The organism is Shimia sp. R11_0 (assembly GCF_017744035.1).
In the GTDB taxonomy this organism is placed as follows: Bacteria; Pseudomonadota; Alphaproteobacteria; order Rhodobacterales; family Rhodobacteraceae; genus Shimia; species Shimia marina.
The window spans coordinates 230687-345330 of record NZ_JAGHQY010000005.1; the positions used below are offsets into that span (position 1 = coordinate 230687).

Genomic DNA, 114644 nt, shown 5'->3' on the forward strand with positions numbered 1-114644 from the left:
TCACCAAAGCCTGTGTGCATGCGCTCAAAGAAGTGCCTGAGGTAAACGCCGAAATCGACGGCACTGACATTGTGTACAAGAACTATGTGCACATGGGTGTGGCTGCGGGCACGCCACAGGGTCTGGTTGTGCCGGTGATCCGGGATGCCGACGCCATGTCCTTTGCCGAGATCGAGAAAGCCATCTCCGAGAAAGGCAAACGCGCGCGTGACGGCAAGCTCTCCATGGCGGAAATGCAGGGCGGCACCTTCACCATCTCCAATGGTGGTGTCTATGGCTCTCTGATGTCTTCGCCGATCCTGAACCCACCGCAGTCCGGTATTCTGGGCATGCATAAAATTCAGGACCGCCCCATGGCGATCAACGGGCAGGTTGTGATCCGTCCGATGATGTATCTGGCGCTGTCTTATGATCACCGCATCGTGGACGGCAAAGGTGCCGTGACCTTCCTCGTACGCGTGAAAGAAGCGCTGGAAGACCCACGCCGCCTGCTGATGGATCTGTAACGACTGCGGTGCGCCCCAAGGGCGCACCCTCCCCCCGTAGCGTGCGCATTCACTGCGCACCACACCACGCAAAGGATCAATCAGTGACCATCCTTCCCCAATATAGGGCGTCGCCCGGACCTCGGGGTGGGTGCTTTAGGCCCCTCCTGCCAAAGCGCAGGGTTGCCTTTGACAAGACTGGGTGGCCGGTCACCTGCTGTGCCAAATGCGCTGCGCCAGACTTGGCACGTGCGGAGGGATGAGATGCGCTCCACGCAAACCCCAGCACGCATAAGTAGGCTCCGAAAAGGCGAACGCCCGATGCTCCTTTCCAAGATCTGCGGCATGCGCTGCCCGGAATGCAGAACCTTGCAAGTCGCAAGCCGCTTGACCAAGACCAACCCCTGGCGTGGATGGAATAAAACAGAAGCTCACAAATGTGACGGATGCGACGCAAACCTTTATTTGACGGGAAAAAGGCGCAATCTTCGCTTCTTTCTCCTTGGCGCTCCCCTGTTTTTCACCTCTGCATTTGTTGGCTTTGCCATCATGAATCACCTCGAAGGGCTGCATCACTTTCATGAAACTCGTGGGCACAAGGAACCAAATTTTTTGGGGTTCCTCATTGTCTGCTTTCTTTTTGTTTACCCCAGTCAACTCGCGTTAGCTCGTCTCGAGAACATTGCAGTGTTTAACAACAAAAAGGAGAGCCTCTGAATGACAGTGCTACTCTCTCCTTCATTTGACCCTAAATATCCCGGGGTAGACACATCGAAGATGTGTCAGGGGCAGAGCCCCTCTGAAAAACAACCGTCTCATAGCTCCCCCTCCGTCAAAAGGACGCACCCATGACCTATGAACTGACCATCCTGACTTATGCCGCCCTGCTCTGGGGGCTGCAGTTCTTCGCCTATCTTGCCGTCAGCCATGGCAAAATGGATCTCAACTGGGCCATGGGGCCACGGGATGAAGACGGCAAACGCCCCGGCGCCTCTGGCCGCATGCACCGCGCGCTCAGCAACCACACCGAAGGCCTTGTGCTTTTTGGCATCGCCGCGCTGGTGGTCACGCTCTCAGGTCAGTCCTCTTCCGTCACCACAGGCTGCGCAACGGCCTACCTTGCCGCGCGCCTGCTCTACGTGCCTGCCTACGCACTTGGCTGGCAGCCATGGCGCACCCTCATCTGGATGGTGGGTTTCTTTGCAACGATGGCAATGCTCATCGCAGCCCTTATCTAACCTCACAAACCTCAAGACCTGGACCCGGCACCACAAGCAAACATCGCCCGGTCTGCCCTAATCAAAAGGACCCTCAACATGGCACAATATGACGTCATCATCATCGGCGCGGGCCCCGGCGGCTATGTGTCCGCCATACGCTGCGCCCAGCTGGGCCTGAAAACCGCCATCGTGGAAGGCCGCGAAACACTGGGCGGCACCTGCCTCAACGTGGGCTGTATCCCCTCCAAGGCTCTGTTGCACGCCACCCACATGCTGCATGAGGCCGAGCACAACTTCGCCGACATGGGCCTGAAAGGCAAAAGCCCCTCTGTGGATTGGGATCAGATGAAAGCCTATAAGTCCGACGTCGTCGGACAGAACACCGGCGGCATCGAGTTCCTCATGAAGAAGAACAAGATCGAATGGCTCAAAGGCTGGGCCTCCATCCCTGCGGCGGGCAAAGTCAAAGTCGGCGATGAGGTACATGAGACCAAGAACATCGTCATCGCCTCCGGCTCTGTGCCTTCGTCGCTGCCCGGCGTGGAGGTCGATAACGACAAAGGCATCGTGATCGACAGCACCGGCGCGCTCGATCTGCCCAAGATTCCCAAGAAGATGGCCGTGATCGGCGCAGGCGTGATTGGTCTGGAACTGGGCTCCGTCTATGCGCGCCTTGGCTCCGATGTGACGGTGGTGGAATATATGGACGCCGTCTGCCCCGGCATGGACGCGGATGTTCAGCGCACCTTCAAGCGTATCTTGGAAAAGCAGGGTCTGAAATTTGTCATGGGGGCGGCTGTCTCCGGCGTTGAGACCACCAAAACCAAAGCCAAAGTCAAATACGCGCTCAAGAAATCGCCAGACAGCGAAGAGGTTCTGGATGCGGATGTGGTGCTGGTTGCCGCTGGCCGTAAGCCTTTCGCCGAAGGTCTGGGCCTGGACGCTCTGGGTGTGAAGATGACAGAACGCGGCCAGATCGCCACCAACGCACATTGGGCCACCAATGTGGCGGGCATCTACGCCATCGGCGATGTGATCGAAGGCCCGATGCTGGCACATAAAGCCGAGGATGAGGGCATGGCTGTTGCCGAGGTCATCGCAGGCAAACATGGCCATGTGAACTACGGCGTGATCCCCGGCGTGGTCTACACCACCCCCGAAGTTGCCACCGTGGGCGCCACCGAAGCCGCTCTGAAAGCCGAAGGCCGTAAGATCAAAGTGGGTAAGTTCATGTTCATGGGCAACGCCCGCGCCAAAGCGGTGCATCAGGGTGACGGCTTTGTGAAGATCATCGTAGACGCAGAAACCGACCGCGTGCTTGGTGCCGCCATCATTGGCCCAGCAGCCGGCGACATGATCCACGAGCTCTGCGTGGCGATGGAATTTGGTGCCTCTGCACAGGACATCGCTCTCACATGTCACGCACACCCAACCTATTCTGAGGCCGTGCGCGAAGCCGCGCTCGCCTGTGGTGACGGTGCGATCCACAGCTAAATAAGTTGGTACAGAGGCAGGCCGACTGCCTCTGTACCAACCTCGTCTTTTCAGACGCTCTCAATCAAAGATTGAATTTCCCCGTTGAATAAAAATTGCCGCCATTCGTCAACGGCATCCCCCATAAGGGCTTCGGATTTTGCTAACACCTTCAAAGCCTCAACGGCATCAGTCGGGCTAACCTGACCTGCAACTGGCCCCGTACCTGAGTCCCCTCTGGCCATTTCAACGGCGCTACGCATAGCATCCATATCCACTTTATCTCCGGGGCAGGATTTAGTCGTCCTAGCGTAGGATCCTACAATACCCTGATCAACTAACATATTCACTTCTCGATGCCCCAATATGTTCGATGTTGGAACACTGTATTTTTCGGCCAAACCCACCAATAGCTTTACGAGCGATTGCTTCTGAGCATGTGTGAAGTCTCTTATGTTGCCATGTCCCGCACAGCAAATTCCCAACGATATCGCGTTTACGCCGTAAACATGCGCTCCATTTTTGTGTTCAGCCCGACCTGTCTCAACTTGCCCGTCCGGTTTGAGATCGTGGCTGTCATCCAGGATAACATAGTGATATCCGATACCATTCCATCCCTTGGCCCGGTGCCATTCGTCAATTTTGGCTGCATCGACATTTCGGATATCCGCCGCGGCGGTATGAACAAAAAGATATTTAACACTGGGCATAACAAACCTCAAAAAAGGATATCATACCATGAAAACAGCACGCGGCCTATAGGTCCCACCACATCGCCTTAAACGCGCAAAAACATAGAGGCGCCGTAGTGGCAATCACACGTCGCATCGTCATTTCGATTCAGCGGTCACCCTTAGCCGGTACGAACCCCGCTTCTGCCATCAGCGCATTGGAGCCGTCTTCAATGACCTCCTCCAACTGCGTCATAAAGCTTTTCTGGTCCAAACCGGGTGCAATTGGCTCCAGAAACTCGACCACCGCATGCCCCGGTGTGCGCAACATCGTGCCTTTGGGCCAGAACATGCCACAGTTCGTGGCAACCGGCACCGCCGCCTGCCCTGTTTCACGGTAGAGCACGTAGGGGCCAACCTTATAGGGCACATAATCGCCCACCGGCACCCGTGTGCCCTGTGGATAGATGGCAAGCTGTCCGGGCGGCACGCGACCACTCTCCACATCTGCCAGCATTGCCTTGATCGCTGCACCCCGTTTGCCACGCCGCACAGGCACACAGCCCAAACGCCACGCATAGACCCCAATAATGGGGGTGAAGAGCAGCTCATATTTCATGATAAAGCGAGGCTGAGGCAGTGCCTTGAAGATCACCATAATATCGAGAAACGACTGGTGCTTAGCGGGGATCAACACAGCCCCGCTTGGCACCTCTCCACGCACTTCACAGCGGATCCCCACCAGCCAGCGCGCGGTCCAGATCGCCCATGTAGCATAGCTGTTGCAGGCCGCCATGGCCCCTTTGGGAGACAACAACGCCCAAGGGAAGAAAACGATGCCCATCGCCAACATCATGATGGCGTTTTGAACGACATAAATGATGGACAAAATCCATTGAAGAGCGAGGCGCATCACGTCAACTCCGACAAAGTTTTTCGGGCCGCAGCCCGCGTTGCAAAATAGGCCACAACAGCCGCGAGCCCGGGGATCAGGATCAAGCTCGCCCAGCCAGCCCCCTCAAACCCCAGCCCGGTAAGGAATCCACCTTCTTCCTGCGCGGACGGCAAAAGAAAAACGGCGAGCGCACCGAGCACTGTGCCGGCCAAGGCCCCTGTGAGCGCCCGCAAGGTAAAGCGGCGCACAAAAGCACTGGCAATATAGTCATCCTGCGCGCCGATCAAACGCAGCACCGAAATCACCTGCGAATTGGCGGCAAGCGCGGCATTGGCAGCAAGCGTGATCATCGCGGCGGTCGCCCCACCAATCAGTAGGATAGACACCCAGCCCAGCAACCGCAGGCGCGATGCCGCGCGTTCCAGCGGGCGCCGCCACCGCGTGTGGTCATCCAGCACCGCAGCCGGGACTTCTGCCTGCAGTCTGAGCCGCAGCCCGGCCGCGTCATAGCCCTCTTCCGTTTCCACAATCTCGATCAATTGCGGAATAGGCAGCGTATCAATCGGTAGATCGGCCCCAAACCAGGGGGCCAACAACGCCGCCTGCTCATCCGGGCTCAGCGCCCGCGCCGAGGCGATCCCCGGCGTGCTGTCCAGAACCGCCAGCGCCGCAGCGGTCTGCGCCTCTTTCTGTTCGGCGGGGGCGGAGATGCGCAGGGTTGAACTCTGCGCCAGTTCATCCCCCCAACGCGTCGCCAACCGCCCGCTGGCAAGGGACAGCGCCAAAGCAAAAACGGTCAGAAACGCCATGGCCCCTGCGGCAAATAACGTCAGCCGCGCGGTGAAACCGGTGGGCGGCACAATACGATCGGCCTGAGCATCTCCCATCACAAGCGCAGACAAACGCAACCCCCGGCTCATAGATCCGCCCCCGCCAGCTGCAGTTTGCGGCCCGAGATCCGCAACACGCGCGCCTGCACATGATGTTTGGCAGAGCGGATCAAATTCAGATCATGAGTGGCAATCAGGATCGTCTTTCCCATCCGATTGAGTTCCACCAGCAGCTGCAACAACCGCTGCGACATTTCCCAGTCCACATTGCCGGTTGGCTCATCTGCGAGGACAATTTCCGGCGACATGATCACCGCACGGGCCAAAGCCGCCCGCTGGCGTTCCCCCCCTGAAAGCTCCGGTGGCAACGCACCGGCGCGATGTCCAAGTCCGACCCATGTCAGCAGCTCCTTGAGATTGGAGTGCTGTTCCAGCGAATCCCGCCCCGACACCGTCAGTGGCAGCGCCACATTTTCGCGCAGTGGCAGATGATCCAGAAACTGACAATCCTGATGCACCACACCGATTTGGCGCCGTGTCATGGCATGATCATCGCGGCTCATCTCACGCACGTTTTTGCCAAACAGATGCACATGGCCTGCCGTAGGTGTCAGCGCGCCGTAACACAGCTTCATAAAGGTCGTTTTCCCAGAACCGGACGGGCCGGTCAGAAAATGAAACGATCCCGGCGCAAGCTTCAGCGTCACATCGCTCAAAAGCTCACCACCGCCATAGCTATAGGCAATATTGTCCAGTTCGATCACAGCAGGCCTCTCATATCTCGATTGTTGTGCACGAGCATCGGCTGGGTTGCAATCCGTTGTGCGCAGGCTTTGCACTTTCGCAATGGCTTGTTACAGAATATGGTTCATAAACAAGTATAAGAACGGATCAACAGGGGATCAGGATGCGGCTGACTTGCCCAAATTGTGGTGCGCAGTATGAGGTGCCGGACGATATCATCCCGACCTCCGGGCGGGATGTGCAGTGTTCCAACTGCGGCAACACTTGGTTTCAGGTCCATCCTGACCATGTGGATCCCAGCATTGAGGCCCCGCATTCCGAAGAGCCGGACAGTGCCCCACACGATCCTGACGAGGCAATGGTCTCGCAAGACATAGCATTGGCATCGGAACAGGAACCCTTTGAGGAAGTAGAACCGCCTGCGCTGTCCATCTCCGACGAGACAGAGCCAGCTGACGTTCTGGAGGACGAAAGCACAGACGCTGATGATCTTGATCTGGATGCAGCGGATTGGGATCTGGAAACAGACGATGCTTGGCTCGAGCCAGAAGATACGATATCCGGCACCGCTGCAGCCTTGGCCACGTTTGGCGATGAGGCTGAGACAGAAAATGATGACAGCCTGGAAGCCGCGCTGGCACATACCATTGCGCAGGTCGCCAGCGAAGACGCCGACACGCTCACGGCACAGGATGAAACTTCCGAAGACGATACTGGTACCGAAGCGGAGGAGACAGCGCCAGAGCCAGAAGACGAACCACAGCGCCAACGCCGTGGCATAGACGACTCTGTCGCGGACATTCTGCGCGCAGAAGCAGAGTACGAAAGTCAGGCCCGCGCCGCCGAAGAACCACAAGCACTGGAAACACAGGGCGACCTAGGACTGGACGAAGCGGCAGCCCTTGCCCCTATGGCAACGCGCATCGAGCCCACTGTCCAAAGCACCCTGCGCAAGCCGCGCCGCTCTGAGGAGACAGATCCCACAGCAGAGCCAGCCGCCGCGCGTAAAAAAGACACCCGCCGGGATCTTCTGCCAGATATCGAAGACATCAATTCAACCCTGCGCAGCACCTCCACGCCGCAACGCAATCCCGATCTCGGACAAGGTCCGGACAATCGGGCCCGCCGTGCCCGTGGCTTCAGGCTTGGGTTTGGTCTGGTGGTCCTGCTCGCGATCTGCGCGGTCTTTGTCTATGGCTCCCATGACATGCTGAGCCAGAAGTACCCTGCCATGGCCCCTTACATAGAGAGCTTCGTGGTCTCCGCCGATGCCACGCGCATATGGCTTGATGATCAGATTGCGCAGCTGTTTTTGAAGCTGAATCAGATGATTGGTTGACGACGCAGAGCCCCAGCCGCGCGCTGATATGCGGTCAAAACCGCTCCAGCAGGCGTTCCAGATAGCTGCGCTCCGCCTCTGAGCGCTCTGCTTCCCCGGCGCGGCGGCGGATTTCATCCAGCAACCGACGCGCCTGCCGGTACACATCTTCGCCCTGCAACACGCCTTCATCGGTTCCAGCAGCGCCACGGTTGCCCTGACTGCGCCCAAGCGGGTCCTGCCCCTGTCCCTGAGCTTCTGCCGTGCCCTGTTGTCCCTGCTGTTGTTGCTGCGCCATGGCCTCCCCAAGGCTGCGCATCCCTTCACGCAGGGCATCCATCGCTTCGGCCTGACGATCGATAGCCGTGGCCAGATCATCTTCGCGCAGCGCCTCTTCCGCGCCTTCCATGGCCTCTTGCGCACCGCGCAACGCCTGCCGTGCTGCATCGCCTTCAGGTGAGCCCTGCCCCGGCAAGGCGCCCAACTGACGGCTCAGCTCCTGCCGCAGCGCATTCTGGCGATCCTCAAGCGCCCCCGGCTCTCCGGTCTCTCCGGCATCCGCTTGCCCAGAGGCGCCTTCACCAGAGCCGTCTTCCTGACCTGCACCACCCGTGCCATCATGCGCCTGCCCACGGCCTTCTCCACCGCTGTAGCCCTGATTTTCCTGCGATTGGCCCGATTGCGCACCCGGGTTGAACTGCTCCTGCAACTCACGGAAGGCCTCATCCGACAGGCCCTGCTGTTCACGCAGCGTATCCGCCAGACCTTCCATGGCCTGTTCACCGGGGCTCTGCTGCCCCTGTCCCTGCGTGACTTGCATATTCTCCATCAGGCGCTGCAATTCTTCGAGAGCCTGCTGCGCTTCGGCCATGCGGCCCTGCTCCATCAATTCCTGAATGCGGTCCATCATCCGCTGCAAATCATTCTGATCAAGCTGCATGCTGTTTTCCGCGCTTTGGCGGTCGCCACCGTCCTCGCCGTCCTGCTGATTGCGCCGCGCCAGCTCTCGCATGTAATCTTCAGTGGCCTCACGCAACTCCTGCATGAGCCGGGCAATCTCCTGATCACTGGCCCCGTTTTTCATCGCCTCAGACAAGCGTTCCTGCGCCTGGCGCAAACGTTCCGCGGCATTGCCCAGATCCCCGTCTTCCAGATCCACGGCCAAAGCCCAGAGCGCCTCGGCAAATTCGTCACGCTTTTCATAGCGCAGCCCATGTTCCAGATTGATTTCCAAACGCCTCAAAATCGCACGGAACCGCAGATAATCTGTGTCCCGCCGAAACACGCCCTCTTCCGGCCGATGCGAAAGGGCCCGCATGATCTGTGCCACGCGCCGACCATTTTCCTTGGACCAGAGCAAATCCCGGCGCAGCTCAATCACCGCCGCCGCCAAAGGATCAAAAAATCGCCGCGCAGGCAGCTCAAACAACAATGCCCCGGTGGTACCACTCTGGCCGGTGTCATCCTCAACGAAAAGCGTCACCCTGACCGGTAGATGTGCCCAAACATGTTTGGAGAAATCCTCGATGAGCACGTCTTCAAACTGCGCCCGATCTCCAGAGATTGGCAAAGGCAGCGCGACCTCGATGGGATCACGCGGCTCAGGCGGCACTGTCAGCCCATAAATCCGCGCCACCGCAGGCAAATCCAAAGCCACGCGCGCGGTGCCACCGATGATGCCATAATCATCCACCGCCTCAAAGCGCAGGGTCATCTCGCCCCGATCTGACGTTTCGGGGGCCGCACGCGCGGAAACCTTCGGCGCGCCATCACGGAGCATATCAATCTGCCAGCTTGCGCCGCCCGGCCCGGCAATCTCCAGTGCGCCAGATTGAGACACCTCAAAACTCTGCTCCGCATCCGCTGCGCTTTCGATCACGCCTGCACGTCCTGACACCGTTTCCGACACGGTCAGAGCGCCCACCTCCCCATATAGCCGCAAAAGCACACGGCTGCCCTGGGGTAAGGTCAGCGTGCCTTCGGACTGATCGTTCAGATATATCGCAGGCTTCCCCGTATAGACCGGCGGTTCAATCCAACCTTCCCACGTCGGCCCACTTGCCAAGGCCGCGCCGCGCGCTGTCCCAAGATCCTTGACTGCCGTGAGATTTGACAGCGATCCAAAAACAAAAGCGGTCATAAGAAACAACAGCGCAATGAACCGCAGCCCAAAAGGGTCTAAACTGGAGATCCGCAAATCCGGAGACACCGGGCGCGCCTGCACTGTACGAGCGGCCATCCGGCTTTGGTGGGCCTGCCAAAGCGCCTGTGACGCACTGTCATTGCGCCCAATCGCGGGGCTGTCCTGAAGCGCTTGAATGGGACGCCCCGGAAGTGTCGCATCCAGACGCCGCACGGCCATCTCCTGGCTCGGCCATTCAAACCGTCGCACACCAAGCACAACAAAGGCGATCGCAATGCCGACGGCGACAACGCCACCCAACCACACAGCTTCAAGGGGCATCCTGTCCAATGCCCCGGCCAAAATAACAGCCAGCACAAAGAAAACCAAAGTCCAGAGCGGCCAGAAAACCCGTGTCACGGCTTCGGCAAACAAGCCCATACGTGTCAGGAAAATCACCCAACTGAGACGCTTTAAGGCAGCTTCGGACCCGTTGTGTTCAGCCACGTTGCTCCAATCCGCACTCTGTGCTCAAGGATCTTCGGAGGTGTCAGCCCTCCAACCATTCTGGAATGCTATCGCGATTTATCATCTCTTGATAGCTCGGGCGTCGGCGGATAACCGCAAATTGATCCCCGTTCACCAAAACCTCAGGGATCAAAGGCCGGGTATTGTATTCGCTGGCCATCACGGCACCATAGGCTCCCGCACTGCGAAAGGCGATCAGATCATCCGCCTCCAGCTTGGCAATATCCCGCCCCTTTGCAAAGGTGTCACCGGATTCGCACACCGGCCCAACAATATCGTAGGTCGCAGGCACCTGCCCTGGCGCGGCTTCCACCACCGGCACAATATCATGATGCGCCTCATACATGGCCGGACGGATCAGATCATTCATCGCCCCATCCACAATCAGAAACTCGCGGTCTTCGCCGGATTTCACATAGATGACTTTGCTGACCATGATGCCCGCATTGCCCGCAATCAGCCGCCCTGGCTCGATTTCGATCTCACAGCCCAGATGGCCCAGCTCCCGCTTGACCATCGCGCCATATTCCACGGGCAACGGCGGCGCAGTATTGGAGCGCTCATAAGGGATGCCCAAACCGCCCCCCAGATCCAGACGCTTGATGTCATGCCCATCCGCGCGCAGGGTCTCGGTGAGCTCTGCAACTTTGCGATAAGCAGCTTCAAAAGGGGCCAGCTGCGTCAACTGGCTGCCGATATGCACATCAATGCCAACAACTTTTAGCCCCGGCAGTGAGGCTGCCAAAGCATAGACTTCCCGCGCCCGGCTGATCGGAATGCCAAATTTATTTTCCGATTTTCCGGTGGCAATTTTGGCATGGGTCTTGGCATCTACATCCGGGTTCACGCGAATGGTGATGGGGGCCTCACGTCCAAGTCTGCTGGCCACCGCACTGATGGCCGCCATTTCCGGTTCGCTTTCAACGTTAAACTGGCGAATGCCCCCACTCAACGCCGCGGCGATTTCCCCCTCGGTCTTGCCGACGCCAGAAAAAACGATCCTATCCCCTGGCACGCCTGCGGCCTTGGCCCGCGCATATTCCCCGCCAGAGACCACATCCATACCGGCTCCCAATGCGGCGAGCGTTCTCAAAATGGCTTGATTGGACGCCGCTTTCATTGCGTAGCAGACAAGGTGGTCCATGCCCTCCAGCGCATCATCAAACAGGCGGAAGTGCCGCTCAAGCGTCGCAGTGGAATAGCAATAAAACGGCGTGCCCACCGCAGCGGCGATTTCCGTCACCGGCACATCTTCGGCATGCAAAACACCGTCACGATAAAGAAAATGATCCATGCCTGCTGTCTCCTGCCTGCCGCGCTTCTGGGTCTGATCCCTCATACGCGCCACAGCCCCGCCATTCAATCCTCAGAGGCGGCCACGGCTGCATCGGTGTGTTTTCCTCTTGATCCAAATATCCCCGCCGGAGGCAAAAAGGTCTGCGCGCAGCCCACAACAAGCGTCACACAGACATCAAAGCACCTCACTTCACAGGTTTCGCGCGCAAAAACAGATAGAGCGGCAAACCACAGCTAACCCCGATCATCCAGGTCGCCGGAATCGCCAACAGAGCAAGCCAGTTGCGGCGCACCCAGACCTCGCTGATCACCCAAACCGTCAGCACAATGGCCGAGATCACCAGATCCCAATAGATCCCCGTGACCATGTCATTGGCCTTCCACAGGGCCACCATCGCCTGCAAATCAAAGCCATTTTCCGCAATCCACGGCGCAAAATACAGCATGGGCTGTATCCCACCCCAGATGGCCAATCCCAAAAACACCCAACGCAATGGTGACATAGTTTCCCCAATCCAATTGATAACGCCTCCAGAATACGGAGGCGCAACTTGCTCAGATCAGACTGAGCCGGATTGTAGAGACCTATTCAAGCCCCAAAAGTATTAGCAGCCGTACCAGCGACAGCCACCACCAACGGAAATGCTCACAGTGCCGTTGCTCACCCCAACACTGCCGGAGGTATGCACCCCATCAGAGCCAATGCCAATATTTGCATTGGCCCGTGGCGTCCAAGGCGCGCCATCCACACCACAGGCTGCCAAACTTCCAAGGCTCAGACAGGCAAAAACGACTCGCAGCACGGCACATCTCCCAATAACAGCACGCCCAGTCTTACCCGATTGCAAGACTGGGCGCAAAACAAACACATGTCAGGCTCAGCCCAGTTTGGCCTGCCAAGCGGCGATCTGCTCACGCACCCGCGTGGGTGCCGTGCCCCCGTAAGACATACGCGAAGACACCGAGTTATGCACACCCAGCACACCAAACACATCTTCTGTGATGGCTGCGTGCACGGAGTGCATATCCTCAAGCGTCAGATCCGGCAGGTCACAGCCTTTGCTCTCTGCCAAAGCCACCAGCGATCCGGTCACGTGATGCGCATCGCGAAACGGCATGTTGAGCGCCCGCACCAGCCAGTCGGCCAGATCGGTCGCCGTGGAAAAGCCACTGCCCGCCGCCGCTTCAAGGCTGTCTCGGTTGGCGGTCATGTCCTTCACCATGCCCTCCATCGCCGCCAAAGCCAGCATCAGGTTGTCCGCCGCATCAAACACCTGTTCTTTGTCTTCCTGCATGTCTTTGGAATAGGTCAGCGGCAAGCCCTTCATCACCATCAGAAGCGCCGTGTTGGCCCCAAAAATCCGACCAATCTTGGCACGGATCAATTCTGCGGCATCCGGGTTTTTCTTCTGCGGCATGATCGAGCTGCCGGTGGAGAATCGATCTGACAGCGTGACAAAGCGAAATTGAGCAGACGACCAGATCACCAGTTCCTCGGCAAAGCGGCTGAGATGCATCGCGCAAATGCTGGCCGCCGAGAGAAACTCCAAGGCAAAGTCCCGATCCGCAACAGCATCCAGCGAATTGGCCGCCGGCCGGTCAAAGCCCAGCGCTTCAGCGGTCATGGCGCGGTCAATCGGAAAGGACGTCCCCGCCAATGCCGCCGCCCCCAAGGGCGATTCATTCATACGCACCCGCGCATCCTTGAAACGGGAAAGGTCGCGCCCAAACATTTCAACATAGGCCATCATGTGGTGGCCCCATGTGACCGGCTGTGCAGTCTGCAAATGCGTGAACCCCGGCATCACCCAATCTGCGCCCACTTCGGCCTGCGCCACAAAGGCACGGATCAGCGCCTCGATGCCACTGATCGCGGCGTCAATTTGATCACGCACCCAGAGTTTGAAATCTGTGGCCACCTGATCATTGCGGCTGCGCCCGGTGTGCAAACGCCCGGCAGGCTCACCAATCAGATCCTTGAGTCGGGCCTCCACATTCATGTGAATATCTTCCAGCGCGGTGGAGAATTCAAACGTACCGCTTTCAATCTCTGACAAGACCGTGAGCAGACCTTCCCGAATGGCCTCCGCATCGGTATCTGTCAGGATGCCTGTCTTGGCGAGCATCGCCGCATGGGCCCGAGAGCCAGCAATGTCCTGTGCCGCCATTCGCTGATCGAACCCGATGGAAGCATTGATTGCTTCCATAATGGCGTCCGGTCCAGCGGCGAAACGGCCGCCCCACATCTGGTTCGAGGTATCTTTGGTCATGTGCAGCCCTTTTGGAGCGAAAATGAAACGAAATAGGTCCGCGTCGGTTTATACAGGCTTGGCAGCAATCGCAATTGCCGCCATGTCCTTTGTCACACAGGCAGCTCCAGCTTTTGCTGAAGCCACAGATTATTCAGCCGTGAAAGAGCTGCGCGAGGGCGACATGCGCAAGCTGATCTTTCATGCAGAACCAAAGGAGATTTCCGAAATCTCCTTCATCACCGGCGATGAAGGCAATGCAACCCTTCAAGACTATGACGGCAAAGTGGTTTTGCTGAATTTCTGGGCAACCTGGTGCGCCCCCTGCCGCCACGAAATGCCAATGCTCTCAGAGCTGCAGGAGATCCTTGGCGGAGAAGATTTCGAAGTGGTCACCATAGCGACCGGACGCAACATGGTGCCCGCCATGGTGAAGTTTTTTGAAGAAATTGAGGTCACCAACCTTCCTCTGCACCGCGACCCGAAAGGCACTCTGGCCCGTGACATGCGTGTTCTCGGCCTTCCGGCGACGGTCCTGCTGGATCGCAACGGCAAAGAAATTGCGCGTTTACATGGGGATGCCGACTGGTCCAGTGAAAATGCCCGTGCTATCGTCGCCGAAGTAATTAACGTGACGGCAACTCAAAAAGACTAAGCCGGAGAAACGATCCGGCAAAAAGAGACTATGATGACCCGCCTGTTTTTGGCCCTGACTCTTATGTGTGTGTTTTGTCTCCCTGTGTCTCAGGGCCAGGCACAGGATGTGATTATTCATAGCAACCGCAGCGTCCTTCAACAGGTCAAAGACTTTGAGTTGAAGGGCGATGCAAAATCCGGCTTTCGGCAATTTCGAAGAAAGGCGGAGTATTTCGGCACCATCTACGTGAATCGCTCTGAGCGCCTGACGGGATCGTTTTCGAACGCAAACACCAAATTTCTAGCCGATTACTACGCCCGCGCAGCCTGCCACGCACAGTCTAAAAACCCGCAATATTGCGTACTCTATGCCCGCGTTCTTCCCAAAGATTACGATCCCAATGCGCAAGGCGAAACGCTGTCGCGGGATGCCAACAAGGAATTTCAGGAATATTCCCGCCTGCAAAACAAAGGACGCTTTGGGGCCTTTGCGGCCTCCGACAACGGTGCTGTGGGTTATTCCTGGGCAGAGGCCTCAAAAAGCGCAGCCGAGAAACACGCACTCAAACGCTGCGCCAAATCCGCACGCACCATTTTACGCAAAACCCCGGACCACCTGAAGCCCGCCGTCTCCAGCCCCGCGCGCCAGGGCTGTCGTCTGATCCATTGGGCTGACTGAAAATCGCCTTTATGTCGCGCTTAACAATGGCTTAGGATCAGTGTTCAGACTTGGACCTCCTGCGTCGCATTTTCACCCAAGTTAGTTAAAAACAGGCCTAAAACCCCTCTGGCCAAAGCCTTTGCTCGCCGTCACCTTAAGCGTTGTTTCATCAATGTGTTCATATCATGGAGCACCTGAGTTTGGGATGTCGAGAGTCTGCCATGGATCGCCCAAAGAAAAAAAAGCGTAAGCCCGGAGCCCCGCGAGAGCATCGCAGCCCGCTTGCCTATGCCGTCAACACACGCGACATATCCACGTTGGACATGGTACGCGAAGCCATCGCGCATAAGCAGGTTATGTTGGCCTATCAACCGGTTGTGCAAGCTTCCAACACGAAGCGCCCGGCTTTCTACGAAGGTCTTGTGCGCGTGCTGGATGAAACCGGCCGGATCATTCCGGCAAAGGATTTCATGGGCGCCGTTGAGGACAGCGAACTGGGTCGTCAACTTGACATGCTGGCGCTGGAACTGGGGCTTCAAGCTCTGGCTGAACAGCCCAGCCTGCGTCTGTCGATCAATATGTCAGCGCGCTCCATTGGCTATGCGCCGTGGATGGATTGCCTACAGCGCGGCCTCACCCGCGCGGCGACGATCCCGGAGCGGCTGATTTTTGAAATTTCGGAGAAGTCCGTAGTCCAAGTGCCCGAAATTGTGCAGGGTTTCATGGAAGAGCTGCAAATCAAAGGCATGTCCTTCGCGCTTGACGACTATGGCAGCGGGCTGACGACACTCTCTGTTTTCCGAGACTTCGATTTTGACATCGTCAAACTGGACGGCAGCTACAGCCGCAACATCGCCTCTGATGCAGCCAATCAAATTCTTGCAAGCGCCGTGGCCGCGATTGCTGAACGATTTGATATGCACTCTGTCGCAAGCCGCATTGAAAGTCCGGCAGATGCGGCCGTGATGGCCGATCTGGGATTTGACTGTCTACAGGGCTTTGCCTTCGGTGCGCCGACAATTTCGCCGCCCTGGAAAACCCGCAAAGACGGAAAATCCGCCGCCTGATCGGGGATCCCCCCTCAGCCTCATGAAATTAGCCCTCCCAATTTGGGAGGAGCAATGTGCAACGGCGCTTTGGCAGTGCGGCTGACCGAACGCCGGCGCTGCCCTGCCAATATCCCCACCACCTGAGCGTGACCGTTGCCGCAATGCGGCAAATGCGCTATGGACGCTTGGGGACGGAGCAATGCGACTTGCCTGAGGGGGGCGACCGCAACCATGCTTCGCCCAGCATTTGGTAGAGGATTTGCATATGACCAACGTAGTGATTGCTTCCGCGGCCCGGACCGCTGTCGGCAGCTTCAGCGGCGCGTTCGCCAACACCCCCGCCCATGACCTCGGCGCCACTGTTCTCGAAGCACTGGTCGCGCGCGCAGGCATCGAAAAAGCCGACGTCTCAGAGACCATCCTGGGTCAGGTTTTGACCGGTGGTCAGGGCCAGAACCCCGCGCGTCAAGCACATGTCAACGCGGGCCTGCCGATTGAAAGCGCCGCCTGGGGCATCAATCAGGTCTGTGGCTCCGGCCTCCGCGCTGTTGCGCTTGCCGCGCAGCACATTCAGTTGGGAGATGCCGCCATCGTGGCCGCTGGTGGTCAGGAAAACATGTCGCTTTCCCCCCACGTCGCGCATTTGCGTGCCGGCACAAAAATGGGCGATGTGAAATACATCGACTCCATGATCCGCGACGGGCTGTGGGATGCTTTCAACGGCTACCATATGGGCCAAACCGCAGAGAATGTCGCCGAACAATGGCAGATCAGCCGTGACGCACAGGATGAATTTGCGGTCGGCTCTCAGAACAAAGCCGAAGCCGCTCAAAAGGCGGGCAAATTCGTCGATGAGATTGTCCCTTTCACCGTCAAGACTCGTAAGGGCGACATCGTTGTGGACAGCGACGAGTACATTCGCCACGGCGCAACCATGGAAGCCATGCAGAAGCTGCGCCCGGCCTTTGTCCGCGATGGCGGCACGGTCACCGCAGCAAATGCCTCCGGCATCAACGATGGTGCGGCAGGTGCGCTTTTGATGACCGCTGATGAAGCTGAGAAACGCGGCATCGAGCCGCTGGCGCGCATCGCCTCTTACGCCACCGCAGGTCTGGACCCATCCATCATGGGTGTTGGTCCGATTTACGCTTCTCGTAAGGCATTGGACAAAGCGGGCTGGTCCGCAGAAGAGCTTGATCTTGTGGAAGCAAACGAAGCTTTCGCCGCACAGGCCTGTGCCGTGAACAAGGACATGGGCTGGGATCCCGCCATCGTCAATGTCAACGGTGGGGCCATCGCAATCGGCCACCCGATTGGTGCCTCCGGTGCGCGCATCCTCAACACATTGCTGTTCGAAATGAAGCGTCGCGACGCCAAGAAAGGTCTCGCAACGCTCTGCATCGGCGGCGGCATGGGCGTGGCAATGTGCCTTGAGCGCCCCTAAGGCTGCGCCCTGATATGGTATGACACCAAAAGGGGCGCCTGTCTGGCGCCCCTTTTTTCGTACAACAGGTCCTATTTTTGCAGAAGCAGCAAAAAATTATCTGCAGTGCGGCAATTCATCACGCAATTTTCTTGCGAAATTGTTTTTAAAAAAGTAACAGAGTTACCAAGACATCTACTTAACTGGAGGACCCAATGGCAAGAGTAGCACTCGTCACCGGCGGCAGCCGCGGTATCGGTGAAGCCATCTCAAAAGCACTTAAAGCCGAAGGCTATGAAGTTGCAGCAACCTATGCAGGCAATGACGAGAAGGCCGCAGCCTTCACCGAAGCCACCGGCATCAAAACTTACAAATGGAACGTCGCAGATTATGAGGCATCCAAGGCAGGTCTGGCACAGGTCGAAGCGGATCTTGGCCCCATCGACATCGTTGTCGCCAACGCGGGCATCACGCGCGACGCCCCGTTCCACAAAATGACACCGGAGCAATGGCACGAAGTGGTCGACACCAACCTGACCGGCGTGTTCAACACTGTGCACCCGATCTGGGCTGGCATGCGCGAGCGCAAATTTGGCCGTGTGATCGTGATCTCTTCGATCAACGGTCAAAAAGGTCAGTTCGCACAGGTCAACTATGCCGCCACCAAAGCGGGAGACCTCGGCATCGTGAAATCTTTGGCACAGGAAGGTGCGCGCGCAGGCATCACTGCCAACGCCATCTGCCCCGGCTACATTGCCACAGAAATGGTGATGGCCGTCCCAGAGAAAGTGCGCGACTCGATTGTAGCGCAAATCCCAACTGGTCGTCTCGGCGAACCAGAGGAAATCGCACGTTGCGTGACCTTCCTGGCATCCGATGATGCGGGCTTTATCAACGGCTCGACCATCTCCGCAAATGGCGGTCAGTTCTTCGTCTGATCGCATTGCACCACTCACCAAAAGGGCCGGTCATTAGACCGGCCCTTCTCTTTTGCCCCGTAAGTGCCCGATGGATCAGGCGCAGCGGGACGGTTCCGTAAGAACCATAGGGTCCAGCGGAACGGATTTGGCACCAAACAGAGCTTTGAAGAAACCGACAAAGGCAGCACCTCGGGCCTCATGAGCGTCGCGGTAGGCTTGTTGAATGCGGGCGTTGGCAGCAGTCTCGATCATTTTAGCCTCTCTTCTGTCTGATGATGGAAAACTTAACTGTAGCCAATATGCGTTCTATAAAGACAATCGACAAACGAGACTTTCCAGAGCTTCACTTAAGCTGTATTTAACTGAATATGCCAGATCGCCTACCGCCACTCACCGCCCTACGCGCCTTTGATGCTGCACAACGCCATATGTCCTTCGCCAAAGCGGCCGAAGAACTGCACGTCACGCCTGCCGCGCTCAGCTATCAGATCAAGTCTCTTGAAGAGCACCTCGGCGCGCCGCTGTTTCACCGCCTCAACCGTGCCGTTGCGCTCACCGAAATCGGAGAAACGCTGGCCCCCGGCATTCAAGAAGGGTTTCAGGCCCTCTCTGCGGCCTGGCGCTCTGCCCAGCGCCAGATGGATGACGCGACTTTGATGGTGACTGCGGGCCCCGCGTTTACCGCAAAATGGTTTGCACCGCGGTTTTATGAATTTGCGCGGGCCCATCCAGACATCGACCTGCGGTTTTCCGCCACCCTACGCAATTTGGATTTCAATCGTGATGAAATCGATGTCGCCATTCGCTTTGGTGCCGACAAAGAAGAGCCCGGCCTCTGGTCCTTTCCAATGGCCCGCGAATGGGTCACCCCTGTCATGACACCCGATATGGCAGAGCGGTTCCCTACCCCCGAAAGCCTGCGCGACGCGACCCTGATCCATGATGAATCCATCGATTTCCTCCGCCCGCGTGCAGATTGGGCTGCTTGGTGCCGCCTGATGGGGCTGAATCTCGACACCAGCCATGGCCCGAGGTTTTCCGGCGCAGACCACAGCATCGACGCCGCTTTGGCTGGTGCCGGTATTGCACTGGGTCGACGGGCCCTTGTGGTGAAAGACATCCATGAAGGACGATTGGTTGCCCCCTACCGCCATGCCATTTGGCTACAGGCGCGCTTTCGCTTTCTGTGCCGCGAAGGCACGCAAGATCGCCCTCACATCGCAGCACTGCACAAATGGATGATGGAAGAGATTGAAAAAACCGCTGAAGTGACAGATGCATTGACGCTGACCCCGATTGAGGAGATTCCCGCCGCATGACCCGCACCAAAGCAACCGCCATCGGTTTTGTGGCCGTTCTTCTATGGGCCCTGCTCGCTTTGTTCACCGTTGGCAGCGCTCCTACGCCGCCCCTGATGCTCAACGCCCTGTGTTTCACGGTGGGGGGCTCTCTGGGGGTGCTCTGGGCCCTCGTCACCGGAGAGTGGCGTGCGCTCTGCCATATTCCGGCGAAAGTCTACATCTTCGGCACCATCGGCCTCTTTGGCTATCATGCGCTCTACTTCTCAGCGCTGCGCCTCGCGCCTGCAGCAGAGGCAGGGCTCATTGCCTACCTCTGGCCACTGCTGATTGTCTTGATGTCTGGCCTGCTGCCCGGAGAGACACTGCGCGCGGGGCATCTTATGGGAGCCTGCCTCGGTTTTCTGGGCGCAGCTCTTATTATTGGCGGTGGCGGTGTAGGCTTTAACCCTGCCCACCTCCCCGGATACGGCCTCGCACTGGCCTGCGCTTTCACATGGTCAACCTATTCCGTCATGTCGCGCCGACTGGGGGACATCCCAACGGTCTCCGTTGTGGTGTTTTGTCTCGCCACGGCAGCCCTCTCCACACTTCTGCATCTCGCACTGGAAGAGACCATCTGGCCACAAGACACGCTCACATGGGCCTCCGTTCTGGCCCTCGGCCTCGGCCCCGTCGGGCTCGCGTTCTATGTCTGGGATATCGGGGTCAAACGCGGCGACATTCAGCTTCTGGGCACAGCCTCCTATGCGGCTCCCCTACTGTCGACGGTGGCGTTGATTGTGGCGGGGTTTGCGCAACCAACGCTTCAGTTGGTTGCAGCGGCCTTGCTAATCACTGGCGGCGCAATCCTTGCTGCGCGCGCCAGCTTAAAATCAAACTAAAGCGTTTCGGGTTTTACCTGAATCATCTCCCAACACGAATGTCCCGAGACTGTCTTAGGCATGGCAGGGTATTCGTGTCTCAGCTTAAGCCCGAAGCGCCATAACCTCACGCAGACAATCGTGTGATTTCTTCTTTAAGGCGGAGTTTCTGTTTCTTGAGATCCGCGACATCAAGATCGCTGCTGCCGGGGGCGCGTTGTTCTTGTTCGACTTGCTCAGAGAGGGCTTCGTGTTTGCGTTTCAGCTCTGCGAGGTGTGCGGTTACGCTCATCGTGTTCTCCTATGCAAACTATGTTTAACCCTACCACTGCAGCACAGATTTTAAGCTCTGTCACCTGTCACATGTAACGAATTTAAGACATTGGATGATTTCCGCCGACACCGACGCGATACCCCGGCAATACAGACGCGATACCGAACTGCCTTTTGAGCCGAATCAGCTTTTGTAACCACGGCGCACGTTGCGCCTTTTCAGCCAAATGGCAGCGCTGCGCCGTCCCGTAAAACCGCGCGAATTTTTGCAGAATAACTCTCACCATCGCGCAGATGCGCCGCCCCGTCATGTAGCGTGACAGGAGCATGCAGTCGAAAATCCGCACGCCCACCTTTCTTGCCACGCACCAACACAAGCCCCGCCGCACGCCCCAGACGCGCCTGCAAGGGAAGCACTTCCAAAGACCCCAGATGTGCACCCATCAGGGACAAGAGCTCCGGCAATCTCTCCGCACGGTGAATGAAGGTTGCCGTGCCTTTTGGCGCCAGTCGCTTGGCCGCAACCGCGACCCAATCTGCCAGCGGCGTCGCCTCCCCCATGGCCACATCCCGCCCGGCATCCTGCGCACGCGTGCTGGCTGTACGGTCAAAATAGGGTGGGTTTGCAAGAACATGGTGAAACTGCATCTGGCGCAATGTGTCAGGCAAGGCCGTCAAATCCGCCTCCCAGATCGTCGCATCTGCACCATTTTCTTCAACATTCCGACGCGCCAGTTCGGCATAGGCGGGTTGTACTTCCACGGCATGAAAGGCCAATCCCGGCACCCGTGCTGCAAGACATAGAAAGGCCGCTCCAGCCCCGCAACCAAGCTCCAGAACCCGCTCTCCGGCACGCGCATGTACACTCGCAGCCAACAACACGGGATCAACCCCTGCCCGATACCCATCCTTAGGTTGCCAAAGCCGCACACGCCCGTTCAAAAAATCGTTTTGTGTCAGGTTGTCGTTCAAAACGACCGCCCCAAAGCAATCTCATTATCCAGCATAACCCGTTCTGCCCGCTGCAAATCATCGCTGCGCACCATAAGACGGCGCGGCAAAATGCCAATGCTGCCTTCAAGGACGCTCATATTTACGTCCATTTCAAAGCAGTCTATACCCTCCCCCTGAAGAAGGGCGGTGGCGAAGGCGATGACAGTCGGATCTGTGCTGCGCAAAAGCTCTTTCATATTGGGGATGTAAGGTCAGGGGACGGCGCTTGTCGACCCCTCACACTGGGAATACGCACATGAGCCTGGATCACGCAGCATCAAAACCGCATGAAGCCCTCGCCGCACTACTGCGCGACGATATGGACGCTGTGAACACATTGATTGAGACCCGTATGGCGTCTGAGCATGCCCCGCGCATTCCAGAGGTGACCGCACATCTGGTTGGCGCTGGCGGCAAGCGGCTGCGCCCCATGCTCACCCTCGCGGCGGCCAAACTCTGCGGATACGACGGCCCCTATCATGTGCATCTTGCGGCGACGGTAGAGTTTATTCACACCGCCACATTGCTGCATGATGACGTGGTCGATGAAAGCGCCCAACGTCGCGGACGCCCGACCGCCAACTTGCTGTGGGACAACAAAAGTTCCGTTCTGGTCGGCGATTATCTCTTTTCTCGCAGCTTCCAGCTGATGACAGAAACCGGCTCCATTGATGTCTTGCGCATCTTGTCCAATGCCTCTGCTACAATCGCAGAAGGCGAGGTCTTGCAGCTCACGGCCGCAACCGATCTGCGCACAGACGAGAGCGTGTACCTACAGGTTGTACGCGGCAAGACCGCTGCGCTGTTCTCAGCCGCTACAGAAGTGGGCGGCGTGATTGCCGGTGCCAGTGCCGATATCGTGCAGGCTTTGTTTGACTATGGTGATGCTCTCGGCATTGCCTTCCAAATCGCCGATGATCTGCTGGACTATCAGGGCGACACCGCCAAAACCGGTAAGAACATCGGTGATGACTTCCGCGAGCGTAAGTTGACTCTGCCTGTGATCAAGGCAATTGCACAGGCCACCGACGAAGAGCGCGCCTTTTGGGTGCGCACCATTGAAAAAGGACGTCAGGAAGACGGCGACCTTGAGCAAGCCCTTGCTTTAATGGAAAAATACGGCACCCTTGCCGCGACGCGTGATGACGCCCTTATCTGGTCAGAAAAAGCCAAATCCTCAATTGCCAAGCTGCCCGATCATGAAATTCGCGATCTGCTTGCGGAGATCGCCGATTACGTTGTGGCGCGCTTGAGTTAAAACACTCACGCCCTCCCTCTCATGAAGGCGTGGATCTACAAGAAAGAGGCCGCAGCGTATGCTCGGCCTCTTTCTTTATTTCCAAATATGCTCTCGGCGCGCTCTTCAACTGATGACCATCCGCCGAAGCTTAGCTGCTGAAACATGCATGGTTACTCGTCACTGGCAACGGTCAAAGGCTCCGCGCCCTCTTCCTCCAGAACCACATCCAGCCCCACTTCAAGCTTGCGCCGAATACGATCAGGCTTCGCCTCTTCTTCGGTGTCAGCATCCACAAAGCTCAAAGCGCGACGCCACTGAAACTGCGCCTCCAGCTTACGCCCGACCGCCCAATAGACATCCCCAAGATGATCCGTCACAACAGGGTCAACAGGCATCAGCTCGCTGGCACGCTCCATATGCTCCACAGCCTCATCAAAACGCCCCAAGCGGAAAAGCACCCAGCCAAGGCTGTCGACGATATAACCGCTATCTGGCCGCGCTGCGACGGCACGTTCGATCATACCGAGCGCCTCATCCAGCTTGATCTGTTTCTCAACCAGAGAATAGCCTAGGTAGTTCAGCACTTGCGGTTGCTCAGGATTAAGCTCTAGTGCCTTGCGAAAATCCGCTTCGGCCTCCTCCCAATTCCCCATTCGCTCATGGCAAATTCCGCGCGCATAGAACAAGAACCATTGACGCCGCTCCAGCGTATCATAAAGTCCAATGGCGGTGTCATAAGCCTCTATTGCACCTTCAAAATTGCGTTCCTGCCGGCGCAAATCGCCAAGCGCGGTATGGACATAGGGCACAGCTCCATGGCTGCGGCTCAGGGATTCCAACACCTCAAGAGCGGCTTCGGTTTTGCCCGCTTCACGCAGGGCTTCGGCGCGCCCCATCTCCGCGGCGTGGAAGGATGGATCATCCTCCTGAACCCGCTGATAGGTCTGAGACGCCAGTTCATAGCGTCCAAGCGTCTCCAGCAGCTCAGCCGTCAACAAAAGCGCCACGGTGTGATCTGGACGCAAAAACTCCGCCATACGTACATAAAGTAGCGTGTAGTCCGCGTTCGCTTCATTGCGCAGCGCATTTGCAATAGAGAAGTAGACCTCAGCGATGCCATCTTTGGCGCTTCTCACATGGGTGTAAGGCAGAATGTCTCCGTCGCTGAGCGCATCACGGATATCGCGCAAAGCTGGATCCAGATCGGACCCAAAAGCTTCATCGATGCGTGCAATGGCATCCGTATTGCGATCAAGCTGCGAGAGCACTTCCACTTCGCTAATCACACCGCGTCTGGTTTGCTGAAGCCCATTCATGTCGCCGGACTCAAAGATGGCATAAGCGCCCTCGAAATCCCCAACAGAGGCCAGCGCTGCTGCCTTATGGTAGGCGGCGAAGCCTCCAAGCCCCGGCTCCTTCGCAACTTCGTCAAAAGCTTGCAACGCTTCAGACATGGCCCCTCGACCGACTTCGGCCCAGGCTTTGATCAAACCATCCACAAGTGGCCCAATTCCGGCGGTTTCAATGCGATCAATCAACTCCGCATAATTGCCGTCTTCCACCAATCCGGTTGTCAGTGCCATCTCAGCGATCTGGCTGCTGTGGCCATCGGCGACCATCTTACGCGCAATCGGCAGCGCCCGATCCAGTTGCCCCAAAGACAAATAGGCCAAAACCGCATTCTCTTGCAGAGCCGGATTGCTGGGATCTTTTGTCAAAGCCTTGCTAAAATAGCGCGCTGCCTCGGCATAATCCGATCCATACACCGCGTGCCGTGCCGCCAGATAAGACCCTGCAAGCCCTTCTGCATAGGCCGGGAGGGACATCGCCGCCATGACAGCGGATAAAGCAACGGATCTGATGAGCTTTGAGGCCACGTGAAACTCCCTACGTTTTTCTGACATCAAAACTAGTGATGCTCCGGTGCGTACGCAATGGGCACAGACAAATCTCGCCAGCAATTCTCATCAAGTTTTCGCGCGACCGCTTTCAGTGACCTCCAATTCTGCGGAAAATGGTCATTACGCGGCGCCACAAAATAAAGGCACCGGACAGCGTATGCCGCCCGGTGCCTGAAATTTCACGACCGCAGGAGCTGCCCTACGCACCCCAATCACATGTTAGGATAGTTTGGTCCATCCCCACCCTGAGGCGTGACCCAGGTGATGTTCTGGCTTGGATCTTTGATATCGCATGTTTTGCAATGCACGCAGTTCTGGAAGTTCACCACAAACCGTGGATCGCTGCCCTCTTCCTGAACCACTTCATACACACCTGCAGGGCAATAGCGCTGCGCAGGTTCCGCAAACTTAGGCAGGTTCACGGAGACCGGTACACTGTCATCAGACAGACGCAGATGGCACGGCTGGCTTTCTTCATGGTTTGTCATGGAGAAGCTCACATTGGTCAGGCGATCAAATGACAGCTTTCCATCTGGCTTAGGATAGTCGATCGGCTTGTGCTTGCTCGCCTCTTCCGTCGCCTCCGCATCGTTCTTCCCGTGCTTTACGGTGCCGAAAAGCGAGAATCCCAAGGTGTTGGTCCACATATCAAGACCACCCAGCATCAGAGATGCGGTCAGGCCCCATTTGGACCAGATCGGCTTCACATTGCGCACTTTCTTGAGGTCTTGGCCGATTGCACCGCTGCGCACCTCAACTTCATAGTCGCTCAGTTCATCACCGGAGCGCTCTGCCTTGATGGCCTCATATGCGGCTTCAGCGGCCGCTTTGCCAGACAGCATAGCATTGTGGTTGCCCTTGATCCGCGGCACGTTGACCATGCCAACAGAACAGCCCAACAGCGCCACGCCAGGGGCCACCATTTTAGGCATGGACTGATAACCGCCCTCAGAGATCGCACGCGCACCATATGCCACGCGCTTACCACCTTCCAGAAGCGCGGCCACTTTAGGGTGGTGCTTGAAGCGTTGGAATTCCATGTATGGGAACAGATGTGGATTTTTGTAGTTCAAGTGAACCACGAAACCGACATAGACCTGATTGTTTTCGAGATGATAGATGAAGGAACCGCCACCCGCATTGCTGCCCAGAGGCCAGCCCATGGTGTGTGTCACCTCACCTTCATTGTGCTTGGCAGGGTCGATCTCCCAGATCTCTTTCATGCCTACACCAAACTTCTGAGGCTCTTTGCCGTCCTGAAGATTGTACTTTGCGATCACCTCTTTGGCGAGCGAACCACGCACACCTTCTGACAGGAAGACGTATTTCCCGTGCAGCTCCATACCCGGCTCTGTTCCCGGGCCATAAGATCCATCCGCCTCAAGGCCAAAGACACCCGCCACAACACCTTTGACTTCGCCGTTGTCACCGTAAACCAGTTCTGAACATGCCATGCCTGGGAAGATCTCGACCCCCAGTTCTTCAGCTTGCTCGGCCATCCAGCGGCACACGTTGCCCATAGAAACGATGTAGTTGCCATGGTTGTTCATCAGTGGAGGCATCGGGAAGTTCGGAATACGCACTTCACCCGCTGCGCCAAGCATATAGAAGTTATCTTCTTTCACCGGCGTGTTCAGCGGGGCACCTTTTTCCTTCCAATCGGGAATCAGCGCATCCAAACCGCAAGGATCCAAAACGGCACCAGAGAGGATGTGCGCCCCCACTTCAGAGCCTTTCTCAAGCACCACGACATCAAGGTCGGCATCCAATTGTTTCAGACGGATCGCGGCCGACAGGCCCGCGGGTCCTGCACCAACGATGACAACGTCATACTCCATGGCTTCGCGTTCGATTTCCGACATTGGCTTCCCCTTTCGGATCGCTGGGTAATATTCTTTCGCTCCTGCTAGCGCGACAATAATGATTAGGTCAATCAGAACCCAACGACATTTCGCCTCATTAGAGCGTTTTTGCGGCAAAGCGGCATATTTCTCCTTGCATTAGAAGTCCCTCTTGCTTTTGAAGGAGAGCTCAGGGCACTCTGCACTGCAACATGTGAAATTGACACGCCACCTCACGTCTGAGATGGCCAATGACCAACGGGACCGCACCCATGGAAAAAATACCAATGACCCGCGCCGGCCATTCGGCGCTCGAAGCGGAATTGAAGCAACTGAAAGTGGTGGAACGCCCCGCGATCATTGAGGCCATTGCCTCTGCGCGCGAGTTGGGCGACCTGAAAGAAAACGCAGAATATCACTCTGCGCGTGAAAAACAGGGCTTCATCGAAGGCCGCATCAAAGAACTCGAAGGTGTCATCGGCCTGGCCGAAGTCATTGATCCCACCACCTTGTCAGGTGCCATCAAATTTGGCGCGACTGTCACATTAGTGGATGAAGACACTGACGAAGAAAAAACCTGGCAAATCGTTGGCGAGCATGAAGCCAATGTCGAAAAAGGCCTTCTGAACATTAAGTCGCCTATTGCACGTGCGCTGATCGGCAAAGAGGAAGGCGACAGCGTAGAAGTACGCACGCCGGGCGGCGAAAAAAGCTACGAAGTTCTCAGTATTTCTTACAAGTGACCAAGTGGTATAAATGCGCTCTCGCATGAAAGATGACACGGATTCCCAGCACACCCCGCTGGGAATCTACGACAAACCCGAAAGCCCCAAGATCACCGGCATTGAATTGATTGCCGTGGGTCTCAGCTTTGTATGGCTCCTTGGCGCTGTGGTTTTTTTCCTGATTCTCCCCAGAAACCCGCTTCGGCAGGCCGACAGTCTTCAGTTTCTGATGACACTTTTGGCCATATTCATGCCTGTGGCTATGATCTGGGTCGCCGCCACGGCCGCGCGCTCCTCACGCGTGATGCGCGAAGAAAGCGCCCGTCTTCAGGCTGCCATCGACGCCATGCGCCGCACATACGTGAGCCAAGCACGCGGCGAACAAAGCCCGCAGAACATGGAACCTTCGGTGGCAAAAAAGCTGGATGAAATCGCGGCAGCCACTCGAAAAACGGAAACCGCACTGGCCACATTCACCACCAGTCGTGATCGCGACGATGGCATCCGCAAGCCTCTGGAAACGGAGCCCGAAGTCGAGGACGCGGCTGATCAAGGCACCCTTGCTCTGGGCACGCCGGCAGAAGAGCTGTCTCCGCCGTTGTCCCGCGCTGATTTCATTCAGGCTCTTAACTTCCCTGAAGATGCCGATGACAGTGCAGGTTTCGCAGCTTTGCGCAAAGCGCTGCGCGACCGTCAAGCCGCACATTTGATTCAAGCCAGCCAAGATGTGCTTACCCTGCTCAGTCAGGACGGCATCTATATGGATGACCTGCGCCCAGATCTTGCCCGTCCTGAGATCTGGCGCCGCTTCGCCGCTGGCGAGCGTGGTAAAGCCATTGCAGCCCTCGGCGGTGTGCGTGACCGCAGTTCACTGGCCCTCGCGGCGGGGCGGATGAAGCAGGATCCGATTTTTAGAGATGCGGCCCATCACTTCATGCGCCGGTTTGATCGCAGTTTTGTGGAGTTTGAAGAAACGGCCTCAGATGCCGACATCGCGGCCCTCTCAGAGACACGCACGGCGCGCGCATTCATGCTGTTGGGCCGTGTTGCGGGGATTTTCGACTGATAAGCAAGCAGAGCATCGTGGAAATAAAAGGCGCCCCTCTGGCGCCTTTTTCTTTGGGCCTACACCGAAAAGGCGCTGTAAGGGTAATACTCCACCAGATCACCCTCTGAGATCTCAAGAGCCTCATCTGGAAGGGCGACCAAACCCTCAGCCCAGCTCAACCCACTGATGCGCCCTGAGCCTTCCGAGCCAAAGACCTCCACGCCCCGCTCCCCTATGCGCGCACGCAAAAACTCACGCCGACCAGCTTTCTTGGATTTGGAAAATGCAGCAGGCACTTTAAAAGACTGAGGCAGCTTCCAGTCACGCCCGGCCAAAACCCGCATCGCAGGCTGTGCAAAGATCAGAGAACACACTAATGCAGCCACGGGATTGCCCGGCAAGCCAAAAACCGGAGCGCCCTTCCAGACACCAAGCGCCAAAGGCCGCCCAGGTTTGATCGCCAGACGCCACAGCGTCATGGATCCTGTCTCCTGCAACAAGGCAGACATGTGATCCTCGTCGCCCGCAGAGGCCCCGCCAGAGGTCAAAATCACGTCAGCGCGCGCTGCAGCCTCATCTAGAAACGCCTTCAGCGTTGCGCGGTCGTCTGGTGCACGTCCCAAATCCAGCGGTTCATATCCAAACTGTGCGACCAATCCCAAAAGCATCGGGCGATTTGCGTCGTATATTTGATCCACACGCGCAACGGCACCTGCCTCGGCCAGCTCGTCCCCAGTCGAAATTACCCCAACCCGCAAAGGCTTAAAAACCTGCATCTCCGACACACCAGTAGCCGCCGCCAACGCGAGATCCGCAGGTGTCAGTTTTCGACCCTTGCTTAGGATCACATCCCCCTGCTGCACATCTTCACCAGCTTTACGTGTGTTCGCGCCACGTTTAAGTGGGCCGTGAAACGCGATACTTTTTCCGTCAGTGGCCACATCTTCTTGCAAGATCACCGTATCGACGCCAGCAGGCACAGTCGCGCCGGTCAATATCCGTATGGCCTGCCCTGCTGGCACATGACCCTCAAAAGGCGCCCCAGCCGCAGATCGCCCACTTACAAGCGGGAAGCTTTGCGGCCCTTCCGTCACAGCGGCATGTGCAAGTCCATAACCATCCACTGCGGAATTCGGCTGTGGCGGATGCGCCCGCGCGGCACTCAAATCTTGGGCCAAAACACGCCCCAAAGCCTTTGCAAGCGGCACAGGTTCGGCCCCGACACACACCGACAAACGCTCTTTTAACAAAGCATGCGCCTCATCAACGGGCGTCCAATGCGTGTCAGCAGGAAGCGCAAAGCAGTCATTTTTCAAGGGAGGCGGGACAAGCTTGGCTGGCTCACTCATAGGGGGCTCCCAATCGGCTCACAGGCCCAAATCCGACAGAATAAAATCCGCAATCGCTTTGGTGTCATCCAAATGCAAGACAGGACGATCACTCTGCACTTTAACATCAGAAGCAATCGCGCGGATTGTATCATCATGCGGCGCAATCAGAGGATTGCCTGTCTCTTGCCGATGCGCCTCTACTTTGCGGTGCGTGTCCCGCTTGTACCCTTCCACAAGAATGAGATCCACGGGTTCCAATTTTTCAAGCAAAAATGAGAGGGACGGTTCATCCTGCGCGCGCAGCTCATGCATCAAAGCCCAACGGGCACCACTCGCCAAGAGCACCTCCTGCGCCCCCGCCACACGGTGTCGGTGACTGTCTTTTCCGGGCTGGTCCACGTCAAAACTGTGGTGTGCATGTTTTATCGTGGAAACCGAATATCCGCGCTCTGTGATCTCTGTCACCAAACGCTCCATCAGTCCCGTCTTGCCCGAGTTTTTCCAACCAACGACACCATAGACCTGTTTCATCGCGTCTGTTCTCCTGCCAACCGGCGGGCTGTCTGCAACTCCTCCGGAGTGTTCACATTGAAAAACGGATCAATATCCGAAACGGGGAATACAGCTTGCCCCGCCTCATGCTTGTCGGTCCACAGCACAACCTTCCGCAAACCGTCATCCAGCGCGGCCCGCAAATCATGCCGCAACGCAACAGGCCAAAGACCAAAAGTCGGCTGGCGCCATACCTTCCCATCCGCTCCTTGGCTTGCGGACAATGCCAGCGGATAGCGCCGATCTTCGGCCGCCAAAAGCAGTTGTGGCACAAGATCACATGGGAAAAAAGGTGTATCAGCTGCGGCGGTTACGATCGTGTCTGCTCCCTGTGTAGCGGCCCAGTCCAGCCCGGCCAACACCCCTGCCAACGGACCAGCATATCCCTCCACACTATCCGCAATCACAGGCAGACCAAGATCTGCAAACCTTGCTGGATCGCCATTGGCATTCAAAGCAACAGTGGCCACCTGCGGCTGAAAGCGCGCCAGCACATGATCCAGAATAGATTGACCGGACAACTCCAGACGGCCTTTGTCACCTCCGCCCATTCGCGTGGCCAGTCCACCTGCCAATATTACTCCCAATGGCTGTTTCAAAGCTTCGCTTCCCCTTTGCGCCCATGCTTGCGATCCTCTTCGGGCACCTGTGACGGATCAGCGTCTCGCAAAAGACGCTCTTCGCCGTTCAAACACACAAAGCGCTGCCCGCGCATACGCCCAATAAGCGTTAAGCCGACTTGCCGGGCAATCTCTACGCCCCAGGCCGTAAACCCCGAGCGCGACGCAAGCACGGGAATGCCCATCAACGCGCATTTGATCACCATCTCCGATGTCAGTCGCCCGGTTGTGTACATAACCTTGTCATCAGGGCTGACACCTTCCTGAAACATCCATCCCGCAATTTTATCAACTGCGTTATGCCGCCCAACATCTTCCATGTAGACCAAGGGGCGGTCGCCTTGGCACAAAACCGTTCCATGAATGGCTCCCGCCTCTAAATAGAGTGATGGTGTGCGATTGATTTTATGTGCCAGCGCATAAAGATCGCTGGTGCGCACCTGCGTCTCAGGCAAGGTCACGCTATCCAGACCTTCCATCATATCGCCAAATACAGTGCCCACGGCACAGCCTGATGTGCGCGTTTTTTTCTTCAGCTTTTCTTCGTGGTTGGTCTCTGTCTCAGTGCGCACGACAACCACTTCCAGTTCCTCGTCATAGTCAACGCGCGTCACAACATCGTCGGCCTTCAACATGCCTTGATTGAGCAGAAACCCAAGAGCGAGGTAGGCCGGATAATCCCCGATTGTCATCGCTGTCACGATTTCACGGCTATTGAGATAGATGGTCAAAGGCCGCTCTTCGACGACGGAAATCTCCACCTCTTGTCCGCGCTGGTCGGTACCCACAACAGAGCGCGTCAATCGCGATGCTCCCGGATTGGGCGCAATGATGTAGTCCGCAATATCAAACGATTGTGTCATAGCGCTTCCTCCCCAGTCTCAGGCGCGCACCTGATGCCCATGTCAGAAGCGAAACTAGTCGGGTTTGAAATGATTGACCACTGCGAAACTACGCTGGCTGGATTGCATCACCTCACTGGTTTGGATAGGTCTGTCGCGTTGCATGCGAGGCTTTGAGATTTCATGGCATCTTACTACGACAGAACGGAATATCTGCGCGGCGTCCGGGGCGGACTGCCGTTTGTCTTGGTTGTGGTGCCCTTTGCGCTACTGTTTGGCGTTGTCGCAACTGAAGCGGGATTGCCGCTGCTTCAGGTTCTATCCTTTTCGGTAGTGGTGATTGCAGGGGCGGCACAGTTTACCGCGTTGCAGCTAATGGCTGAAAATGTGCCCACTCTGGTCATCATAATCTCCGCCCTGACGGTTAATCTGCGCATGGCAATGTACTCCGCTTCGCTCACACCTCACCTTGGGGCACTGCCTTTCCTGCGGCGCGCATTTGTCGCCTATTGCCTCGTAGATCAGAGTTATGCGCTCTCAATTCTAGAATATGAAAAGCGCCCAGAAATGAGTTTGGCGCAGAAGTTCTCTTACTTCATGGGCGCCATCACACCCGTTGTCCCCCTTTGGTACACAGCGACCGTGGCGGGCGCCATGGTAGGCCAAGCGATCCCTCCTGCCCTTGCACTGGATTTCGCTGTGCCCATCACATTTCTGGCAATGATTGGCCCCATGTTGCGCACGCAGGCGCACGTATTGGCCGCAGCGGTTTCAGTTTCAATGGCTCTGATCTTTGCGTTCCTGCCGTGGAATCTTGGTCTGATCGTGGCTGCAATCGCAGGTATGGTGACTGGCGCGGAAGTCGAGCGTCGCGTTGAAATGGCGAGGGCAGCCCAATGAGTGAGACCGCAACCATATGGCTGATCATCGTCAGCCTGGGGATTGGCAGCTTCGGACTGCGCTATATTTTCCTCGGCGTGATTGGCGACCGTCAAATGCCAGAATGGATTTTACGCCACCTCCGCTATACCGCCGTGGCTGTCCTGCCCGGCCTTGTAGCCCCTCTCGTGATCTGGCCTGCCGCCACAGGAGGTCAGCCAGACCCCGCGCGCATGTCTGCCGCTGCCGTGACTTTGGTTGTGGGCTATCTCACTAAAAACGTTTTAGCGGCAATTTTTGCCGGTGCAGGAACCTTGTTTTTAATGCTGTACCTGCTGGCATAGCTCTGGTCGGCATAACGGCAAGCACCCCACAAGAACAGTTGGGATCATCAAAAATTCACTTAGAGCACAAGTCTCTGCCTTAGTTCTGCGCAGCGCGCTCATACTCTGGCACAAAAGCCGCCAAAACTTTGGACTTGTCATCATCGTCATACTCAAACAGACGATCATAACTCGCACCTTTGTCGGCAAAATAAGCGCTCAGTTTTTTTGGTGAATAAGAGCGCGGCGCATCTTCAAAACCAGGCAGCTGCGACATCAACTGCGATGTCGTCAGGGCACATTGCGCCTCAAGCACCGGGCCAAGGCTTTGTGCCTCACGCAGGGCAATCTCGGCCACCTGCGGGCTCACATCAATCGACTGAACCACCACATGATAGGTCTCACGTGCGTGAAAGCGCGTGTATTGGTCCACAAGATAGGGGGTCATGCCGTATACCACGTCATTCTTCGCGGTGATGCCCTCCGTCCGGAAGGAACCCGCCGGATCATAAGCCACACGTTCGCTGGCGTTGATCATGAGCGACGTATGCGCACCTGCGCCCGTCTCATTGGAAATCATAGTATAGAGCGTAAGCCGCTTGGGCCCGTCATGCACATAACGGGCCGCTGCCACTTCGCTGTCTGGTGCATTGGTTTCAACCGGGTTGCGGACCGAACAGGCCGCGACAGAAAGGGACATCGCCAAAACGAAACTGCCCCGTATCAGGTTCTTCATCACAGATACACCTTGCGGGAAGCCCCCGCCCTCAAGCGCTTAGCTGTTGAAAAGCGCGAGGAAAATCAAAACGGCAATCGCTGCGCCTGCAACGTAGCTGGAGGCTTTGATGAAACCTGCAAAGGCTTTTTCCTGAGCTTCGATATTCATCGAACCGTGCTTATGCTCCGCCATGGGTACTTCCTTCCTGTTTGCTTTTTGCCTGATAGCTGATTCATCAGAGCCTGTCACCCTGTCTCAATCGCGACCCAAAGCCGCTGCTGAAATAGAAAACACCTTGCGTCTCAAGACATGATTACTTCTTCAGCGCTTCAGCTAGGCGAAAGCCGATCCGGTTTGGCTCAACTTCGGCATCACCCTGTTTGGGCAACGCCCGGAACATGACGTTGAGCTGGCTCACATGCTGAACCAGTTGCGTTTTGATGCCGCTGGTATCGGAGCCATAAAACGTTACGATATCCGGATCAAAATACCCCATGCCCTCAATCCGCAAGACACCTGCATCCCCTCCAGTAAAGCCCATCGCAACCTCATGCTCACTGTCGAGCTGCTTTTCAAAGTTCTGGATATAGAGAATCAGACGTTCATAGGCCCACTGCGCATCACTCTTCTGAGTAACGGGTTGTTGTGCCATTTGCTCTGGCACATCCACCGCCTTCACGTCCGGGTCCGCATGGATTTCTTCACGGTGGGGCAGCGCCGCGGCCTCTATGGCCTCAGCGGTTGTTTTGATGTCGTTGGTCATAAGGTCGCGCCAGTTCAGGTTATTCGCTGCCACAGGAACGCGCCATCCTCGCGCATTGTGCGGCTTACCTCGCCAACTTGGTAGAGATGATTGAGATGTGCAAGAGCCTCTACCAAGGCAAGTCCATAGGCACCTTCGTCAATCGTCCGCTTGAACAATGGCGGGAAACACTCCCCGGCAGTCTTGGGCTGATCGAGAAAAGCCTTGAGCCGTTCAAGGGCGCCATGATGGTTGTCGATCAACTGACGCATGCGCAACGGCGCACCTGTAAAAGGAAGCTTATGCCCGCCCAAGATCAATTGATCATCCCGTGCGTATTGTGACAGCCGCTCACAGGCTTCAAGCCAATCAGCCACCGGATCCGCTTCGGGCTCTGTGGCATAGACGCCAATGTTTGAACTGATCGATGGCAAAATCTGATCACCTGAAAGCACAAGATGATCATCCCGGCTCCAGAATGTTGCGTGCTCTGGGGCATGGCCGTTGCCGATATGCACATCCCAGTCACGTCCGCCAATGCGCACCACATCACCTTGCTTGATGCGCTTGAACCCCAACGGCATTGGCGCAACCATATCCGCGAAGTTGAATGGCCGCTCACTGGCCCGTTGCTTGAAAATCGCCTCATCCATCCCACAGGAACGGTAAAAATCCAGCGTTTCCTGACGCGGCACAGCCTGCTCATCCAGTTGCAGCATGCGGGCAAAAAGCCAAGCTGTGCGGGTGGTCCAGAGGCTTGCGCCGTGTTCCGTTTGGAACCACCCCGCAAGCCCCACGTGATCGGGATGATGATGCGTGACAATGACCCGCCCAACTGGTTTGCCAGCAAGCGGGCCGTCCAAAAGCTTCTGCCAGATCGCACGTGACTTTCGGCTGTCAAAACCTGTGTCAATCACCGTCCAACTGTCGCCGTCATCCAGCGCATAAATATTGACGTGGTCCAGCTTCATAGGCAACGGCAGGCGCATCCACAGCACACCATAAGCGACCTCAATCGCCTCCCCCTCTGCTGGGGGCGTCTGCCAAGGATAACGAATGCCTGCCGTGCCGTCTTTCATTAAGCGGCGCCCAACTCTTCTGGGCTCAACGCGTAAAGGTCTCCAGCGCCTTCCATGGCATGCGCCAGCAGGCCAGCATGTTCCGGCAGCAGACGCTTGATGTAAAATTTGGCAAGCTTGCTGCGAGGGCCTTCGCCACCCTCTGCAATCGCCGCACGCAAGTGATAATACCCGCCCAGCACACGTGCAAAACCGCGCAAGAACGGCACCGCACCAGCAAAGCGGTCATTGAGATCACCCTGCGCGACCATCCATTCCGTGGCTTCGCGCAGCGTTTCTGTCGCCTGCCAGAGCGGCTCGGCCAAATCTGCCATGCTTTCGCGCACTTTTTCCGCGCAGTCTTCGATCTCATCAAGGATCGCATAGGCCGCGTCACCACCATCCATCAGCTTACGCGCGACAAGGTCCATAGACTGGATCCCGTTAGTGCCTTCATAGATAGCAGTGATGCGCACATCGCGGGAGAATTGCGCCGCACCGGTTTCTTCAATGAAGCCCATGCCGCCATGCACCTGCACACCGTCTTCGGCCACTTTGATACCGGTATCCGTGCCAAAGGCCTTGGCAATTGGCGTCAGGAAGGCAGCGCGGGCGTGCCAGTCTTTGGAATTCGTCGCCGTGCCCATATCCAGCGCCACAGCGCAGGCCATCTCAATGGCGCGCGCTGCAAAAATATCGGCCTTCATGCCGGTCAGCATACGGCGCACATCCGCATGATCCATAATCGAACCAGTGCCGCCTTGGATCGGGCTCCGCCCCTGAACGCGGTCCATGGCATAGGCCAGCGCGTGTTGATAGGCAGCCTCGGCAACGCCCACACCCTGACCACCAACGCCAAGACGGGCATTGTTCATCATGGTGAACATGGCTTTCATGCCGTCGTGCTCTTTGCCCACAAGCCAGCCCTTGGCACCGTCATATTGCATCACAGCTGTTGGCGAGCCATGAATGCCAAGCTTGTGTTCCAGGCTGACCACTTTGAGCGTGTTTGGCACCACGTAATCACCATTCTCATCCGGCAAGAACTTTGGCACGATGAACAGGCTGATGCCTTTGGTGCCGTTGCCACCGTCAGGAAGGCGCGCCAGCACGAGGTGCGACACATTTGATGTGAAATCATTGTCGCCCCAAGTGATGTAGATCTTCTGACCAGATACGGAATATGTGCCATCATCATTGCGTTCCGCTTTGGTACGCAGCGCGCCCACATCCGATCCTGCCGCCGGCTCCGTTAGGTTCATGGTGCCAGACCACTCGCCGGTGACCAGTTTGGACAGGAACATCTCCTTGACCTCATCAGAGGCGTGATGCTCAAGCGCTTCAATCTGTCCTTGTGTCATCAGCGGATTGAGCTGCAGCGACAGGCAGCCTGACCCCATCATTTCATTCACAGCGGTCGTCACCGAATGGGGCAAGCCCATGCCGCCATTTTCCGGCAAGGCGCTCATTGAAATCCAGCCGCCTTCGGCGATCTGTTTGTAAGCGTCGCTGTATCCCGGTGTTGTGCGCACAACACCATTCTCAAGAACAGCGCCCTGCAGGTCGCCAACGCGCTGCAGCGGTGCCATGACTTCTTCAACCATTTTCCCAGCTTCCAGCAGGATGGCATCGCGGGTGTCATTGTCCGTATCTGCAAAACGTTCAGTTTCGATGATCTGAGCAAAATCGACGACGTGATCGAAGAGAAATTGGAAATCGGTTACTGGGGCGCGAAAGGGCATCTGTTTCTCCGGCAGGCTTGGCATTGGGTGCTGGCGCTTGTATGCAGCATTTGGCCTTACGGTAAGGGTCACAAGCACCCTATCATAGAAGAACGCAGCGTCACAGGAGCCGAGCCCGTGCATACTGAAATCCTCTCCCCGGATCAAAGGGGTTACGCGCAGGCGGCAAAAATTCTTCAGGCAGGCGGATTGGTGTCTTTTCCCACCGAAACCGTATATGGGCTTGGCGCAGATGCGCGTCAGGATAAAGCCGTTGCACGTATTTTTGAGGCGAAAAATCGCCCCACATTCAATCCACTCATCGTCCATGTTGCCGATGTCTCTGCGACAAAACGCTACGTCGTTTGGAATGATCTAGCAGAGCGGCTAAGCGGCACCTTCTGGCCCGGGCCACTCACTTTGGTCCTACCACTGCGCTCTGATTCCGGCCTCTCCCATCTCGTCACGGCCGATTTGCCCACATTGGCAATCCGGGTGCCCGCAAATCCCGTGGCACGCGCTCTGCTCAAAGCCTTTGATGGTCCTGTGGCAGCCCCATCCGCCAATCCTTCCGGGAAGATCAGCCCGACGCAGGCCACACATGTTATCAATGGCCTTTCTGGGCGCATTGAAGCCGTTCTGGATGGCGGCTCCTGCGATGTAGGCGTCGAAAGCACCATCTTAGGGGCCTTTGGCAAGCCCACCCTGCTGCGCCCCGGCGGCCTCCCCCAAGAAGCGCTGGAACAAGCTCTGGGGCAAGGACTTGAAGCACGTCAGGATGCTGATCCGCTCACAGCACCGGGACAAATGTTGTCTCACTATGCACCCGGCGCTGCGGTTCGTCTAAATGCCACAGAGATACGGAATGAGGAGCGCCTTCTGGGCTTTGGGGATGTGAAAAACGCAGCACTGAACCTCAGCGCCTCGGGCGATCTCGTAGAAGCCGCAGCCAACCTGTTTGGTCACCTGCACGCGCTGGATGCCGCAGGCGACAGTCCCATCGCCGTGTCCCCCATTCCGAATACGGGCCTAGGGCGCGCGATCAACGACCGCCTCAAACGCGCAGCGGCACCGAGAGACATATAAAGCAGTTTGCAATGCCAATCCGTTCCCGCGTTAAAAGCGCCGGATTTTAACGGCGTTCAGGCCCGCCCTGCCGCCGCACTAAGCGTCAGAGGATCAACACCGATGCTCTTTAGGGCTTCGGCCCATTTGTCCGCCGTATCAGTTTCAAAAATCAGTTGCGGCGTCGCTTGTGCCACCAACCAACCATTTTCGCCGAGTTCCCGCTCCAGTTGACCAGGCCCCCAACCGCTGTAGCCCAGTAAGGTCAACGACTTTGTCGGCCCTTGGTCCTGCGCCATGTCATCGAGGATATCCTGCGTAGTGGTCAGGGCAAAATCGTCTTCAACGCGCAGGTTGCTCAATCCAGACTGATACTCAGGGGAATGCAGAACAAACCCACGCCCCGTTTCAACGGGGCCACCAAAATAGAGTTTGGAACGGATCTCGCGATGCTTCGGCGTAATGGACAGCTGTTCAAACAGATCTGCAAGGTTCACCCCGTCGATGGCTTTATTGACGATCAGTCCCATGGCCCCTTCATCGGAATGGGCACAGAGAAACACCACGGAATGGGCAAATCTCGGATCCGACATACCGGGCATAGCGACCAGCAATTGTCCTGTTAAATCCAAAGTTTGGCTGCTGTCTTCGGTGCTATCCAAACGGCCTCCTCGCGCGTGCGCTGTTGCATCACACCAACATGTGCTGCATACAGCCTATGCGCAAGAGGTAAGCAATCTGTTTCAATTGATCGCGCAGTTCTCGCCCATTTGTGAGTTGGATTTTAACGCCACATCCCTCATGTCATGCCTATGACCATACGCTCCACTTTCCTCGCCACCGCACTTTCCGCGGCAACCTGCGCGCTGACGCTCTCTACTGCGTCAGCACAGTCCTTTGATCAGGTGGTTCAGGCGGAGGTGCTTCCGGGATGGCGCAATGCAGATGGCACCCACACAGCTGCTGTGCGCATCACACTCAATCCGAACTGGAAAACCTATTGGCGCGCGCCCGGCGATGCGGGCATTCCTCCGCAAATATCGTGGCAGGGATCCCGTAACTGGGCCAACGCAACAGTCGCCTGGCCCATCCCCGACGTGTTCTGGGAAAATGGATTGCGTTCCATTGGCTATTCCGAGGAATTGGTCTTACCGATCGAGATCACCCCAAAATCGGCAGACGCGCCGATACGTCTGAAAGCACAGCTTGATATCGGTGTATGTCGCGACATCTGCGTTCCTCAACGCCTGAAAGTCAAAGCGGAGCTGCCAAACGAGGGCACGCGTGATGCGCGTATTGCTGCAGCATTGGTCGATCAACCGCTCTCAGCAGACGAGGCTGGTGTCAAATCGGTGACCTGCACCCTGTCGCCCACCGACCAAGGCGTCAAACTTAAGGCACATATTGCCATGCCACGCGCCGGAGCGGATGAGGTGACCATCATTGAAACCTCCAATCCAGAAATTTGGATTGCAGAGGGCACGACACAAAGATCTGGTAACACCTTGGTGACGGAAACCGAAATGCTACATGTTTCCGAAAGTTCCTTCATGGTGAACCGCAATGACCTGCGCTTCACGGTGCTCAGTTCTGGGGATGCTGTCGATATCAAAGGATGCTCATCAGGTTGAAATCGCGCTCCTGCGCGTCTTCCGCCTTATTATTACAGCACTGACACTGTACGCCACGCAGGCAATGATCATCGCCCCTAAAACAAACAAGGCGAGACTCACAAGCGGTGCACTTTCGCGTGCTGACGCCGGAAGGAATGCAGAGAGCGCAGGCATGGTGTTTCCCTGAACGACCAACCAACCAACGGTCGCCCCCGCCCAAAGAGTCATGGCACTTCCCGCAAACCAGATTGGAGCTCTGAGCCGTTTAGCACGACGCCCACGCCCAAAGGCTTGAACCTGACGCGCCACATCACGCTGAATCGCCATCAGAGCGGGCACCACAATCAACACAAGCACCATGCCAAAACCAAGACCATAGACCAAAGTAATCACAGTAGGCTTGAGGAACTGAGCCTGCGCGCTGCGCTCAAACAACAGGGGCGCAAGGCCAAGCACAGTGGTGGCAGTGGTTAAGAACACCGGGCGCAAACGATCTGCCGCTCCGTCAATAATTGACGGAATAATGCCACGCTCTTTAGCGTAGTCATCAATCGTCGTGACCAAAACAATGCTGTCATTGATGATGATCCCCGTCATGCCCAACAACCCCACAACAGTGAACATGCTGAGCGGCACGGCGTGCATGTAGTGCCCATAAATCGTCCCCACGAGGCCAAAGGGGATCACCCCCATCACCACCACAGGCCGTGTCCAGCTTGAAAACACCCAAGCCAGCACAAGGTAGATCCCAGTCAGACATAGGATCAAACCCGTGCGCGCGTCCTTGAGGAAATCACCCTCCTGCTCAGAAAGTCCCGAGAGACGCCACTCAACTTGTTTGGCACTCGCAATCTCAGGCAATATTTCATTACGCAATTGTTCCAGAATCGCCTCCGCCTGCGCAGGATCGTCTTCGGAAATGTCCCCTGTTACATTGATCAGGCGTATGCCATTTTCACGTCGCACCGTGCTGAATCCTGTGCGGCTCTCAACGGTCACCACATCCGCCAGAGGCACATATGTGCCCTGAGGCGTGCGCATCAAACTGCCTTCCAGAAAATCGGCTGTCAGCTCACCTTCTGGCAACTCTACTCGAATTTCTGCACTGCGAGGGCCGTCTGGAAAGGTGGCCGCTTCAAGCCCGTTCAGGCGATGACGCAACTCACGGCCCAGCGCATCAATCGAAAAGCCCAAAGCGCGACCTTGCGGCGTAAGTTCCAAAATCAGCTCTTCTTTGTCATAGCTGAGATTGTCCTCCACTGCTGAAACCTCCGCAAACTCCTCAAGTGCTGTTTTCAAAGCCTCACTGGCGGCCTTCAGCGTTTCACTATCTGCGCCATAGAACTCCACGTCCAGCGCATCCCCACCGGGACCAGAGCGCCAGCCACGGAAGCTGACGGTTTCCACCAGCGGATGGCGCGCGACGCGATCTTGTAGTTCTCCCACAAAGGCAAAACTGGAATAGGGCCGAAGATCCGCATCGATCAGCTCAATGGCGATGCCCCCCAACAAGTCAGGATCAAGAGACTCTGCTCCAGGAAGGGCACGACCGGAGTTGCCACCGATCTCTGCAATCACATAGTCGAGGGGATTGGTGCCATAGCGCTCTTCATATTCTTGCCCCAGCTCTTCCGTCGCACGCTGCATTTCACGCATCATCGCGAGGCTGTCTTCTCGCGTGGCACTCGGCAACATAGCAAAATTGCCCGTCACGGAGCCACGCTCAGGCGCATTAAAGAAACGCCATTTCACATCTCCATTGATAAACAAGGCCGCCTGAGAGGCTAGAGCAACCACCGCCAGCGCCAACACTGGATAGCGGACAAGGATGACAAAACGCATGAAAGGACGAAACAAAGTCTCACGTACCCAGCGAAAGCCGCGGTTCACATATTTGCTGGGCAGGTCGTACCAATGCTCCTTGGCGGAATGTTTGATGGCATGGGCCATGTGGTGAGGCAAGATAAGGAAACACTCCACCAAAGAGGCAATCAAAACGACGACGACCGTGAAGGGGATGTCTGCGATCAGATCCCCAAACCGCCCCCCGATAACCGTCAGCCCCAAGAACGCAATGACTGTGGTCAGCGTCGAGGAAAACACCGGCATTGCCATCCGCTGCGCGGCATTCTCAGCAGCCACATAGGGCGTCTCGGAGAGGCGTCGCGCGCGGGCGTCTGCATGCTCACCAACCACAATGGCATCATCAACAACAATCCCCAGCGTAATAATCAGCCCAAAAAGCGAGATCATGTTGATCGTAAGGCCCGCTGCATACATCAATGCAATGGCAGCGAACATGGCCGTTGGAATGCCGGTTGCGACCCAAAAAGCCGTGCGCGCGTTGAGAAATAAAAACAGCAGCACAAGCACAAGTGCGAGCCCCATCAGGCCATTGTCCACCAAAAGGTTAAGCCGCCCTGTAATCGCTTCTGCACGCGTACGGATCAACTCCAGTCGCACCCCTTGTGGCAGGGTGGCCTGCATCTCTGCGACCACCGCTTCCACCTGCCTTTGGATCTCAATGGCGTCCCCACTGTTGGAGCGATCCACACGGATAGAAATGGCCGGATCTTCACCGACAAAATAAGATCGATTGCGATCTACGCCTTCAAGCCGAATGTTGGCGACATCCTCCACAGTCAACTTTGTGCCATCGGGATTTGAGCGCAAAACAATGTCCGCAATTTCGTCAGGTGCCCGTTTCTCCACTCCTGTGCGCACCCTTGCAAATGCCCCGGTGACGTCGCCGGCGGGGTCTGCATTGACCTCTTGGGACACTACATCCGCGATCTCCGCAATAGAAACATCATGTGATATCAAATCAACGGATGAGGCTTCGATGATAATTTGTCGCTCTACCAGTCCGCGAATGGTGGTCCGCGTGACCCCTTCCGTATACAGCCGCGCCACAAATTCATCTGCATAGCGCGCCAGCTGATCCACATTAACAGGCCCAGTCAGCACCACATCCGTCACGCGATCGCGCCATGCGCCACGGCGCACAACAGGGTCATCAGCCTCTTGCGGAAGGGTTATGACAGCATCCACCGCCACCTGAACATCGTCTGTCGCGCGGGCCATATCCCAACCGGGCTCAAACTCCATGGTAAGTTGAGCATTGCCTTCGGTAGACCGCGAGGACGTGCTCTCAACGCCCTCAACCGCCAGTAAAGCAGGCTCAAGAACCTGCACAATCGCCGCATCCACATCTTCGGCTCCGGCGCCTTCCCACTGCACGTTGACTCGCACATTGTCGACGACAATATCGGGAAAAAACTGCGCGCGCATACGCGGCATCGCGGCAATGCCCGCAATCAGCAAAATCACCAAAAGAAGATTGGCCGCAGTACTGTGCCGGGTGAAATAGCTGAGAATTCCCGTGGCGCGTGCTCCAATCTCCCGCATGGATCAGCCCCCCACTCGACGACGGAGACGTTCCACCATCTGCGCAGGCACTTCGGGTTTATCGAGCGCCTCAAGAATACGTTGCTTGGCGTCTGTGGGCATGCGCCCATTGGCTTCTATCGCAGCCACAAACTTGGCCCGCTCCTCCGCGCTCAACGCAACCATCTCCGATGCCACAATTTCCGATGTGGTCGCAGACAGCGGCTTAACGGCAATGCCTTCCCCCAGCAGGGGCGTGCGCCGGGTCACGATCTGTTGCCCAGCCAGCCCTTCCCCGCGCACAAGAATTTCATCCCCCTGACGCCGCACAAGCTGAACCTTCAAACTTTGCAGACGGTTGCCCTCACCCACGAACAATAGATCTCCAGCCGCATTAAGAGCGGAGGCTGGCAACCGCACAACATCTTCAAGTTCCGGTTCTTTCACACGCACCGTGACAAAGTCTCCGGGCTTCAACCCCCGCGCACCATCCAATCGTGCATAAAGCACCCGGCCCGTCTGTCCCTCTCCTACAGCTGCGGCATCGCGTGTAATCACGCCGGTAGAGGACAAATCCGCGCCAAGCACATCCATCGAAACGGTGACCTCCGCACGATGCAGATCATCATTGCTATCCAGCAATCGCGCGTACTGTGTGGTAGATACCCGAAACGCCACTTCAAGAGCATTGGGGTCAATCAGGGTGGCGAGGCGCTCGTTCAGCGACACAAGCCCCCCTTGGACCACCGATACCTCCGACAGTGTACCGCTGAAGCCAGCAGTAATAACTGTATCATCAAGGTCTTTTTGCGCCTCTGCCAAAAGAATACTTGTGCGTTCCAAACGGGTTATCGCCTGATCAACGCGCGCCTCAGCCTGCGCCAGAGCACGACGATTTGACAAAACCGCTTGCCGGGCACCTGCAAGAGCCAGCTCTGCGGTCTCCACTGCTGCGGCCGTGCCAACGCCGCGTTCCCGCAAATCCGTTTGCCGGTCATAGGCTTTTTGCCGCAACGCGAACTGCGCCTGTGCTGCGGCAAGCTCGTCTTGCGCGAGCACAAGTGTGCGATCCGCATCTCTCTGTTCGGCCTGTGCATCCAGAAGATCATTGGATACGCGATCATAAGCATAGCGTGCCTTGGTCGGATCCACTTTCACAAGAACCTCTCCCACCGAGACCTCTGCCCCATCTTCAAAGGTCTCAGACAGCTGCACCACTCTACCCGAGGCAGCGGCCCGAACTTCGAGCGAGCGGCGGCTCTGCACTTCCCCAAACGCCACCAGCTCGGGCGTTTCTGCACCAAGTGTGGCCGTTTGAACATTGACGGAAAATACCCGCTCGCGCGCAGGAGGACCTTTTGTGTCTTGCGCCAAGCGATCTTGAATTGCGCCGTGCACCAGATGCCCCGCGTACAGCAGAAACACAGCGGTCACTGCGAGCAAAAACAACCCTGTCAAACTCTGGCGCAAAAATCTCATTGGCTACGTCTCCATACGTGGCTCACGCTCAATAATGCGCACGCCGCGCTCAATGTCCAAGACAACACACATATGATACGCAGCGCGCATAAATTTCCGTCACATTTATTTTGGACAGCCCCAAAACAACGGAACGCTTTTACTTGCGACGCATATGTTCATCCAGCCGCGGCATGATTTCCACGAAGTTGCACGGCCTGTGACGATAGTCGAGCTGATATTTTAAGATTTCATCCCAAGCGTCTTTGCAGGCCCCCGTGCTACCGGGCAGCGCAAAGAGATAGGTCCCATTGGCAACGCCTCCGGTCGCGCGGCTTTGAACGGCACTGGTGCCAATTTTCTGCATGGATACCATGGTGAAGACAGTGCCAAAGGCATCAATCTCTTTCTCATAAACATCTCGATGCGCTTCGACGGTCACGTCGCGCCCCGTCAGTCCTGTGCCACCCGTCGAAATCACCACATCAACGGCCTCGTCCTCACACCAGACACGCAGTTGCGCGGCAATTTCGTCTCGCTCATCCCGAATAATCTTACGGTCGGCCAGCAGATGTCCGGCGGCTTCCACCCGTTGCACAAGCGTGTCGCCAGAACGATCTTCTGACAGTCCCCGCGTGTCGCTGACAGTCAAGATAGCGACCCTGACTGGAATGAACTCTTTGTCTTCATCAATGCGGCTCAATGTCATCTCTCCTGAAAATACGCTGTCTCGGATGGGATGTTATGTGGGCTCACGCCAGGGGCTCTAAGTCAAACCAGGTGCCCGATGGCCCAAGGTTGACAACCCGGCTCTGCCCGACCATCGCGCTTTGCCCCCAACTGTCATGGATATGGCCACAGACCACAAGCCGAGGACCGATACGTTCAATGGCGGAGAGCACTGCGGTGGAGCCAAAAGACTGTCCCGCAGAGGAAACATCGACCACACCTTTGGGCGGCGAATGGCTGATCAGAATGTCGGCACGCTGGCACTTTTCCAGCATGGCAACGGCTGTGACTTCACTCAGATCACAGGACCATTCTCCAAAAGGCGTTTCTGGTACAGCATAACCAAGGCCAAAGATCTGAAGACCTGCAAACTCAAAAGCTTCGCCGTGCAACACGGTCACCGCCGCAGGAGCAGCCGCGCGCAACTCATCTTCGCTTTCGTTGTTTCCCGGCACCAGAACCATAGGCGCTTTGATATCCGCAATCAGGTCCAGCGCTCCAGGCAAGTCTTGTCGATGATTTGTGAAGTCCCCTGCCCCGATCACAAGATCCGCCTCTCGGCTCATCTCAACCAATTGGCCTGCCGCATGGCGCGCACGGTGCAGATCAGAAAAAGCAAGGATCCTCAAACGTCTTCCTCCAGCTTGGATTTCAAACTCAGAAGATCTGCCCAGGCCTCCCGTTTGGCATGAGGCTGGCGCAGCAGGTAGGCCGGATGAAACATGGGTAGGACTGGCTTGCCGAAAGCCTCATGCCACTGACCGCGCAGACGTGTGATGCCTTTCTTATCAAGGACGGCCATACAAGAAATATTACCCATCAAAACAATCACATCAGGAGCCACGATTTCCACATGCCGCTCCAGAAAGGGCTTGAGCATGGCAATTTCATCAGGCTTAGGATCACGATTTTGTGGCGGACGCCACGGCAGCACATTGGTGATATAGATGGCATCCTTGGACAAAGGCACCTCGCGTCCCATGTCGATGGCCTCAAACATGCGGTCAAGCAATTGTCCCGCAGGCCCCACGAAAGGTTTGCCAATGCGGTCTTCCTCACGCCCCGGTGCCTCGCCAATAATCATGACACGCGCCGCAGGATTTCCATCCGAGAATACAAGATTGCGCGCGCCTTTCTTAAGCTGACAATGCTCAAATGCATGCATGGCGCCCCGCAGCTCTTCCAACGTCTTGACGGGTTTAACAGCAGACTTTGCCTCAGCAACGGGATCTAATGCGGGCTGCGGCACCGCTGGCGCATCGGTCGGTGGACGTGCCGCCTTCTTGGCTTTGGGGGTCTCCTTGGGAGCCTCATATCGATTAAAAGGCGCATCCAGTATAGCCTCGGTTGCCCCCAGTTCCACTTGCCATTCCAGCAAAGCCCGCGCGGTGTGATAGTCCAGCGCCTGAGTGTCAAATCCCGATTCCATGACCGCGAGACTATCCCCTCCCCACGGCAGGGGAAAGGCCAGTTGCCACGTTCAATGCGTCGCGGTCTTATCAGAATAGCTGCGCCCGCTTGCCCCGCCCCGCTGTGCTTCTTATAAGCGGGCCGACACCGGCATAAGGAGCAGGCCATGAGCTTTGACCAAAAGCACCTTCTGGGGATCGAGCAACTGCGGCCCGATGAAATCACCACCGTGCTGGACCTTGCAGATGAATATGTGGATTTAAACCGCCGAGACATCAAACACTCTGATGCTCTGACCGGTTTGACGCAAGTTAATATGTTCTTTGAGAACTCCACCCGTACGCAGGCCAGTTTCGAACTCGCTGGCAAACGACTGGGCGCAGATGTGATGAATATGGCCATGCAGGCGAGTTCGATCAAAAAGGGAGAAACCCTGATTGATACCGCCATGACACTCAACGCCATGCACCCTGATCTCTTGGTGGTACGCCATCCCCATTCGGGCGCGGTGGATCTGCTTGCGCAAAAAGTGAATTGCGCAGTGCTCAACGCAGGTGATGGAAAGCATGAACACCCCACACAAGCTTTGCTGGATGCGCTGACCATCCGTCGCGCCAAGGGACGCCTGCATCGTTTGAACATCGCCATCTGTGGAGATGTCACCCACTCCCGTGTCGCACGCTCTAACTTGATCCTTCTGGGTAAAATGGAAAACCGTGTGCGCTTGATCGGCCCGCCAACACTGGTGCCTGCCAGCTTTGCCGAGTTTGGTGCCGAAATCTACGAAGACATGGAGGAAGGCCTAAAGGACGTGGATGTGGTGATGATGCTGCGCCTACAGAAAGAACGCATGGATGGCGGCTTTATCCCCTCTGAACGTGAATACTATCATCGCTACGGTCTGGATGCCGCGAAACTCGCCCATGCCAAAGCCGATGCCATTGTAATGCATCCCGGACCAATGAACCGGGGCGTGGAAATTGATGGTGAGATTGCAGACGATATAAACCGCTCTGTTATTCAGGAGCAGGTGGAAATGGGCGTCGCCGTGCGTATGGCTGCGATGGACCTTCTGGCGCGCAACCTGCGCGCAACGCGTCAACATGGGGAAACCTCATGAGCGAAGATCCCAAAGATCCCCGCATGTCCGGCATGGTGGCAACAGTTGCCCTTATTGTAATGTTCGCTTTTGTCGGACTGATGATCTGGATCGGAGGCTGAGACCGTGCAGGTGACAGACTCAGAACGCGGTCTTGTCAGGCTCTTCGCCCTTGACCTGCCCTCTGAGGAGATCACGGCTTTCCGTGAACCCGTCTATGATACCGATGGAGACATCACGGACTGGCCGCTGCAACGCGCCCTTGGCTTTACATATTTGGATGAAGACTTCATCGAGATTTTTCCAATCAGTGATTTAGAAGATCTTGGTCTCACCGGCTATATGGTACAGGGCTTAGGCATTGCGGAAGCAGACGTGAAGGAGGATGCTGCACGGCTATCTTCCCAAAAGGGTTGGATTCTTGTTGTGCTGTCCTCCGCATTTGAAGGGGCGGCGCAAACGCTATCACCACAATCACCTCTTCGCTGGATCGGCACCTACAAAGAAGAAGGCGCGCCCGTCTCCTTCGAGGCTCTGCCAGATGCCTCCGCAAAAGGCGGCGCGCCGACCCAAGGTTCTGTGCCCCCTACACCTCAAGGCAACCCGCATCTCACCCTCCTACTCGCGCTTTTCACCCTGCCGCTTGCGGCGCTCCTTCTTGGCCTGTTTCTTTGGTGGATCTTGTAATGGCAGACCTCCTGACCCCAACCGCTGACCTTCATGAAGATGAAACCGTGCTGGAGAGCTTCCAAGGCAACCGCAGCAGCTATATCCGCACAAACGCTTGGATTGCAGCCGGGGCCATGGCCGCTGGCATGGGCATTCTCTGGGCAATTGGAAACCCGTTTGTCTGGACCGGTGCGGTCGGCGGCCTCGCAGCCGTTCTGGTACGCGGGGCGTATCTCATGTCCGATGAACTGGCTGTGCGCTGGGATTTGACCAACCTACGCCTCTTGGGGCCGGGCGGACGCGCAATCCCCCTGGAAGACATGGATCAGTTGAACAAGCTCGGCAGCTTCGTGCAAGTCATCACCAAATCCGGTGACAAGCACCTGATCAAATATCAAGCCGACCCTCAGGCCACTATGGCCGCCATAAAAAGACAACACGGAGGCCCGCTATGAGCACTCTCTTCACAAACGCTCGCATCATCAACCCGGAGCTGGGCACCGATGCCTTGGGCTGGCTGCTGGTAGATGGCGGGATAATCGCAGGTTGTGGCACGCAGGAACCGCCAGAAGCCGCAACAGTGGTGGATTGCCATGGCAAATGTCTCGCGCCGGGCATCGTCGACATTGGCGTCAAAGTCTGCGAACCAGGAGAGCGGCACAAAGAAAGCTACAAGACCGCAGGCGCGGCTGCCGCAGCAGGCGGTATCACCACCATGGTCACCCGCCCAGACACGCAGCCCGCAATTGATACACCAGAAGTTCTGGAATTTGTCGGGCGACGTGCCAATGAAGCTGCGCCAGTCAACGTCGTGCCCATGGCTGCCCTGACCAAAGGCCGTGACGGCCGCGAAATGACCGAAATCGGCTTCCTGATGGACGCAGGTGCCGTGGCCTTCACCGATTGTGAGCATGTGACGGCCGACACCAAGGTCTTTTCTCGCGCGCTCACCTATGCGCGCACGTGCGGCGCATTGGTCATTGCCCATCCTCAAGAGCCGATCCTGTCCAAAGGTGCCGCTGCCACAGCCAGCAAATTTGCCGCGCTACGCGGCTTGCCGGCGGTATCTCCAATGGCAGAGCGTATGGGGCTAGACCGCGACATTGCCTTGATAGAAATGACCGGTGCCCGCTACCACGCTGATCAGATCACAACCGCACGCGCGCTGCCCGCACTTAAACGCGCCAAGGAGAACGGGCTGGATATCACGGCGGGCACATCCATCCATCATCTGACGCTGAACGATCTGGATGTTGCGGACTATCGCACCTTTTTCAAAGTGACACCGCCGCTGCGATCAGAGGATGACCGTCTTGCGCTGATCGCAGCCGTCAAAAGCGGTTTGATCGACGTTGTCTGCTCCATGCACACACCGCAGGATGAAGAAAGCAAGCGCCTGCCGTTCGAAGAAGCGGCCGCTGGTGCCGTCGGGTTGGAAACACTTCTGCCAGCAGCAATGCGGCTCTATCACAACGGTGATCTCACCCTGCCCGAGCTCTTCCGCGCCCTCGCACTCAATCCGGCCAAACGTCTGGGACTGGTATCTGGCCGCATCGCAGAAGGAGCGCCTGCCGATCTCGTCCTGTTTGATGCGGATGCACCATTTGTCTTGGACCGCTTCAAGCTCAAGTCCAAATCCAAGAACACCCCGTTTGACGGTGCCCGGATGCAGGGTAAAGTTCTGGCAACCTATGTGGCGGGCGAAGCCGTCTATCGGAGAGACTGATGCCAATCATTGAAACCGCACCCTTTGGGCTGATCCTCTGGGCCGCGCTCGGCTACCTGCTCGGCTCCATTCCCTTTGGCATGGTATTGGCCAAGATCATGGGGCTCGGCAATTTGCGTGACATTGGGTCTGGCAACATTGGTGCCACCAACGTTCTGCGCACCGGCTCCAAGAAAGCAGCCGCGCTAACCCTTTTGCTGGATGGCGGCAAAGGGGCGGTCGCGGTGCTTATGGCGCGCTGCGTCGCAGCAGAAGATGCGGCACAGTTGGCCGGTCTCATGGCATTTATGGGTCATTGTTATCCAGTCTGGCTTGGCTTCAAAGGTGGCAAAGGAGTCGCCACCTTCCTTGGTCTGTTGCTCGCATTAGCATGGCCTGTCGGCATTGCCTGCTGCCTGACCTGGCTGGCCACTGCCGCTGTTAGCCGGATCTCGTCGCTCTCAGCACTGGTTGCCGCCTGCGCAAGCACACTTTGGATGTTGGTATTGGGATTTTCATCTGCGGCCTGCCTGTCGCTGGCTTTGACCGGGATCATTCTCTGGAGACACCGTGAAAACCTGACGCGACTACGCTCCGGCACAGAACCTAAAATCGGCTCAAAGAAAAGCTGATTCAAAAAGTAAAATCAAAAATAGGGCGAATAAATCGCCCTATTTTTCAAGTCTTACAAACCTAACTTGACCAAAATGCTGCTCTGCGGCATAATTTTTACACTTCAACTAAACTAAATTTACTTTGAATAAGAGGCCAAGAGCGCGCGTCTGCCTATTTTGAGTATTAGGCGCCAGCTAAATTTTCGATGCAATACACTCCGCCTTTTGGCGAGACACTCCGGGCAAAATTGGAGCCGGAAGAACTCTGACAAAACTTTTATGTCGCGGCGTGTAAGTTGCGTCGTTTGTAGGTTTGGAATGAGTGGCGTGCGTAATTGCGCCACGCACAGAAGGCGGAGAGCCTCTCACCGCCGAGCGGGCACGCGTCCTATTGGGTAACGAGTATCTGGTTGTGAACGATGGGCGCGTGCCTGTGCCCCGATCCTTGCGTCCTATTCCGCTGCTTCCTGTCGCACCAGCGCTTCGGGGTCTGGACGCATCGTCGCCACCAACTCAACCACTTTTAGTCCGAACTTTCGCATTTCTGAGCGGTTCAAGATCACACCACTGTCCGTCAAATATAGCCAATCCGTGACGTTCAACCTGTGGCTACCAGCATCTTCCGGCAGCACGATTGTATAGTCCATACGGATCGTTGCCCCCGACACTTCCCCAGTAGCGACGCCAACAATATCATCTGCGGTAGCCGTAAACCGAGTTTCATCGACAATAGTCAAATTCCACTTTCTGGCCTGTTCTTTGCCATTAGAATAGGTGAAATTTTCGGTCAACGTGCCCGTATTTCCATTCCAAACCCCATGCATGCGCGCCACGAAACTATTGGCAACGCGCCCGTTCGGGCCATAGATCAAACCCTCGGAAAGTATTTCCCCATTTAGATGCTCCGTAAGAGAAATACTGGGGCCCAGACCGGAGTAATCACTCGACTGTTGAGCACGAAAACTCCACAGCCGATTTTTGACAATCAATACTCCGACCAATAGCACCAATAGGATCGTCAAAAGTTTCATACATCCGCCTCCTCGGCAGGGAGCGTTAACACCAAAGCCAACGCAAAAAGTTTCAACACGCAGGGCACAACCGCGTAGGCGATATTCAAGGCCTGTAGCGCTTCCGGCTTATTGGGTGCGCCTGGTTCAAACCCGCTCACTTGCAAGGCAGGCAACACCAGAAAAGCCGCCAGGGCCAATGCCAGTTTTCCAGCGAAGGACCAGATCCCAAATGCCAATGCAGCACTCAGCCGTGCCTTTGTGAGGGATACGGAAAAGAGCGCTGGGAGGATCACCATATCTGCACCAAGTGCCGCCCCTGAGGCGATGCAGATCGCGGCAAAAGCCAGAATATTTCCCGAAGCCAGAAAAGCCGCACCAACAAACGCCCCTATTGCCAGCGGCATGGCTATCAAAAGCGTCATCCGTCCACCAAAACGCGCTGCTGCTCTGGTCCAAAGCGGCACGCTGATCCCGGCGCTCAGAAAGAACAACACTAGAAGCGGCCCTGCCAGCCCCTGTAGCGCAAGTCGATCTTCTACAAAAAACAAGAAAAGTGTTGAGGTGATTGCCACAGGCAAACTGTTCACGAGTGCCAAAAGCAACAACCGTATTGCGCCGGCTTGCCGAAGTTCCACAAGCGAAAACCGCTCCCCCGGGACCACGGGACGCAACCATATCGGGGCACTTAGAACCCCCAAACCTAGCGCTGCGGCTGCCAACATCCAACCGAAGGGCCCGTAACCTTGCCCTGCCGCGCCCAAGCTGACCAAGATGGTTGGCAAAAGCGCGGCAAAAATCACGCCCAGCAACATCCCCGCTTCCCGCCAGCCTGCGAGTTTCAGGAGTTCTGCTGATGTGGGGACACGCGCCAAGGTCGCGCTGCGCCCATACAGAAGGATCATGCCGAGGCTATAGGCTGAAAACAACAGCACCAAAACAAGAGCAAGTGCGCCCAAACCACCGGCAGCCAACACATCTGCGCGACTGAAAAGTAGGGGAAAGCCCACCGCAAGACCGACAATCGCGGCCATGCCAAAAGACAACTGAGCCTTGGGAAACCGGTCGATCAGCCACCCCAAAAACGGGTCTTGTACTAGGTCCACAACGCGTATCGCCAACAAGATTGCGCCAAGCGAAGCAAGGCTGATTCCTAGTTCGACAGACACGAACCGCGGCAGATGAATATAAAGGGGGATGCCCGCTGCCGCCAAAACAAACGCATATAGGCTGACGCGGGGATAAACCCCACGCGTGGGCTTAACATCCAAGTTGGCAGGCCTCCGTTCAGGCACTGTCTCGCAGCCAGGTTTCATTGGCAGCCACATCGACGACACCGGCTTTCAGAACTTGTTGTTTCTCCGCCATGCCCGCCACAACCTGCATCGCACTATGAATGCCATCTTCATGGAACCCATGGCGGTTGTAGGCCCCTGCAAACCAAGTATTGTTACTTCCCTGCATAGCTGCAATCTCGCGCTGCGCCCGCAAAGCCGCTTTGTCAAAGACAGGATGTGCAAAGTTCACATCATCGTAAATGAGATCGGCTGGAATGTCCTGCGTTGGATTGAGAGTTACGAAAAGCGGATCACTGTCCGCGATGTTCTGCAAACGATTCATCCAATAAGTTACGCCGATAGACCCATTTTGAGAGCGATACGCCCAGCTGGACCAGCATTTGCGGTTCTTTGGCATCAAAGAAGGGTCTCGATGCAGCACAGCCCGGTTGGGTTGATAACGGATAGCGCCAAGTGCCGCGCGCTCTGCCGGCGTTGCATCCTGACCAAGGATACGCAGTGCCTGATCTGAGTGACAGGCGAAAATGATCTCATCAAACACCTCTTCATCACTGCCCTGTGCCTTGACCATAACGCCCGGAACAACGCGCCCTGCCAGAAAGCCGCGCTTAATGGACTGTACGGGCGCATTGAGGCGCAAGCTGCATCCACGCTGCAGCAGCGCAGTCTCCAGACGCTTTACGTATTCAATGCTCCCGCCATCGACCGTCCACCATTGATGCTGCTTGTTACCAGCCAGCAACGCATGGTTTTTGAAAAATTGCACAAGCGACTTGGCGGGAAACTGATCGACCTCCTGCGTTGGTGTGGACCAAATCGCTCCACACATTGGCATCAAGTAGTAGTTGCGGAACCACTCACCCAGCCCCAACTCAGAGACCAATTCGCCAATGGTTTTATCATCATTTTGAGCCGCTTGCTCCGCGCGTTTTCCAAATCGCAGGATATCCGCAATCATGCCGTAAAACTTGGGCCGTAAAAGATTGCGTTTCTGCGCTCCAATCGCGCTCAGATTGTTCAGGCCATATTCCAGCCAGCCGTTATCAATTGTGGCCCCAAAGCTCATTTCACTCTTGGCCACAGGCACTTTCAACTCATCGAAAAGCTTGGTCAGATGAGGGTAGGTCGCATAGTTGAAAACGATAAACCCCGTATCCACGGGTTGGTCGCCATTGCGCCCCGCAAGCACAGTGCGAGCATGCCCCCCAAGCCGCCCTTCTGCCTCAAATACAGTCACATCATGATGCTCAGACAAGGCATAAGCAGCAGAGAGGCCCGAAATACCCGAGCCAACAATTGCAATCTTGCGGCGCAAATTCGTTGTCTGATCAAACATGAAGTCCTCGTTTTTTGGTCCTTTTGAGGCAGATACGGCGCAATGATCAACTTGGTTCATTCTGCCACTGCCGCAATAGCTGATCAGGCCAAAAATGACTTCGAAATTCCCCCATTTTCCCCGTAACTTGTGATCTGTCACGATGCAGGTAACGTATCAGAACCATGACCATAGATCATATTCAGGGCCACACCACACATGCACGACGCGGCGCGCTGAAAAATGCGTTCCGCTATAGCGTAGACTATGTGCTGATTGACCTCGCTGAGCATGTAGCAGATGCACCGGCGGCTCTTCTGTCTCGCAATCACTTCAACCTGTGGTCGATCCATGATCGTCATCATGGAGGCGAACGCGGACAGGGGATCGGGATGTCGTGGTTCCAAGACGTCCTAAGCGAACGTGGCTTCCCTTTGGCCAAAGCCGAAATCTTGCTTTTGACGCAGCCAAATTTTCTATGGTTCCACTTCAATCCGGTGAGCTTCTGGATTGCGCTGATCGACGGCGAGCCATGTGCTTTTGTCGCGGAGGTGAACAATACGGTAGGTGATCGCCATTGCTATTTCTGTGCGCATTACGATTTCCGCCCCATCACGCCCTCAGATCAAATGCACGCCGAAAAACTCATGCATGTATCCCCGTTTCAGACAGTTGAGGGGGCCTACCGTTTCAACTTTTCCCTGACAGACAAAGACCTGCATATTCGCATTGCATATGAGAATGGCGACCAAGGTGTGATTGCCACGCTCTTTGGCCCACGTGCGCCTGTTTCGAACCGCAGCCTTTTGTGGGGCGCATTGCGGCGGCCACTGGGTGCAGGGCGTGTTGTCGCCCTTATCTTATGGCAAGCTCTAATCCTTAAGCTGAAAGGCGCTCGCTTTCATAAACGCAATGCCCCGCCAGACGGACTTCTGTCTGAAGGCTCCTCTTCGTCGGTGACCCACCAATGACCCATTTCAAAGACAAAACCTTCTGGCTTGTGGGGGCAAGTGAAGGCCTGGGCCGCGCATTGGCTGAGAAGCTGAGCGCTGAAGGCGCACATTTGGTCATCTCCGCGCGCAATGGCCCTCGCCTTGCGTCTCTTGCGGCTGGACTGCCAAACACACGTGTGTTGATCTTGGATGTCACGGATGACGCCGCTGTCAAAGCGGCCGCCAACTCGATCGGACACTTGGATGGCGTGATCTACAACGCTGGAGCTTATGAGCCAATGTCGGCAAAGCAATGGCAGCAGGACACCGCCCTGCGGGTCGTGGATGTTAACCTCATGGGCGCGATGCGTGCCTTAGGAGCCGTGATGCCAAAGTTTGTCGCCCAAAACAGCGGTGACATTACCCTGATCGGCTCTTTGGCTGGCTATCGCGGCCTGCCAAAAGCAATTGGCTACGGCGCCAGCAAAGCGGCCATTGTCAGCTTGGCGGAAACCATGCGCCATGATCTCAAGGATTCCAACATTACGGTGCGGCTTGCAAACCCCGGCTTCATCAAAACGCGCCTTACGGATAAAAACGCATTCAAAATGCCGATGCTGATGACCCCGGACGAAGCCGCAGAACACGTATTGCGCGCCATGCGCGGGCGCCGGTTTCGTACAGATTTTCCACGCCCTTTCTCTTGGGCGCTCAAATTGCTCCACATCCTGCCAGATTGGATGATCTATCGCGGCAAATGATCTAACGGTGATCCCAGAGTGCTCAAGCCCAGCGCTTGATATTGTTATAACATACCACTAAATGACTACGTATCGTTTACGCTGATAAGAAATGATCGTAATGGCCGAAACCCGTCTTCCAATCACATTGCTCACGGGCTTCTTGGGGGCCGGGAAATCAACCCTCCTAAATGCGGTGCTCTCTGACAGCTGTGCAGGCAGAATTGCTGTTGTTGTGAATGAGTTTGGCGAAGTCGGCCTGGACCACGATCTAATCGAAGCCACAGACGAAGAAGTGGTTCTTATGTCTTCGGGCTGCTTGTGTTGCTCCATTCGCGGAGACCTGTCAGATACGCTCGCCGGCCTGATGGAACGCCGCGAAAGTGGCAGTCTCGCCTTTGACCGTATTGTCATCGAAACCACCGGACTTGCAGACCCCGCACCAATCCGACAAACGCTGATCGTCGATCCTTACCTTGCCCGCAATACAATGCTGGATGGTGTTGTGACCCTTGTGGATGCCATCAACGGTCAAGCTACACTTGATGCGCAGTTTGAGGCCGTGTCTCAGGCAGCAACAGCGGACCTCCTATTGATCAGCAAAACCGACTTGGCACATCGTCGTGATGTAAAGGCGTTGCATACACGACTTGAGGCCCTGAACCCTTCTGCAAAAATTATAACAACCCGCGAGGCCAAACAGTCGCCCGCACTTCTTTTTGGCCTCTCAGGAATGCGTCGCGGCTTGGAAACCGAGAATGTCCTTGCCTGGATGGCTCGCGAAACACGAGCACCGATGGCAGATCCCCTTGCCAATCTTTCCGGCCTGTCTCAATCCACATCCAAACCAACGCTTCCCCCCCATGACGCACGCATTGAAACAGCTTCAATTCAGCTGGAGGCTCCGCTAGATGATCGCGTTTTTGACCATTGGCTGGACACACTCGTTGCCCTCAAAGGCCCTGACCTCCTGCGCGTGAAGGGCATTGTGTTCCTGAAAGACATCCCCACACCTTTTGTATTTCATGGTGTGCAACATATCTTTGATCCACCAGTGCCACTCAATAACTGGCCCAAAGACGATACAACCACGCGGATTGTTGTGATCGCACGCGACATGACATCAAAAGAGCTGGAGCGCAGCTTTGACATGCTACGCGCAACCAAAGCACCGCCGCAGCCAGACGTCTTTCCAGGTTGGCAGGAAACTGAACAAAAAAACTGGCCCTGAGAAACCTCAGGGCCACAAAAGGCCCCTATGGCGTGGCCAGGTCTCGATGTTTAGACGTTCAAATCCTGAATATCGGTTGCAACAGACGTGGCACAAACGCATTGAAACGCAAACGCGCGTCCGTTGCGGCAAGGCAGATGCAAACATCCTCCATGCCCGCAATCGGCGTATGCTCCAAGGTTTCATCTGCGACCTCGACATCGCCAACGCCGAACCGGCCGGTTTCATCCGAAAAGCTGCCCTGCAGCACAAGCGTCAGCTCCAAGCCGTTGTGCCCATGATCTGGCACGGCCTGACCTGGCGGAATGTAAAGCAACCGGACGCTCCCGTGTTTATCTTCCGACAAGATATCCTGCCGAACCCCCATGCCAAGCTTCTTCCAGCGAGGCTCCTGACCTTTCAGCGCCTCCATCACAGGCCCGGGATAAGGACCACGCCGCTGATAAACCGGCGTATCTGGGAAGGGATCATCCAACATCGCAAGCACGTTGGACTTCATGGAACTCGAAACATCGGCGCGCAGCATGTCGTCCAACACAATGCCGCCCACGGCTTCATGCGCCTCCACAACGGCCCGACATTCAGAACACATTGAAATATGGGTTGCTACAACCACGGAGAACGCATGCGGCAGCGTACCTGCCGCGTAAGCCGCCAGCATGGGCTCCGGGATATGATGGCTAATCGAGGTCATTCACTCAGATCTTTCAACTCATGCCTTAGACGCTGCAGGCCAAGACGAATTCGCGATTTGATGGTTCCCAACGGCAGGCCTGTTTGCGTGCTGATCTCCTGATGGGTCAGCTCTCCCAAATAGGCCTTTTCTATCACTTCACGCTGTTCAGGCCTCAACCTTTGCAAAGCTTCGCGCAACTGGCCTGTTTCCTGCTCAACCGCAACAATCTGGCTCGCATCTGGCTCTGCTTCCGGCTCTTCCTTCAATGCCTCCGGCATCGGCCGATTTTCTTTGCGTGCCACGTCGATCTGACGGTTACGCACGATTTGGTACACCCAAGCGGACACCTGTGCGCGGTGCGGATCAAACATGTGTGCCTTGCGCCACAGGGTCAGCATCACATCCTGCACGATCTCTTCAGCCTGTGCAGCAGACGTGCCATTACGCATCACAAAGCCCTTCAATCGGGGCGCAAAATGATCGAACAGCGCGGAAAACGCCGCCTTATCGCGGTGATCACGCACAGCGATCATCCAAAGGGTTTCTTGGGAGGGCTCCGCCTTGGCCTGCGTCACACGCTGCCTTTCTTTCGGGCGCGCCTTTGGCGCTTTGAGCCGGACGCGGGGGATATCAAGTGTTGCACTCACCATATCCCTACTACGCGGACACTTGCAAAGCAGATCACGCCCCTGAACAAAAACTGTGTTTTTTTGCCAACGCCCAGCGCTCTACTCTGAAAGTTCGCCCTCAAATCAGCGCTCTTTGCACCTTGGATCGGATCGGATACCAACAGATTACAGATGTAATGCCGATAAACCAGATGGATATCCTCATGGAAAAGCGCCCTATTGTCTCTTCCCGTCACCTCGCAGAAGGGGAAGGCTGGGAAGCCTCTGAAATCGAATATGGGATGATCATCGCCTACAATGCCTTCTCCCGGTGGATGACACGCTGCATGTCCGCCGCAGGGCACGCAGAAATGACATCCTTGGAAATTCTGGCGCTGCACAACGTGAACCACCGTGACAAAGACAAGCGCCTTGCAGACATCTGCTTTCTGCTGAACATAGAAGACAGCCACACAGTGAATTACGCCCTAAAAAAGCTAGTAAAAATGGGACTGATCCAATCTGAGAAGCGCGGCAAAGAGGTGTTTTACAGAACGTCCGCAACCGGCAAAGCGGCTTGCGACGCCTACCGCGAGGTGCGGGAGCGCTGCTTCATCGATGGTCTGTCAAAACTGGACCTGAGTGGTGACGACATGCGCGAAATCGCATCTTCATTACGCTCCTTGTCTGGGCAATACGATCAGGCCAGCCGCGCGGCGGCGTCACTGTAGAACTGTCGTCAAAAGACAGAGCAAACGCAAATACCTCAACGTTGACAAATTATCGACATTTTATGCATAACGCGAAAATACAACGTTTTGGGAGAGACTGATGGGCAAAGAGCACAGTGGCGCATGGCAATTCTGGGTCGATCGCGGCGGCACCTTTACGGACATTGTGGCCAAAACCCCGAAAGGCAATCTAAAAACCCACAAACTCCTCTCCGAAAATCCCGAAAGCTACAACGATGCGGCCGTGCATGGCATCCGACAGCTTCTGAAACTCACAGCCGACGAGGCCATCCCCGCAGGTGCTATAGACTCTGTGAAAATGGGCACCACGGTGGCCACCAACGCGCTCTTGGAACGCAAGGGCGCCCGCACGGTCCTACTGATCACCAAAGGTCTGCGAGATCTGCTGCGCATTGGCTATCAAAATCGTCCAGCTCTCTTTGCTTTGAACATAGAGCTACCAGAATTGCTCTATGAGGATGTGATTGAAATCGATGAGCGGCTGGATGCGGATGGCAATATCCAGACACCACTCGATCTGCCCAGCGCCAGCGCCGCGCTCAAAGATGCCTATGAAAAGGGCTTTCGGTCAGTCGCCATTGCCCTGATGCACAGCTATCGCTTCCCCGATCACGAGAAGGCTCTGGGCCAAACTGCTCAGGCGTTGGGCTTCACGCAAATCTCCCTCAGCCACGAAACAAGCCCCCTTATCAAGCTGGTCGGGCGCGGCGACACAGCCGTTGTTGATGCCTATCTCTCTCCAATCCTGCGCCGTTATGTGGATCAGGTCGCCACGGCATTGGATACTGCGAAGGGAGGCTGCGGACGCCTGCTGTTTATGCAGTCCAATGGCGGGCTGACAGATGCACGACTGTTTCAGGGGCGCGATGCCATCCTCTCTGGTCCAGCAGGTGGCGTGGTGGGCATGGTGCGCTCTGCAGCGGAACTCGGATTTGAAAAGCTCATCGGCTTTGACATGGGCGGCACTTCAACAGACGTCTGCCACTATGCAGGTGAATATGAGCGCTCTTTTGAAACAGAGGTGGCCGGTGTGCGCATGCGCGCGCCAATGATGTCCATCCACACCGTGGCAGCGGGCGGCGGCTCCATCCTCAGCTATCGCGACGGGCGCATGCAGGTGGGCCCAGAAAGTGCGGGGGCGAACCCGGGCCCCTGCGCCTACCGCAGAGGCGGCCCGCTCACAGTCACGGACTGCAATGTCCTCCTTGGCAAGTTGCAGGCCGCACATTTCCCACATGTCTTTGGACCCAACGGAGATTTGCCTCTGGATGAAGCAGCTGTGCGAGAGAAGTTCAACGCCCTGCGCACAGAAATCGGCACAGACAAATCTGTTGAAGAATTGGCCGAAGGCTTCTTGCGGATTGCCGTTGAAAATATGGCCAATGCAATCAAGAAAATCTCCGTACAGCGTGGCTATGATGTGACGCAATACACCATGAATTGCTTCGGCGGAGCTGGCGGGCAGCATGCTTGCCTTGTTGCCGATGCGCTGGGGATGGAAAGCATCTTCATTCACCCCTTCGCAGGTGTTCTTTCGGCTTTCGGCATGGGGTTGGCAGATATCCGCGCCATGCGCGAAAGCCAGTTGGGATGTGCGCTTGATGCCCCAGAAGCGGCCACCCAACTGGCCATCTTGGCACAGGCAGCACGCACAGAAGTCGCAGAGCAAGGCGTCTCAGATGCGGACATCACCGTCACTCAGGCAGCACATATCCGCCCCGCCGGAGCACAACAAAGCCTCAGCGTACCCTACGGCGATATCAAAACCATGCGCGCGGCGTTTGTCTCGGCACACAAACAGCGCTTCGGCTTTGCGCCGGACACAAGTGATCTGATCATCGATGTGGTGGTCGCCGAGGCCATTGGCCAAACCGGCGAGCCCGTCACCCTGCCTGATCCAGTAGGCGCAAACACCACCCCAGCACACGTGCGACTTTACACTGGAGGACGCTGGCAAGATGTCCCGCTGGTGGACCGCGAGACATTGAGCCTCGGACAATCTGTAACCGGCCCAGCTATTCTCACAGAACCGACTGGCACCAATATGATTGAAGAGGGCTGGCAGGCCACATGCGCCCAAGGTGGCAATCTCGTGCTCAAACGTGTTGTGCCACTGGCCCGCTCCGAAGCCATTGGCACTTCCGTAGACCCGGTCATGCTGGAGGTTTTCAACAATCTGTTCATGTCCATCGCAGAGCAGATGGGTGCGACGCTGGCCAACACGGCCTATTCCGTGAACATCAAAGAGCGCTACGACTTCTCCTGTGCCATCTTTGATCAGAACGGCGACCTTGTGGCCAACGCGCCGCATGTGCCGGTGCACCTTGGCTCCATGTCTGAAAGCGTGCGCACCATATTGCGCCTGAACGCAGGCAAGATCCGCCCCGGCGACGTCTTCATGATGAACAACCCCTACAACGGTGGCACCCATCTGCCCGATGTCACTGTCATAACCCCGGTATTTGACTCGGAAGGGCAGCAGATCCTCTACACGGTGGCTTCACGCGGGCACCACGCCGACATTGGTGGCAAAACGCCGGGATCCGCCCCGCCTGACAGCCGGTACATCGAGGAAGAAGGCATCTTGATCGACAACTTCCTGCTCGTAAACCAAGGCACTTTACAGGAAGAGGCCACACGCACCTTGCTGGCATCAGGCCCCTACCCTTGCCGCAACATAGATCAAAACATGGCCGATCTGGCGGCACAGGTTGCAGCGAACGAAACCGGCGCAGCAGAACTGCGTAAAATCACCAAACAGTTTAGCCACGCCACTGTGCAAGCCTATATGGAGCACGTTCAGGACAACGCAGAAGAAAGCGTGCGCCGCGTCCTCGACGTGCTGCATGACTGCGCTTTCTCCTACCCATTGGACGGTGGGGCCAAAATTGAGGTGTCCATCACAGTGGACAAAGCCAATCGAAGTGCCACGCTTGATTTCACCGGCACCTCTGGCCAGAGCCCAACAAACTACAACGCGCCTCTGGCAATCTGCCGCGCGGTGGTGCTCTATGTCTTCCGAACACTGGTCGGCAGCGACATTCCCATGAACGAAGGCTGTATGAAGCCGCTTTCTTTGATCGTGCCTGAAGGGTGTATGATCAACCCCAAAGCGCCTGCCGCCGTGATATCAGGCAACACCGAAGTCAGTCAGGCGATTGCCGATACACTCTATGGCGCGCTTGGCGTGATCGCCGGCAGCCAAGGCACTATGAACAATTTTGTTTATGGTAATGACGCCCATCAAAACTACGAAACCATTTGTGGCGGCACGGGCGCAGGAGATGGCTTTGATGGCACGAGCGCGGTCCACAGCCACATGACGAACACCCGCATGACGGATCCCGAAGTGCTGGAAACCCGCTTCCCGGTACAAGTGGAGGAGTTCTCCATCAGGCAGGGATCAGGAGGCGCAGGCCAGTGGTCTGGAGGAGAAGGCATCCTGCGGCGCCTGCGATTTAACGAACCCATGACCGTGACAGTGCTGTCCTCTCACCGGATCATCCCTCCACATGGCACTGCAGGTGGCGCCCCTGGAGGCATTGGTATCAATCGCGTCCAAAGGGCAGATGGCCGGATCGAAACACTGCAAGGGAACGATCAGGCAGAACTGACCTGCGGAGATGTCTTCATTATGGAAACACCCGGCGGCGGTGGCTTTGGCCGGTCTGATTCATAAACACTTAATCGTTCAAGTGTCCGTTATATTTTATCAAAAACAGACACTTGAACGCCAATCCTCACTTGAGGTTGCGCCGCAAAAGGCAATCTTGCACGCGTCCAGGAAAATCTGTCACGATCCCATCAAGCCCCATATCAATCATCCGATTGATGTCCCGCACGCTGTTGACGGTCCATGCATTCACCAAGAGGCCAAGCGCATGCGCTTCCTCGACTTGCTCTTGGGTGACCTCCATAAAAAAGGGGCACCACATCTGCCCCCCCGCATCAGCAACTGCCTGAGGCAACGACACCGTCAACTGAGTCAAATCTGGTTCAACTGTGCGGTCGGCGGATTGTGCCTCTTCCTGCGGATTTTTTGTCACGTAAGACAGATAAGAGGTCGGGAGGTCTGGTGCGATCTTTCGGCAAACCTCCAAAATGCCCCAGTCGAAACTGTGCATGGCCACCCGATTTGCAACTCCGGCTTTGCGCACGGCGGCAACCACCGCCTGCGCCATATCACGGCGTTCCTGCTCCATGTCTGGCGCATCCGGATCCGTTTTCATTTCCACAAAAAGATACAGATCGCTCTTGGCCGCAAATGCCAAGACCTCATCCAAAGTCGGCACTCTCGCACTGGGCAATCTGGCCTGATCGCTGTAACGGCGCCCATATTCCGTAGCGCGGTTGGCGGCACCAATGTCACAGGCGCGCAGGTCTTGGAGCGTCATTTCTGCAACGCGAGGCCCAGGATCTGGCAACCACAGACCAGAGGCGTCTCGCGCCAGCGATCCGTCCAACGTGTGGTTGTGAACAACAACCGGCACACGATCCTTGGTCATCACCACATCAAACTCAATCGAGTCCACGCCGATGGTCTGACAGAAGGCAAAACCCTCCAAGGTGTTTTCAGGCAAAACACCACGCGCGCCCCGGTGTCCAGAGACACGCGGGCCATCGGGACCAGCCCGAAAGCCTGCGAGTTGTAAAAATTGGCTCATCACTCGATCCGTTTTTGCGTATCAGGCGCAAAGAAATGCAGTGTCTCTGCGGCCGCCTCAAAAGACAAAACAGCACCGAGTTCTGCCGTCACGTGACCGGGTAAACTCGCCACCATTTCGGTCTGCGTACCTTCCAAAACGCCATGCAGCAAGGTGTTCGCACCCAGTTGTTCCATCATCTGGACTTTTAGACGCACAGGGCCCGCTTCAGAACGGATCAAATGCTCTGGACGAATACCCAATGTCACCGCCCCCGCACGTACTTCGCCCGCCAATGTTGTGCCATTGGCCAAGGTGATCGTCGCCCCGTCGGCATCCGCTGGCAGAAAGTTCATCGCAGGGCTGCCGATAAAGCCCGCCACAAACATGGACTGTGGTCGATCGTAGAGTTCAATCGGCGTGCCGAACTGTTCAACATAGCCACCATTGAGCACCATCAACCGGTCGCCCAACGTCATGGCTTCCACCTGATCATGGGTCACATAAATTGATGTCACACCAAGTTTCTGTTGGAGTTTGCGGATTTCCAAACGCATCTGCACGCGCAGCTTGGCGTCGAGATTGGACAGCGGCTCATCAAACAGGAAGACCTGCGGATCGCGCACAATCGCGCGCCCCATGGCCACACGCTGCCGTTGGCCACCAGAAAGCTGGCGCGGCTTGCGCTCCAGATAGGGACGGATTTCCAAAATATCCGCAGCCTCTTCCACCCGGCGATTGATTTCTGCCTTGGAGATTTTCCGGATTTTGAGGCCATAGGCCATGTTCTCGCGCACGGTCATGTGGGGGTAGAGCGCATAGTTCTGGAACACCATCGCGATATCACGCTCGGCCGGTTCCAGATCGTTCACCACCTGATCCGCGATCTGTATGTCGCCCCCAGTCACGGTTTCCAGCCCCGCAATCATGCGCAGCAAGGTGGATTTGCCACATCCCGAAGGTCCAACGATAACGACAAATTCGCCATCCGCGATCTGTCCGTCAATGTGGTGCAGAACCTCTGTGTCGCCATAGGCCTTCACAAGGTCTTTAAGTATAATGGATGCCATGGTCGTATTGCCTATTTATCTGTCTCAGTCAGCCCTTGCACAAAGAGCTTCTGCATGCCGATCACCACAAACACCGGTGGGATCATTGCCAAAAGTGCGGTCATCATAATGATGTGCCACTCAGGTGCTTGCTCTGCGGCTTCCAGCATTTCCTTGATGCTCATCACTATGGTGGTCATATCCGTGTCCGTGGTGATCAACAGCGGCCAAAGATACTGGTTCCAGCCAAAGATGAAGAGGATCACAAACAGCGCGGCGATATTCGTGCGGCTCAGTGGGATCAGAATGTCCCAGAAAAACCGCATCGGCCCTGCCCCATCAATCCGTGCACTTTCCAGCATCTCATCAGGGATCGTCAGAAACACCTGACGGAACATGAATGTTGCTGTCGCCGAGGCAATCAGAGGCACCGACAACCCCCAGTAGCTGTTGAGCATGCCCAAATTGGCGACAACCTCAAAAGTCGGGAGAATGCGTACCTCTACTGGCAGCATCAAAGTGATGAAGATCATCCAGAAGAACCCCATGCGGAATGGGAACTTGAAGTAGACAATCGCAAAAGCTGACAGCAGGGAGATCACAATCTTGCCCGAGGCGATCAGAAGCGCCATCACCAAAGAATTCAGCAACATGCGCCACACCGGCGCGCCAGCCGAACTGGAAAGCCCGGTGCCAAACAGCGTGTCTTTGAAGTTTTGCCAGAAATACGGTCCCGGTAGCAACGGAATGGGGGCCTGCGTCATGCGCACGGCATCATGCGTCGCCGCCACAAAGGTGATCCAGATCGGCAGCGCGACAATCACCACGCCGAGGATCAACACCAGATGGGAAACAAACGTAAGAAGGGGACGATTTTCAACCATCAGTATTCCACCTTTCTTTCAACATAGCGGAATTGGACAACCGTCATAATGATGACAAGGAACATCAGGATCACGGATTGCGCAGCGGATCCGCCCAAATCGAGACCAACGAAACCATCATTGAAGACTTTGTAGACCAGGATCGTGGTGCTATTTGCCGGACCACCCTGGGTGATGGCGTGAATGATGCCGAAGGTATCGAAAAACGCATAGACCGCATTGATCACCAGAAGAAAAAACGTCGTCGGGGAGATCAAAGGGAAGATGAAATCCTTGAACCGGCGCACTGGACCAGCACCATCAATCGCTGCCGCTTCAATGATTGAACGGGGAATAGATTGCATCGCGGCAAGATAAAACAAGAAGTTATAGGCGATCTGCTTCCAGGCGGCTGCAAAGATCACCAATGCCATCGCCTGAGACCCGTTCAGATAGTGGTTCCAGTCGACACCCAGCATGTCCAGAAAATATGGGAAGATGCCCAATGTGGGGTTGAACATAAACACCCACAGCGCCCCGGCCAACACGGGCGCCACCGCATAGGGCCAGATCAACAGCGTGCGATAGGCTGTGGCCCCACGCACGATCCGGTCTGCAAATCCAGCAAGGATCAGAGCCACTGACATCGACAGAAGGGCCACCGCAGCGCTGAAAAACAGCGTGCGCCAAAAACTGTCGAGGTAATGCGCATCGGCAAACAACAGTTCGAAATTCTCAAACCAGACAAACTCTGTGGACAGCCCAAAAGCGTCCTCAATCAAGAACGACTGATAGATCGCCTGCGCTGCAGGCCAGAGGAAAAAGACCACCGTGACAATGATCTGAGGGGCCACCAGCAAAAAGGGCAGCACCGAAGAAGGGAAATGAACGCGCTTAAGCATGCTACCCCGGCTATAGGAGAAAGGTCGTGAGACGGCAAAAGCGCCCGGCAGCTTACACAAGCCACCAGGCGCTCGGAGTTACCCGTCTTTATTTCGCAGCGCGCTCGAACTTGCGCAGCAGATCGTTGCCACGATCCGCAGCCGCATCCAGCGCCTGCTGAGCGGTTTTGTCACCCGCCCAGAGCGCTTCCATCTCTTCGTTGATCACGTCGCGGACCTGCACGAAGTTACCAAAGCGGATGCCACGGGAGTTGGCGGTTGGCGTGTTCAGACTCAACTGCTGGATGGCCGTATCAGTGCCCGGGTTTGCATCGTAAAACCCCTGCTCTTTGGACAGCTCATAGGCCGCTGTGGTGATCGGCACATAGCCGGTTTCCTGGTGCCACCACGCCTGAACCTCTGGCGACGACAGATATGTCATGAACTGTGCCAGACCTTTGTACTCGTCAGCATCATGTCCAGCCAAAGCCCAGAGGGTCGCGCCGCCAATGATAGAGTTTTGCGGCGCATCTGCGACATTGGTGTCCAATGGCAACATGGTTTGACCAAACTCAAAACCCGCCTGCGTTTTGATCGAGCCATAGTATGCAGAAGAGTTCATCCACATGCCGCACTCACCATTGGTGAACATCGGCAGCGAGTCGCCGCGACGACCGCCATATTTGAACAGATTGCCTTCAGACATGGCTGCGATGTCATCCAGACGTGCGGCCACTTTTTCATTGTTGAAGGTGAACTCCGTATCAAAACCAGCAAAGCCGTTTTCTTTGGTGCCCATTTCAAGGTCGTGCCAAGCGGAGAAGTTCTCCACCATCACCCAGGACTGCCAGCCAAAGCTGATGCCGCACTCCATACCGTTGTTCACCAGCGCCTGAGACGCGGCTTTGACGTCATCCCAAGTTTTTGGTGCCTCAACACCGGCCGCTTTCAGAGCGTCGGCATTGTACCAAAGAACAGGTGTAGAGCTGTTAAATGGCATGGAAAGCAGTTCACCTTCCGGCGTCTGATAGTAGGAAATCACTGCTGGAAGGTAGTCAGACTTATCAAAGCTCTCGCCCGCATCCGCCATCATTTTTTCCACAGGGTAGATCGCGCCTTTCGCCGCCATCATTGTCGCTGTGCCAACTTCAAAAACCTGCACCAGATGCGGGTGCTCTTTGGCACGGAACGCCGCAACTGCCGCCGTCATGGTCTCGGTGTAGTTCCCCTTGTAGGTCGGAACCACTTTGTACTCAGACTGGCTGGCATTGAAGTCGGCGGCGATCTTGTCCACACGTTCGCCGTTTGCACCACCCATGGCATGCCACCACTGAATTTCAGTCTGGGCAAACCCTGCGCCCGCCATCAAACTGGCCAGCGCGACGCCCGAAAAAGTTGCTTTAGTGAAATTCATCTCTCTTGTCCCTCGGTGAATTGACTAAATTTCAGGCAGAGAATTCGCCGATCCCAAAAATAATTCAAGTTAAACTTTTGCGACACAAACATAGCTCAATGTTATATACATGTCATAAAGCAATGCAATTATGGACAAAACCGAAGGAAACACCGCGTTGAAATTCCAAATCCGACAGCTTGAAGCCTTCCGCGCCGTGGCTGAAAGCGGCTCCATAACAAAGGCGGCAGCCGTTTTAGGCATCTCACAACCTGCTGTGAGTCGCCTGATGTCCGACTTTTCAAAATCTGTGGGTTTTGAGCTCTTCCAACGTCGCCGTGGTGTTCTGGAACCCACCAGCGACTCGCGCTATCTTTTGGCAGAAGTCAGTCGGATTCTGGACCGACTGGACCATCTGGATGACCTGCGCCGCGACATTGCAGAACGCAAGAGCGGGCACATTCGTATCGCATGCCTGCCCGGCTTCGCCACCAGTCACCTGCCCGGCGTTTTGGTGGATTTTCTGGCCGACCGCCCCGGAGTCACTGTCACACTGGAGCCCGACCGCCCCGAACGCATCCTAGAATGGATCATTGGCGAACAGTATGACTGCGCCATCACTGATGGATTCTCCGGCCACCCCGCGACGGAAGCAACGGACGTAAAAATCCGCTCTGTCCTGATCATGCCCGAGGGTCACCCCCTCGCGGAGCGGGCATTGTTGCGACCAAGCGACATACAACAGGAAAAACTCATTCATTCTCGCAGAGACAGCCCGTTCTTTCGCCAATTGGAGCGCGCTTTCGCGGAGGATGGTGCCGAAATAAACTCGTGGATCGAAGTTCGTCAATTCACCGCCGCATGCACAATTGTGGCACAGGGCCACGGGGTTTCAGTCGTCAGCGCGCTAGATGCCGAGCAATACCGAGATCAGGGCCTGATCATTCGTCCGTTTGCCCCACAACTTGATCATCGTCTGTCCATTCTACGCCCCATCACGGGAAATGCCTCGCCACTGGTCTTTGACTTTATCAAAGCCTTTACCGACAGCCTGACCCCATACACAGTGCCAATGCCCCGGCACACCACATCTGGTACAAACGCGTCCTCTGCCCATTAGCCAAGAACTGGACCAAAAAACGCCGACGGAGAATCTCCCCATCGGCGTTTCAGAAATTCTGGATGCGCCACCTCTCACAGCGCTCTATGCAAAATTCAGTGCGTCCAAGGCCCCCTGCGGTTGGTCGCAAAATTCTCACCATAGCCACCCGCACGGATGTTGGGCTTGCGTTGATGCGGCTCCATCACCTCTGCCTCGATATCGTGTTCGCGCGCGTAGCTGACAGCAGCTTCTTTGCTGTCAAACTTCAGGCGTATTTGGCTTTGCGTGTCACCGGAACCGGTCCACCCCATCAGCGGGTCAATGTCTTTGGCTTCCGATGGTCCGTATTCCAGAACCCATTGATGAGTTTTGGCTGTCCCGGAGGACATGGCCGTACGGGCTGGCTGATAGATGCGCGCAATCATAAGGCTCTCCTTGGCTTGCTGCTTTATCAAGGATTCTCGCTTCAGCGGCAAGAGACAGAATGGCGCAGAACTCGCTGTAAATCTTCAATCTTTGGAAAGGGAAGCTTGCAAGCAACCAGAAAACTCGGACAACCCGCGGGGAGCGAGGGGTGTAAGTGCGGTTTGAGCAGAGCTTTGCACCCGGCTGCTTGCTGCATGACCATAACGAGCAACCCATTCCTTTGGCAAGCGCAACACATATTTAATTGCGAGATAGGTGCAATTTTTATTCTAAAATTTCAATATCGCCCAGAATTTCTTACCAAAAACGGCCAAAAGACACATGACGCTAAGTCACTTTTGAGATTTTTACTGACCCGTCGATCAAAAATTTCTGCACATGCGAAGTAGATTTTGCCGCGTCGCAAAATTTTGAGTCACCGCCTATTGCAGCGTGGAGCGCACTTTCGCCCTTGCATAAGAACAAAAGAAGATCAAAATCACCCAGACGCGTAGACAACCAGCAATTGGAATCTCAAATGAGTGACGCCGCCAACGCCCCGCTTCTCAATGGCCCTGATCCGGAGGCAGCGCGCCGCCCCAAATTGGAGGGCGGCAAACGCATTGTCATGCACACGGAGTTTGAGCCCGCAGGCGATCAGCCCACCGCCATTGCCGAGCTCTCCGCAGGCGTGCGCGATGGCGAACGCAATCAGGTGCTGCTTGGCGCAACCGGCACCGGTAAAACCTTCACCATGGCCAAGGTGATTGAGGAAACTCAGCGCCCTGCCATCATCCTCGCCCCCAACAAGACCCTGGCTGCGCAGCTTTATGGCGAGATGAAAGGCTTCTTTCCTGAAAATGCCGTCGAGTACTTTGTCAGCTTCTATGACTACTACCAACCTGAAGCCTATGTGCCGCGCTCTGACACCTTCATTGAGAAGGAAAGCCAGATCAACGAACAGATCGACCGCATGCGCCACTCCGCTACGCGTGCCCTACTGGAGCGGGACGATGTGATCATCGTGGCCTCGGTCTCCTGTATCTACGGCATCGGCTCGGTGGAAACCTACTCCGCCATGACCCTCGATCTCAAAGCAGGTGGCGAATACGACCAACGCCAAGTCATTGCCGATCTCGTCGCCCAACAATACCGCCGCAACGACGCAGCTTTTCAGCGTGGCTCCTTCCGGGTGCGCGGCGACAGTTTGGAAATCTTTCCTGCACACCTCGAAGATCGCGCTTGGAAACTCTCGTTCTTTGGCGAAGAACTCGAAAGTATCACCGAATTTGACCCGCTCACTGGCGAAAAGACCGACACGTTTGAGCAAATCCGCGTCTACGCCAACAGCCACTATGTGACCCCCAAGCCAACGCTGAACCAGGCCATCATCAATATCAAAAAAGAACTGCGCCAGCGGCTGAACCAACTGGTGGACGAAGGCAAACTGCTTGAGGCGCAGCGGCTGGAGCAGCGCACCAACTTTGATTTAGAGATGCTGGAGGCACAGGGCTTCTGCAACGGCATCGAAAACTACTCCCGCTACCTCACTGGCCGTGCACCGGGCGAGCCGCCCCCCACCCTGTTTGAATTCATCCCGGACAACGCCATTGTCTTTGCTGATGAAAGTCACGTGTCGGTGCCACAGATCGGCGGCATGTACCGGGGTGACTATCGCCGCAAGTTCACGCTCGCGGAACACGGCTTCCGCCTACCGTCCTGTATGGACAACCGCCCGCTGAAGTTTGAGGAATGGGACGCCATGCGCCCACAATCCGTCTTTGTTTCTGCAACCCCTGCGGGCTGGGAGCTCGATCAATCCGGCGGCGTTTTCTCAGAACAGGTGATCCGCCCCACTGGGCTGCTGGATCCAGAGGTCGAAATCCGCCCGGTGGAAATGCAGGTGGATGATCTGCTGGATGAAATCCGCAAAGTCACCGCCCAAGGCATGCGCACGCTGGTGACCACGCTCACCAAACGCATGGCCGAGGATCTCACCGAATATCTGCACGAACAGGGCATCAAGATCCGCTACATGCACAGCGACATCGACACGCTGGAACGTATTGAAATCCTACGCGATCTGCGCCTTGGCGCCTTTGACGTGCTGGTCGGCATCAACCTACTACGCGAGGGGCTGGATATCCCCGAATGTGGTCTGGTGGCCATTCTGGACGCCGACAAAGAAGGCTTCCTGCGCTCCGAAACCTCCTTGGTACAAACCATCGGCCGCGCCGCGCGAAATGCCGATGGCCGGGTGATCATGTATGCCGACCGCATGACCGGGTCCATGGAGCGCGCGATTGGCGAAACCAACCGTCGGCGCGCCAAACAGATCGCCTATAACGAAGAGCACGGCATCACCCCGGCAACGGTGAAAAAGAACGTCGAGGATGTGCTTGCCGGGCTTTATCAGGGCGACACCGACCAAAGCCGCGTCACCGCAAAAATCGACACCCCGCTTGCTGGTGGCAATCTCGAAGCTGTGCTCTCTGGCATGCGCGACGACATGCGCAAGGCAGCTGAGAACCTCGAGTTTGAGGAAGCCGCCCGCCTACGCGATGAGATCAAACGGCTTGAAGCCGTGGACCTCGCCGTTGCTGACGACCCCATGGCGCGGCAATACGCGATCAAAGCCGCCGAAGAACAGGCTGTGAAAAGCAAAGGCCGCTCAACAGCGGGTCGCGCCGGACAACGCGGCGGAAATACAAGAAGCAAACGAAGCCGCTAACCCCGTATGGTGCGCATTCACTGCGCACCGCCGACCAAACGTCACACTGAAACGCCCCTTCTCACCACCACCCAAAGTTGATTAAGCTACCGTAGCTTTCATCAATACCTCCAAGGTCGTTTCCCTATGCATATTCTTATCGCTCTTCTTACCGCTATTGGCGGTGCCATATGGTGGTGGATGCGGATGAACCCGCGCGAAGCCATCGACACCGCTTCTGATCTCGCCACAACCGCCATCAACGCCCCGCGCCGTCTCGCTTTTCGCCGCAAAACTGGGCAACATCCTGTTGAGGGAATTGATGACCCGCGAATTGCGATCTGTGCGATCGCGCAGGCCTTCGTAGAAGCCGACGGGCTACCCACACAAGAACAGCGCGACAAGCTTCATGTTTTATTGCGTCAAAAGCTGCGCAGCACCGAGGAAGAGGCCAAAGAAATGGAAGTGCTTGGCCGCTGGCTGATGACCCAATGTGATGGGCCTGCTGCTGCGGTGCCGCGTCTGGCACGACGTCTCAATAAAATCGATAATGGCACCGCCTGGGATCAACTTCAGGATGTACTCTATCCACTTGTGCAGGGCGAGCTCTCAGAAGGTCAAATCAGCGCCATTGATGACTTACGTGTTGCCTTCAAACGGTAACTCATGCCCATTGCAGACCGTGCTATCCAATAACACCATCGCGTTTTTGCCTGTCAGGCCTCCCTGCAGCATGGCTCCGTTCAAACAACGGAGTCACACATGCACGCAAAATGCGCCCTCATCCTGCTCACTCTTTCCTCTATTGCCGCCTGCGCCACGCCATTGGAGCGGTGCCTAGCCACATCAGAGCGCAGCGTAAAACGTATCGAACACGCCATCGCCACAGCAGATGCCAATATTGCCAGGGGCTATGCAATCCACCGCTACGAAGAACCAATTGTTGTCCCCAAACACTGCCACGATGACAAAGGCCGCAAGTACCGCTGTGATGAAACTGAATATCACACCCTCGAAGTGCCGGTAGAAATCGACATCTGGGCAGAGCGTGAAAGGCGCGACGAGCTGCGTGACGATCTGATCTATGCCCGCGGTCAGGTCGCCCTTCAGTCTCAACAGTGTTTCGCCAGCTATCCCGAAGCTTAACCTACACAATCATATCCACAGCAACAAAAGGGGGGCCTTAGCCCCCCGAAATCTAGCCTGCATCAGAAATCAAAGATGTCATCCAGAAAGCTACTCATCTTTTTCTTTTTGCGTCGTTTGCTGTCATAGCGCGGATCATAGTGCGCCTCTTGTCCACGTCCGTCATAGCCCCGTTGCGGGGCTGGCTGCACGGCCTCGGAGGGCGGAGGTGGTGGAGGTGCCGCAAAAGCTGCGGCGCGCTCAATGATCTTGTCCAATTCGCCGCGATCCAACCACACGCCCCGACATTGCGGACAATAGTCGATTTCAACACCATTGCGATCCGCGATCACCAGCGTCGCACCATCAATTGGACATTTCATCAAGTTCCTCCTTACTGCGTCACTCTCTTTAGATAGGAGGCCGTTTCCGCATTTCATGTGTGAGAGCAGTAATTTACCGATCCAGAAGCGACCCGCTGCCAATTCCGACAAAAATACTCGCAACACTCAATGCCCGACAAAATTCATCAACTATTTGTTTTTAAACGTTTTTCTTGCAAACCACGCTGAATCATCTTATAAAGATGTCAACAGAGAGCGAGCCAGACTGGCCACTCACGTACGAAGCAAGCAATCCAGCAAGGCCCAGCCATTCGCCAGGTCCAGCAAGACAGCAAGCCACGCACGCAGGAAGACACAGTCCAGCCAGCTAAAAAACGGCGCCAAGGTTTTTCCTAGGCGCCGTTTTTGTTTTACGTCTAATTGTCTTCAGTTTGTACCGCGCTTCACCGCTGATACGTGTGCGTCCAAGATCACACGCCGATGAAAGCGCCTATTGAAGGAGCTCTTTAGAGGCAAGAATCGCTTCAGCGATGGGCTCAAAATAGCGCGCTTCAACCGAGGATCCGCTCCGCATCTCTTCTGCAGCGCGATCAACCGCAGCCATATACTGGGCACGTGCTTGTGGCAGCGATTCCTCGGTAACCGCTTTGATCCGCCCACCATTGACCCGCGCACGGCCGACCTCGGCATCCATATTGGCCCGCACAAAGGAATAAAGGCCGCGATTTACGCGCGTAAGCGCTACCTCCGCCTCCCAATACACTGACGCTTTGGAAATCACGCGCACCGTTTGACTGTAGGTCTGGCGCAAGCAATCCAACCGATATACCACATCCACAGTGGCACATTGCTCAATCCCATAGGTGAATGTGTCTACCGTGCGCTTGGTCTGCTCATTGGAAAACCCATAATCCGTTTCCGCCAACACCGGCTGCGCAACAGCAAAGGTCAAAACCGCAGCCACACCGCGCAACCATTTGAACATCTTCATATGTGTCAGCCTTTCCGAACCAATCTACCGGGTCACATGTACAGCACAGGCCGCATGGCGCACAACCTGTGCTGCGGTACTTCCAAGCACAATATCCTGCATTCCTGGGCGGTGAGAGGCGATCACGATACAATCCACATCTTCCTGCCCGGCCCATTTCACAATTGTCTTGCCAGCCGTGCCTTCGGCGACAACTCCAGTGGCATGGGGCAACTCGCTCCCCATGGCCTCCAGACTGGCGATTATTGCCGCCTGCGCCTCGGCCTGAAACCCCTCAGGAACGTAGTTGATCACGTAACTTGGCACATGTGCCATAACATGCAGCAATGTGACCCTCCCACCCTCACTCACCAAAAGCCCCGCCGCCGCAATCGCTTCAGAAGGATCATGATCTTCATCGAAGGCCACAGGCACCAAAACATGTTTATACAAAGCACTCTCCTAACCAACGGATTGGGTGTCTTCTCAAGAAGATAGGGTCAATCAAAGGCAGCGACAACATCATACATGACCGGTTCAAAGCTGCGGCACAACTGCGTGATACGGCGATTGCGCAAGCGCATCTCTTCGCTGCGCAACATCGCCTGAAAATCCTCTCGACGCTGCCATTGCGAATAGTTGGCAATGCGCGTTTGTGCGTCATTCACATGCAGTCCAGCCGCAATAAACCCCGGCTGCTTAGATATGAATTGCGCATAGGCCTCTGTCAGCTCATCCATCAGATCTTGACAGGTCCCCGGTGTCATTTCGAAAGTTGTTATGACGGTCTGAAGGGCCGCCTCCTCAGAGATTTTTGGCATCTATGTCTCCTCCACACTCTTTAGCCTAGACCAGCAAAAACCGCTTTGACCACATATTTCCCCCAAGCTCCGCGCCACAAATTTGTACAAATGAGAGCCCACGCGCTTGTGATTGCATCCTTTGCGCAACTGCAGCATAGTGAGGCGAGGTAAGAACCGGGCGCACAGATGGAAAACCACGGCCCCGGATACGAGTACGAGGCAGTCATGAAAAACATCCTTTGCACGCTGCTTGCAGCAGCGATTTTGATACCATTTCTTCCTTCTGAAACTGAAGCAGGCACCATGACGCGCGCCTGCCTGCGGTCAGATCGCGATGGCGCAACGCGATCCATGTGCCGCTGCATTCAGAAGGTGGCCAATCAATCGCTCTCCCGCTCTGATCAAAAACTGGCTGCGAGCTTCATCAAAGAGCCCCATAAGGCGCAGGAAATTCGCCAATCAGATCGCCGCAGCCACGAAACCTTCTGGCTACGCTACAAGAGTTTTGGCGAAGATGTCACTGCAAGCTGCAATCACCTACGCTGACATCAGCCGGACTGAGCGACCTTCAAATGCGGCGCTGGGCAGTGCAAACCGCCGCGCCGTTCCGCACTGATGGCATGCCCTTCCATGCCTTCTTGACGCGAAATTGTGGCAGACGCGCGCACCAAATCTGGCAAAGCATCTGCCTTCACACGCTGCCACGTCACTGTTTTCAGAAACTTATGCACTGACAGCCCCCCCGTATAGCGCGCGGCTTGATCCGTGGGCAGCACGTGATTGGGGCCTGCTGCCTTATCGCCAAAGGTCACGCAGGCTTCAGCGCCCAAAAACAACGACCCATAGGACTGCAACCTCTCTCGCCACCACGCCAAATCAGCCGCCTGAACATGGAGGTGCTCCGGCGCATAGCGATCCGCACAGATCGCCATCTCCTCGCGCGTATCGCAAAGTATGACGTCTGCGCGTTCCTTCCACGCCTGCTGCGCAACGCTACGATTGGGTTCCGGCAACGCCGCAAAACATGCAGGCACAAGGTTGAGCACATCCGCCGCAAGCGCCTTCGATGTGGTCACGAGCCAAACAGGTGAATTGGCCCCATGCTCGGCCTGCCCGACGAGATCCCAAGCAACCGTTTCCGCATCGGCCGTTTCATCCGCGACAATGAGCACATCTGTTGGTCCTGCGAACATGTCGATACCAACCTCACCAAACAATTGCCGTTTGGCCTCAGCCACATATTGATTGCCGGGGCCAACCAGAATGTCGGCTTTTCCCGCACCAAAATACCCCTCTGTCATGGCCGCAATCGCCTGCACACCACCCAAGGCCAAGGCCCGATCTGCGCCCGCCAGCCACATTGCGTATAAAATTGCTGCAGGAATGCCCTCGCCCAAACGCGGAGGGGAACAGGCGGTGATGTCAGCCACCCCGGCCACGCGCGCAGTTGTGATACTCATCAGCGCACTGGCAACATGACTGTATCGCCCCCCCGGAACATAACAACCCGCAGCCTGCAATGGGATCACCTTCTGCCCCGCAAATAGCCCCGGGCGCAGCTCGGTTTCAAACTCCGTCAAGCTCGCTTTCTGCGCTTCCGCAAAACGCCGGATATTGTCATGCGCGTAGCGCAGCGCGTCACGTAATTCAGGCGCCACCCGCGCTGCGGCCTCCGCCATTTCATCCCGCTCCACCACAAGAGCGCCATCCCACCGATCCAACCGCTGCGCATAGTCACACACGACGGCCTCACCGCCCTGCCGGATACGCGTCAGCATGATCTCCACAGTATCGCGCGCCTCCGCTTGGCCAGCTGCCACCACGGCCGGATCCGCTTTTTTCAAATATGTCACTGCCATAACTGGCTCCTTGCACACTTTCCCTGAAGTCTTGTCTTGACCCACCCCGCATCCCTATTCACAAAAAGCAAATCTACCGGAGAGACATAATGCTCAACAAAGGCGTCACCCTGCGGGGGCTTGAAGTGTTTGAAGCGCTGGCCGCGACTGGCGCTGTTGCGCAGGCAGCAGAAATCACTGGCCTGTCTCAACCAGCTGTGTCGCAGCAGATCAAAAATCTTGAACGCGCCCTTGGCACAGATCTTCTGGACCATGGGAAACGCCCGATGCAATTGACACCAGCGGGACGCGCCTACCTCAGCCGTGCGAGTGCCGTGCTTGCCGAACTGCGTCTTGCCCAAAGCGAACTCTCGGTGATGGACCTCACGCACCTCACCCAACTCTCTATGGGCATCATTGATGACTTCGATAATGATTTGACGCCACGGCTCGTGACCACTTTGGCAGAGTCGATGACACGCTGTCGCTTCCGCCTTGTCACCGCGCCAAGCCACGAAATCACCGAAGCGATCCGCGCCCGAGATCTGCACCTTGCCATCACAGCCTCTTCTGGAGAAGTTATTGACGGCATTACAGAATACCCTTTGACCCGCGATCCTTTTATTCTTGTTGCGCCGGTGGGATATGTGCCTGCACAAGGCGACATCATGACCGCACTCACAAACCTGCCCATGCTGCGCTACGGACAGGAACAACTGATTGGCCGCCAGATCGAAGCACATTTGAAACGGTGCAAACTGAAGTTTCCGCAGCGTTTTGAAATCGGCTCTAATCCTTCCCTTATGGCGATGGTATCGCGCGGCATCGGCTGGGCGATCACAACGCCTCTGGGTTATCTGCGCGCCGCGCGCTTTCACGATCGGGTCACGGCCCACCCTTTGCCTTTCACGCCCTTCAGCCGCACCATTTCTCTCTTGGCCAGCGGGGACTGGGCCGATACCGTTCCGCGCGACGTGGCCCAAACCATGCGCAACCTCCTGCGCGCCCATATGATCAGCCCCGCCATCGAGAAATTCCCCTGGATGGAAAGCGATTTTCGAGTTTTGGAGCGCTGAGGGCGACATGGGCACGGATCCTGGAAGCGTTTCTCAAACCCTTTCAGAGCCCCATGGTATTGTGCAAGGCGCGTGACTGCGGCTTCATAAACTCCACGCCACAACTTTCAAAAAACGAAATGTAGAACCATGCCCTGCTGCTCAGAGCGCCGCTACAAGGCCTTTTGCGCAGTCTTCGATCAGATCGAGCGTCTGGTCAAAATCCCGCGTGTAATAAGGATCCGGCACCGCCTCAGCGCCACTCTGCGGTGCGTATTCTGTAAAAAGGCGCACAGGCGTCTCATTGCCCACCGGTCGCAGTGCCTCAACATTGGCGAGATTGTCCGCGTCCATGGCAATGATCAGATCAAACCGCGCAAAATCCGTCACCACAAATTGGCGCGCGCGCAAATCAGACAAATCATATCCCCGCGCCATCGCTGCCTCTTGCATGGGCGCATAGGGGGCTTCGCCCACATGCCAGCCGCTGGTCCCTGCACTATCAAGCTCTACTTCAGGTGCAAAACGTCGCACGACACCCTCCGCCGTGGGGGACCGGCAGATATTCCCAAGACAGACAAAAAGTATTTTCATTGTGGCCTTCCTATGTCTGGCGCGATTGTGCTCTGTCTGACCTTTGCGTCAAGCGTCTTGTGTCCCCAAACCAGCCTTGGCACAGTACCCGCAAGAATAAGGGGCTTCGATCATCAAGCGCGAGGACATCACCATGGCCGACAACATTGTCATCCTGACTGGCGCAGGCATCAGCGCGGAGAGCGGACTGGGCACATTTCGGGACGAAGGCGGTCTTTGGGCACAGCATGCCATCGAAGATGTCGCGACGCCGGAGGGCTTTGCCCGCAACCCTGAGCTGGTGCACGCTTTTTACAACGCGCGCCGCAAACAATCCGCACAAGCCATCCCAAACGCGGCACATAAGGCGCTTGCGGATCTCGAAAAAACACATAGCGGCAATGTGTTGATCGTCACGCAGAATGTGGATGGCCTCCACGAGAAAGCGGGCAGCCAGAATGTGCTTCACATGCATGGCGCGCTGGCTGGCGCCCTATGTCACAGCTGCGGGCATCGCTGGCGCGCCCCTGAGGACATGCACCCAGACGACAGGTGCCCAGCCTGCACGGCTCCCGCAACGCGCCCCGACGTCGTCTGGTTCGGGGAAATCCCCTATCATATGGAAAAGATCAGCGACGCCCTTACACAAGCAGATCTGTTTGTTTCGATTGGCACATCAGGTGAAGTCTACCCAGCAGCCAATTTTGTCGCGGAGGCCGACTACCACGGTGCCCACACCGTAGAACTGAATCTAGAGCCATCATCCGGCGTCTCACGCTTTGCCGAAGTCCATCTCGGCCCGGCAACCGAGATTGTCCCCGCCTGGGTACAGCAGGAACTCCTCTGCTAATCACCAATGAAAAAGGCCACCCAATGGTGACCTTCAGAAGGGCGCAACAATGCGCCCTTTATGGCCTGCAGCCTCAGTTGCCGTGGCCTGCATGGTCACCGTGCTTCATCGCGCCATGATCGGCTTTGCGTTCCAGATCCACAGGGATCTCCAGCGCAACCTCACCAGCCTTTTCAAAGATCAGTGTCACATTCACAATGTCACCGTGATCCAAACCCTGGGTCAGCCCCATGAACATCACGTGATCACCGCCACGCGCCAAAGCATGCGTCCCGCCAGCGGGGATAACAAAACCTTCCTTGACATGCAGCATCTGCATATGGCCCTCAGCGTTTTCCTTATGTGTGTGCAGCTCAGTGCGCTTCGCCACATCAGATGCCGCTGAAATCAGGCGATCATCCTCATCACCGCTGTTTTCGATCACCATGAATGCTGCGCCAGCTTTGGCCATTTTGCCAGCAACACGGGCATATGGATCTTCTACCGTGATAGCACTCTGAGCAAAGGCAGGCAGAGCAAAAGAAAGAGCGGTGGTCGCCGCGAGAGCAATGGTTTTGAAGGACATAAGATTCTCCTGTCCGCAAGTGTGTCAGTTGGAATTTAAGAAAGAGACACACCCGCAGGCGGCGCACGGGCTGTAGAGGCAATCACTCGAATCACAGGTGGCAGAGTGTTCGGCGACATCTGCATAAGGCGCACAAATGCCACCGGAGCTGCGGCCACACCCGGAGCCACATCCACCCAATTCAGCAAAGAGAAACTTGCATCCGGGCACAGATGCGGTGCGCCCGTGGGGTTACCCTCGGCATCTACCGGCACCATCACCGGCGTTTCGCCAATGCAGTACTCTGCGTACCCCTGCGCACCGGGCATGCCACGCGCAATGGCCATACTGTGCCCAGTCAGCACAAGCACCGCCACAAGCATCAGGCTCACATATGTCCGGATCATCTTCACCATGCGCGCATATAGCCACGCGCTCCACGGAATGAAAAGAGCGACAAAAAGAAACAGCCCCGCAATTCTGCGAGGCTGCCAATACTCTCAAAAAGAGCCGTGCGATCAGGCGTTTGCGGCCTGTGCTTTCACGATCTCTTTTTTAACTTTCAGTGCGTTCGTGGACAGCTCTTCGTCTTTGGCTTTTGCCAAGAACGCGTCCAGACCACCGCGGTGATCCACGGTGCGCAGGGCGGCTGCGGAGATGCGCAGCTTAACGCCACGGCCCAGTGCCTCGGACTGCAGTGTCACGTCGTTCAGGTTCGGCAGAAAGCGACGCTTGGTTTTGTTGTTAGCATGGCTGACATTGTTGCCAGACATTGGGCCTTTTCCGGTCAGTTCGCAACGGCGCGACATGGGTTCATCCTCGTTTTAACGGTCTACGGGGATACGGCCCCGTCAAAATCAAAAAGGCGCTGCCAAGGCCGCGCCCGGAATTTCGTTTGGCGTCATTAGGCGCATTTGGAGGGGGCGTCAAGTGATTCAACACGCCGTTCACCGAAATAGCACCTCAGGTCGCAACATAATGTGGATCTCTATCAGGAGGCTGATTACGATTCCAATAGATCGTCATGCCTTGATCCCGCCGGGCGTAGATCTCGGGCAGGAAATTCTCGAGATTTCCAATCTCTTCAATGTTGTGCTGGACCCAGGCATAAGTCTTGTCTTCATGATAAACCCACGGCAGCAAAAGCCGGTTTACAAAAGGTTTCCACAACCCTCTGCGCAGTCCCAGGGTAAAGGTGTTGCGCACTGCGGCACCATTATCGCCATCCCTGTAGCGAAACTCGACATCTGCAATCACCACACCTTTGACTTTGACCTGCAGAGCATAGCGAGACGCATCCAGATGGGTAACTTCAAAGCGTTGGTTCACCAAACGACGGAGATCACCACCGTAGACTTCCACCAAAGTCACATGGTCGCCCGGCGCAAGAGGCGCGCCCGCATCGTGCTTCTCACTTGTCAGTGAGACATGTTCCGTTGGGTGTGCCACCAGGAAAGCTGGGTATCGCTCTCCATCAATCACCAAAGTCAGATCCGCATAAACACCATACCACCAATGCAGCATCTCGGCGGTCACCCCCTGCACAGGAGAATGCTCCACCTCAAAGAGTGTTCGCCCATCAGAAAGATGCGTCACAGTAGAAAACGCACCCTCATGACCCTTCAGGTCCCATCCAAAGTCTCGCGGCTCTGGAAGATCCATATGGCACCCTCCCTCTCTGCATCAGGGCCACTTCGAACATGCCTACTGGCAGGTATCTGTTCAGACTGAACAAAATACGCTTATCGCGCAAGTGCGACCAATATCTTAACACAAATCGAGAGGCAGGGCGGCGTCTTATTCTAGATTTTCCAGCATGCTCAACGCCGCCTGTGACGGGGTCATTGCCCCTGCCGCGACCTGCGCGTCCAGTTCCTGCATCCTTGAGCGCGCAGAGAGCTGATTGAGCCGCGCCAACAAACCCTGACGCACCTCTTCATGAAACCAGAATTGTGCCTGAGCCGCACGCCGCGCGCGCCAATGCCCTTCGGTCTTGCGCCATTCCATCAGCTCCGTCATTTCATCCCATGCCGCGCTGAGCCCATCTTCTTCCAGCGCGGAGACGGTCATCGCTTTGGGGAAGCCTTTTGGATCCTGCGGGCGCTTGCGCAACAGGCGCAAAGCCCCCGCATAATCCGCACAGGTCCGCATGGCGGTGGTTTTCAACGCACCGTCAGCCTTGTTTACCAAAATGATGTCCGCCATTTCCATGATGCCGCGCTTCACACCCTGAAGCTCATCGCCCCCCGCTGGTGCCAACAGCAACAAAAACAGATCGGACATTTCCGCGACCACGGTTTCAGACTGACCGACGCCTACAGTTTCAATCAAGATCACATCAAAACCGGCCGCTTCACAGAGCGCCACAGCCTCACGTGTACGACGTGCCACACCGCCAAGATGTGTCTGGCTTGGCGACGGACGAATAAAAGCATTGCGATCCCGGCTCAGCCGTTCCATCCGCGTCTTATCCCCAAGAATGGATCCCCCGCTGCGCGCGGAAGAAGGATCCACTGCCAGCACGGCGACCTTGAGCCCCTGCGCAGTGAGCATCATCCCAAAACTCTCGATGAATGTGGATTTGCCCACGCCCGGCGTACCTGACAAACCAATTCTGAGCGACTGCCGCCCCGCCCCGCTCAGCCCTTCCAGAAGTTCCGTTGCTTGGGCACGGTGATCCTCTCGCGCACTTTCAACCAGCGTAATCGCCCGTGCCAAGGCACGGCGTTCTTGTTTCAGTATTCTGTCACGCAGATCTGCGATATTCATTGCCGGTACCCGTGTTTTCTGTTTGGAAATCTTCATGCCGCGTGACACCTACCTTTGTCTAGCCCAGCGCTTCTTGCGCAATGCCACTTTATGGGCTCTGCTGCTCTGTGCCGCAGTCATGCTCCCTCCCTCGGCCACAGCAGAACAGATCACACAACGCTGGTCCGTACATGCATTTGGTATCAAGATTGGTGAGTTGCGCGTGACCATGTCAGAGACCCAGCAAAGCTACTCTGGCACGGGCATTTTTGAAACCACCGGCCTTGCAGGCGTGTTGAAAAAAATCCGTTTCTCAATTGACGGAGGTGGCGGCCTGAAAGGATCCAACCTCCTGCCGCGCGCCTATACAGGGCGCATCAACACCGGCAAGCGCATCTCTGAAACCAGCCTGCGCAGGCAAGGAGACCGCATGGTCAAAACCAAGGGGCTACAAGCACCAGATGTCCCTATTGAGCCAAGCGCTCTCAAAGGGGCCTTTGATCCGCTTTCCATGATGTGGCTCACCCTGCGCGACCAAACCAACGAAACGCTCTGCACGGTCGATCAGACCCAATTTGATGGCACGCGCCTAGTACGTATCACATTGAAAAACCGTCAGACCTCGGCAGAGGGGGTGATCTGTTCAGGCACCTATGATCGCATCGGCGGCTATTCCGCTGAAGATCTCGCAGAGCTAAAAACCTCCCCGCTGTCGATTGTCTATCAAAAACAAGGCAACGTCTGGCGTGCGCAAGAGGTGCATCTGACGTCCCGCCATGGCAAGGCCAAGGTCATCCGGCAAGAGTGACACTGGACGCCACGCGCGCGCTGACCGATAACGGCCCCATGATGCATCTGCCTGTTCACAACGCCCTGGAGCCGCTTCTCAAGGCCCTCAAATCCCACAATCGCGCGGTACTGCAAGCCCCACCAGGCGCAGGCAAAACCACTGTGGTGCCTCTGGCCATACGCGACGCGGGGCTGACGGATGGACGCATTCTGATGCTCGAACCTCGCCGTCTTGCCGCCCGCGCCGCCGCCGAGAGAATGGCCCAGACATTGGGCGAGAAACCCGGCGAGACCGTCGGCTACCGGGTGCGCGGCGAAAGCAAAGTATCGAAAAACACCCGCATTGAAGTCGTCACCGAAGGCATTCTGACCCGCATGATTCAATCCGATCCGGAGCTCTCTGGCATCGGTGCAGTGATCTTTGACGAATTTCACGAACGCTCGCTGAACGCGGATTTTGGCCTCGCGCTCTGTCTGGAGATTTGCGACGCGCTGCGCGACGATCTTTTACTGTTGGCCATGTCGGCCACATTGGATGCCGAACCGGTGGCAAAGCTGATGGGTGACGCCCCCGTCATCACCTCAGAAGGGCGCGCTTTTCCAGTCACCACCCGCTGGCTGGAAAAACCACTGCCCAAAAACACACGTCTGGAAGAGGCCACTGCACAATTGATTGCACAGGCGGTCAAGGAAACGGAAGGCGGTGTGCTCGTATTTCTGCCCGGCGAAGGTGAAATCCGCCGCACGCAGGCCTTGCTGAAATTGCCTGCCGACTGCACGATTCATCTCCTCTATGGCTCCATGCCCTTCAAGGATCAGCAGGCCGCCATTCGCCCTGCGGCGCAAGGGCGCAAAGTGGTGCTCGCCACGTCGATTGCGGAAACCTCTCTCACCATTCAGGACGTGCGCGTCGTCGTAGATGCCGGCCGCGCGCGCCGCGCGCGCTTCGATCCCGGCTCAGGCATGTCACGCCTTGTCACTGAGCGTGTGACCCGCGCCGAAGCGACTCAAAGACAAGGCCGTGCGGGCCGTGTCGCCGAAGGCACATGCTATCGCCTGTGGACAAAGGGCGAAGAAGGGGCGCTCCTGCCATATCCACCTGCCGAGATTGAAGCCGCCGATCTCACAGGGCTGGCACTGGAACTGGCTCTCTGGGGTGCCTCTCCAACCGATCTGGCATTCCTGACCCACCCCAATGCTGGCAGCTTTGCCGAGGCGCAGACCGTTCTACGCATGCTGGGCGCATTGGACAGCGACAACCGCATCACTGCCCATGGCAAAGCCATTGCCACAGTGCCGCTTCACCCGCGCTTGGCGCATATGTTGATCCTCGCAGGGCCGCAGGCTGCGCAGATGGCTGCCCTTCTGGCTGCCCGCGATCCCCTCAGCCGCGGCGCGCCCACCGACCTGAGCCTCAGACTGGAGGCTCTGTCCGACGTGCGAGCCTTCACAGAGCGGCGCCCCTATGGGGTCAACCGCACCGCCCTGCATGCCTTGCGAGACGAAGCAAAACGCCTTGCCAAAACCGCGCCAAACCAACAGCACACCACGCACAGTGCCGCAGAACTCGCCGCTCTGGCCTATCCGGACCGGATCGGCCTGCACCGCAAAGGCGACGCGCCCCGTTTTGTACTCTCAGGCGGCAAAGGCGCCGTCATGGATGACAGTGATCCAATGGCCAATACACGCCTGATTGTGGTCACCGACACTGACGGAAATCCGCGCGAGGCCCGCATTCGTCAGGCCATCCAGATTTCCGAAGGCCAAATCCGCGATCTCTTCCCGGATCACATCGCATGGCAGGATCACTGCAACTGGTCCAAGCGCGAGCGCCGTGTGATCGCCCGCCGTCAGGAAATGTTTGGTGCCATCGCCTTGGATGACCGGATCTGGAAAGACGCCCCTGACACAGCACTCGCGCGAGCCATGCTGGACGGGGTCCGTGATCTCGGTCTGGTCTTCTCCCCCGCAGCCCATCGCTTTGTGGCACGTGTCCAATTGATCCGCGCCGCAGGTCATGACTTGCCTGACATGACCGCCGAGGCCCTGATGGCACGGATCGAAGACTGGCTTCTGCCGCATCTCACCGGCATCAAAACAGCCGAACATTGGAAGAAATTCGACATTCTGGAAGCTCTGCGCGCCCAGCTCGATTGGAACCAGATGCAACTGCTGGATCGCATCGCGCCCGCGCATTTCACAACCCCCTTGGACCGTAAAATCCCCATCGATTATTCAGGCGACCATCCAGAAATCACCCTGCGCCTGCAGGAACTTTTTGGCCAAACCACCCATCCCATGATTGGCAACACCCCCCTGCGTGTCACCTTGCTCTCGCCAGGGCAAAAACCGGTGCAGACAACCATGGATATTCCCGGCTTTTGGACCAGTTCCTACGCTGACGTGCGCAAAGACATGCGCGGGCGCTACCCCAAACACCCTTGGCCTGAAGATCCCACACAAGCAGATCCCACTTTGCGCGCCAAACGTCGGGCCAGATAAGAAAAACGTGAGACACCTTGACGTTTTCCACAAGTAAACGTATATACAATGCAACGACAAAATAATGTGACGTTATAAATACATAAAACGACCAGAGCAGCCCATGACCAATCCTCTCAAAATCGCGTATGAAAACGTGCTGGCTCCAATGTTGCAGCGTCCGCGCCGCATTCAGGTGGCCGCGCTCTGTACACGCGATCACGACGGAAGCCGTCAGGTTCTTTTGGTAACCTCCCGTGATACCGGGCGTTGGGTACTGCCCAAAGGATGGCCCATCAAAGGTCTAGACGCCGCCGGCGCGGCTCTGCAAGAAGCTTGGGAAGAAGCTGGCGTGAAGAAAGCCAACATCAACGAAGACCCCTTTGGTGTATATGGCTATGACAAGCGCTTAGACGGTGGTTTGGAAATTGCCGTGGATGTCACCGTTTTCGAAACCAAAGTCGAAAAGATCGTAGATGACTTCCCAGAGGCTGATCAACGCACCCGCAAATGGGTTGCCCCTGCCGAAGCGGCCGAAATGGTGCATGAACCAGAGCTTCAGGCGCTTTTGCGGCAAATGTGACAGTTTTGTAACGGTTTTGTAACACCCCCCATTGCATCGCCTGTGTGACAAGGATACAGCCCGCTCAAACCAAGCCGGGAAACTTTGTTATGTCTACGCCTCACGACGGCAAGCACTGGTCCACGCTGGACCGCGACCTTCACCGCATCTCACATCTTGAATCCGCAACGCTCTATGTCGCGCGCCCCATGGTTGGTCTGGGCATCGCCCTCGCCTTCATCGTTTTGGCCGCTGGGATCGCAGGCCTGCTCACGGGCGAACAGCCCAACACCATGATCATCATCGCAGCAGCCGGTTTTGGCGCTTACATGGCGATCAACATCGGTGCAAATGACGTGGCCAACAATATGGGCCCAGCCGTAGGGGCGAATGCGCTCACCATGGGGGGTGCAATCGCCATTGCAGCCATCTTTGAAAGCGCAGGCGCGCTTTTGGCTGGGGGCGATGTGGTGTCCACCATTTCTAAAGGCATCATTGATCCCTCTGGCATCGGTCAGGCCGAGATCTTTGTCTGGGCCATGATGGCTGCGCTGATCTCTTCCGCGCTCTGGGTCAACATCGCCACCTGGGTGGGCGCGCCGGTTTCCACCACACACTCTGTTGTGGGTGGCGTCATGGGCGCAGGGATCGCCGCCGCAGGCTTTGCGGCTGTGAACTGGCCCACCATGGGCAAGATCGCCGCCTCTTGGGTGATTTCACCTGTGCTCGGCGGCGTCATCGCAGCCTGCTTCCTCGCCTTCATCAAATCACGCATCATTTATCAGGATGACAAAATCGCCGCCGCGCGCCGCTGGGTGCCTGTGCTGATCGGCATCATGGCCGCAGCCTTCGCTTCCTATCTGGCCCTCAAAGGCCTCAAGCGGATCATCAAAATCGACATCCAGACTGCTCTGCTGATCGGTCTCGGCACGGGCGTACTGTTCTACGCAGTCTCCAAACCTTTCATTCGCAAGCAATCCGAAGGGCTGGAAAACCGCAACAAATCGCTCAAGGTGCTCTTTGGCATCCCTCTGGTGTTCTCGGCCGCCCTGCTGTCCTTTGCCCATGGTGCCAATGACGTGGCAAATGCCGTCGGCCCACTGGCCGCAATCGTGCACGCTGCCGAATTTGGCGATATTGCCGCAAAAGTGGCGATCCCAACATGGGTGATGATCATCGGTGCCTTTGGCATCTCTTTCGGCCTGTTTCTCTTCGGCCCCAAACTGATCCGCATGGTCGGCGAGAAAATCACCAAACTGAACCCAATGCGCGCCTATTGTGTGGCACTCTCTGCCGCCATCACAGTGATTGTCGCCTCATGGCTCGGCCTGCCCGTCAGTTCCACCCACATCGCAGTCGGCGGCATTTTTGGCGTTGGTTTCTTCCGCGAGTGGGATGCGGAGCGGCGTCTGCGCAAGTCCGCCGACAAACGCCCAGCGGAAGCCCGCATCGCGCCGGAAGAACGGCGCCGCCGCAAACTGGTGCGCCGCAGTCATTTCATGACCATCGTCGCCGCCTGGGTCATCACCGTACCTGCGGCCGCATCCATGTCCGCTGTGATCTTCTTCATTCTCAACGGCATCACTGGCTAAACGAAAAGCGCGGGCGGTTCACACCGCCCGCAATCTTTGCCGCACCTCTCGCGGCGACAAGACCGGCGCACCCGCGCCCGCCGCTTCGGCCTCTCGGATCAACTCTGCAATCGCACTATTGATGGGGGCTGTGGTTCCCTGATCTGCCGCAAGAGCCACAATCTTGCCCTGCAACTCTTCGATTTCTGTCATGCGGCCCCGATCCAGATCCTCCCACATCGAACTGCGCGCATTTGGATCAATTGACAGCATGGCCTTGGCCACCAACCGGAACGCCCATGTAGGCAGCTTCAGGATCACAGGCACACGCCGCATGGGCACGGCAGCAACCGGATTGACCGTTGCGATCCCCGCCGCCCTCAACACATCGAGTGCCTCAACCATCTGTGCCGCCATCAGCCGGCGCCAGCGCATGTCCCCTATTTGTGTGCGCAGCGGCAAACCTGACAGGGCATTCAACGCATTGTTGAGATTGATAAGCAACTTGCCCCATTGCACCGCAGCCATGTTTCTATGTTCACGCACCTGCAGCCCCGGCAGACTGAGATGACGCGCCACATGCCCCTTGCCCTTTGCGATGCAAATGTCGCCGCTGGTGCCCCGATGAAACCGCCCGCCACCAACCCAAAGCACATTAAAAGGCACCATGCCGGCGCGCACATCAAATTCCGGCAACAGATCATGCAACAAAGGCGCATTCTGGACGCCATTCTGCAGGCTCACAACAACGGCCCCCTGTGGCGCATGGCGCGCAATCTGTGCTGCCATCTCCGCTGTCGCCGCACTTTTCACGGTCAGCAACACGATGTCCGCTCCTGCCAGACAGGCGGGATCCGTGTCCATGGCAAACTGATCTGGTGACAATGCCGTATCCATCCCGGCAAAATCCGTCAGCAGGAGCCCATGTTTGGAAAGCTCCTCCCGCGTTGCCGCACGCAGCAGCAGAGTCACATCATGGCCTCCTTCTGCCAGCATACCGCCAACAAAACAGCCAATGCTGCCCGCCCCGGCCACCACGATCCGTGGCCGCGTTTTCCTTTGTGGTGCCTCGCGCATCCCCAACGCACTCCCTGCTTCTGCCCCGCCCGCTGAATAAGGATAGTTTGAGGCAAAACTGCGGCAATCTGGGTCCTTCTTAAGTTCACCACGGTATTGAAGCCCCCGAAACCACGCTGATCTAAACGCAAAAAGGCGCCACCCTGCGGTCGCGCCTTCTGTTTTGCGATGTCTCAACAGTGGGTTACGTCAGACACCATTTCATAATCGCCTTTTGCGCATGCAGCCGGTTTTCCGCCTCATCAAAGATCACAGAGGCCGGACCATCCATCACTGCATCCGTGGCCTCTTCATTGCGGTGCGCCGGTAGGCAATGCATGAATAGCGCGTCATCCGCCGCTTCTTTCATAAGATCTTCGTTGACCTGATAGGGGCGCAGCTGATTGTGCCGCCGCTCCCGCATGGAGGCCGCATCATGCATGCTCACCCATGTGTCCGTCACCACCAGATCAGCGCCCTGTACCGCCTTGATCGGATCGCGCTCGATCTCCACCTTGACGCCCTTGGCACGCGCTTCTTCAATAAACAGCGCTTCGGGGTCGAGGGTCTGCGGACCTGTAAAGGTCAAGTCAAAGCCAAATTGCCCCGCCGCATGAGCAAAGCTGGCAAACACATTGTTACCGTCCCCAGACCAGACCACTTTCTTGCCTGCTATGGGACCGCGTTTTTCTTCAAAGGTCAGGATATCCGCCATGATCTGACAAGGGTGCGTGCGGTTGGTCAGACCATTGATCACAGGAACCGTCGCATTTTCCGCCATCTCCAGCAGAGTCGCCTCTTCAAAGGTCCGGATCATGATAAGATCCACATAGCGGCTCAACACCTTTGCCGTGTCCGCCACAGTTTCTCCGTGACCCAACTGCATCTCTGAACCTGACAGCACCATGGTCTGCCCGCCCATCTGACGCACGCCCACATCAAAGCTCACACGCGTCCGCGTCGAAGGCTTCTCAAAAATAAGCGCCACCATGTGATCTTTCAGCGGAAGATCGTCGTCCAGCGCGCCCTTGGGGCGTCCGTTGCGCGCATTCTTGATGGTCTTAGCGCTTTCAATCATGCCGCGCAGGTCGGCCACATCGGTGGTGTTGATATCCAGAAAATGTTTCATCGCTATGGTCCTTATTTCCCTGCGCCCAACTGGGACGCCGCCTTCTCCAGCCGTGCCACGGCCTCGGCAATTTCCTCGTCACTGATTGTCAACGGCGGCAACAGACGCACAACATTGTCCGCCGCTGGCACCGTCACAATCTCATTGTCATATCCGGCAGCCACCACATCGCCACAGGTCACTTTCGCGCATTTGAGCCCCAACATGAGACCCGCACCGCGTACCTCATCAAACACATCCGGATGGGCCGCAACCAGACCTTCCAGTTTCTGACGCAAAAGTCCGGATTTCCGGTTCACCTCGCCTAGAAATGCATCATTGGCGACGACGTCCATAACCGCGCCACCCACGGCACAGGCCAAGGGGTTTCCGCCATAGGTTGACCCATGCGTGCCTGCGACCATGCCACTTGCAGCCTCTTCCGTCGCCAGAACACAGCCCAGTGGAAAACCGCCACCAATGCCTTTGGCCACCATCATGATATCTGGTGTCACACCGGCCCATTCATGGGCAAAAAGCTTGCCGGTCCGGCCCACACCGCATTGCACCTCATCCATGATCAACAGAATGCCCGCCGCATCACAGAGCGCTCGCAGTGCCTTAAGATCCGCATCTGGCAGCGGGCGAATACCGCCCTCGCCCTGTACCGGCTCTACAATAATCGCCGCGGTCTGATCTCCGACCAGCGCTTCGGCCGCCTCAATATCCCCCCAGGGCACCTGATGGAAGCCCGGCAACAAAGGACCAAAGCCTGCAACCAGTTTCTCAGAGCCCGCCGCCGCAATACCAGCAGAGCTGCGACCATGAAACGCCCCTTCAAAAGCGATGATCTCCAAGCGCTCGGGCTGCCCCTTATCGTACCAGTACTTGCGTGCCATTTTCACCGCCAGCTCGCAGCACTCTGTGCCGGAATTTGTGAAAAACACCGTATCCGCAAAGGTGCTGGCCACCAGCTTATCTGCAAGCGCCTGTTGCTGTGTGATGTTGTAGAGATTTGAAACATGCCAGAGCTTGCCCGCCTGCGCCGTCAACGCCTCAACAAGCACCGGATTGGCATGTCCAAGCACGTTCACTGCAATACCCGCGCCCAGATCCAGAAAACGTCGGCCGTCCGCCTCGATCATCCAGCTTCCCTCACCGCTCTCAAAAGTGAGCGGGGCGCGGTTGTACGTCGGCAAAATAGACGGGATCATATCGATCTTCCTCTTTAGATCATGAGCCTCAGTGACTGCATCACAGGAGGCGTTTGCGTCAATGTTTTTGAGAATGTTTGCGCCAGTTTGTGGCGCAAGAGATCAAGGGCCGGTTACGCGGTCAGGCGTCGGCGTCGCAGGTGAAGGATATCGCAGCGTTTGATCATGTGCCCTCCCTAGAATGAAAACATCCAAATGGGAACCCCTATATTTCGATACGGCGCATTTTGGCGATTTTTGCGCAAAGAGGTCACTAAATCGGGCATGATTTCCGACACCTTGCTCCCCCTGCCAACACCCACCATAACACCAGCATGGATAATAATGCCGCGACCTCCCAAAACCCGCCGCTCGCTGCTGGGTTGACCCTTTTGGCCTCCGCCTTTGTCGCTGGCACAACACTGCTGGCCAAGGCGCTCGGCACAGGCACGCTGGGCCCTGCGATGCACCCGTTACAGATCAGCCACGGGCGGTTTCTGTTTGCCTTTCTGGGCTTTGCAACTGCGGCGATGATCCTACGACCTACACTGCAGCGCCCCAATTGGAAGCTGCATATCGGCCGATCTTCTCTGGGCTGGGGCGGTGTGACACTCATGTTCGCAGCCGCCGCCTTTATCCCACTTTCAGACGCCACAGCGATCAGCTTTCTCAACCCTGTGGTGGGCATGTTGCTCGCGATTCCTTTTCTGGGCGAAAAAATCGGCCCATGGCGTTGGGGTTCTGCCGTACTGGCCTTCACGGGTGCCATGGTCCTCACCCGCCCCGGTGCAGGCGCGCTGGAACTTGGCGCCATTCTGGCCCTCTGCGCGGCTTGTTTTTTGGGCGGCGAGGTCATCTTCATGAAAAAACTCACGGGCCGGGAGCGCCCTTTTCAAATCCTGCTGATCAACAACGCGCTGGGACTCACCATCGCCTCTGCTGTGGTGATTTTTGTCTGGCAAACTCCCACGCCCGCTCAATGGGCAGGGCTTGCAGGCATCGGGCTCTTGATGGCCACTGCGCAAACCTGTTTTATCAATGCCATGCGTCTCGCCGACGCCAGCTTTGTCGCGCCGTTTTTCTACGCTGCTCTGGCCTTCGCGGCGCTCTATGATGCCATCATCTTCGGTGTAATTCCCGACCACGTGAGCTGGATCGGCACAGCACTCATCCTCTGCGCCGCAGCAATTCTGGTTTGGCGAGAGGCACGCCACGCGTCAAAGTAACATATCACCTCAATGACTTACTCAGCCAACACCCTGGTCACGCTCCCACATCTGATGGCTGCAAAAGCTGCACCGCCGCAATGCGCCAGCTCTCCCCATCACTGATCATCAGATACTCCAGAACATGCACAACACCTTGTGCGTCGCGCACCAACACGCGCTGCCACAACGCATTACCTTCCGGGCGCAACGCGCCAAAGCGTACATCCTCCGCGCGATGCACCATTGGGTAACCACGTTTCACCATAACAGCAAAATTATCCGATGTTCCAAACAGGCGTTGAATATTCTCTGCGGCGAAACTGAAGGCCTGCACAAAATCATCTCCGCGAAAAGCGTCCATCTGTGCGCTGATCACCGCCTGAATATCAGCCGCTGCGCCCATCTCTTGACGTGGGGCCTGCGCCTGAGCAAACCCAATGCGAGAAAACTCCATCACAACCACAAGGGCCAGTAACACATGTTTCATGATCTTTCCTCCCTTGCTGAAGATACGCCTTCAACAGGAAACCAGATCAAAACATCAGCGTCACACCAGCCTCAAAAGGGACAAGGCCCCGCAAACGGGGCCTTGTGAAATCTGCCTGCGCCCGCAGGCGCAGTCCGCTAAAGAGACACAATCACCCAGCCACAAGTTCGCCAGCGAGCGCCTTATGGATCAGCGCCACGGTGTCTTCCACGCCATAAAGCGCAATGAAGCCCCCAAAGCGCGGCCCCTGTGAGGCCCCCAGAAGCACCTCATAAATGGCCTTGAACCAATCTCGCAGCGGATCAAATTTATGGGTTTTGCCAATCGCAAAAACGATGGACTGCAGGAATTCCTCATCGCCAAAATCAGGCTCTGGCAGCGGTTCCTCATTGCCCACCAACGCGTTTTTGGCCGCAATCACCGCCAGAGCGGTTTCTGCAGAACTCAAAGCGCCAGCCAAATCTTCCAGCGCCGCGCGCTCCTGATCTGTGGGCGCACGATAGACTTTTGCAGGCTTCACAAAATCATTGAAATAGCGCACTGCGTGCCCGGCCGCCGCATCCATACCCGGATGCGTTTCCGCTGTCGCATCAGGCGCATATTTGTTGATGAAGCCCCAAAGCGTCTCTTTATCTTCCGCGTTGGACACCGACGCGATGTTGAGCAGCATGGAATAGGGCACCACCATATCCGATTGCGGCACGTCGCCGCCGTGAATGTGCCACACCGGGTTGTTCAGCTGCGCCTTGATGTCTTGGCCATGATAGGCGCGCAGCTGCTGATGATACTCATCCACCGCTTTCGGGAGCACATCAAAATGCATGCGCTTTGCGGTCTTGGGCTTCTGGTACATGAAATACGCAAGACTCTCAGTAGAGGCATAGGTCAGCCACTGATCAATCGACACGCCATTGCCAGAAGACTTGGAAATCTTCTGTCCGTTTTCATCCAGGAACAATTCATAAGAGAAGTGGTTTGGTGCACGTCCGCCCAAAGCGCGACAGATCGCATCATAGATCTTTTCGTTGGTGGCATGCTCCTTGCCATACATCTCAAAGTCCACGCCCAGCGCGGCCCAGCGAGCCCCGAAATCCGGCTTCCACTGCAGCTTCACATTGCCGCCGGTCACAGGCACGGTCCATTCTTTGCCGTCTTCATCGTCAAAGGTGACGGTGTAGGTCTCTGCACAGACCTTTTTCATCGGCACGTACAGCACACGGCCGGTTTCCGGGTGCAGCGGCAGGAAGATCGAATAGGTGGCCGCGCGCTCTTCACGCAGGGATTTCAACATGATCGCCATGATGGCGTCATAGTTGTCCACCGCACGTTTCAGCACCTCGTCAAACTGACCGGATTTGTAAAACTCCCGCGCCGAATAGAACTCATATTCAAAGCCAAACGTGTCTAGGAACCGGCGCAGCATGGCGTTGTTGTGCTCACCAAAGCTGTCATGGGTGCCAAACGGATCAGGCACAGCCGTCAGAGGCATCTGCAGATAAGGCTCAAGCGTATTGGGGTTTGGCACATTCGACGGCACTTTCCGCAGCCCGTCCAAATCGTCAGAGAAGCAGATCAGCTTGGTTGGGATGTCGCTGATCGCCTCAAAGGCCACTTTGATCATCGTGGTCCGGGCGACTTCGCCAAATGTCCCGATATGCGGCAGACCAGAAGGGCCATAGCCGGTTTCAAACAGAACATAGCCCTTTTCCGGCGCGCCCTTTGCGTAGCGTTTGAGAAGCTTGCGCGCTTCTTCAAATGGCCAGGCTTTGGATACGAGGGCTGCGTCGCGCAGGTCAGACATTGTCCATCTCCGATGTCGGGATTGGTTTCAGCAAAATCATGCCCAGCGCCTCATTGCGCCCGACAATCCGCCGCTTCCTATTGCTCCTTGCCCTGTCAGTCAATATTCTGCACCGCAACAAGGTTATTTCAAAGGATGCCCCCGTGCCGGATAAGACCCCAACAACGCTCACCCCGCAGGATTGTCTGGTGGCGGTGATGATCGCCGTTTCGGCCTCAGATGAGAACATCCGCACCGCAGAACTGGTCAAAATCCAGGTAGCTGTGAACAACCTGCCGGTGTTTGGTGAATATGACATCGACCGGTTGAAACACATCAGCCAAATGGTCTTTGACCTGTTTGAACAAGAAGACGGCCTTTCCGCCCTCTTTGGCCTCGTGCGCCATGACCTGCCCGAACACCTTTATGAAACCGCCTATGCGCTGGCCTGTGACGTTGCCGCAGCCGATGGCACGCTTCAGGAACCAGAGCTGCGCATTCTAGAGGAAATCCGCTATGAGCTGGATATCGACCGGTTGCACGCGGCGGCCATCGAACGTGGTGCCCGCGCCCGTCATATGACCTAAGCAAACCTCTGCCGTTAAAGCAAAAACCAACGCGCCCCGATCCGGGCGCGTTTTTTATGAGATAATCGCAAAAAGCTCGTCTTTGCGAAACGGCTTGGTCAGGAACTCATCCATTCCGGCCTCCCGACAGGCCACAGCATCGCGGGGCTGTGCATTTGCCGTCAAAGCCACAATCCGGCAGGCGTCCCGGCCCGTGTCTTTCTCAAATTGACGAATGACACGGGTCGCTTCCAAGCCGCCCATGATCGGCATCGACAAATCCATCAGGATCATGTCCCAGCCCTCTTTTTGATAAGCGTCAACAGCGGCTTGCCCATTGGGCACAATCTGCACATCCGCACCCGTTTGCCCCAACATCTTTTGCACCACCAGTTGATTGGTGCGATTGTCTTCAGCAACCAACACACGCACGCCAGCCAACGCAGGCGCAGTGGGGCGCGTGACCTTGGCAATCGGCACTGTGTCGTGAACGGATGCCGCAGCCACGGTATCAGGGTCACGTATGAATGCTTCTACTTGAGCATCGGTCCCTTGCAACGCCACCCGAGCGGTAAAGGTTGATCCCACCCCTACTTCCGACACCACGTCCACACGTCCAGACATCAACTCAACCAAAGCCTGCGTAATGGCCAGGCCTAGCCCAGTCCCTTCTTCCTTGCGGTGGGAGGGACCGTCCACTTGCGCAAAGGCCGAGAAAATCTCCTCGCGACGCGTCTCTTCAATACCTGGACCTGTGTCTGTCACAGACAACAGCACAAACGCCTCATCTTCGACGTCCCGCTCCACCTTGACCACGATATGGCCTTTGTCCGTAAACTTGATCGCATTGCCCAGCAAGTTGAGCAGTATCTGCCGGATCTTGCTGGCATCACCAAGATACGTGGTTGGTACCGTTGGGGCATAATCCACATAAAGTGCCAGCCCCTTTCCGTCTGTTCTGGTGCGCAAAAGCGTGGTCACATCCATCACAACATCCAGCAGCGAAAAAGGCGCCTCCTTCAGAGAGGCTTTGCCAGACTGAATCTTAGAGAAGTCCAAAACATCATTCACAATCCCCAAAAGCGCATTCGCGGAATTGAAGATCGTACCGGCATAGAGGTTCTGCGTTCCATCCAGATCAGTTTCACGCAACAACTCACACATGCCAAGAATGCCATTCATCGGCGTGCGGATCTCATGGCTCATATTGGCAAGGAACTGCTCTTTTGCCTGCCCCGCCTGCTCCGCCTTTTCCTTGGCAAGTCTCGTGAGCTCCAGCGCCGTATCTCTCTCGCGCTCTGATGTGACATCCAATGCCGTTCCCAGCAGATGCGTGAGCTTGCCGCTTACATCAAAGATCGGCGTCAGCGTGGTGCGCATATCCATCACCCGCTTAGGAAACGGAAGCACCGTGTTATAGGTCGTGGTCTCCGCAGCGGCAACAACACGCAAATGCTGCGCCAAGGCACGTTCCCCCATTGAGCCACCAAAGATTTCCAGGGCTGTTTTGCCAAGCACCTCGTCTTTGGTCTTTCGAATACGGGCTGCCCCGATGTCATTGATCGCAATATACCGTGGCATCCCGTCGTCACAGACCTGCAGCAAGAAGATACCCACCGAAATGGCATCCAGAAGATCATGAGGATTTGGGAAGTCGAATTCCATGCCGCGCCGTTTCGCACCTTGCCCTCCAACTTTGGGAGGTGTGAGCAATTTTCCATGTCCTAACGAAAACTGGTTACCGAACCCTTGCCAGAACGCCGCTCGCCGCGTGCCCCAACATTTGGCACCGTCGCGATACCGGCAGCCATCAGTTCGTATCTTTGTCCAGAAATTCAAGCCAAAATGTCGCACCAGCCCCTTAAAACACCAATTTTGCAAGGCTGAGTTGAATTTTTTTGACTAAGCTCCGTAAACCGTGCTCCAGCGCTCAATCAGCTTCTGTTGAAGCTTCTTCGCACGCCCATTCCAACTGCGTGCACCTTTCGGTCTCTCTCGATCGGCACCAATCAGCCTGTTGCGCGCACTGACATCTGCCTCAAAGATCGCAAACGCCAATTCGCCTCCGTCCGCAGCTGTCGCATAGCCAGCCAGCGCGCTCACAAAATGCAGCGTGCCTGTTTTGGCCTTCACTTTGATGGGATGGTTCTTGTTCACTCGGCCATTGGCATCGCGCAAAGGAATGACCTTCAAAATCGGGCGCAACACCGCCTGCTGCCCGGCCCGCGCCAACATCAATGCCATCTCATCCGCACGTAACCGAGAAGCCTCTCCCAATCCCGAATGGTCCACCAAAGCCGCATCCTGCATACCCAGATGATCCCGGGCCCAGCGGTTCATCGCCCCCGCCGAGGTTTTGAGGGTTGTAAACGGCGTGCCACGTGCCTGCGTGGCCGCCATGCCAACCATTTCTGCGGTCAAATTGGTGGAATACTTCAGCATGCCTTTCAATATGGTACGCAGATCGGCACTTTGATGCCGCGCCACGACCACGCCACGCGGCGCACCATTGGATTTTTTCGGCGCCTTCATCACGATACCATGCGCCCGCGCCAGAGTTCTGAAAACCTCACCAGCATAGATTTCTGGTTCCCGCACAGGCAGCCACCGCGCCCCCCCCTTGCCCAAAGCGCCGCTGGCAACCGTCCACTGGTCACGCCCACCCTGTGACTTATAGGTGTAAACTGGCAGCTGGCGATTTGCGATTTTCATCTGCGCCACGGTGACATCAGGACGATACCGATCACTGCGCGCATCCATGCTGACCGCATAGCCGCTGCCAGCGCGTTTCCACTCAAAATGCACCCGGTTGTAATTCAGTGCCATACCCGACACCGCCGGATTATACCCCGCATGATCAGGCTGCTTTTTATCAATCCGCCGCACAGATGGCATCGCGCCACCCCAGACAAGAAACTGCCCTTTCACCTCACGGATGCCCGCAGCCTTCAATGTGCGCGCAAGATCAGCAAGACCATTGGTGTCCAGCGTGGGATCCCCACCACCGCGCAGTACAAGATCGCCCCGCAACACTCCATTGCTCACGTCACCAACCGCAACAAGGCTCGTGATGAACCGGTGTGAAGGGCCCAGATAGTGCAGCGCATAAAGCGCCGTAAGCACCTTGGTCACACTTGCGGGGGGCTGCCCGGATGAGGCCTGATGCCCCTCAAGCACTGACGCACTCCCCTGACGTGCCACAGCGACGCTCACCTTGCCACTCAGCCCGCTTTCCCGGATGAGCTCTTCCAAAGCCGGAGCCTGTGGCCGCGCACTCTGGCGCAACCCCGCTGGCCGCAGAACCGGACGCAACGACCGCGAAGGCGCCTCCGCCCAAAGCGTACTGCCAAAAGTGGCAGCTCCCATTGTCAAAAATGCTCGACGCGAAAATACCTTTTTCATGGCAAAACGTTACCCTCATGCCGACGCAGCTTTCAAGCGCTTCGATTGTCCCGCCTGATCACAAAACGCATCTGGAGACTGTCTCTTTCTGTCATAGCGCCAACATGTTACCTGCATCTTATGTGGAAGATTTTTGTGTTGATGTTCGTCGCCATGTCGATGATCCCCGCGGGCGACACGGCAGGTAAGCTGCTGACCCAGACCCATGGTGCCAGCCCCCTTTTTGTGGCCTGGTCCCGCTTCGCTCTGGGCGGCCTTCTCGCCCTGCCTCTCATGCGCGCTGACACGCTCCGTCTTCTGACCAATTGGCGCATCTGGCTGCGCGCCCTCATTCTGACCGGCGGCATCAGCAGCATTCAGACCGCGCTGCAAACCGCACCTCTGGCTGACGTCTTTGCCGCGTTTTTTGTAGGTCCAATCGTCTCCTACGTCCTCTCTGCACTCCTGCTGGGAGAACGTGTCACTCTCTTACGTTCATTGCTGATGGGTGTCGGCTTTATCGGTGTGCTGCTCGTTGTTCGCCCCGGTGTAGACATGTCCCCGGGGCTGCTCTGGGCCGCTCTCGCCGGGCTGTTTTATGGGTGCTTCCTGACCGCGTCACGCTGGCTTGCGGACGCAGGCCGCCCCGGAAGTATGATCTTCACACAACTGCTGATCAGCGCCCTACTGTTGACCCCTTTCAGCCTGTCACACATTCCGCCAATGACGTTGGAGATGGCAGGTCTCACCTTCGCAAGTGCCGCATTCTCCATGGGCGGCAATTTGCTTTTGCTCTTTGCCTACGCCCGCGCCGAAGCCGCCGTGCTCGCACCCTTCGTCTATCTGCAACTGGTCAGTGCCGTGGCCCTCGGCTGGTTGGTCTTTGCCCAGCTCCCCGATAACCTGACATGGCTCGGCCTGCTTCTTATTATAGGCGCAGGCATCGCCTCCGCCATAGCGGCTCGCCTCAAAACCGCCGCTCAATCCCGATCTGGACCGAATGGGAGTCGTAGCTGAACGCGTCCATCCCGCTGCGTTGGCGCTCATACTCCACCTGCAGAAAGGGTGTGTAGCCTCCGGGCAGGAAAATGTCGGAACGCTCCACCTTGAGACTGGCCCCTGTGGTGTATGCATCCGGGTTGTTGATAAGGTTCGGGAAAGTCTCTTGAGCGTCTTGAAAGCGCCGGAAGACACGCGGCTGAAGCGTCCAGCCGCCGCCCACATCCACAGAGGAATACAGGCTAATCGTGTAATACTTGCTCCCTTTGACCAAGGGGATGAAGTCATCGGTCCGGCGATCCTGATAGCTGATCTCACCGCCAACAATCGCACGCCCTCCCACAGAGCGCCGGAATCCAAGTGTGGTCTCAAAATCTGTACCGTCGCGCCCATCATCCCGTGCGTTGTCTACTGCAACATAGCTCACGCGCCCATAGGCGGATCCCCCTACCAAACTGCGGCGTTCAAAGGCCAACTCCAGACCCGCGCGGTCTTCATAACGATCACCTTGAAGAAAGCGTACCGAGTACACAGGCGCGAGGGACACGGTTGTCCTTTGTGTCAGCAAGCGCAGACCAAACCGGGCGCGCAAAGTGTAGTCATCATATTGGCTGCCTTTGGCCTCCAACGCATTGAGAGAGAGGCTTGTGAACCCCATCACGCCCACTGCGTCCGAACTTAGTCCGTCAATTTGCCGACGCAGACTCATGGTGCCGTTCAACCGTACAGCAGGCACGCGCTCTACAGGCCGATCAAAATCAAAATGTGGAGCCGTAGGGTTGTCAAAATGGACCCGCTCGCTTTTGTAGTCCAAACTGTTGCCTGCGGTGGTGAAACCAAGCGATAGATCCCAGTCAAACCCACGTCTGGCATCAATCTGACGGATGAAAGCCAGAACCTTCTGGCGCACCGGTTCTGGTAGATCCCCTGACAACACACGAAAAAACTCTTCGCGCGACCGCGCCCATTGCTCCGCCAAAAACAAAGCCCGCGCCAATTCCAGACGCACACGCACCAAAGTAGGATCTTCCGCCAGAATGGCTTCAAACACAGGAATGGCTGCGGCCGCTTTGCCTTCATGAACCGCAAACATCGCGTAATCAAAGGCCTCTTCAATCTCCATCACCTGTGGCGTCACAGCATTTGAAGCCTGAGCAAGTGGCGCAATGGCAGCGGTCATCAAAGAAATAGACAAAGCCGTCGTCGTGCTGCGCACCTTGTTGAAGAAACCCCGGGCCATACTAGCATTCCTATTATTAATGGCTCGGATGCCGCCCCAAGCCCCCACGGCCAAGTCGGACGGCATCCGTGTTTATGGAACCCGTTTACTGGTCTGCACCAAAGGCTCCGGTATAGTTACCAACAGCACCATTCATCTCAAATGTGCCGCCAACTTCCTCGGCATTGTCGCCGTAGAAATAGCCGTCCACATCACCCGTGCTGGTTGCGCTGAAGGGGATAACACCATTGATGTTGGCTTCAAAGCGGTTCCCGCTGATTGTGCCGGTTCCTGCAAAATCAAGATGCTGCCCGCGCCAAGTGCTGCCACCCGACATATTGCTGACATAAGTGTTGGTGCTCGCGATGTTCACATTGGAGAAATCCGATGTGGTGATCGCAATCTGCGACTGGGTCTGCAAGGCCCGCCCATCTGTGGTGATTGCCACACCTGCAGAGGTACCAAGATAGGTCGCTGTGCCGCTGACTGGCATGTCGGCAGTTGCGGTGCGCCGCCCAAAGCTGCCTACATTCACGCTGCCATTAGTGGTACCAACGCCATCTGCCCAAACACCGAAGGTCTGATGATCAAAATCCAAGGCAATTGCATTACCCAACCAAGCCCGCCGACGGCCATCGCTGGAAGTCGCACGCACCACCAGTTGATCCGCTCCATCATCAATATTGTCGCCAGCTGCTTTGCTGAACTGGGTGGTTGTGGTGCCATTGGAGAAGCTCAGCTCATCCATATCACCCAAGGTCGCATTGACCCGCATGCTGCCATTGCGCTCGTCATCAAGACGACCGCTGGTCACGGTGCCGCTCCCATCCGTGGACATATCACCACTGCGTGTACGGCCATTCAAAGTGGTTTCGCCGTGCACCTGCAACAGACGTTCACCCGCCAGATCATTGGCGCGGCGGCCCACTTCATCTTCGATAAAATCTTCAATTGTCTTGCCACAGCTTGCCACAGAAGCAACGGCGCCCAACAAAAGTGCTGTTTTGAGAGAGAATTTCAGCATTTCAGTACCCACTACATTGACGTTTCAGTTGAAGAGCGAAAAGCTTTTTCAGCCTTATAGTCATCCGCCCAAATCCCGAGACCCAATGAACACCCAGACTCTTAACGAGCGGTTGCGCGGACCTTTCCAGCTTCTTAACAAGAAAATCTCGACGGAAATTTTCCAAAAAACCCATAAAAAACGGGTCTAGTGCAGCTTGTGGAAACCCCCTCAATGCTTCGATCGCTGTCGCGAAAAACGCTGTGATTTCCTAGACAAAATGCGTCATACGCCGGATTAAAAGACCCTCAACAAAATAGATAAACACGTAAAGTCCACACCCGAATTACGGGAAAATTAACAGCGTCTTTACCAAGTGTTATTTCGATGGGATTTGTCTCAAATATCAACCAGCGGATATTTTCGCGCGATTGGTGCAGCATTCGCCGCCCAATCAACGCAGACACGCGCCCCGCGCCTCATTCATGAGTCGAAAAGACCACGTGCGTCACAAACAGACACGCCATGCACAGCCGTCTCTGCACCTATGCACGGGGCCAAAAGTCACTTTTCAGGGGTAAATAAATCACTTTGATCGGGGCGTTTGGGGGCCGCCAATCCAAGGTGCTTCCAAGCCTTCTGTGCCAACATACGCCCCCGTGGCGTGCGCTGGATCAACCCTTGTTGCAACAGAAACGGCTCAATCACCTCTTCCAGTGCATCGCGGCTCTCGCTCAACGCGGCGCTGATTGTGTCGATCCCCACCGGACCACCGGCATAGTTCTCCGCAATGAAGATCAGATAGCGCCGGTCCGCCCCATCCAGCCCAAGATTGTCCACGCCCAAGCGGGTCAGCGCGCCATCAGCCAGTTCCTTGGTGATCACGCCATCACCTTCAACCAGGGCAAAGTCCACCACCCGGCGCAACAACCGCCCAGCAATCCTTGGTGTGCCGCGCGAGCGCCGCGCGATCTCACGTGCGCCGCCGTCCATCGCGGGCACGCCCAATTTCTGCGCATTGCGTGTCACAATCTCATTGAGCTCGTCTTCCGTGTAGAACTGCAAGCGTGTCGGGATGCCAAAGCGATCCCGCAAAGGCGTCGTCAACAACCCCAGCCGCGTCGTCGCCCCCACCAGCGTAAAAGGCTGCAATTCAATACGCACCGTGCGGGCGGCGGGGCCTTCCCCGATCACCAGATCCAGCTCAAAATCCTCCATCGCCGGATAGAGCACCTCTTCGACCGCAGGATTAAGCCGATGGATCTCATCAATAAAGAGCACATCCCGCGCTTCAAGATTGGTCAAGATCGCGGCCAGATCCCCCGCTTTGGCCAGAACCGGCCCCGAGGTCATGCGGAAGTTCACGCCAAGTTCACGCGCCATAATCTGTGCCAGCGTGGTTTTGCCAAGGCCCGGCGGCCCGTGAAACAGTGTATGATCCATGGCCTCGCCACGACGCCGGGCACTCTCAATGAAAATGCGCAGATTGGCCCGCGCTTCCGCTTGGCCAATAAAGGCGCTGAGATCCTGTGGACGCAAGGCGCGGTCGGCATCCTCCGGACGTGGCTCCGGCCGCAATGTCGGATCAGGCTGGTCCATGTCTTATCCCTTCGGGGCCAGAAGTTTCAGCGCCGCACGGATCAGAGCCGCTGTATCTGCCCCCGGCGTATCGCTGGCCGCCTGCGCCACCGCCGTGGCCGCATCCGCAGGTCCGTATCCGAGATTGCCCAATGCCGAAAGCGCATCCGCCTGCACACTCATCGAAGCCGCAGCCGCAGCCCCGCTCGCCGCAGACGCGCCGCTGGGCATCACCGGGGCACGTGCCGGTTCCTCAATCACCTCATCAGACCCCGGTGCCGCTGCGTCTTCTACCTCTGGCGCGACATCACTGGCTCCGGCCATAGCCGCACTCAGGCTCCCGCCCAGGGCCATCACCTCCGGTGCCTTGTCCTTCAGTTCAATCACAACCCGCTGTGCGGTCTTGGGGCCAACGCCCTTCGCCACTTTAATCGCCGCCACGTCGCCCAGCGTGATCGCCCGGCTCACGCCTTCCGCCCCCAAGGCACTGAGAATGGCGAGACTGGCCTTGGCACCAATCCCCTGCACGCTCATCAACAGGCGATGCCATTCCTTTTCAAACAGGCTGGCAAAGCCGTAGAGCTGCAAAAGATCTTCACGCACCAGCAAATCCGTATAAAGCGCCACAGCCTCTCCCACCGCAGGCAGTCCTGCCAGCGTGCGCTCCGAACAATAGACAATATAGCCCACACCGCGCACATCAATCAGTGCGTGGTCCGCCGTCTTATACTCAAGCCGCCCAGAAATCTTTCCAATCATGCCGTCGCTTTCTTCAAGGCTTCCGAGTAGCCCGCCCCTGCCCGCGCATAATGCGCATGACACATCGCAATGGCCAGCGCATCTGCAGCATCCGGTCCGGCAATCTGCACACCGGGCAACTGCAACTTCACCATATGCTCCACCTGATGCTTTTCCGCATGACCAACCCCAACAATCGTCTTCTTGACCTTGTTGGGCGCGTATTCACCAATGGTCAGCCCCGCCTGCGCCGGCACCAGAAGCGCCACGCCGCGGGCCTGTCCCAGCTTCAGCGTTCCCGCCCCATCTTTGTTGACAAATGTCTGTTCAATCGCCGCATGATCGGGCAGAAACCGGGCCACCACATCGGTCAGCTGCTCATGCAGCGACAACAGTCGCGCCGCCAGATCCTGCCCCACCGAATGGCAAATGCCATTGCCGACATGCGTCAGTCGGCTGCCATTGGCGTCAATCACGCCCCAGCCCATGTTCCGCAATCCCGGGTCAATTCCCAATACGCGCATCTGCTGCCCCATTTGTTTTGTTGTTGTTCCATCCGCAGTAGCACGAAACAAGAACAAACGCCAAGCCTGATCCCGCAAGCGGGGCGAAACATGCGTATTTTTGCGCGAAGCCCCTTCGGCCGTACCGGGCCGGTCCCCCTTCGAAGGCACGTCGAAGACGGTCAATAAGACGTCGTATTTACTCCTTATTTTTATGGAAAAATTCGCACTTCACACTCATGCATTTTTCGCATGCCACCTATGTCACAAAACTGTCTTGTTTGTGGCGATTGCATTCCATATGTGCCCTCCATCGAAAACACAGACCATTCAGTACTGTGCGTTTTCTCCAAAACCATACGCTTGCCTGTTGTGCCGCCTTCTGCGGTGTGACGCCCAAAGCGCATGGCAGATCAGACGCATGGTGCTCAAGCACTCAAAGAGAAGGAACGCTGACATGGCCACTTTTGAAACCACTACGTCCACCCGTTTTGCCGGTCGTCTCGGCTACACTTTCGCGGCACTGACCGCGCTGTTCGTGGAATGGAACGACAAACGTAAGACCCGCAACGCTCTGGAACTGCTCTCGGACCGCGAACTCAACGACATCGGCCTCTCCCGCGCCGACATCGCTTCTTTCCGCTGAGCATCGGCACTGCCCCACTCACATGGTTTTCGGGCCCTTGGGTCGAAACCGCAGCTCCTCCAAGGAGCTGCGGTTTTCTTTTGGCCCAAACAAAAAGAAACGGCCCCGGGGAGAGAGACCCGGGGCCGTCTGGGATCTTGGAGGGATCCACGAAACTCTATGTGATCAAAGGTTGGCCTTGATCTGTGTTGCCAGCCAACTGGAAATCGGGTCTGGCCGCATGGTCCAGGCCGCCGCCTTTTCCACCTGCGTGCCACCACTCAGGCGCACAACATTCTGCGTGTAAAAATCTGCCCCGATCTGGGACATCATCACGCCCTTGATGACGAAGAATGACACCACCACCATCATCAGCCCCGCCCAAGGGAAACCGCGGCCACGTCCGGCGCCACGCACAATGACGTACCCATTGCGATCAATGGTGACGGATTTGCGAGATGTGCGACCGGTTTCAGCTTGCTTCCGATAAATCCGGGCAAGACGGTCGTGAAATTCTGCTTGAGATTCACTCATGGCATCAACTCAGGTTTGGCCCCCACCAAACATGGCTAAAACTGGTCGCGAAATGTGGCGAAAATAAGGCGCAGCCCTCCAAATAGGGCCAATTCGAGACAAAACTGCTCACAATTTCACAAATACCCCACCGCAGGCGAAACGACCTCATAAGATAGCAAAAACTGTCTTCAAATTGGAAACAAACACAAAAACAAAGGGCGCCTCCGCAGAGACGCCCTGTGATGTGATTCTAACTGTGAAAGTGCGGGATCAGGCGCTTTGGCGGGTCAGCGTCAGCGTGGTCCATTCCCCAATTTCTTCGCGAGTGTGCACCGCAAAGCCCGCCGCAGCATAGGCCGCAACCACCTCATCCGCCTGTTCATTGAGAATACCGGACAGGATCGCATGTCCCCCCGCACCAATGTTGGCTCCCATATCAGGGGCGAGATCGACCAGCGGTGCTTTCAGGATATTGGCGAACACCAGATCATATGGCGCTTTCGCCGCCAGATCAGGATGCCCAAAACCAGCGGCCTCCAGACAGATCACACGCCCGGACAGCCCATTGGCCTCCACATTGGCCTTCGCCACATCCACAGCCACTTCATCGATATCGCTGGCCAGCACCGGGTTGGGCCAGATGCGGGCTGCTCCCATGCCAAGCACGGCTGTGCCACAGCCGATATCCGCCACATTCTGCCCCACAAAGCCTTCTACGGCCAGACGGTCCAAAGCCTTCAGGCAGCCCAGCGTGGTGCCATGGTGACCGGTGCCAAAGGCCATGGCCGCTTCAATCAAAAGGGGTTCCGCCTCTGCGGGCACCTTATCCGCATCATGGCTGCCGTAAACAAAGAACCGCCCCGCTTGCACCGGAGCAAGCTCACGCTTCACCTTGGCTACCCAATCCGTTTCTGGCAACTCAGACACCACAAAAGGCTTGGCGTCAAAAGCCGCCGCCAACACGGCAAGCCCTGCCTCATCCGGCGCTTCTGTGAAATAACCCCCAACTTCCCAAAGACCAGAGCCATCTTCGATTTCAAAAACCCCCACGCCGGTGGGTTCGGGCACAAGACGCTCCATCGCCTCGCCAAGCGCTTCGCCTTGGGCTTTTCCGGGCAGCGTGGTGAATGCGGTAAATGTGGGCATGAGCGGTCTCCTGAAGCTTTGACAGCGGCCTAGGGTCTCCCCTCGCCGCCGTCAAGCCTGAGACCGTTGTTTTACTCAGCCATCGCAGCCAAAGGTCGGGTCAGACGGGTTTCATTGCCCTTTTCCGGGTGGCGTGGGATCAAAAAGGCAAGCCCCAGTGAAATCGCCGCCATAGAGGCCGCCAAGACAAAAACCGCACCGGGTGAGACCAGCCACAACAGCCCCAAAAGCACCGGCAGAAACACGGCAGCGATGTGGTTGATGGTGAACGCCACAGCCGCGGTCGGCGCCATGTCTTCTGGATCGGCAATTTTCTGAAAATAGGTTTTCAACGCCAAAGCCAGCGAGAAGAGCAGGTGATCCACCACATAAAGCGTCGCCGCCAAGACAATTCCCCAGCCAAAGAAATAGATCCCACCATAGGCCAAAAACACGATCACCAACCCGGCATATTCAAAAATCAGCGTGCGCCGCTCACCAAAACGGGCCACAGCGGTCCCAATCAAAGGCGCGCAAATCATATTGGCCACTAGGTTGATCAAGTAGAGCGCGGTGATCTCATGCACATCAAAGCCAAAGCGTTCCACCATCATGAACCCGGCAAACACCACAAAGATCTGACGACGGGCCCCGGCCATGAACTGCATCGCGTAATAAAGCCAATAGCGCTTTTTCAGCACCATTTTGCGCGACTGCGGCGTGCGCCCCTCAAATTGCGGGAAGGCGAAGAGGCAATAGACTGCAATCACCGCCGTGATACCGCCGCCCGCAAGATAGACCACCTCATAACTCAGATCGAAGCGTTTCCAGCTCAACACAATCAGCCCATAGGCCACCAATGTCGCGCCAGAACCCGCCGCAACCAGCCACCCCAACATCTTAGGCGCGCGCTTTTTGTCGAGCCATTGCAGCTGCAGCGACTGGTTCACCGTCTCATAATAGTGAAAGCCAATCGAGCTGAGCAGCGTGATCATCAAAATTCCCCCCATGCTGGGGAAGTAGGCGGTCAGCGCAGTGGCCACGCCCAACAGCAGCAGGGAGATCATGCCCAACACCTGTTCGCGGATGAACAGCAATAGGAAAATCACGCCAATTGCCAGAAATCCGGGAATTTCGCGCACTGTGTGCAGTAGGCCAATGTCGGAGCCGTCAAAGCCCGCTACCTCAATCACAAAGTTATTGAGCAGCGCAGTCCACGTGTTGAAGGCAATCGGCATCGCCAACGCCATCAGAAACAGAAGTGTGATCGGACGCCGCCACCACGGCAGGAGATGCGCGTCATCAATGGGGATTTTCCTAAACATACACAGCGCATACGCCCAAAGACCACGAAAGGCGACCCCCGACCATGGTAGAAAGACCTGTGCACCTCCGCACCACCTGTCACTTGGAACAGATCGTGTAAGCGAGGCGCTGCCTCGCGCTCCGGGATATTTTTGGTCAAATGAAGCAGGCCGTCAGTAAAAATTCTGTGGGTCGATATCCACCGCAAGGCGCAAGTCACCCTTCAGCCGGAATTGGCCGACCCATTGCGCAAGGGCGGCCTGTAACGGCGCGGATTTGTCTGCCTTCACCAAAAGGCGCACCCTATGGCGTCCGCGTACCCGCGCGATTGGGGCCGGAGCGGGACCATAGACATCTGCACCAATCGCCTTGAGTGCGCCCGCATTGCGCGCCAGTGCATTGCCCAGATCAAACACCTGGCTCACGTCGCTGCCAGAGAGAATAATGCCGGCCATGCGCCCAAAAGGCGGCACCACCGCATGGCGTCGCTCATCTGCTTCGGCGCGCCAGAACCCTGTCTCATCGCCGCTCAGGATGGCGCGGATTACCGGATGTTCGGGCTGAAAGGTCTGCAACAGCGCCAGCCCCGCCCGCTCGGAGCGCCCCGCACGCCCCGCCACCTGACGCATCAGTTGGAAGGTCCGCTCTGCGGCGCGCAGATCAGAGCCTTGCAATCCCAAATCCGCATCAATCACCCCAACCAGCGTGAGCAAGGGGAAGTTGTGCCCCTTGGCCACCAATTGGGTGCCGATGATAATATCGGCACCGCCCTGTGCGATGGTCTCGATACTTTCTTTCAGCGCGCGCGCCGAGCCAAAGAGATCCGAACTCAGCACCGCCTGACGTGCTTCTGGCCAAAGCTCTTTGGCCTCCTCTGCCAGACGCTCCACCCCCGGGCCAACCGGCGCCAGCTTGCCTTCGACCTCACAGGAGGGACAGGCCTCCGGCATGGGTTTGGTTTCGCCGCACTGATGGCACATCAGGCGCTTGAGGAAGCGATGCTCCACCATACGCGCATCACAGCTGTCACAGCCAATCTGATGACCACAGGCCCTGCAAATGGTGACCGGCGCATAGCCACGGCGGTTGATGAACAACAGCGCTTGTTCCCCTTTTGCAATCCGCGCATCCACCGCCGCCTTGAGCGTTGGCGAGATCCAGTGACTGGCAGGCAGTTTTTCTGCCCGCATGTCAATCGCGCGCATTTCCGGCAGGACCGAGGCACCATAGCGGCTGGTCAGCTCAAGCTTGCTGTATTTGCCCAGTTCTGCGTTGGTCCAACTCTCAAGGCTTGGGGTTGCTGAGGCCAACACCACCTGCGCCTCACAAAGTGCAGCGCGCAGCACCGCCATATCGCGCGCATTATAAAGCACCCCATCTTCCTGTTTGTAGGAGGTGTCATGTTCCTCATCGACCACAATCAAGCCAAGATCACGATAGGGCAGAAACAACGCCGAGCGCGCGCCAATCACCATCTGCGCGCCTCCGGCCCCCACCATCTTCCAGGTGCGGCGGCGCTCTGTCATCGTCACACCTGAATGCCATTCCGCAGGCCTCGCGCCAAAACGCGCCTCAACCCGCGTCAGAAACTCCGCTGTCAGCGCAATCTCCGGCAAGAGTACAAGCGCCTGCCGCCCCTTGCGCAGACATTCGGCGACCGCCTCAAGATAGACCTCTGTTTTCCCAGAGCCGGTCACACCGCGCAGCAGAGTTGTGCCATAGCGCCCTGTCTGCACCCCTGCGCACAACTGGGCCGCGCCAGCCTCCTGATCCTTTGTCAGGGCCTTGCCGCCATATTCAGGATCCAGTCTGGCAAAAGGCACATCCCGGGGGGCGGCTTCTTCCCGCACCACACCCTGTTTGACCAATCCTTTGATGACCGAATTTGTGACCCCAGCCATATCGGCCAGTTCCCCCATGGTGAACGACAGGTCACCGTAATCTTCCAATGTGGCCAGCACACGCCGCCTTGCATCGGTCTGCCGATCCGGCGTGCCTGTGCCCCGTCGATAGATCTTGCGCATCGAGGGCGGATCCGACAGGCCCGGCGCACGGGTGGCCAGTCGCAACATGGCATGCAGCGGCGTGAGCGTATACTCCCCGGCACGCTGCAAGAAGGCGCGCATATCCGCCCCCATGGGGGCGACATCCAGAACACGGTTCACCGCGCGCAGACGGCTCAGATCAAAGCTGCCGCTGCCCGGCCCCCAAATCACGCCCAAAACTTTGCGCGGCCCCAGCGGCACTTCGACAAAAGCGCCAAGCACACAGCCTCCCTCCGGGGCTTTGTAATCCAGAAACCGGTCCAAGGGCTGCGCAGTCAGCACCGAAACAGGAGCGCCACTGCCAAAGAAATCGCCCTCTTCCATTACACTCTGCTCCCGGATAGCTTGCATTCGCGCGCGCCGCGCCTCTTTTCGGCGCATTGGCACTCAGAGGTATCCCACATGCTGCCAAAAGGGCAAGACTGGGCCAAGTTATGTCGCGACTATCGCGAGCGTCACGGCCTGAAACAAGAAGCAATGGCTCAGGACTTCAATGTGGATCAATCCGCAGTCAGCCGGTGGGAACGCGGTATACGCGAGCCGTCTTTGCAGGTGAAACAGGCCATCTTGGAGGACGTGCTGCGCAATCGCACACTGGCACCGGATCAAACCATGCGCCTGCTGATGGAGCAAAGCGGCTCTGCGGTGGCGCTCTGGCAAAAGGATGGCACGCTGCTAGGCGCCTCTCCCCGCTTTGAACGCGAAGCGCTGTCTAACGACAACGGCGGCTCCTTGCTTCAGGACACACAGGTTCTCGCCCATATCATGCACATTCTGAACGAACACGGTTTCTTTGATGGAGATGTGCTGCTCGCCGTGATGAAAATCAACCCATTCTTGCAGCCTCGGCGCGTGGAAGCGGGAGGTGTCATCGTGGTGTCGATGTTCCCCATGCACGATGTGGGCGATGAACTGGCTGTTCTGGCGGTACATGATCACGATGTCTTCGCCCAGCCGCTGGACAACGCCGGGGACATTCAGATCACCTTTGCTGGCAGCAAGGCTGGCCAATCACAGATTGCCTACGGCCGCATTCCCGGTTTTTAAGAGATAACTTCCGGGCCCAAACCACGACCAGATAAATGAGCAAAAAACTGCCGATAACACGCTGAAATATAGTGCATAAATCGGCATATCACCACCTGTGTACTTCCCCCATCCTGACCGCCTAGCACTGAGGTGTAGCAACACGAGAAAAGGATCGGGTAAAATGAGCACTCTCTTGGGTACCCTCTTGGACAACGTTCTAACAGGCACACAGTTTGCCGATATGATCCGCGGTCTGGCGGGCAATGATACGATCACGGCACATGGTGGCGACGACACCATTGATGCCGGTGAAGGCCATGACAGCGTCAAAGCTGGCAACGGCGATGATATGGCCTATGGCGGGCTTGGAAATGACGTGCTGAATGGCGGCAACGGGGCCGATATGCTGGATGGCGGCGCGGGCGATGACCTTATTAAGGGCAGCAACGGCAATGACATGCTCTATGGCGGCGCGGGCAACGACACCATGTCAGGCGGTCGCGACGACGATATTGTTCATGGCGGCAACGGTGCAGATCTACTTTATGGCAACAGCGGCGCAGATGCCCTGCATGGGGGCGAGGGCGCAGACAGGCTCTACGGCAACTCCGGCGATGACGTTCTGGAAGGCGGCGCAGGCAATGACATGCTCTATGGAGGCGCAGGCAACGACACTCTTTATGGATTTTCATGGGGCGGCGAGCCTGTGCCTGCACAGGATGCCGATGCTCTGGTCAACCCAGATGAGCCAGTGGAAGACACGGACTATCTGCAAGGCGGAAGCGGTGCAGACACCTTTGAATTCCGCTGGCTGATCGACGCCAAAGCAGAGATCCTTGCCAAACACACCGATGCCAATGGCGATACGGATTACTCCATGAATGGCGTGGCCGGCGAAAACGACAACGCCCATGACCACTGGGTGGAAACCATCGGCACCAAAGTGGTGACCGATTTCGACGCCGCAGAAGGCGACACGCTGGTGTTCAAGGGCCACACAGTGGAACTCGAAGAAGCGATCTATACGGACTTTGACAATGATGGCGACATCGACACGGTTCTGACCTTCGTCTCAAACCAAGGCGGCAATGGCGGCGCCCACGATGGTGACGCCGTCGGGCAAGTTGTGATCCTGGATCAGCAGATTGACGCGGCCGATATCGCCGTAGACCGGGGCGCCTTCTACGGCGTCACCGAACCCTATTCCGAATTTGGCTAAGCACTGGCCTGCGCAGCTTACCGCAAGAGATACTGGCGGAGGCCCAATGCGGCCTCCGCCTTTTGGCGTTCAGAAGCAAATCTCGTTATCGCTAACGGAATTTCAGTATGGAAAGTGACTTCCTGCTTTTCGCAAAGCGCCTGATCGGGTAAAGCGGTGCCAGCCGCAGTGCAATCCCGCAGTTGCGCGCATCGCCTTTTTGCCTGCTCACTGCAGTAGAGGAACCGATATGAAATTCTTCGTAGACACCGCCGAGATCGACGCCATTGCTGAACTGAACGCCACCGGCATGGTCGACGGCGTGACAACCAACCCGTCTCTGATCAAAAAATCCGGCCGTGACATTCTGGAAGTCACCAAAGAAATCTGTGACCTCGTAGACGGTCCTGTGTCCGCAGAGGTGGTTGCCACCGAAGCAGATGCAATGATCGCCGAGGGCCGCAAACTTGTCGAAATCGCCGACAATATCGCTGTCAAAGTCCCTCTGACCTGGGACGGGCTGAAGGCCTGCAAGGCGCTCACGGACGACGGCCACAAGGTCAACGTGACCCTCTGTTTCTCCGCCAATCAGGCGCTGCTGGCCGCCAAAGCTGGCGCAACCTTCATCTCGCCATTCATCGGTCGCCTTGATGACATCAACCTCGACGGCATGGATCTGATCGCAGACATCCGTCAGGTCTATGACAACTACGGATTTGAAACCGAAATTCTGGCAGCCTCCGTGCGCACCGTGAACCACGCCACCCAATGCGCGCTGGTTGGTGCCGACGTGATGACCGCACCGCCAGCCGTGATCAAATCTATGATCAACCACCCGCTGACAGACAAAGGCCTCGACGCTTTCCTGGCTGATATCAAAGACG

At 56.6% G+C, this 114644-nt stretch carries 115 protein-coding genes (2 of these 115 running past the window's edge); 47 read left to right on the forward strand and 68 right to left on the reverse strand.

Annotated elements, in window-relative coordinates; all coding sequences use genetic code 11:
• The 4 genes from odhB to lpdA form a co-directional block, all read left to right on the forward strand.
• Window positions 1–506 carry the end of a 2-oxoglutarate dehydrogenase complex dihydrolipoyllysine-residue succinyltransferase gene (odhB, locus tag J7382_RS12515; protein ID WP_209069346.1) on the forward strand. It extends 988 nt beyond the left edge of the window, so the window shows 506 of its 1494 coding nt (coding positions 989–1494); its start codon lies off the left edge, out of view; the stop codon is at window positions 504–506.
• Window positions 507–806: 300 nt separating this feature from the next.
• The gene (locus J7382_RS12520) at window positions 807–1202 is read left to right on the forward strand and encodes a hypothetical protein (RefSeq protein ID WP_209069347.1); all 396 of its coding nucleotides are present in this window, start codon (window positions 807–809) and stop codon (window positions 1200–1202) included.
• A gap of 131 nt (window positions 1203–1333) precedes the next feature.
• Window positions 1334–1723, forward strand: a complete 390-nt coding sequence (locus tag J7382_RS12525; protein WP_209069348.1) for an MAPEG family protein — start codon at window positions 1334–1336, stop codon at window positions 1721–1723.
• A 78-nt stretch (window positions 1724–1801) separates the two neighbouring features.
• Window positions 1802–3199 carry a dihydrolipoyl dehydrogenase gene (gene lpdA / locus J7382_RS12530; RefSeq protein WP_209069349.1) on the forward strand — a complete coding sequence of 466 codons (1398 nt, stop codon included), beginning with the start codon at window positions 1802–1804 and terminating at the stop codon, window positions 3197–3199.
• 50 nt (window positions 3200–3249) lie between these two features.
• Here lpdA and J7382_RS12535 read toward each other — a convergent pair whose 3' ends face one another.
• From J7382_RS12535 to J7382_RS12550, 4 genes are all read right to left on the reverse strand, one after another.
• Entirely contained in the window at window positions 3250–3888 is a 639-nt protein-coding gene (locus J7382_RS12535) for an N-acetylmuramoyl-L-alanine amidase (protein WP_209069350.1), read from the reverse strand.
• A 130-nt stretch (window positions 3889–4018) separates the two neighbouring features.
• Window positions 4019–4762, reverse strand: a complete 744-nt coding sequence (locus tag J7382_RS12540) for a lysophospholipid acyltransferase family protein (protein WP_209069351.1) — start codon at window positions 4760–4762, stop codon at window positions 4019–4021.
• Window positions 4762–5664, reverse strand: a complete 903-nt coding sequence (locus J7382_RS12545; RefSeq protein WP_209069352.1) for an FtsX-like permease family protein — start codon at window positions 5662–5664, stop codon at window positions 4762–4764. Before J7382_RS12545 ends, J7382_RS12540 begins: the two co-directional genes overlap by 1 nt.
• Window positions 5661–6338, reverse strand: coding sequence for an ATP-binding cassette domain-containing protein (locus J7382_RS12550; protein WP_058241409.1), 678 nt, complete (start codon window positions 6336–6338; stop codon window positions 5661–5663). The genes J7382_RS12545 and J7382_RS12550 overlap by 4 nt, the downstream gene beginning before the upstream one ends.
• Before the next feature lie 143 nt (window positions 6339–6481).
• On the opposite strand from J7382_RS12550, the gene J7382_RS12555 reads away from it, so the two are divergent.
• Window positions 6482–7657: a zinc-ribbon domain-containing protein gene (locus J7382_RS12555; protein WP_209069353.1), complete on the forward strand. Its 1176-nt coding sequence runs from the start codon at window positions 6482–6484 to the stop codon at window positions 7655–7657.
• A 34-nt stretch (window positions 7658–7691) separates the two neighbouring features.
• On the opposite strand, the gene J7382_RS12560 is transcribed toward J7382_RS12555, so the two are convergent.
• The 5 genes from J7382_RS12560 to argH all read right to left on the reverse strand — a co-directional run bounded on the left by J7382_RS12560 (window position 7692) and on the right by argH (window position 13852).
• Window positions 7692–10265 carry a TIGR02302 family protein gene (locus tag J7382_RS12560; RefSeq protein ID WP_348540026.1) on the reverse strand — a complete coding sequence of 858 codons (2574 nt, stop codon included), beginning with the start codon at window positions 10263–10265 and terminating at the stop codon, window positions 7692–7694.
• Window positions 10266–10308: 43 nt separating this feature from the next.
• A complete protein-coding gene (lysA, locus tag J7382_RS12565; protein WP_209069354.1) occupies window positions 10309–11580 on the reverse strand; it encodes a diaminopimelate decarboxylase in 1272 nt (423 codons plus the stop codon).
• Between the two features lie 187 nt (window positions 11581–11767).
• Window positions 11768–12085, reverse strand: coding sequence for a DUF2834 domain-containing protein (locus tag J7382_RS12570; protein WP_209069355.1), 318 nt, complete (start codon window positions 12083–12085; stop codon window positions 11768–11770).
• Between the two features lie 102 nt (window positions 12086–12187).
• Entirely contained in the window at window positions 12188–12385 is a 198-nt protein-coding gene (locus J7382_RS12575) for a hypothetical protein (RefSeq protein WP_058241405.1), read from the reverse strand.
• Between the two features lie 75 nt (window positions 12386–12460).
• Window positions 12461–13852 (reverse strand): argininosuccinate lyase, encoded by a 1392-nt coding sequence (gene argH / locus J7382_RS12580; RefSeq protein ID WP_058241404.1) that lies wholly within the window; start codon window positions 13850–13852, stop codon window positions 12461–12463.
• Window positions 13853–13874: 22 nt separating this feature from the next.
• On the opposite strand from argH, the gene J7382_RS12585 reads away from it, so the two are divergent.
• The 5 genes from J7382_RS12585 (at window position 13875) to phbB (ending at window position 18538) form a co-directional block, all read left to right on the forward strand.
• The gene (locus J7382_RS12585) at window positions 13875–14486 is read left to right on the forward strand and encodes a TlpA disulfide reductase family protein (RefSeq protein WP_209069356.1); all 612 of its coding nucleotides are present in this window, start codon (window positions 13875–13877) and stop codon (window positions 14484–14486) included.
• A gap of 33 nt (window positions 14487–14519) precedes the next feature.
• Entirely contained in the window at window positions 14520–15146 is a 627-nt protein-coding gene (locus J7382_RS12590; protein WP_209069357.1) for a hypothetical protein, read from the forward strand.
• A 203-nt stretch (window positions 15147–15349) separates the two neighbouring features.
• Complete coding sequence (locus tag J7382_RS12595; RefSeq protein ID WP_209069358.1) at window positions 15350–16195, forward strand: EAL domain-containing protein; 846 nt, start codon at window positions 15350–15352, stop codon at window positions 16193–16195.
• Window positions 16196–16442: 247 nt separating this feature from the next.
• Window positions 16443–17621: an acetyl-CoA C-acetyltransferase gene (locus J7382_RS12600; protein WP_209069359.1), complete on the forward strand. Its 1179-nt coding sequence runs from the start codon at window positions 16443–16445 to the stop codon at window positions 17619–17621.
• 194 nt (window positions 17622–17815) lie between these two features.
• On the forward strand, window positions 17816–18538 hold the full coding sequence (gene phbB / locus J7382_RS12605; RefSeq protein ID WP_209069360.1) for an acetoacetyl-CoA reductase: 723 nt from the start codon (window positions 17816–17818) through the stop codon (window positions 18536–18538).
• A gap of 75 nt (window positions 18539–18613) precedes the next feature.
• Here phbB and J7382_RS12610 read toward each other — a convergent pair whose 3' ends face one another.
• Window positions 18614–18772, reverse strand: coding sequence for a hypothetical protein (locus J7382_RS12610; RefSeq protein WP_209069361.1), 159 nt, complete (start codon window positions 18770–18772; stop codon window positions 18614–18616).
• Between the two features lie 116 nt (window positions 18773–18888).
• On the opposite strand from J7382_RS12610, the gene gcvA reads away from it, so the two are divergent.
• Both gcvA and J7382_RS12620 read left to right on the forward strand, forming a co-directional pair.
• Window positions 18889–19839, forward strand: a complete 951-nt coding sequence (gene gcvA, locus J7382_RS12615; protein WP_209069362.1) for a transcriptional regulator GcvA — start codon at window positions 18889–18891, stop codon at window positions 19837–19839.
• The gene (locus tag J7382_RS12620; protein WP_209069363.1) at window positions 19836–20702 is read left to right on the forward strand and encodes an EamA family transporter; all 867 of its coding nucleotides are present in this window, start codon (window positions 19836–19838) and stop codon (window positions 20700–20702) included. The genes gcvA and J7382_RS12620 overlap by 4 nt, the downstream gene beginning before the upstream one ends.
• 106 nt (window positions 20703–20808) lie before the next feature.
• Here the strand turns inward: J7382_RS12620 and J7382_RS12625 are convergent, their stop codons facing one another.
• The 3 genes from J7382_RS12625 to J7382_RS12635 form a co-directional block, all read right to left on the reverse strand.
• Window positions 20809–20973: a DUF465 domain-containing protein gene (locus J7382_RS12625; RefSeq protein ID WP_083499111.1), complete on the reverse strand. Its 165-nt coding sequence runs from the start codon at window positions 20971–20973 to the stop codon at window positions 20809–20811.
• Window positions 20974–21173: 200 nt separating this feature from the next.
• Window positions 21174–21926, reverse strand: coding sequence for a methyltransferase (locus J7382_RS12630; RefSeq protein WP_209069364.1), 753 nt, complete (start codon window positions 21924–21926; stop codon window positions 21174–21176).
• Window positions 21923–22144 (reverse strand): DUF2007 domain-containing protein, encoded by a 222-nt coding sequence (locus J7382_RS12635; RefSeq protein WP_209069365.1) that lies wholly within the window; start codon window positions 22142–22144, stop codon window positions 21923–21925. Before J7382_RS12635 ends, J7382_RS12630 begins: the two co-directional genes overlap by 4 nt.
• A 59-nt stretch (window positions 22145–22203) precedes the next feature.
• Between J7382_RS12635 and J7382_RS12640 the strand changes: the two genes are divergently transcribed.
• Window positions 22204–23205 (forward strand): polyprenyl synthetase family protein, encoded by a 1002-nt coding sequence (locus J7382_RS12640; protein WP_209069366.1) that lies wholly within the window; start codon window positions 22204–22206, stop codon window positions 23203–23205.
• Between the two features lie 152 nt (window positions 23206–23357).
• Here J7382_RS12640 and J7382_RS12645 read toward each other — a convergent pair whose 3' ends face one another.
• The gene (locus J7382_RS12645) at window positions 23358–25064 is read right to left on the reverse strand and encodes a tetratricopeptide repeat protein (protein ID WP_348540027.1); all 1707 of its coding nucleotides are present in this window, start codon (window positions 25062–25064) and stop codon (window positions 23358–23360) included.
• A gap of 236 nt (window positions 25065–25300) precedes the next feature.
• Complete coding sequence (locus J7382_RS12650; RefSeq protein ID WP_209069368.1) at window positions 25301–26950, reverse strand: electron transfer flavoprotein-ubiquinone oxidoreductase; 1650 nt, start codon at window positions 26948–26950, stop codon at window positions 25301–25303.
• 251 nt (window positions 26951–27201) lie between these two features.
• Between J7382_RS12650 and greA the strand changes: the two genes are divergently transcribed.
• Both greA and J7382_RS12660 read left to right on the forward strand, forming a co-directional pair.
• Entirely contained in the window at window positions 27202–27672 is a 471-nt protein-coding gene (greA, locus tag J7382_RS12655; protein ID WP_058241567.1) for a transcription elongation factor GreA, read from the forward strand.
• 25 nt (window positions 27673–27697) lie between these two features.
• On the forward strand, window positions 27698–28720 hold the full coding sequence (locus J7382_RS12660) for a hypothetical protein (RefSeq protein WP_209069369.1): 1023 nt from the start codon (window positions 27698–27700) through the stop codon (window positions 28718–28720).
• A 59-nt stretch (window positions 28721–28779) separates the two neighbouring features.
• Here J7382_RS12660 and glp read toward each other — a convergent pair whose 3' ends face one another.
• Genes glp through fdhD form a run of 4 tightly spaced genes read right to left on the reverse strand, consistent with a single transcriptional unit; the run spans window position 28780 to window position 32068 of the window.
• Window positions 28780–30051 (reverse strand): gephyrin-like molybdotransferase Glp, encoded by a 1272-nt coding sequence (glp, locus tag J7382_RS12665; protein ID WP_209069370.1) that lies wholly within the window; start codon window positions 30049–30051, stop codon window positions 28780–28782.
• Window positions 30052–30069: 18 nt separating this feature from the next.
• Window positions 30070–30564 carry a molybdopterin-guanine dinucleotide biosynthesis protein B gene (mobB, locus tag J7382_RS12670; protein ID WP_209069371.1) on the reverse strand — a complete coding sequence of 165 codons (495 nt, stop codon included), beginning with the start codon at window positions 30562–30564 and terminating at the stop codon, window positions 30070–30072.
• Entirely contained in the window at window positions 30561–31184 is a 624-nt protein-coding gene (mobA, locus tag J7382_RS12675; RefSeq protein WP_209069372.1) for a molybdenum cofactor guanylyltransferase MobA, read from the reverse strand. The genes mobB and mobA overlap by 4 nt, the downstream gene beginning before the upstream one ends.
• The gene (gene fdhD / locus J7382_RS12680; RefSeq protein ID WP_209069373.1) at window positions 31181–32068 is read right to left on the reverse strand and encodes a formate dehydrogenase accessory sulfurtransferase FdhD; all 888 of its coding nucleotides are present in this window, start codon (window positions 32066–32068) and stop codon (window positions 31181–31183) included. Before fdhD ends, mobA begins: the two co-directional genes overlap by 4 nt.
• 162 nt (window positions 32069–32230) lie before the next feature.
• Here fdhD and J7382_RS12685 point away from each other — a divergent pair, with 162 nt between their 5' ends.
• Window positions 32231–32947 (forward strand): AzlC family ABC transporter permease, encoded by a 717-nt coding sequence (locus J7382_RS12685; protein ID WP_209069374.1) that lies wholly within the window; start codon window positions 32231–32233, stop codon window positions 32945–32947.
• A complete protein-coding gene (locus J7382_RS12690) occupies window positions 32944–33270 on the forward strand; it encodes an AzlD domain-containing protein (RefSeq protein WP_058241387.1) in 327 nt (108 codons plus the stop codon). Before J7382_RS12685 ends, J7382_RS12690 begins: the two co-directional genes overlap by 4 nt.
• Before the next feature lie 79 nt (window positions 33271–33349).
• On the opposite strand, the gene J7382_RS12695 is transcribed toward J7382_RS12690, so the two are convergent.
• The 5 genes from J7382_RS12695 to J7382_RS12715 form a co-directional block, all read right to left on the reverse strand.
• Window positions 33350–33985 (reverse strand): hypothetical protein, encoded by a 636-nt coding sequence (locus J7382_RS12695; protein WP_209069375.1) that lies wholly within the window; start codon window positions 33983–33985, stop codon window positions 33350–33352.
• Between the two features lie 39 nt (window positions 33986–34024).
• Complete coding sequence (locus J7382_RS12700) at window positions 34025–34159, reverse strand: aa3-type cytochrome c oxidase subunit IV (protein ID WP_058241386.1); 135 nt, start codon at window positions 34157–34159, stop codon at window positions 34025–34027.
• A gap of 121 nt (window positions 34160–34280) precedes the next feature.
• Window positions 34281–34730, reverse strand: coding sequence for a DUF6173 family protein (locus tag J7382_RS12705; protein ID WP_058241385.1), 450 nt, complete (start codon window positions 34728–34730; stop codon window positions 34281–34283).
• Window positions 34731–34744: 14 nt separating this feature from the next.
• A complete protein-coding gene (locus tag J7382_RS12710; protein WP_209069376.1) occupies window positions 34745–35788 on the reverse strand; it encodes an MBL fold metallo-hydrolase in 1044 nt (347 codons plus the stop codon).
• Window positions 35788–37509: an acyl-CoA dehydrogenase gene (locus J7382_RS12715; RefSeq protein WP_209069377.1), complete on the reverse strand. Its 1722-nt coding sequence runs from the start codon at window positions 37507–37509 to the stop codon at window positions 35788–35790. Before J7382_RS12715 ends, J7382_RS12710 begins: the two co-directional genes overlap by 1 nt.
• Before the next feature lie 117 nt (window positions 37510–37626).
• Between J7382_RS12715 and J7382_RS12720 the strand changes: the two genes are divergently transcribed.
• Complete coding sequence (locus J7382_RS12720) at window positions 37627–38574, forward strand: L-threonylcarbamoyladenylate synthase (protein ID WP_209069378.1); 948 nt, start codon at window positions 37627–37629, stop codon at window positions 38572–38574.
• Window positions 38575–38630: 56 nt separating this feature from the next.
• Here J7382_RS12720 and J7382_RS12725 read toward each other — a convergent pair whose 3' ends face one another.
• Complete coding sequence (locus J7382_RS12725) at window positions 38631–39215, reverse strand: YqgE/AlgH family protein (protein WP_280638122.1); 585 nt, start codon at window positions 39213–39215, stop codon at window positions 38631–38633.
• A gap of 150 nt (window positions 39216–39365) precedes the next feature.
• Between J7382_RS12725 and J7382_RS12730 the strand changes: the two genes are divergently transcribed.
• Window positions 39366–40184, forward strand: coding sequence for a protein-disulfide reductase DsbD domain-containing protein (locus tag J7382_RS12730; RefSeq protein WP_247744988.1), 819 nt, complete (start codon window positions 39366–39368; stop codon window positions 40182–40184).
• On the opposite strand, the gene J7382_RS12735 is transcribed toward J7382_RS12730, so the two are convergent.
• From J7382_RS12735 to J7382_RS12755, 5 genes are all read right to left on the reverse strand, one after another.
• A complete protein-coding gene (locus J7382_RS12735) occupies window positions 40176–43574 on the reverse strand; it encodes an efflux RND transporter permease subunit (RefSeq protein ID WP_209069379.1) in 3399 nt (1132 codons plus the stop codon). The genes J7382_RS12730 and J7382_RS12735 overlap by 9 nt on opposite strands.
• A gap of 3 nt (window positions 43575–43577) precedes the next feature.
• On the reverse strand, window positions 43578–45032 hold the full coding sequence (locus tag J7382_RS12740) for an HlyD family efflux transporter periplasmic adaptor subunit (protein ID WP_209069380.1): 1455 nt from the start codon (window positions 45030–45032) through the stop codon (window positions 43578–43580).
• A 139-nt stretch (window positions 45033–45171) separates the two neighbouring features.
• Window positions 45172–45714 carry a molybdenum cofactor biosynthesis protein B gene (gene moaB / locus J7382_RS12745; RefSeq protein ID WP_209069381.1) on the reverse strand — a complete coding sequence of 181 codons (543 nt, stop codon included), beginning with the start codon at window positions 45712–45714 and terminating at the stop codon, window positions 45172–45174.
• Window positions 45715–45763: 49 nt separating this feature from the next.
• A complete protein-coding gene (locus tag J7382_RS12750) occupies window positions 45764–46369 on the reverse strand; it encodes a metallophosphoesterase (protein ID WP_209069382.1) in 606 nt (201 codons plus the stop codon).
• The gene (locus tag J7382_RS12755) at window positions 46366–47169 is read right to left on the reverse strand and encodes a uracil-DNA glycosylase (RefSeq protein ID WP_209069383.1); all 804 of its coding nucleotides are present in this window, start codon (window positions 47167–47169) and stop codon (window positions 46366–46368) included. Before J7382_RS12755 ends, J7382_RS12750 begins: the two co-directional genes overlap by 4 nt.
• Window positions 47170–47316: 147 nt before the next feature.
• Between J7382_RS12755 and J7382_RS12760 the strand changes: the two genes are divergently transcribed.
• From J7382_RS12760 to plsY, 5 genes are all read left to right on the forward strand, one after another.
• Window positions 47317–48270: an aspartate carbamoyltransferase catalytic subunit gene (locus J7382_RS12760; protein WP_209069384.1), complete on the forward strand. Its 954-nt coding sequence runs from the start codon at window positions 47317–47319 to the stop codon at window positions 48268–48270.
• 105 nt (window positions 48271–48375) lie between these two features.
• Window positions 48376–48936, forward strand: coding sequence for a hypothetical protein (locus J7382_RS12765; RefSeq protein WP_209069385.1), 561 nt, complete (start codon window positions 48376–48378; stop codon window positions 48934–48936).
• Window positions 48936–49373: a hypothetical protein gene (locus tag J7382_RS12770; RefSeq protein WP_058241374.1), complete on the forward strand. Its 438-nt coding sequence runs from the start codon at window positions 48936–48938 to the stop codon at window positions 49371–49373. The genes J7382_RS12765 and J7382_RS12770 overlap by 1 nt, the downstream gene beginning before the upstream one ends.
• Window positions 49370–50644: a dihydroorotase gene (gene pyrC, locus J7382_RS12775; RefSeq protein WP_209069386.1), complete on the forward strand. Its 1275-nt coding sequence runs from the start codon at window positions 49370–49372 to the stop codon at window positions 50642–50644. The genes J7382_RS12770 and pyrC overlap by 4 nt, the downstream gene beginning before the upstream one ends.
• Complete coding sequence (gene plsY, locus J7382_RS12780; protein WP_209069387.1) at window positions 50644–51255, forward strand: glycerol-3-phosphate 1-O-acyltransferase PlsY; 612 nt, start codon at window positions 50644–50646, stop codon at window positions 51253–51255. Before pyrC ends, plsY begins: the two co-directional genes overlap by 1 nt.
• Before the next feature lie 434 nt (window positions 51256–51689).
• On the opposite strand, the gene J7382_RS12785 is transcribed toward plsY, so the two are convergent.
• From J7382_RS12785 to J7382_RS12795, 3 genes are read right to left on the reverse strand one after another with little or no spacing between them, the layout of a single operon-like run.
• Complete coding sequence (locus J7382_RS12785) at window positions 51690–52268, reverse strand: DUF3833 domain-containing protein (protein WP_209069388.1); 579 nt, start codon at window positions 52266–52268, stop codon at window positions 51690–51692.
• A complete protein-coding gene (locus J7382_RS12790) occupies window positions 52265–53518 on the reverse strand; it encodes an MFS transporter (RefSeq protein WP_247744989.1) in 1254 nt (417 codons plus the stop codon). The genes J7382_RS12785 and J7382_RS12790 overlap by 4 nt, the downstream gene beginning before the upstream one ends.
• A gap of 16 nt (window positions 53519–53534) precedes the next feature.
• Window positions 53535–54881, reverse strand: coding sequence for an FAD-dependent oxidoreductase (locus J7382_RS12795; protein ID WP_209069390.1), 1347 nt, complete (start codon window positions 54879–54881; stop codon window positions 53535–53537).
• 164 nt (window positions 54882–55045) lie between these two features.
• Between J7382_RS12795 and J7382_RS12800 the strand changes: the two genes are divergently transcribed.
• From J7382_RS12800 to J7382_RS12810, 3 genes are all read left to right on the forward strand, one after another.
• Window positions 55046–55831, forward strand: coding sequence for a DUF1365 domain-containing protein (locus tag J7382_RS12800; RefSeq protein ID WP_209069391.1), 786 nt, complete (start codon window positions 55046–55048; stop codon window positions 55829–55831).
• Entirely contained in the window at window positions 55828–56553 is a 726-nt protein-coding gene (locus J7382_RS12805) for an SDR family NAD(P)-dependent oxidoreductase (protein WP_209069392.1), read from the forward strand. Before J7382_RS12800 ends, J7382_RS12805 begins: the two co-directional genes overlap by 4 nt.
• A 100-nt stretch (window positions 56554–56653) precedes the next feature.
• Window positions 56654–57763, forward strand: a complete 1110-nt coding sequence (locus J7382_RS12810) for a GTP-binding protein (protein ID WP_209069393.1) — start codon at window positions 56654–56656, stop codon at window positions 57761–57763.
• A gap of 58 nt (window positions 57764–57821) precedes the next feature.
• Here J7382_RS12810 and J7382_RS12815 read toward each other — a convergent pair whose 3' ends face one another.
• On the reverse strand, window positions 57822–58457 hold the full coding sequence (locus J7382_RS12815; RefSeq protein ID WP_209069394.1) for a ChrR family anti-sigma-E factor: 636 nt from the start codon (window positions 58455–58457) through the stop codon (window positions 57822–57824).
• Window positions 58454–58972, reverse strand: coding sequence for a sigma-70 family RNA polymerase sigma factor (locus tag J7382_RS12820; RefSeq protein WP_209069482.1), 519 nt, complete (start codon window positions 58970–58972; stop codon window positions 58454–58456). Before J7382_RS12820 ends, J7382_RS12815 begins: the two co-directional genes overlap by 4 nt.
• A gap of 299 nt (window positions 58973–59271) precedes the next feature.
• Here J7382_RS12820 and J7382_RS12825 point away from each other — a divergent pair, with 299 nt between their 5' ends.
• Together J7382_RS12825 and J7382_RS12830 are read left to right on the forward strand one after the other, a co-directional pair.
• Window positions 59272–59778, forward strand: a complete 507-nt coding sequence (locus J7382_RS12825; protein WP_247744990.1) for a winged helix DNA-binding protein — start codon at window positions 59272–59274, stop codon at window positions 59776–59778.
• A 100-nt stretch (window positions 59779–59878) separates the two neighbouring features.
• On the forward strand, window positions 59879–63478 hold the full coding sequence (locus J7382_RS12830; protein ID WP_209069396.1) for a hydantoinase B/oxoprolinase family protein: 3600 nt from the start codon (window positions 59879–59881) through the stop codon (window positions 63476–63478).
• Between the two features lie 61 nt (window positions 63479–63539).
• Here J7382_RS12830 and J7382_RS12835 read toward each other — a convergent pair whose 3' ends face one another.
• The 5 genes from J7382_RS12835 to ugpB form a co-directional block, all read right to left on the reverse strand.
• Window positions 63540–64463, reverse strand: coding sequence for a glycerophosphodiester phosphodiesterase family protein (locus J7382_RS12835; protein ID WP_209069397.1), 924 nt, complete (start codon window positions 64461–64463; stop codon window positions 63540–63542).
• Window positions 64463–65512, reverse strand: a complete 1050-nt coding sequence (locus J7382_RS12840) for a sn-glycerol-3-phosphate import ATP-binding protein UgpC (protein ID WP_209069398.1) — start codon at window positions 65510–65512, stop codon at window positions 64463–64465. The genes J7382_RS12835 and J7382_RS12840 overlap by 1 nt, the downstream gene beginning before the upstream one ends.
• 11 nt (window positions 65513–65523) lie before the next feature.
• A complete protein-coding gene (ugpE, locus tag J7382_RS12845) occupies window positions 65524–66375 on the reverse strand; it encodes a sn-glycerol-3-phosphate ABC transporter permease UgpE (RefSeq protein ID WP_209069399.1) in 852 nt (283 codons plus the stop codon).
• Entirely contained in the window at window positions 66375–67256 is an 882-nt protein-coding gene (ugpA, locus tag J7382_RS12850; protein WP_209069400.1) for a sn-glycerol-3-phosphate ABC transporter permease UgpA, read from the reverse strand. Before ugpA ends, ugpE begins: the two co-directional genes overlap by 1 nt.
• A gap of 88 nt (window positions 67257–67344) precedes the next feature.
• Window positions 67345–68649, reverse strand: coding sequence for a sn-glycerol-3-phosphate ABC transporter substrate-binding protein UgpB (gene ugpB, locus J7382_RS12855; RefSeq protein WP_209069401.1), 1305 nt, complete (start codon window positions 68647–68649; stop codon window positions 67345–67347).
• A gap of 157 nt (window positions 68650–68806) precedes the next feature.
• On the opposite strand from ugpB, the gene J7382_RS12860 reads away from it, so the two are divergent.
• Complete coding sequence (locus tag J7382_RS12860) at window positions 68807–69748, forward strand: LysR substrate-binding domain-containing protein (protein ID WP_209069402.1); 942 nt, start codon at window positions 68807–68809, stop codon at window positions 69746–69748.
• A 95-nt stretch (window positions 69749–69843) separates the two neighbouring features.
• Here J7382_RS12860 and J7382_RS12865 read toward each other — a convergent pair whose 3' ends face one another.
• Complete coding sequence (locus tag J7382_RS12865) at window positions 69844–70155, reverse strand: ETC complex I subunit (RefSeq protein WP_209069403.1); 312 nt, start codon at window positions 70153–70155, stop codon at window positions 69844–69846.
• Window positions 70156–70673: 518 nt separating this feature from the next.
• On the opposite strand from J7382_RS12865, the gene uvrB reads away from it, so the two are divergent.
• From uvrB to J7382_RS12880, 3 genes are all read left to right on the forward strand, one after another.
• A complete protein-coding gene (uvrB, locus tag J7382_RS12870; protein WP_209069404.1) occupies window positions 70674–72866 on the forward strand; it encodes an excinuclease ABC subunit UvrB in 2193 nt (730 codons plus the stop codon).
• Window positions 72867–72992: 126 nt separating this feature from the next.
• Window positions 72993–73508 (forward strand): hypothetical protein, encoded by a 516-nt coding sequence (locus J7382_RS12875; RefSeq protein WP_209069405.1) that lies wholly within the window; start codon window positions 72993–72995, stop codon window positions 73506–73508.
• A 99-nt stretch (window positions 73509–73607) separates the two neighbouring features.
• Window positions 73608–73991 (forward strand): hypothetical protein, encoded by a 384-nt coding sequence (locus J7382_RS12880; RefSeq protein ID WP_209069406.1) that lies wholly within the window; start codon window positions 73608–73610, stop codon window positions 73989–73991.
• Window positions 73992–74053: 62 nt separating this feature from the next.
• On the opposite strand, the gene J7382_RS12885 is transcribed toward J7382_RS12880, so the two are convergent.
• The 4 genes from J7382_RS12885 to J7382_RS12900 form a co-directional block, all read right to left on the reverse strand.
• Window positions 74054–74353, reverse strand: a complete 300-nt coding sequence (locus tag J7382_RS12885; RefSeq protein ID WP_209069407.1) for a zf-TFIIB domain-containing protein — start codon at window positions 74351–74353, stop codon at window positions 74054–74056.
• A 451-nt stretch (window positions 74354–74804) separates the two neighbouring features.
• Window positions 74805–75305, reverse strand: a complete 501-nt coding sequence (locus tag J7382_RS12890) for a hypothetical protein (protein WP_209069408.1) — start codon at window positions 75303–75305, stop codon at window positions 74805–74807.
• A 24-nt stretch (window positions 75306–75329) separates the two neighbouring features.
• Window positions 75330–75737: a universal stress protein gene (locus J7382_RS12895; protein ID WP_058241351.1), complete on the reverse strand. Its 408-nt coding sequence runs from the start codon at window positions 75735–75737 to the stop codon at window positions 75330–75332.
• A 47-nt stretch (window positions 75738–75784) separates the two neighbouring features.
• Window positions 75785–76105: an antibiotic biosynthesis monooxygenase family protein gene (locus tag J7382_RS12900; protein ID WP_209069409.1), complete on the reverse strand. Its 321-nt coding sequence runs from the start codon at window positions 76103–76105 to the stop codon at window positions 75785–75787.
• A gap of 207 nt (window positions 76106–76312) precedes the next feature.
• On the opposite strand from J7382_RS12900, the gene J7382_RS12905 reads away from it, so the two are divergent.
• On the forward strand, window positions 76313–76633 hold the full coding sequence (locus tag J7382_RS12905; RefSeq protein ID WP_209069410.1) for a hypothetical protein: 321 nt from the start codon (window positions 76313–76315) through the stop codon (window positions 76631–76633).
• Window positions 76634–76635: 2 nt separating this feature from the next.
• Here the strand turns inward: J7382_RS12905 and hisD are convergent, their stop codons facing one another.
• Entirely contained in the window at window positions 76636–77946 is a 1311-nt protein-coding gene (hisD, locus tag J7382_RS12910; protein WP_209069411.1) for a histidinol dehydrogenase, read from the reverse strand.
• 89 nt (window positions 77947–78035) lie between these two features.
• Between hisD and J7382_RS12915 the strand changes: the two genes are divergently transcribed.
• Entirely contained in the window at window positions 78036–79001 is a 966-nt protein-coding gene (locus J7382_RS12915; RefSeq protein ID WP_209069412.1) for a LysR family transcriptional regulator, read from the forward strand.
• A gap of 141 nt (window positions 79002–79142) precedes the next feature.
• On the opposite strand, the gene J7382_RS12920 is transcribed toward J7382_RS12915, so the two are convergent.
• Window positions 79143–79574, reverse strand: coding sequence for a low molecular weight protein-tyrosine-phosphatase (locus J7382_RS12920; RefSeq protein WP_209069413.1), 432 nt, complete (start codon window positions 79572–79574; stop codon window positions 79143–79145).
• Between the two features lie 133 nt (window positions 79575–79707).
• Between J7382_RS12920 and J7382_RS12925 the strand changes: the two genes are divergently transcribed.
• Complete coding sequence (locus tag J7382_RS12925) at window positions 79708–80403, forward strand: NAD-dependent deacylase (RefSeq protein ID WP_209069414.1); 696 nt, start codon at window positions 79708–79710, stop codon at window positions 80401–80403.
• 73 nt (window positions 80404–80476) lie between these two features.
• On the opposite strand, the gene J7382_RS12930 is transcribed toward J7382_RS12925, so the two are convergent.
• The 5 genes from J7382_RS12930 to meaB form a co-directional block, all read right to left on the reverse strand.
• The gene (locus tag J7382_RS12930) at window positions 80477–80968 is read right to left on the reverse strand and encodes a copper chaperone PCu(A)C (RefSeq protein ID WP_209069415.1); all 492 of its coding nucleotides are present in this window, start codon (window positions 80966–80968) and stop codon (window positions 80477–80479) included.
• 35 nt (window positions 80969–81003) lie between these two features.
• Window positions 81004–81354: a hypothetical protein gene (locus J7382_RS12935; RefSeq protein ID WP_209069416.1), complete on the reverse strand. Its 351-nt coding sequence runs from the start codon at window positions 81352–81354 to the stop codon at window positions 81004–81006.
• Between the two features lie 111 nt (window positions 81355–81465).
• Window positions 81466–81756 carry a 50S ribosomal protein L28 gene (gene rpmB / locus J7382_RS12940; protein ID WP_209069417.1) on the reverse strand — a complete coding sequence of 97 codons (291 nt, stop codon included), beginning with the start codon at window positions 81754–81756 and terminating at the stop codon, window positions 81466–81468.
• Window positions 81757–81910: 154 nt separating this feature from the next.
• Window positions 81911–82609: a hypothetical protein gene (locus J7382_RS12945; protein ID WP_209069418.1), complete on the reverse strand. Its 699-nt coding sequence runs from the start codon at window positions 82607–82609 to the stop codon at window positions 81911–81913.
• Between the two features lie 135 nt (window positions 82610–82744).
• Window positions 82745–83716 carry a methylmalonyl Co-A mutase-associated GTPase MeaB gene (gene meaB, locus J7382_RS12950; protein WP_209069483.1) on the reverse strand — a complete coding sequence of 324 codons (972 nt, stop codon included), beginning with the start codon at window positions 83714–83716 and terminating at the stop codon, window positions 82745–82747.
• A gap of 34 nt (window positions 83717–83750) precedes the next feature.
• Here meaB and J7382_RS12955 point away from each other — a divergent pair, with 34 nt between their 5' ends.
• The 4 genes from J7382_RS12955 (at window position 83751) to J7382_RS12970 (ending at window position 89119) form a co-directional block, all read left to right on the forward strand.
• Window positions 83751–84503: a DUF3108 domain-containing protein gene (locus tag J7382_RS12955; protein ID WP_209069419.1), complete on the forward strand. Its 753-nt coding sequence runs from the start codon at window positions 83751–83753 to the stop codon at window positions 84501–84503.
• 38 nt (window positions 84504–84541) lie between these two features.
• Window positions 84542–86986: an ATP-dependent helicase HrpB gene (gene hrpB, locus J7382_RS12960; protein WP_209069484.1), complete on the forward strand. Its 2445-nt coding sequence runs from the start codon at window positions 84542–84544 to the stop codon at window positions 86984–86986.
• A 103-nt stretch (window positions 86987–87089) separates the two neighbouring features.
• Window positions 87090–87548, forward strand: coding sequence for an NUDIX hydrolase (locus tag J7382_RS12965; RefSeq protein ID WP_058241339.1), 459 nt, complete (start codon window positions 87090–87092; stop codon window positions 87546–87548).
• A gap of 89 nt (window positions 87549–87637) precedes the next feature.
• Window positions 87638–89119: an inorganic phosphate transporter gene (locus J7382_RS12970; protein ID WP_058241338.1), complete on the forward strand. Its 1482-nt coding sequence runs from the start codon at window positions 87638–87640 to the stop codon at window positions 89117–89119.
• Between the two features lie 18 nt (window positions 89120–89137).
• Here the strand turns inward: J7382_RS12970 and J7382_RS12975 are convergent, their stop codons facing one another.
• The 3 genes from J7382_RS12975 to J7382_RS12985 form a co-directional block, all read right to left on the reverse strand.
• Complete coding sequence (locus tag J7382_RS12975) at window positions 89138–90175, reverse strand: 2-dehydropantoate 2-reductase (protein ID WP_209069420.1); 1038 nt, start codon at window positions 90173–90175, stop codon at window positions 89138–89140.
• A gap of 184 nt (window positions 90176–90359) precedes the next feature.
• Window positions 90360–91283 (reverse strand): ornithine carbamoyltransferase, encoded by a 924-nt coding sequence (gene argF / locus J7382_RS12980; protein ID WP_209069421.1) that lies wholly within the window; start codon window positions 91281–91283, stop codon window positions 90360–90362.
• A gap of 11 nt (window positions 91284–91294) precedes the next feature.
• A complete protein-coding gene (locus J7382_RS12985; protein ID WP_209069422.1) occupies window positions 91295–92476 on the reverse strand; it encodes an aspartate aminotransferase family protein in 1182 nt (393 codons plus the stop codon).
• Window positions 92477–92790: 314 nt separating this feature from the next.
• On the opposite strand from J7382_RS12985, the gene J7382_RS12990 reads away from it, so the two are divergent.
• Window positions 92791–93681, forward strand: coding sequence for a DMT family transporter (locus tag J7382_RS12990; protein ID WP_209069423.1), 891 nt, complete (start codon window positions 92791–92793; stop codon window positions 93679–93681).
• 37 nt (window positions 93682–93718) lie between these two features.
• Here the strand turns inward: J7382_RS12990 and J7382_RS12995 are convergent, their stop codons facing one another.
• The gene (locus J7382_RS12995; RefSeq protein ID WP_209069424.1) at window positions 93719–94150 is read right to left on the reverse strand and encodes a DUF4864 domain-containing protein; all 432 of its coding nucleotides are present in this window, start codon (window positions 94148–94150) and stop codon (window positions 93719–93721) included.
• 151 nt (window positions 94151–94301) lie between these two features.
• On the reverse strand, window positions 94302–95951 hold the full coding sequence (locus J7382_RS13000) for a lysine--tRNA ligase (protein WP_209069425.1): 1650 nt from the start codon (window positions 95949–95951) through the stop codon (window positions 94302–94304).
• A 197-nt stretch (window positions 95952–96148) separates the two neighbouring features.
• On the opposite strand from J7382_RS13000, the gene J7382_RS13005 reads away from it, so the two are divergent.
• A complete protein-coding gene (locus J7382_RS13005) occupies window positions 96149–96517 on the forward strand; it encodes a tellurite resistance TerB family protein (protein ID WP_058241557.1) in 369 nt (122 codons plus the stop codon).
• Window positions 96518–96571: 54 nt separating this feature from the next.
• Here the strand turns inward: J7382_RS13005 and J7382_RS13010 are convergent, their stop codons facing one another.
• Together J7382_RS13010 and dacB are read right to left on the reverse strand one after the other, a co-directional pair.
• Window positions 96572–98161 (reverse strand): PAS domain-containing sensor histidine kinase, encoded by a 1590-nt coding sequence (locus J7382_RS13010; protein ID WP_209069426.1) that lies wholly within the window; start codon window positions 98159–98161, stop codon window positions 96572–96574.
• A gap of 237 nt (window positions 98162–98398) precedes the next feature.
• Window positions 98399–99862 (reverse strand): D-alanyl-D-alanine carboxypeptidase/D-alanyl-D-alanine-endopeptidase, encoded by a 1464-nt coding sequence (gene dacB, locus J7382_RS13015; RefSeq protein ID WP_247744991.1) that lies wholly within the window; start codon window positions 99860–99862, stop codon window positions 98399–98401.
• 177 nt (window positions 99863–100039) lie between these two features.
• On the opposite strand from dacB, the gene J7382_RS13020 reads away from it, so the two are divergent.
• Window positions 100040–100894 (forward strand): DMT family transporter, encoded by an 855-nt coding sequence (locus tag J7382_RS13020; RefSeq protein ID WP_247745009.1) that lies wholly within the window; start codon window positions 100040–100042, stop codon window positions 100892–100894.
• Here the strand turns inward: J7382_RS13020 and J7382_RS13025 are convergent.
• The 5 genes from J7382_RS13025 to ruvC all read right to left on the reverse strand — a co-directional run bounded on the left by J7382_RS13025 (window position 100845) and on the right by ruvC (window position 105938).
• Complete coding sequence (locus tag J7382_RS13025; protein ID WP_209069429.1) at window positions 100845–102116, reverse strand: porin family protein; 1272 nt, start codon at window positions 102114–102116, stop codon at window positions 100845–100847. The two genes, J7382_RS13020 and J7382_RS13025, sit on opposite strands and share 50 nt — an antisense overlap.
• Window positions 102117–102201: 85 nt before the next feature.
• Window positions 102202–103119: a transferrin-binding protein-like solute binding protein gene (locus J7382_RS13030; RefSeq protein WP_209069430.1), complete on the reverse strand. Its 918-nt coding sequence runs from the start codon at window positions 103117–103119 to the stop codon at window positions 102202–102204.
• Between the two features lie 543 nt (window positions 103120–103662).
• Window positions 103663–104697 carry a Holliday junction branch migration DNA helicase RuvB gene (gene ruvB, locus J7382_RS13035; protein ID WP_058241326.1) on the reverse strand — a complete coding sequence of 345 codons (1035 nt, stop codon included), beginning with the start codon at window positions 104695–104697 and terminating at the stop codon, window positions 103663–103665.
• A gap of 3 nt (window positions 104698–104700) precedes the next feature.
• Entirely contained in the window at window positions 104701–105435 is a 735-nt protein-coding gene (gene ruvA, locus J7382_RS13040) for a Holliday junction branch migration protein RuvA (RefSeq protein WP_209069431.1), read from the reverse strand.
• Complete coding sequence (gene ruvC, locus J7382_RS13045) at window positions 105432–105938, reverse strand: crossover junction endodeoxyribonuclease RuvC (RefSeq protein WP_058241556.1); 507 nt, start codon at window positions 105936–105938, stop codon at window positions 105432–105434. Before ruvC ends, ruvA begins: the two co-directional genes overlap by 4 nt.
• 436 nt (window positions 105939–106374) lie before the next feature.
• Between ruvC and J7382_RS13050 the strand changes: the two genes are divergently transcribed.
• The gene (locus J7382_RS13050) at window positions 106375–106563 is read left to right on the forward strand and encodes a DUF1127 domain-containing protein (RefSeq protein WP_058241324.1); all 189 of its coding nucleotides are present in this window, start codon (window positions 106375–106377) and stop codon (window positions 106561–106563) included.
• Window positions 106564–106728: 165 nt separating this feature from the next.
• On the opposite strand, the gene J7382_RS13055 is transcribed toward J7382_RS13050, so the two are convergent.
• From J7382_RS13055 to J7382_RS13070, 4 genes are all read right to left on the reverse strand, one after another.
• Window positions 106729–107076, reverse strand: coding sequence for a hypothetical protein (locus J7382_RS13055; RefSeq protein WP_209069432.1), 348 nt, complete (start codon window positions 107074–107076; stop codon window positions 106729–106731).
• Between the two features lie 252 nt (window positions 107077–107328).
• Window positions 107329–108204 (reverse strand): 50S ribosomal protein L11 methyltransferase, encoded by an 876-nt coding sequence (locus J7382_RS13060; RefSeq protein WP_058241322.1) that lies wholly within the window; start codon window positions 108202–108204, stop codon window positions 107329–107331.
• A gap of 71 nt (window positions 108205–108275) precedes the next feature.
• Window positions 108276–109508, reverse strand: coding sequence for an MFS transporter (locus tag J7382_RS13065; protein ID WP_209069433.1), 1233 nt, complete (start codon window positions 109506–109508; stop codon window positions 108276–108278).
• Between the two features lie 153 nt (window positions 109509–109661).
• Window positions 109662–111857, reverse strand: a complete 2196-nt coding sequence (locus tag J7382_RS13070) for a primosomal protein N' (RefSeq protein ID WP_209069434.1) — start codon at window positions 111855–111857, stop codon at window positions 109662–109664.
• Between the two features lie 78 nt (window positions 111858–111935).
• Here J7382_RS13070 and J7382_RS13075 point away from each other — a divergent pair, with 78 nt between their 5' ends.
• The 3 genes from J7382_RS13075 to fsa form a co-directional block, all read left to right on the forward strand.
• Complete coding sequence (locus tag J7382_RS13075) at window positions 111936–112580, forward strand: helix-turn-helix transcriptional regulator (protein ID WP_209069435.1); 645 nt, start codon at window positions 111936–111938, stop codon at window positions 112578–112580.
• Window positions 112581–112743: 163 nt separating this feature from the next.
• Window positions 112744–113781 carry a calcium-binding protein gene (locus J7382_RS13080; RefSeq protein ID WP_209069436.1) on the forward strand — a complete coding sequence of 346 codons (1038 nt, stop codon included), beginning with the start codon at window positions 112744–112746 and terminating at the stop codon, window positions 113779–113781.
• A gap of 229 nt (window positions 113782–114010) precedes the next feature.
• On the forward strand, window positions 114011–114644 hold the 5' portion of the coding sequence (fsa, locus tag J7382_RS13085) for a fructose-6-phosphate aldolase (RefSeq protein ID WP_209069437.1). 20 nt of this gene lie beyond the right edge of the window; only the first 634 of its 654 coding nucleotides appear in the window; the start codon lies at window positions 114011–114013; its stop codon lies beyond the right edge, outside the window.

Coding starts and splice junctions, on each gene's coding strand:
- J7382_RS12520 (WP_209069347.1), top strand. CDS start 807: ATGCTCCTTTCCAAGATCTGCGGCATGCGCTGCCCGGAATGCAGAACC.
- J7382_RS12525 (WP_209069348.1), top strand. CDS start 1,334: ATGACCTATGAACTGACCATCCTGACTTATGCCGCCCTGCTCTGGGGG.
- lpdA (WP_209069349.1), top strand. CDS start 1,802: ATGGCACAATATGACGTCATCATCATCGGCGCGGGCCCCGGCGGCTAT.
- J7382_RS12535 (WP_209069350.1), bottom strand. CDS start 3,888: ATGCCCAGTGTTAAATATCTTTTTGTTCATACCGCCGCGGCGGATATC.
- J7382_RS12540 (WP_209069351.1), bottom strand. CDS start 4,762: ATGCGCCTCGCTCTTCAATGGATTTTGTCCATCATTTATGTCGTTCAA.
- J7382_RS12545 (WP_209069352.1), bottom strand. CDS start 5,664: ATGAGCCGGGGGTTGCGTTTGTCTGCGCTTGTGATGGGAGATGCTCAG.
- J7382_RS12555 (WP_209069353.1), top strand. CDS start 6,482: ATGCGGCTGACTTGCCCAAATTGTGGTGCGCAGTATGAGGTGCCGGAC.
- lysA (WP_209069354.1), bottom strand. CDS start 11,580: ATGGATCATTTTCTTTATCGTGACGGTGTTTTGCATGCCGAAGATGTG.
- J7382_RS12570 (WP_209069355.1), bottom strand. CDS start 12,085: ATGTCACCATTGCGTTGGGTGTTTTTGGGATTGGCCATCTGGGGTGGG.
- argH (WP_058241404.1), bottom strand. CDS start 13,852: ATGACCAAAGATACCTCGAACCAGATGTGGGGCGGCCGTTTCGCCGCT.
- J7382_RS12585 (WP_209069356.1), top strand. CDS start 13,875: ATGAAACGAAATAGGTCCGCGTCGGTTTATACAGGCTTGGCAGCAATC.
- J7382_RS12590 (WP_209069357.1), top strand. CDS start 14,520: ATGACCCGCCTGTTTTTGGCCCTGACTCTTATGTGTGTGTTTTGTCTC.
- J7382_RS12595 (WP_209069358.1), top strand. CDS start 15,350: ATGGATCGCCCAAAGAAAAAAAAGCGTAAGCCCGGAGCCCCGCGAGAG.
- J7382_RS12600 (WP_209069359.1), top strand. CDS start 16,443: ATGACCAACGTAGTGATTGCTTCCGCGGCCCGGACCGCTGTCGGCAGC.
- phbB (WP_209069360.1), top strand. CDS start 17,816: ATGGCAAGAGTAGCACTCGTCACCGGCGGCAGCCGCGGTATCGGTGAA.
- J7382_RS12610 (WP_209069361.1), bottom strand. CDS start 18,772: ATGATCGAGACTGCTGCCAACGCCCGCATTCAACAAGCCTACCGCGAC.
- gcvA (WP_209069362.1), top strand. CDS start 18,889: ATGCCAGATCGCCTACCGCCACTCACCGCCCTACGCGCCTTTGATGCT.
- J7382_RS12620 (WP_209069363.1), top strand. CDS start 19,836: ATGACCCGCACCAAAGCAACCGCCATCGGTTTTGTGGCCGTTCTTCTA.
- J7382_RS12625 (WP_083499111.1), bottom strand. CDS start 20,973: ATGAGCGTAACCGCACACCTCGCAGAGCTGAAACGCAAACACGAAGCC.
- J7382_RS12635 (WP_209069365.1), bottom strand. CDS start 22,144: ATGAAAGAGCTTTTGCGCAGCACAGATCCGACTGTCATCGCCTTCGCC.
- J7382_RS12640 (WP_209069366.1), top strand. CDS start 22,204: ATGAGCCTGGATCACGCAGCATCAAAACCGCATGAAGCCCTCGCCGCA.
- J7382_RS12650 (WP_209069368.1), bottom strand. CDS start 26,950: ATGTCGGAAATCGAACGCGAAGCCATGGAGTATGACGTTGTCATCGTT.
- greA (WP_058241567.1), top strand. CDS start 27,202: ATGGAAAAAATACCAATGACCCGCGCCGGCCATTCGGCGCTCGAAGCG.
- J7382_RS12660 (WP_209069369.1), top strand. CDS start 27,698: ATGAAAGATGACACGGATTCCCAGCACACCCCGCTGGGAATCTACGAC.
- glp (WP_209069370.1), bottom strand. CDS start 30,051: ATGAGTGAGCCAGCCAAGCTTGTCCCGCCTCCCTTGAAAAATGACTGC.
- mobB (WP_209069371.1), bottom strand. CDS start 30,564: ATGAAACAGGTCTATGGTGTCGTTGGTTGGAAAAACTCGGGCAAGACG.
- fdhD (WP_209069373.1), bottom strand. CDS start 32,068: ATGACACAATCGTTTGATATTGCGGACTACATCATTGCGCCCAATCCG.
- J7382_RS12685 (WP_209069374.1), top strand. CDS start 32,231: ATGGCATCTTACTACGACAGAACGGAATATCTGCGCGGCGTCCGGGGC.
- J7382_RS12690 (WP_058241387.1), top strand. CDS start 32,944: ATGAGTGAGACCGCAACCATATGGCTGATCATCGTCAGCCTGGGGATT.
- J7382_RS12695 (WP_209069375.1), bottom strand. CDS start 33,985: ATGAAGAACCTGATACGGGGCAGTTTCGTTTTGGCGATGTCCCTTTCT.
- J7382_RS12700 (WP_058241386.1), bottom strand. CDS start 34,159: ATGGCGGAGCATAAGCACGGTTCGATGAATATCGAAGCTCAGGAAAAA.
- J7382_RS12705 (WP_058241385.1), bottom strand. CDS start 34,730: ATGACCAACGACATCAAAACAACCGCTGAGGCCATAGAGGCCGCGGCG.
- J7382_RS12710 (WP_209069376.1), bottom strand. CDS start 35,788: ATGAAAGACGGCACGGCAGGCATTCGTTATCCTTGGCAGACGCCCCCA.
- J7382_RS12715 (WP_209069377.1), bottom strand. CDS start 37,509: ATGCCCTTTCGCGCCCCAGTAACCGATTTCCAATTTCTCTTCGATCAC.
- J7382_RS12730 (WP_247744988.1), top strand. CDS start 39,366: ATGACCATACGCTCCACTTTCCTCGCCACCGCACTTTCCGCGGCAACC.
- J7382_RS12735 (WP_209069379.1), bottom strand. CDS start 43,574: ATGCGGGAGATTGGAGCACGCGCCACGGGAATTCTCAGCTATTTCACC.
- J7382_RS12740 (WP_209069380.1), bottom strand. CDS start 45,032: ATGAGATTTTTGCGCCAGAGTTTGACAGGGTTGTTTTTGCTCGCAGTG.
- J7382_RS12755 (WP_209069383.1), bottom strand. CDS start 47,169: ATGGAATCGGGATTTGACACTCAGGCGCTGGACTATCACACCGCGCGG.
- J7382_RS12760 (WP_209069384.1), top strand. CDS start 47,317: ATGAGCTTTGACCAAAAGCACCTTCTGGGGATCGAGCAACTGCGGCCC.
- J7382_RS12770 (WP_058241374.1), top strand. CDS start 48,936: ATGGCAGACCTCCTGACCCCAACCGCTGACCTTCATGAAGATGAAACC.
- pyrC (WP_209069386.1), top strand. CDS start 49,370: ATGAGCACTCTCTTCACAAACGCTCGCATCATCAACCCGGAGCTGGGC.
- plsY (WP_209069387.1), top strand. CDS start 50,644: ATGCCAATCATTGAAACCGCACCCTTTGGGCTGATCCTCTGGGCCGCG.
- J7382_RS12785 (WP_209069388.1), bottom strand. CDS start 52,268: ATGAAACTTTTGACGATCCTATTGGTGCTATTGGTCGGAGTATTGATT.
- J7382_RS12795 (WP_209069390.1), bottom strand. CDS start 54,881: ATGTTTGATCAGACAACGAATTTGCGCCGCAAGATTGCAATTGTTGGC.
- J7382_RS12800 (WP_209069391.1), top strand. CDS start 55,046: ATGACCATAGATCATATTCAGGGCCACACCACACATGCACGACGCGGC.
- J7382_RS12805 (WP_209069392.1), top strand. CDS start 55,828: ATGACCCATTTCAAAGACAAAACCTTCTGGCTTGTGGGGGCAAGTGAA.
- J7382_RS12810 (WP_209069393.1), top strand. CDS start 56,654: ATGGCCGAAACCCGTCTTCCAATCACATTGCTCACGGGCTTCTTGGGG.
- J7382_RS12815 (WP_209069394.1), bottom strand. CDS start 58,457: ATGACCTCGATTAGCCATCATATCCCGGAGCCCATGCTGGCGGCTTAC.
- J7382_RS12820 (WP_209069482.1), bottom strand. CDS start 58,972: ATGATCGCTGTGCGTGATCACCGCGATAAGGCGGCGTTTTCCGCGCTG.
- J7382_RS12825 (WP_247744990.1), top strand. CDS start 59,272: ATGGAAAAGCGCCCTATTGTCTCTTCCCGTCACCTCGCAGAAGGGGAA.
- J7382_RS12830 (WP_209069396.1), top strand. CDS start 59,879: ATGGGCAAAGAGCACAGTGGCGCATGGCAATTCTGGGTCGATCGCGGC.
- J7382_RS12835 (WP_209069397.1), bottom strand. CDS start 64,463: ATGAGCCAATTTTTACAACTCGCAGGCTTTCGGGCTGGTCCCGATGGC.
- J7382_RS12840 (WP_209069398.1), bottom strand. CDS start 65,512: ATGGCATCCATTATACTTAAAGACCTTGTGAAGGCCTATGGCGACACA.
- ugpE (WP_209069399.1), bottom strand. CDS start 66,375: ATGGTTGAAAATCGTCCCCTTCTTACGTTTGTTTCCCATCTGGTGTTG.
- ugpA (WP_209069400.1), bottom strand. CDS start 67,256: ATGCTTAAGCGCGTTCATTTCCCTTCTTCGGTGCTGCCCTTTTTGCTG.
- ugpB (WP_209069401.1), bottom strand. CDS start 68,649: ATGAATTTCACTAAAGCAACTTTTTCGGGCGTCGCGCTGGCCAGTTTG.
- J7382_RS12865 (WP_209069403.1), bottom strand. CDS start 70,155: ATGATTGCGCGCATCTATCAGCCAGCCCGTACGGCCATGTCCTCCGGG.
- uvrB (WP_209069404.1), top strand. CDS start 70,674: ATGAGTGACGCCGCCAACGCCCCGCTTCTCAATGGCCCTGATCCGGAG.
- J7382_RS12875 (WP_209069405.1), top strand. CDS start 72,993: ATGCATATTCTTATCGCTCTTCTTACCGCTATTGGCGGTGCCATATGG.
- J7382_RS12880 (WP_209069406.1), top strand. CDS start 73,608: ATGCACGCAAAATGCGCCCTCATCCTGCTCACTCTTTCCTCTATTGCC.
- J7382_RS12885 (WP_209069407.1), bottom strand. CDS start 74,353: ATGAAATGTCCAATTGATGGTGCGACGCTGGTGATCGCGGATCGCAAT.
- J7382_RS12890 (WP_209069408.1), bottom strand. CDS start 75,305: ATGAAGATGTTCAAATGGTTGCGCGGTGTGGCTGCGGTTTTGACCTTT.
- J7382_RS12900 (WP_209069409.1), bottom strand. CDS start 76,105: ATGCCAAAAATCTCTGAGGAGGCGGCCCTTCAGACCGTCATAACAACT.
- J7382_RS12905 (WP_209069410.1), top strand. CDS start 76,313: ATGAAAAACATCCTTTGCACGCTGCTTGCAGCAGCGATTTTGATACCA.
- hisD (WP_209069411.1), bottom strand. CDS start 77,946: ATGGCAGTGACATATTTGAAAAAAGCGGATCCGGCCGTGGTGGCAGCT.
- J7382_RS12915 (WP_209069412.1), top strand. CDS start 78,036: ATGCTCAACAAAGGCGTCACCCTGCGGGGGCTTGAAGTGTTTGAAGCG.
- J7382_RS12920 (WP_209069413.1), bottom strand. CDS start 79,574: ATGAAAATACTTTTTGTCTGTCTTGGGAATATCTGCCGGTCCCCCACG.
- J7382_RS12925 (WP_209069414.1), top strand. CDS start 79,708: ATGGCCGACAACATTGTCATCCTGACTGGCGCAGGCATCAGCGCGGAG.
- J7382_RS12930 (WP_209069415.1), bottom strand. CDS start 80,968: ATGTCCTTCAAAACCATTGCTCTCGCGGCGACCACCGCTCTTTCTTTT.
- J7382_RS12935 (WP_209069416.1), bottom strand. CDS start 81,354: ATGATCCGGACATATGTGAGCCTGATGCTTGTGGCGGTGCTTGTGCTG.
- rpmB (WP_209069417.1), bottom strand. CDS start 81,756: ATGTCGCGCCGTTGCGAACTGACCGGAAAAGGCCCAATGTCTGGCAAC.
- J7382_RS12945 (WP_209069418.1), bottom strand. CDS start 82,609: ATGGATCTTCCAGAGCCGCGAGACTTTGGATGGGACCTGAAGGGTCAT.
- meaB (WP_209069483.1), bottom strand. CDS start 83,716: ATGAATATCGCAGATCTGCGTGACAGAATACTGAAACAAGAACGCCGT.
- J7382_RS12955 (WP_209069419.1), top strand. CDS start 83,751: ATGCCGCGTGACACCTACCTTTGTCTAGCCCAGCGCTTCTTGCGCAAT.
- hrpB (WP_209069484.1), top strand. CDS start 84,542: ATGATGCATCTGCCTGTTCACAACGCCCTGGAGCCGCTTCTCAAGGCC.
- J7382_RS12965 (WP_058241339.1), top strand. CDS start 87,090: ATGACCAATCCTCTCAAAATCGCGTATGAAAACGTGCTGGCTCCAATG.
- J7382_RS12970 (WP_058241338.1), top strand. CDS start 87,638: ATGTCTACGCCTCACGACGGCAAGCACTGGTCCACGCTGGACCGCGAC.
- J7382_RS12975 (WP_209069420.1), bottom strand. CDS start 90,175: ATGCGCGAGGCACCACAAAGGAAAACGCGGCCACGGATCGTGGTGGCC.
- argF (WP_209069421.1), bottom strand. CDS start 91,283: ATGAAACATTTTCTGGATATCAACACCACCGATGTGGCCGACCTGCGC.
- J7382_RS12985 (WP_209069422.1), bottom strand. CDS start 92,476: ATGATCCCGTCTATTTTGCCGACGTACAACCGCGCCCCGCTCACTTTT.
- J7382_RS12990 (WP_209069423.1), top strand. CDS start 92,791: ATGGATAATAATGCCGCGACCTCCCAAAACCCGCCGCTCGCTGCTGGG.
- J7382_RS12995 (WP_209069424.1), bottom strand. CDS start 94,150: ATGAAACATGTGTTACTGGCCCTTGTGGTTGTGATGGAGTTTTCTCGC.
- J7382_RS13000 (WP_209069425.1), bottom strand. CDS start 95,951: ATGTCTGACCTGCGCGACGCAGCCCTCGTATCCAAAGCCTGGCCATTT.
- J7382_RS13005 (WP_058241557.1), top strand. CDS start 96,149: ATGATCGCCGTTTCGGCCTCAGATGAGAACATCCGCACCGCAGAACTG.
- J7382_RS13010 (WP_209069426.1), bottom strand. CDS start 98,161: ATGGAATTCGACTTCCCAAATCCTCATGATCTTCTGGATGCCATTTCG.
- dacB (WP_247744991.1), bottom strand. CDS start 99,862: ATGGGAGCTGCCACTTTTGGCAGTACGCTTTGGGCGGAGGCGCCTTCG.
- J7382_RS13020 (WP_247745009.1), top strand. CDS start 100,040: ATGTTCGTCGCCATGTCGATGATCCCCGCGGGCGACACGGCAGGTAAG.
- J7382_RS13025 (WP_209069429.1), bottom strand. CDS start 102,116: ATGGCCCGGGGTTTCTTCAACAAGGTGCGCAGCACGACGACGGCTTTG.
- J7382_RS13030 (WP_209069430.1), bottom strand. CDS start 103,119: ATGCTGAAATTCTCTCTCAAAACAGCACTTTTGTTGGGCGCCGTTGCT.
- ruvB (WP_058241326.1), bottom strand. CDS start 104,697: ATGGACCAGCCTGATCCGACATTGCGGCCGGAGCCACGTCCGGAGGAT.
- ruvA (WP_209069431.1), bottom strand. CDS start 105,435: ATGATTGGAAAGATTTCTGGGCGGCTTGAGTATAAGACGGCGGACCAC.
- ruvC (WP_058241556.1), bottom strand. CDS start 105,938: ATGCGCGTATTGGGAATTGACCCGGGATTGCGGAACATGGGCTGGGGC.
- J7382_RS13050 (WP_058241324.1), top strand. CDS start 106,375: ATGGCCACTTTTGAAACCACTACGTCCACCCGTTTTGCCGGTCGTCTC.
- J7382_RS13055 (WP_209069432.1), bottom strand. CDS start 107,076: ATGAGTGAATCTCAAGCAGAATTTCACGACCGTCTTGCCCGGATTTAT.
- J7382_RS13060 (WP_058241322.1), bottom strand. CDS start 108,204: ATGCCCACATTTACCGCATTCACCACGCTGCCCGGAAAAGCCCAAGGC.
- J7382_RS13065 (WP_209069433.1), bottom strand. CDS start 109,508: ATGTTTAGGAAAATCCCCATTGATGACGCGCATCTCCTGCCGTGGTGG.
- J7382_RS13070 (WP_209069434.1), bottom strand. CDS start 111,857: ATGGAAGAGGGCGATTTCTTTGGCAGTGGCGCTCCTGTTTCGGTGCTG.
- J7382_RS13075 (WP_209069435.1), top strand. CDS start 111,936: ATGCTGCCAAAAGGGCAAGACTGGGCCAAGTTATGTCGCGACTATCGC.
- J7382_RS13080 (WP_209069436.1), top strand. CDS start 112,744: ATGAGCACTCTCTTGGGTACCCTCTTGGACAACGTTCTAACAGGCACA.